Origin of the sequence: Flavobacterium franklandianum (genome assembly GCF_007097365.1) — a bacterium.
Classification (GTDB): domain Bacteria; phylum Bacteroidota; class Bacteroidia; order Flavobacteriales; family Flavobacteriaceae; genus Flavobacterium; species Flavobacterium franklandianum.
The window spans coordinates 57,672-142,120 of record NZ_VJZR01000010.1 but is presented as its reverse complement, the minus strand read 5'-3'; the positions used below and the strand labels follow the sequence as shown (position 1 = coordinate 142,120).

Genomic DNA, 84,449 nt, shown 5'->3' with positions numbered 1-84,449 from the left:
CGAGGCAGAGCCTCGAGGAATTCTTTTGATTTACTTATGACCCCGAGGCAGAGCCTCGAGGAATTCTTTTGATTAAATTAGTTTAATTGACAATATAAGTCAAGATGTTCATTCTGTGAACGGCTTGTTTTACTAGGGTTGAGCCAAAATTCGGTGCACTTTTTTTTCCCAGATGTCCAAGTGCACCGATTGTGCACCGATTTTTTGAGAAATAATGAATAATTTGGTTATTCGGTGAAAAGAAAAAACCCCTTAAACAGTGATGTTTAAAGGGTTTTAGTTCATTTTGAGAATTCTCTCGCGGAGAAAGAGGGATTCGAACCCCCGGACCTGTTACAGTCAACAGTTTTCAAGACTGCCGCATTCGACCGCTCTGCCATTTCTCCAATAAAGCGCATTCGATTTCTCAATGCGGTTGCAAATATAAGAACCTTTTTTTGTTTTACAAAAACTATTTTTATAAAAATTGAGGCTATTTTACAGTCTTTTTTTTTAATCCTTTCATTTTCTTGATTTTAATAATAAAAAAAGATAAAAAAAAGTTTTAAATTCTTCTAATAGGGTACGTATTCTTTAATTTCTAAGCCATATCCTATCATTCCCACACGTTTGGTTTGTTGGGTATTGGATAACAATCGAATATTTGAGATGTCGATATCGTGCAGTATTTGGGCGCCAATACCAAAATCTCGATTGTCCATCTTGATTTGCGGGGCTTTAAAAACACCTTTGGTCTGTAATTCTTTCAATTCAACAATACGGTTGAGTAAATCTTCGGATTGGGATGCCTGATTGATAAACAATACAGCACCTTTTCCCTCTGCATTAATCAAATCAAAAAGATCACATAATTTTTTATTTGCATCATTGGTTAATGTACCCAAAATATCATTATTGATTAAAGTAGCATTGATCCGGGTTAAAACAGGATCTCCAATATTCCAAGTTCCTTTAGTGAGCGCTACATGAACACGATTGTTGGTAGTTTGCAAGTAGGCTCTAAGTCTAAACGAACCAAAACGAGTTTCGATATCAAAATCTTCTTTCTTGACAATCAAACTATCGTGCTGCATTCGATAGGCAACTAAATCCTCAATGGATACCAATTTTAAATTGAATTTCTTGGCAACCTCAACTAGTTGTGGCAATCTTGCCATCGAACCATCCTCATTCATAATTTCGACGATCACACCCGCTGGTTTGAAGCCGGCTAATCGAGCAAAATCAATCGCTGCTTCTGTATGTCCAGTTCGTCTCAAAACACCTCCTTGTTTGGCTATTAATGGGAATATATGACCAGGACGAGCTAATTCATGAGGTTTTATATTGGGGTCAACCAATGACAAAACAGTTTTTGCTCTATCGGTTGCCGAAATACCTGTGGTGACACCATTGCCTCTCAAATCTACCGAAACAGTAAAAGCAGTTTCCATCGGATCTGTATTGTTGTTTACCATAGCGTTTAATCCCAACTCTTTACATCTACTTTCGGTCAGTGGAGCACAAATAAGTCCTCGACCGTGAGTAGCCATAAAATTTATCATTTCGGGAGTTACCTTTTCGGCAGCAGCTAGAAAATCTCCTTCGTTTTCACGACCTTCATCATCTACAACAATGATTATTTTGCCTTGACGAATGTCTTCGATTGCTTCTTCTATTGTGTTGAGTTTTATTTTGGTGGTTGTCATATTTTGGTTTTAATTTTTTAGAAATAATTAAGTAAAATAAGCATCAACTATAATCATTATATGTATTGACGAATATTTTAAAGAACTCTTTCAAAATGTTTAGTTTTATATTGGAAGTTGATATGTTATTATTTTGGCGAAGGAAATATTTTTTGAAATATTTTTTGAAAGGGTGCCAAAACAACATCCATATTAATCAATCCAATATCATTCGTTGCACGATAGGTTAGTAAAATAGCTAATGGTGTCAGAATTAATGACGAAATCCAAGCTCCTAATATTGGTGATAACCCATTTTCTTGCGAGATTCGTTTTCCAAAAGTATTAATAAAATGGAAAGTAATAAATATTAGTACAGCAAATACTATTGGTAAACCTAAACCGCCTTTTCGAATAATAGCACCCAAGGGGGCTCCTATAAAAAACATTAAAAAACACGCATAAGCAATTACAAATTTATCATAGAACGCTAAAATGTGACCATTTATGTTTTTTTGTTTGAACTCTAATTCGGTTTTTGTACCACTAATGGAAAGCAAATTATTGTCTATATTGCTGCTGGCATAATTTAAAACGGTTAATTTTTTTTCGTTAGAATATTTAGACAATAAATTATCAGTCAGTGTCTTAGTCTTCTTGATAGGCAAAACAGGATTATAACTTCTTTGCATTCCAATGCGTTGATTGATGTTTTCTGAAAAAGATAAAATCTCAGTATTCCTATTTTTATGCAAGGAATCTAAAGTATAATTGAGTTCGCTAACATTTAGCATCGTATTGGTATTTGAAATACTCGCATCATCAACATTTACTTTATTCAATTTTGATAAATCGATATTGATATTGTATTTCTTAAAGGAGCTTTTTGCAAAAGGGAATTTGCTTCGGTCTTCATATTTTTTTGGAATGACATCTTCATAGTAATACCCATCATTCAAAACCATTTGAAGGGTGTTTGATTTCTCGCTACTAATCAATAAACCGTTTTTAGCCTTGATAACAGTCTTATTTCCTTCGCCCATTGCCGATTTTTTATGAATGGTAATCCCCGTCAAAGTGTTTCCATTAACTCCCGATTTCTTATTCACTTTTATTGAATACAAGCCAACATCGCTGAACTGACCCTCGGCTATAGCCAAAGCAGGTTTTAATTGGGCAATGTTTCTACGGAAATTAATAAACTTATATTCGGCATAAGGAATAACATTATTGGCAAAAGAAAAAGCTACGATACTCAAAATAGAAATGAAGATAATTAAGCTTTTCATCGCTCTTTGTAGCGAAATCCCAGCCGATTTCATAGCCGCAAATTCGTAGTTTTCGGCCAAATTTCCAAATGTCATTATCGAAGCTAACAAAACTGATAGCGGTAAAACTAGCGGAATAATACGCGGCATCGCAAATAATAAGAATTTAAGAACCATGGTTAAATCCAAGTCTTTCCCAGCTAATTCTGCTATAAACAACCAAACGGATTGAAGGATAAATATAAAAAACAGAATAATAAATACCGTAAAAAAGGTACTCAGAAAAGTCTTTAGTAAGTATTTGTCGAGAATTTTCACCTAGAATTAATCTAATTTATTGATGTAGTAATTTGGATATCTACTCGCAACAAAGGTAAATTGATTTTTCGACAAAGGTTGGTTGGTTTTAAAAGAATTAACAGTCAATGTAGTTTTTGTTCCTTTTTTGCCTGTTTCAATCAAATTATAAATGTGTTTTGTTTGAACATCAATACCCAATAATATTTCTTTTCTTTGATCTTTGGCATTCGTTGGAACCAATTTTACATATTGAATTTTTCTACCTTTGATGTCTTCCAATTTATCCATGGTGCATTTATAACCCGAATTAAAAAAAGTCAACATCTTTGATGGTGTGATGGCGCTGTCATCTTTTTCATTAACGGAAGAAATAGTAACCTCTTCATCTTCAGGAACTATAGTGTAGTTCTTCTTGCCGTCATAAATTTTGGTAACTCCCATAAAATTCAAAACATATTGATTGCCTTTCATCGTCACATTTCCTTTACTGTCTTGATGAATGTTTTCTTTGGCATTATTCAAACTGTATTTGAAATCAATTACAATATTATCATACCCTTTTACTATTGAAGTAACTTTGTTCAAAAGATCTTTTGCTTTGTTATCCTGCGCTTGAATGGAAAAATTGAATAGAAATAAAATGGAGGTAATTAATAAAACTTTTTCACTCACACTTTTAATATTTTTTTTTTGGAATTGCTTCGCTTGTTCGCTTTTGCTTGAGTCGTGAATCTTCGATTTCATTTTAATTTTTAATTTTGTTCATTATTGAAAAATTGTTCAAGAGAACTTATATCTAAGATATTTACACTTCTGGCTTTACTACCCTCAAAAGGCCCTACGATTCCAGCAGCTTCCAATTGATCTATCAATCGTCCTGCTCTGTTGTAGCCTAATTTAAGTTTTCTTTGTAGTAAAGAGGCAGAACCTTGTTGTGCCATAACAATTATTTCGGCAGCCTCTCTAAATAAAGTATCTCTCTCGGAAATATCCATATCAAGATTAATGCCACTTTCTTCTCCAACGAACTCCGGAAGTAAATAAGCTGTTGCGTATGCTTTTTGGGAACCAATAAAATCTACAATTTTTTCTACCTCGGGAGTATCTACAAATGCGCATTGTACACGAACTACATCATTGCCGTTGTGATAAAGCATATCGCCACGTCCTATCAATTGGTCTGCTCCTTGGGTATCTAATATAGTTCTTGAATCAATTTTTGAAGATACTCTAAAGGCTATTCTAGCAGGGAAATTGGCTTTTATCAATCCAGTAATTACATTTACAGATGGTCTTTGTGTAGCAATGATTAAGTGAATCCCGATGGCTCTGGCTAATTGTGCCAATCGTGCAATAGGAACTTCAACTTCCTTTCCGGCAGTCATAATCAAATCGGCAAACTCATCGACAACTAATACTATATAAGGTAAGAATCGGTGGCCATTTTCAGGATTTAATTTTCTAGATTTGAATTTTTCGTTGTATTCCTTGATGTTTCTCACCATCGCATCTTTCAACAAAGAATAGCGATTATCCATTTCGACACATAGCGAGTTCAAAGTATTGACAACCTTGGCGTTATCAGTAATAATAGCATCATCAGTATCTGGAAGTTTGGCAAGATAATGTCTTTCTATTTTATTGAAAAGTGTTAATTCTACTTTCTTAGGATCGACCAAAACAAACTTGATTTCGGCAGGATGTTTTTTGTATAGTAAAGAAGTGATAACGGCATTTAAACCTACAGATTTTCCTTGTCCTGTTGCTCCCGCCATTAATAAATGGGGCATTTTGGCTAAGTCAACTACAAAAGTTTCGTTCGAAATTGTTTTTCCTAGGGCCAGAGGCAATTCCATTTCAGCTTCTTGAAATTTGGCTGAGCCAATCACACTTTTCATCGAAACCATCGTTGGATTTTTGTTAGGAACCTCAATCCCAATAGTTCCTTTTCCAGGAATTGGAGCAATAATACGAATTCCCAATGCCGAAAGGGACAAAGCAATATCGTCCTCTAAACTCTTGATTTTTGAAATTCTAATTCCTGCTTCTGGCACGATTTCATATAAAGTAACCGAAGGACCAACAGTAGCTTTTATATGTGCAATTTCGATTTTATAATTGCGAAGTGTTTCAACAATTTTATTTTTATTCTCTTCTAATTCCTCCTGATTGATGGTGATTCCTCCAGTAGAATATTCTTTTAATAAATCGATTGTTGGGTATTTGTAATTTGATAAATCCAATGTAGGGTCAAACAATCCAAAATCGGCTACCAGTTTTGATGCCAAATTCTCTTCGATGATATCTTCTTCGGGAGCTTTTTCTATCACAAAATGATCATCATCTGTATGAATAATTTCTGGCGAATGGAAAGGCGGTGGTGTAACTTGTTTTGGTAGCGGTTTCAAAGTAATCTCAGAAGGATTACTAATCGTAGGTTTCAAAGCTTCTTTGTTGAGTTCGAATTGTGAACCTGCAGTTTTCAAATGAATTCCTTCAAGCTCTTCGTCCTCTTCGGTTTCTTTAACGGCATATTCTTCAAGATTATAGGCATTTGAAGAAGCTGTCGAATTTAAATCAAATTTAATTTCTTTTTTGGTTCTTTCGAAAAAGGATTTAATTTTTTCAGGTGATACTTTGATTTTAAAAATCAAATAGATTATTATTCCAAAGAATAAAACGAGTAATGTTCCTGTTTTACCAAGGTAATCTTGCGAAAACAAATTCAATTCATATCCAATAATCCCTCCCAATTCTGGTAAAGAAGTGGCAAAAAATCCGAATAATACTGACAAGATAATGATTACAAATAGATCCCAAAACCAGATTCTTTTGAGCTTTTTTAAAGAAATATCAAGCACTAAAAAAATACCTGTTAGGAAAAATAATCGAACAAATATAAAGGAAGCAAGTCCAAAACCTTTGTAAACCATTAAATCGGCAAGATAAGCACCGAATTTTCCCAACCAATTCTGAACCGTTTCATTTCTATCCGATAATTGATAGACTGCGCTTTGATCAGCTTGACCGTATATATAAAAGGAAATAAAAGCAAGTAATAAAGCAATTGAAAATAATACCAAGAGTGAACCCAAAACAATTTTGTGTTGTTTTGTGAAAACCCATGATTTTTTTTCAACAGAAGTGGAATTCGATTTCTTGTCTGGAGTAACTGCTTTTGTTGTTTTTGCCATTCTTGGTTGAACTATTTTCTATAAAAATTTTGGTACATATATAATTAATCCAATTGCCATTGCTGTAAGTGCTGCAAAAAATACAGCTCCTGCTGCAATGTCTTTGATAAATCCAATTCTCTCATGAAAATTAGGATGAATAAAATCGGCAATTTTTTCTACAGCTGTGTTAATTCCTTCAACACTCATCACTAATCCTATGGCTAATATTTGAAAAAGCCATTCGGTTGTAGTAATATGCATAAAAAAACCAACGAATGTCATTATGATTCCAATAAAAAACTGAACCATAACGCTGTGTTCGGTTGTAATTAATTTTATAGCACCTTTCACAGCAAATGAAACGCTTTTTAATCTTCCGCTAAAGAAAGAATTGTCTTTCTGAAATTCCATACGGTATTAAAGTGCCGCTAAGGCAGCTTCGTATTTAGGCTCGTTCGCAATTTCTGGAACTTGTTCGGTGTAGATAACGGATCCACTTGCATCAACAACAATAATACATCTGGAATGCAAACCTGCTAAAACACCATCGGTAATTTCTAAACCATTGGTTTTGCCAAAATTTCCGTCGTTAAAATCAGATAAAATAACCACATTTTCGATTCCTTCAGCGCCACAAAAACGTTTTTGAGCAAAAGGCAAATCTCTAGAAATACACAATACTTTTGTGTTTTCTAATTTAGACGCAGTTGCATTAAATGTTCTTACAGATGTAGCACAAGTTCCAGTATCAATACTTGGAAAAATATTCAGAACCAAGTTTGTACCAGCAAAATCGGTCAAGGTAGCAATAGAAAGGTCGTTTTTTATTAATTTAAAATCAGCTAGTTTTGTGCCAACCTTTGGTAACTCTCCTGAAGTTTGGATTGGATTTCCGCCTAATGTAATAGAAGCCATAATGTTTGTTGTTTAATGAGGTTCAAAAGTATGAAAATTTATTTACGATTTACGGTTTTGAATTTATGATTTGCTAATTTTATATAAAAATATAACGCTCTGGTTGCGAAAAGCTTTTTAAAATTGAATTTCCAAATCTCTATCTTTTATGGTTAAAAGACATTTATAAAAACAATAACACAAAATAAAAGCCTTAAGAAATTATTTAATTTAGCTTTGTATTAAAAGAAAAACTATAATATAATATCTTATGGATAATAAAAAACGAACCGCATGAAAATTGAAAAATTATGTATAGAATTGAATGAGATTTTACAGTCTATTATTGATAATGAATCAAAAATAGATATTACCATCTCTAATATACACCAAGAATACAGATTAAGTGCTAAAAATTTATGCCGGTATCTTATCCTTAGAACTTTTGATTTAAGAAAATATCAAGCCAGTTTATCTGATTACGGTGTGTCCTCTCTAGGAACTTCCGAAGGTTATGTTTATAGCAATTTGTATAGTGTTGTGAAAAATTTAAAATTAATTCAAGGACTTCCTGTTGCCGAAAAGTCTAATATCGAAATAATAGGTTACGAAAGAAGTAGTGAATTAATTAAGAAAAATGCCAATAATTTATTCAATCAAGGAAGCAGAAGTAATTTTACCGAAATAATGGTCACTCTCCCGAACGAAGCGGCAGAAGATAAATCTATTATTGAAGAAATGGTTCAAAACGGAATGGAAATAGCCCGAATCAATTTAAGCCACGGAGATATTGATATGTGGACAAAAATGGTACAATTCGTCAACGAAATTAAAATTGAAACCAACCATATATTAAAAATTTATATGGATTTGTCAGGTCCAAAAATAAGAACTGCAACCATTGCAATATCCAGAAAAAAAGGAAAAGGAAAGGAAAAAGTAAAGAATGGTATTAATTTAAGAGTTGGGGAACATATTATCTTAACCAAAAGAAAGACTTTAGGAAAAAAATCTAAATTCGGAAAAAAAAATAAACAACTCAAAATGGCTGAAATTGGAGTGATGCTTCCTGAAATAATAGATGATGTCAAAATCGATGACGTTGTTTTATTTGATGATGGAATGATTAAATCGGTCGTTATTTCAAAAACTGATGAAGATATTGAACTCTTAATTACGCATTGCTATAAACCGAAGTTATCCTCTCAAAAAGGGATCAACCTTCCAGATACAAAATTGAACTTGCCGGCTTTAACAGCAAAGGATATTGAAAATTTGCCTTTTGTATGCAAAAATGCCGATATCGTAGGCTATTCTTTTGTGAGAACAGCAGAAGACGTTCAGTTTTTATACGAACAATTAAACCTGAATAATGCTAAAGATTTAGGTGTTGTTTTCAAAATTGAAAACAAAGAAGCTTTTGAAAACCTTCCATTTATCCTACTCGAAGGCATGAAAAGAGATAAAATTGGGGTAATGATTGCAAGAGGCGACTTGGCCGTAGAAATTGGTTTCGAAAGAATCTCAGAAGTTCAAAATGAAATTCTTTGGCTTTGCGAAGCAGCACATATTCCAGTTATTTGGGCAACACAAGTTCTCGAAAATCTGGCCAAAACAGGAATTCCAACTAGAGCAGAAATTAGTGATGTTGTCCAAGGCGTTCAAGCCGAATGTATTATGCTTAATAAGGGTCCTTATATTAATGATGCCATCAAAATGCTCAAAAATATACTAATCAGAATGGAAGCTCATTCCTTAAAGAAAAAGAATTCACTCAGAGCTTTGAATATTGCCAAAAATACCGTCAATCAGTTAATTGGAGAAATAAATACTAAGCAATTAAGCTAAAAAACCATGTCAAAACGAGACGAATTAGAACAATTTCCTTTGTATCAAAAAGCGGAACAAATTTTCAAAATCACGCAAGGAATAGTTGAAATCATTCCTGCTGACAATCAATTTCTGCAAGAAACAACTGTTCGATTTATGTTGGAAGATGCCATGATAATTCCTGCTAAAATTGCGGGAGCTCATGGAGCAGATTTTTATGATTTGAAAATGGAAAACGCCACCATTATCCGTAAGGCTGCACGAGATCTCTATGTTCATGCTGGCAGTTTACGTTTTGAAGAAGATATTCAAGACAAAGATTATATCAATTTATTAAGAGATGAAATCGATGAATTCCGGCTTTTATTCATTGATTGGGTTGCCAGTTTTGATGTTTGGAATTACATCAAAGATGATTGGGGATTGTTCAATCCGCCAGGAGTTAGTGCCCACGATAAAGATCCCAACTACAATATTGACTATAACCCAGAGGATCTTTTTGATTTTGAAGATGACGATGAAAACGATGATGAGTAAATGTATTAAACATACTAAAACTTCAAACGAATATAGATTTGAAAAAAAAATACAATTAACAGTATAAAGAATGAAACCAAAAGATTTTTTCGCAGAAAAAGCAAATGAATACGACAATGAACAGTCTAGAATACAAAATGTGAGCACCATTGCACAAACCATTTTAAACGAAGTCTCCTTTTCGAAAGAAATGAGTATTATGGATTTTGGATCTGGCACAGGATTGTTACTTTTCGAAATTGCGCCTTATGTTGGCAAAATTACAGCGGTTGATATTTCATCGTCAATGATTGCAGTTTTAAAATCGAAAAGGGAGGATATAAAATGTACTTTGGAAATTGTACAAATGGATTTAACCAAAGAAACATTAGATAAAAAATTTGACACTATAATTTCGTCAATGACAATTCATCATATTGAAGATACTTTGGCATTGTTCAAAAAATTCCATTCGTTACTCAAAGATAACGGAACCATAGCCATAGCTGATCTTGACACTGAAGACGGTACCTTTCACACCGAAGACACAGGAGTTTTTCATTGCGGATTCGACCGAGATAATTTTGTTCAAATGGTGAAAAATGCTGGATTCAAAGACATCAAAATTCAAAATGCTAGTACTATCGCTAAACCAACAAACCATTATTCAGTATTTTTAATCACTGCTAAAAAGTAAAAATTGTAAATAACCAACGACTACCGATAGTTCGCAATAACTACTTCATATTCTGAAAATTAAATGTTTTGATTTCAATTAAAATCATTTAAACAGAAAAATATTCCTGTTTTCCAAAACCACCCTCCTATCCTCAAAATTTTCTGACTTCAACCACAAGCCCAGCAAATATTGCGATTCTAAAAACTCATAGAAGATTTTTTTTAACTACCTGTGAATCTTGTAACTTTTTTTAAAAGTATTATAAAATATTTCCTGAACAAGAACCCGAACTTTACAACATTGCAATTGATAGTTAAACAGCAGAAAAAAAACAGAATAAACAACTATATGAATACTATTTTCAAAGGATTAATTTCAGGTTATGGAGCTAGTAAATTAGGTGGTGGCTGTTTTGAAACTGTCATTGTTTTTATAATTATATGGTTTCTATTGGGGCAATGCAGTTAAAATTTAAATTCCATACATAAAAAATTCATTAACAATTAAATAAAAATAATTATGAGCACAGGCAAAGTAGTATTAGGAACAGTGGCAGGACTAGCTATAGGCGGAGTTTTAGGGATTTTATTTGCACCCGAAAAAGGGTCAGTAACTCGTCAACAAATCATGGACAGAGGAAATGATTATGCAGATGAACTAAAATCAAAATACAATGATTTTGCAAATACCCTTTCAGAAAAATTTCAAAGTGGAAAAGAATTTGCACAAGTGGTTGCTGAAAACGGTAAAGCGGAATTCGATGAACTACAAAGTGTAGATCATATGGATTCAAAATACAAACTATAAACAAACACATTATGATTGACAATAGAACACCTATAGCAACGCTTTTTGAGCGGGCGGAAGATTACGGCAAAACAACCTTAAAATTGATAGAGCTAAACGCCATAGACAAATCGGCCGATGTAATTTCATCTCTCGTTTCAAGACTTGCCGTTATAATGACTGTTGTATTGTCAATCTTAATTATTAACATCGGCCTAGCCTTGTGGATAGGAAATTTGCTTGGCGAAATATATTATGGTTTTTTTATAATAGGTGGATTCTATGCTTTTATCGCAATACTTTTAAACGTATTTCGTGACCAATTGATAAAATATCCTGTTAGTAATTCTATTATTAAACAAATGTTGAAACCAAAAACGGTATGAAATGAGCATGACCTAAAATTGGTCACCAACACCAATGAAGATATGCAAATTACATACGACCGATAAAAAAAATAAATATCTAAGTATGAAAAATAAAAATGCAACCGATACACTAAATGAAATGATTATTGTTCAAAGAATGATATATGACAATGATTTGGAACAACTCAAAAATCAGTTTGATGTTGCTTACCAAAGTGTAAAACCCATTAACTTGATCAAAAATCTATTTCACGAAGTAACTGCTTCACCCGAAATTAAAAATGATCTACTTAGCAATATAATTGGATTTGGCACAGGATTTATCTCTAAAAAACTTTTGTTCGGCTTTACTCACAATCCAATCAAAAAAGTATTTGGAACACTATTTGAATTTGCAGTTGCCAATATGGCTTCAAAACATTCAGAAGGAATTAAATCTATTGGAGAAAATATCTTCAAACGTTTTTTTAATAAAAACAAAACCAATCAAAATCTAAATCCTTAATTCGTTAAAAGAGCATTATTTGATTGCCATTGAATTTTATCTAAAAAACTAGCTTATTAAACTTTCTCGATTTCATTTTCATTGTTTTTTGATGTAGCAAAATTATTGACTCTGTGATAAAACATTTAATTCCTCGAAGTTTTCTATTACTTTACAAATTCAAGCAAAAAAATAGTAATTTTGCAGTAATAAAAAATTAAAACTCGCCGAATCAATTTTGGAAATCTATACCAAAATCAGGCAGTTTCTAAAACAATTATATGGCATCAGGTTTTTTCGCACTTTTAGATGATATCGCAGCAATTATGGATGACGTTGCTGTAATGAGTAAAATTGCAGCAAAAAAAACAGCCGGAATTTTGGGCGACGATTTAGCCGTTAATGCCGAAAAAGCCTCTGGATTTATTTCTTCAAGAGAAATTCCTGTTTTGTGGGCAATTGCAAAAGGTTCTTTCATCAATAAATTAATTATTCTTCCTATTGCCTTTCTGCTAAGTTCTTTTTTCCCCTTGGCAATTATTGTCATTTTAATTCTTGGCGGACTTTTTTTGGCTTACGAAGGAGCCGAAAAAATATACGAATTTTTCTTTCCTCACAAGCAAAAATCATTAGATAGTATCCTGCGAGATTTTACCGAAGAAGAAATTCTGGCTCTCGAAAAAGACAAAATAAAATCAGCCATCGTAACCGATTTTATTCTATCGGTAGAGATTGTAATTATTGCGCTGGGTACCGTAATTGGAAAACCTATTACATCACAAATTGCCGTTGTTTCGATAATTGCAATAGTCGCAACAGTTGGTGTATATGGTATTGTGGCATTGATTGTGCGAATGGACGAACTGGGTTTCAAACTTATTGCATTGAATTCAAGAGAACGTAGTTTGTCAAAAACTATAGGGAATATATTGGTTCAAGCCTTGCCTAAAGTCATCAAAAGTTTAACCGTAATTGGCACAATTGCTTTGATATTAGTTGCAGGTGGAATCTTTGTACATAACATCGATTTTCTACATCATTTATTTCCACAATTGTCTTTGATTGTCAAAGAATTTAGTTTTGGATTGATTATTGGGTTTGTTGTTTTAGTAATAGTAAATCTCTTCAAAAAAATATTTAAAAAAAAGTAAGATTTAACTAAACTCTTTACTTCTTTAGGTCAAAATTATTAAAAATATCCTCCTTGGAAAAAAGTTAGCTTCTACAACTCACTTTTCAAAATCCTGAAAAAATTACACAAAAATAGTTTACTTGATTAATAAGACCTGATTTATTTCAGGTTTTTTTGTATAAAAAAAACAAACACAAAGACCTATAAAATTTTTGAAATCAGCTCATTAATACTGTATATTATATATTTCAAAAGTGTGAATATTAAAACAATACCTAAAAATTATATAACAACAAGAATGTATAATAGTTTGAAATTTGTATTGGAAACTATTTTCAATTAAAAATAATTAAATTATGTACTACGAAGATTATTACCTCGGAATGAATATTATTTGGTGGGTTGTTTGGATAATTCTACTCTTTTGGATTTTTGCAATCCCTTTTGATATTCCAGGTCAAAGACGCAAAAAAGATTCAGCCTACGATATTTTACAAAAAAGATATTCTAAAGGTGACATTACAGAATCTGAATATTATGATAAGAAAAAAATCCTAGAAGAAAAATTTAAAATATCTTAAACAACTATCAAATGAAAAATAAAGAACAATATCCCAAAGCAGCAAACGAGCAATTAGAGAATAAAGACGGCTATCCGAAATACCCCGAAAACGAAGATATTTACAATAAATTTGACAAGGAATTTAATATCGATCCTGAAAATATTTCTAAAAAAAAGCCACTTATAAATGATGAAGATCCCGAATGGAACGAAAGAGATATTGATTTAGAACATCCCGGAGATGATTTAGACGTGCCGGGTTCTGACCTAGACGACAGCCAAGAAGACATTGGCAGCGAAGACGAAGAAAACAATTATTATAGCATCGGAGACGACGATGATAACGATTCAGAAAAAAACAACCAATAATGAAAACACTAAAAAAAATAGGCATTTGGATGGATCATTCAATGGCACATATTACTGAATTTGATTCCGAAATAAAAGAAACAAAAATCATTACTTCAGACTTTACTTTTCAAGACAAAGTTGAAACTTTGCAGCATACCGAAAGTGGAATGCACAATAAAGAGCAACAAAAACTGTCAACTTATTACAAGGATTTAGCACAAATTATTAAAAATTTCGACGAAGTAATTCTTTTTGGTCCAACAGATGCAAAAGTGGAACTATACAACGAATTGAAGGAGAACCATCAGTTTGACGCTATTAAAATCGAAGTGAAAAACACCGATAAAATGAGCGATAAAGAACAGTGCAATTTTGTTGATGATTATTTTAAAAGATTTGATTTTAAAACTACAAAAGAATTATAATCAATTTACAAAAAACTAAAAAGCGCAAAACGTAAATTTAGATTTAAAAAGTATCAATTATAAAACTTTTCGTAAATTCCACTGGTATTAAAAAAATGCAAACCTCACAACGGCCATTCTTTGTAAAAATCACTATTTTTGCAATCTAAATTTTGCGATATGCCAAAGAAAAAATACAAAATAGCGGTTATTCAATTGAATCTGAACGATGTTGCCGAAAATAATTTAAAAAAATGTATCAGTTGGGTTCGCGATGCCGCCAGTCAAGGTGCGGAAGTCATTTCCTTACCAGAATTATACAGCAGTCACTATTTTTGTCAAAGTGAAGACGTGGATAATTTTGCTTTAGCAGAACCATTATACAGCACTTCGTTTATCGCTTTTAGTGCTTTGGCAAAAGAATTGGGAGTCGTGATTATTGTTCCTTTCTTCGAAAAAAGAATGGCGGGAATTTACCACAACAGCGCTTATATTATCGATACGGATGGCTCTGAAGCTGGATTGTATCGCAAAATGCACATTCCCGACGATCCACATTTTTACGAAAAATTCTATTTCACACCTGGTGATTTGGGTTTCAAGGCCTTCCCTACTCAAAAAGGAAAAATTGGAACATTAATTTGTTGGGATCAATGGTATCCAGAAGCGGCCCGTTTGACTGCTTTGCAAGGTGCAGATGTGTTGTTTTATCCAACAGCGATTGGTTGGCATCCGTTAGAAAAAGAACAATATGGCGAAAACCAACACGGTGCTTGGATGAACGTGATGAAAGGTCACGCTGTTGCCAATGGCGTATATGTTGCAGCCGCAAATAGAATTGGTTTAGAACAATATTTGCCTGATACCGCAGGAATTCAGTTCTGGGGTTCTTCGTTTATTGCAGGACCACAGGGCGAAATTTTGGCACAAGCCTCGCACGATCAAGAAGAAATCTTGATTGCCGAAGTCGATTTGGATTTACAAGAAAATGTGCGTCAGAATTGGCCTTTCTTTAGAGATAGAAGAATTGATGCTTTTGGCGATATTACCAAAAGAGCGATTGATTAAATTTATTGGCACACAGACATAACGGGTAAAACAGATTTACACTGATTTTTTTTCAAAAATATTATAAAAAAAAGGACTGAAACGATTGTGTTTCAGTCCTTTTTTGTTGCATTTGAATTTATTTTAAAAACCAAATTTTATACCCTAACTACTTCAATATTTTGAAAAAATAACTTTTTACATCATAAAGGGTATAATATTTTAATAAAATTAAAAAAGTATATCAAATTGGGTATTAAATTTTAAAAAAATAGTATATTTGTACTTTAAAAGGTATTAAAATGAAACACCCAAGATAATAGTCCTTGATATACGGGGATATGATTATGGGTGTTCCATCTGACCTTTAAAAACCAATTAAAATAAACAGATGAAAGAAAATCTAAATTCTATCAGTATTCACGTTAAGACAAAACGCAAACAAAACAAACTAACACAACCCGAACTAGCATTAAAAGCAGGAGTCGGATTGCGATTTGTGAGAGATTTAGAACAAGGAAAAAACAGCTTACGAATGGATAAAGTCAATGACGTTTTGCGATTATTTGGAGAAACCCTAGGGGCAGTTCCGATGGATCGAGATAAATTATTAGGAAATGAAATGAGCAAAACTTAATTAAAATCAGTAAAAAAAATTGCGAATTACATTTGACAAATGAAAAAACAATAAAAATTTACAAATGAATAGAAGTGGAAAAGTATATATGAAAAATGTTTTCTGTGGCGTAGTAAGCGAAACTGACGCTGGCTATTTATTTGAATACAACCAAGACTATGTACAAAATAACCAAGCACAAGCAGTAAGTTTAACATTGCCACTAACTGAAAAACCCTATCAAAGCAAAACATTATTTGCCTTTTTTGATGGATTAATCCCCGAAGGATGGCTTTTAGACTTAGCCGAAAGAAACTGGAAAATAAACTATAAAGACAGAATGGGATTGCTCCTCACCTGCTGTACAGATTGCATTGGAGCTGTAAGCGTTGTAAACAATGAAGAATTATAAAAAGAAATATTTAGCTCGATTAGAAAACAACACCACAGAAGTTCAAGAAAAAGAAACGCTGTATGGCAGAAGATGCTTGTATTGTTACGAACCCCTTTTTGACACCACTTCCGATTTTCATCAAGCTTGTAACAAACGGTTTTTTGGGCAACTAAAAACCCCTCAACTGGGGTATAGTTTAGATAATTTACAAGAATTGGCCACACAAGTGATCCAAAGTCAGATGGCGGTTACGGGTGTTCAAGCCAAAGTATCGCTGAGTTTATATAGAAAACAAGAGAAAAATTTAACCAAAAAATTGACCATCGTTGGTCTTTATGGCGATTACATCTTAAAACCACCCTCCGAACATTATGCACAATTGCCCGAATTAGAAAGCGCAACAATGCATATGGCGGCTGTTTGTGGCATCAATGTAGTTCCGCATAGCTTAATCCATTTGCAGGACGGCACTTTGTGTTACATCACCAAACGTGTCGATAGAACCCGAAAAGGAAAACTACGTATGGAAGATATGTGCCAACTAAGCGAACGACTTACCGAAGACAAATACAAAGGAAGTCAAGAGCAAGTGGCCAAATTGATCTTGAAATATTCCTCAAATCCTTTGCTGGATGTTAGTAATTTTTATGAGCAGGTTTTGTTTAGTTTTTTTACCGGAAACACCGATATGCACTTGAAGAATTTCTCGCTTTTAGAAAAAGAAGGACAAGGATTAAGTTTGTGTCCTGCTTATGATTTAGTGCCAACAGCATTAGTAAACCCAGCAGACACCGAAGAATTAGCCTTAACTTTAAACGCAAAAAAGAGAAAACTAAATTACAATGATTTTCTTGCTGCTTATGAAAATGGAGGTTTAAACAAGAAAGTTTTAGACAATACTTTAGAACTTTTCCAGTATTGCAAACCCGAAATGGAAGCCGTTTTAGAAAAAAGTTTTGTGAGTGAGGAATACAAAGAAAACTATTATGCTTTACTAAACAATAGGTACAAGCAATTGGGATTAGAATAAAAAAGGACTGAAACCATAGTGTTTTAGTCCTTTTTTGTTGGGTTGTGATTAAACTTTTTTTTCTGTAAATTATTGTTTTGAGGTAGATATTATAATTGCTCCATAAATTTCATCTTTTCCATAAATTACTGGACTACTATTTTTATTCAATATAGTAACATCCGTTATTTCTTCTTTCTTTAATGGTAAAAATATTGTGTTAAGCGCTTTATCGTATTCAAAAAGAACACCATCTATTGCAATTAATGGTGTATTTGCAATTTGCTCACTTTGAAAAGCAGTTTTAATTATATCAACCAAATAATACATAGAATCATCTTCATTGCCTAACAAAAATATTTTAGATTTTGTAGTTGTAATTATCAGCACTCCTGCTTCACCATAACTACCATAAATAGAAATTCCCACAGGCTTTTTTAACGCTACAATCTTTTCAATAGCGAATTTTGACAATGGCAATTTTTGATTTTCTAAATCTTGAAAGCGAAAAGGAATACCATTGATTACAATAATAGGCTGATTTTTTATTAAACCACTTTCCGCCATTTTAGAAATGGAATCAGAAAGAAATAATTTTTCTTTTCCTTTATCGAGAAGTTCATATCGATTCTGTGAGTAAATCGAATACGACAAAAGAGTAATTATTGTAAGGATAATTTGTTTCATATAATTTATTTTATTGTTTGGTAGAAAGATGCGCGTTTCTAAATAAGAATCCAGTTCTAGAATAAGAAATAATTAACCCTCAAATGTATAAAATTTAGCTTACAAAAATATTATAACTAAAGACTTTTCTCTAAAATTATTCATCGCTAAACTCCAGTAAAATAAATTGGAACCTAGCAAAAAACACCACCCCACATTTATCAATCGCTCCATTTTTATAATCCTTATGAATGCTTATATTTGCGGTCATTAATTTTAGCTTCATTATATGACAACTACAAACAGACGTTTTCCTGCTGAATGGGAAAAGCAAGAGGGAATTTTATTGTGTTTTCCGCATAATGGCAACGATTGGCCAGGGAAATATGAAGCTATTCAATGGGCTTTTGTAGAATTCATCAAAAAAGTAGCGACTTTCGAGCAAGTATTTTTAGTCGTTGCCGATGAAAAACTAAAAGTTAAAGTTACCGAAATGCTAGAATCAGCAACTGTGCAACTAACCAACGTTTCTTTCATCATTCATAAAACCAACAGAAGTTGGATGCGAGATTCTGGGCCAATTATTGTTCAAAACGGAACAAAAAGAGAAGCTTTGAATTTCAATTTTAACGGTTGGGCCAAATATAAAAATATCAATTTAGACAAACACGTTCCTGCAAAAGTGGGCGAATTTCTAAAACTTCCTGTTACACAAGTTATGTATAACGGAAAACCCGTAATCTTGGAAGGCGGAGCGATTGACGTAAACGGAAAAGGGACTTTATTGACTTCGGAAGAATGTTTGATGCATCCTGATATTCAGGTTCGAAATCCAGGTTTTTCCAAAGCGGATTATGAAGCGGTTTTCAAAGAATATTTGGGAATTACCAACGTGATTTGGCTAGGTGACGGAATTGAAGGTGATGATACTCACGGCCATATCGACGATTTATGTCGATTTGTAAACGAAGACACCATCATTACCATTGTAGAAAAAGACCCAAACGACAATAATTACAAACCTTTGCAAGACAACTTAAAACGTTTGCAAAATGCCAAATTAGAAAACGGAAAATCACCAAAAATTGTAGAACTACCAATGCCAAAACGCATCGATTTTGACGGATTGCGATTACCTGCCAGTTATGCCAATTTCTTGATTTTGAACAACTGTGTTTTAGTTCCAACATTCAACGATTCCAACGACAGAATAGCTTTGAACATCATCGCCAATTGTTTCCCCGATAGAGAAATCATCGGAATAAATGCCATCGATTTGATTTGGGGTTTTGGAACTTTGCATTGTTTAAGTCAACAAATTCCTGAATAACAAAAGGACAGTAAAAAATTAAAAATAGCCACAGATTCACAGATTATTATTCAAATCTGTGAATCTGTGGCTAATTTTTTTTGCTTAGTTAGCTGACTTCCAAACATTATTACTTTCGTTAGAATCTGGAAATACATGATCTGGGTCAATAACAATACTTTCTATTTCTTCGGTAGAATTGTATTTGAAGGACCAATCCACATTTTTCTGCCAAATTTCTACAGGCAATTTGAGACGTGAAATTGTTCCGTTTTTTGTTTTTATTTCTAAAACTACGGGCATCACCATTTTTTCAAAATTTTCGATGGTGATTATAGATCCTAACTTTGGATTATTATCAACGTATTTAACCGAATTAATTCCTTGGTCTAACCTCCAATTATGGACAAACCAGCCTCTCCAAAACCAACTTAAATCTTCGCCTGCTACATTTTCAATTGTTCTAAAAAAATCATCTGGGGCGGGATGTTTGTATGCCCAACGTTCCACATAAGTTCTGAAAGCAAAATCAAATCGTTCTGGTCCCAAAATCTGTTCCCGCAAAATTACCAATCCTTGCCCTGGTTTTGAATACCCTAAAGTTCCAATATTTACCTCTTTCATATTATCAGGAGAACTCATCATAATTTCAAGATTTGGATTAGTATATCTCTCAGATTCAATGTGCAAATCAGAAACCTTTCGTTTGTATTCGCCTTTATTAAATTCGACTGAACTTAAAGTATTTATAAAAGTATTAAATCCTTCATCCATCCAAGCAAATAGTCGTTCGTTTGAACCCACAATCATCGGAAACCAAATATGCCCAAACTCATGATCAGTAACACCCCATAAATCAGCATTTTTAGCACTATATTCACAAAAAATGATAGCTGGATATTCCATCCCACCTACAATTCCTGCCACATTTACAGCCGATGGATAAGGATATTCGAACCATTTTTGTGAATAATATTCAATAGAAGTTTTGGCATATTCAGTCGAGCGACTCCAAGCTCCATTACCGTTACTCTCGATAGGATAAGCAGAAATTGCCATTGATTTTTTTCCACTGGGCAAATTAATTTTGGCAGCGTCAATAATAAATGCAGTTGACGAAGCCCAAGCAACATCACGGGCATTTTTAATTTTAAAATGCCAAGTTTTATTCGATTGGGAAAGGGATTTTGAAGTGTTTTTTAATTCTTCGGCTGAACGTATCATAACAGTTTGCTCACTTTTTGAAGCAAGCTCCCAACGCTTTTGCTGTTCTATCGTGTAAACTTCATTAGCATTTACCAATTCACCTGAACAAACCACAAAATGATTGGAAGGCACAGTAATATTAACATCAAAATCACCGTATTCCAAATAAAATTCTGAAGCTCCAAGATACGGATTGGTATTCCACCCTTGAATATCATCATAAACACACATCCTAGGATACCATTGTGCTACGGTAAAAATTTTACCAAACATTGTCCCCAATATTCCCATCCGATCGGAACCTTCATTAGGAGAAATAAAAGAAAAATCAATTTTTATTTTAACGTTTCCTCCTTTTGAATTCAATTCTTGAGGCAGAAAAACCTGCATTCGGGTATCGGTAATTATAAATTTTACCTCTTTTTCAGTAGAAATCCCTTTATTTAAAACTATAATTTTTACTGATTTTATCTTAAAACCTCCATCAAAAATTTGTCCTTGAGCACCATTTCTACTGCCTTTTATTGGAATTACAGCATTGCCACGAGAATCATCTTTAAATAAATTTTGGTCCAAATGCATCCACAAAAAAGCCATCTTGTCGGGACTATTATTGGTGTAAGAAACAATACTGGTTCCCGAAATTTCATTTTTTGCCTCGTCTAATTTTGCCGATAATTGATAATCGGCTCTGTTTTGCCAATACTCAAATCCCGGCTGACCACTTGCAGAGCGTGTATTCGTTCCGTTTTTAGTGTAAAAAAAAGGCGCGAAAGTTTCTTGATAATTATATTTTGACAGCTGCTTTGTTGCATTTTCTTGTGACCAAATGTTCGAAATCATTAATAATAAAACCAATCGAAATAGAGCTTTGAAAGAATTATTTTCCATTTTGTAAATTTATTGCTGCAAATTAAAGAAAAATAAACGTTTCAGCCCGAATTGATCAATATTTATTAATTAAAAATTAATTTGTTACAGGATTTGCTTCATTCTTATATCAAAATTTAAATTTATGAAATATATTTACAACTCAAAAAAAATCATAATATAAATTGTACCTATTTTGACAACATCAATTTCAAATTCTAATTTAACAGCTCAAATAAAACACTTGGGAGCTGAATTATTTTCTCTAAAAAACAAACAAAATAAAGAATACATTTGGGAAGGAAATCCAACATTTTGGGGGAAACATTCTCCAATTTTGTTTCCAATAATTGGCTCTTTAAAAAATAATTCTTATATATATAATGAAAAAGAATATGAGTTAAACAGGCACGGTTTTGCTAGAGAAATGGAATTTGAATTAATTAAAAAAACGGAGGAAAGTGCAACATTTTCTTTATTTTCAACATTAGAAACAAAAAAAATATATCCATTCGATTTTGAATTACAGATTTGTTATTCATTGAAAAACAACAAATTAAATATTGATTATAAAGTCATTAATAAAAATGAAATAACAATGCCGTTTGCCATTGGAGCACATCCTGCATTTGCCCTGCCAGGAAACTTTAATGACTATAGTCTTGAATTCCAACAAGATGAAACTCTAAAATATTATCTTTTAGAAGAAGGCTTAATTTCGAATAGTACAAATGAACTTCAACTTTATAATAGTCAACTAGGTTTAACGTATCAATTGTTCGAAAAAGATGCTTTGGTATTTAAAACTTTAAAATCTAAAACAATAACCATTTTAAAAAACGCAAATCCAATATTGAAAGTAAATTTTACAGATTTTCCAAATTTAGGTATTTGGACAGTTGTAAATGCTCCTTTTTTGTGCATTGAACCTTGGTTTGGCTATTCGGATACGTTAAATGAATATGATGATTTTTCAAAAAAGGAAGGTATTCAGCTTTTGAAAAAAAACGAAACCTTCGAATCAAATTATAGTATCGAAATTTTTTAATATATGTTAGACATTAATTTTTCTCCTTTTCACAACCTAGAAACCGAACGTTTGCTGCTAAGAAGATTAGCAAATGAAGATGTGAATGAAATATTAGCTCTTCGATCAGATCAAGAAGTGATGAAATACATTCCTAGACCTCTTGCAAAAACTAATGAAGAGGCTTTGGCGCATATTGCCATGATTAATGAAAAAATCGATTCTAATGAAGGAATAAATTGGGCAATTACTCTGAAAGGCAATCCTAGACTCATAGGAATTATTGGTCATTATAGAATAAGACCCGAACATTTTAGAGCTGAAATTGGCTATATGTTACTTCCTGTTTATAATGGAAATGGCATCATTTCCGAAGCTATAAAAGAAGTTGTAAATTATGGTTTTGAAGTGATGAAACTCCATTCGATAGAAGCTATAATTGATCCTGAAAATTTTGCATCGGAGAGAGTATTGCAAAAAAATGGCTTTTTAAAAGAAGCCCATCTGAAAGAAAACGAATATTATGAAGGTCGATTTTTAGATACTGTAATTTATTCTATTTTGAATCAACATTAATTTATATTTTATCGAAAATAATTTATATTTTCGTAAAATAAAACCAAAATTTCATGAAAAAATTTTTCATATTTTCTTTCCTACTAATTTCTATTTTTTCTCAAAGTCAAACTTATATAAAAGGTAATGCTGCAACGGCTTTGGTTTTATTTCCAAATATTGGAATAGAAACTAGCATCGGAAAAAAAATCACTTTTCAGGCTGACGTAATGGCTTCTTTTTGGGAATCATTTAATGGACATCATCCCATGAAATTTTATTCATTAGTTACTGAAGTGCGCTATCATTTTCACGAAAAATACAACGGTTTTTATTTTGGAGGACATGCAGGAGCAGATCGATACCAACTACAAAAATGGAACTATTGGGATACTAATATGTACGAAGATGGTTTTGGATACAAATTTGGAGGAACAATTGGATACGAGAAAAAAATAAATGATAGATTAATGCTAGATTTCTTTATTGGAGGTGGTTGGCATCAAGGATTTTACAAAGGATATTATAATGACGGAACTCCCGGAAAATATGAAAACGCTGAACATTGGAACAAAAGTGGCGATTGGCTTCCTTATCGTGGTGGAATAATGATTTCGTATCGTTTAAATTAGATACTAAGTTTAGGAATTGTTTTCACATACAGTTCTTCTACTTTTTTTCTAGCCCAATCTGTCTTTCTTAAAAAAGTCAAGCTTGATTTTATACTTGGTTTATCCGTAAAACATTTAATTTTTATCAATTCACCCAAAGAGTCAAATCCATAAAAATCGACAAGAATTTCCAAAATTCTTTGTAATGTAATTCCGTGCAACGGATCTTTTGATTGTGACTTTTCCATATTGCAAATTTATGGCATTTTTATATATTTCTTTGGTGTTTCATTCAATTGTATCTACATTTGCCATCCGATGCTAAAAACAATCAACATACTTAATAAAAGAGCCCGTTTCGACTATGAAATAATCGAAAAATTTACGGCTGGAATCGTTTTGGCTGGAACCGAAATAAAATCGATTCGGTTGGGAAAAGCCAATATTACGGAAAGTTTTTGCGAATTTAGTGGAACCGAGCTTTTTGCAATCAATACTTACATTGAAGAATATGCCTTTGGCAACCAATTTAACCACAAAGCCAGAAGCGAACGCAAACTTTTGTTGAACAAAAGAGAACTAAAAGGTTTGGCGAGAAGCGTTCAAGCCAAAGGTTTAACAATTGTTCCTTTGAAATTATTTACCAACGAAAAAGGAATGGCCAAACTAGAAATTGGACTTTGCAAAGGGAAAAAAACCTACGACAAACGCGAATCACTTAAAGAACAAGACACTAAGCGCGATCTCGATAGAATAAAAAAATCTTTTTAGTTTTATTTATACAATAGCTATTCAAATTTGACAAAATGTTTTTTTATCGAAAAAATTATGACTAAATCTGTCAAGACTTTAAATGTAATGAAAAATGAAAACACTACTCAAAAATGCAAGAGAACAAAAAGGATTAAAGACTAGAGAAGTGGCACAAATTTTAGGAATTGACCAAGCTTTAATCAGTAAATTCGAAAAGGGTTCGAGGAAACCAACCAAAGATCAAGTCATTAAGTTGGCTTCTTTGCTAGAAATCGACTTTGAAACTTTAATGGTTGCTTGGCTCAAAGAAAAAATTCTTTATGAAATAGGACAAGATGATTTTGCCCTGAAAGCAATGAATCTGGTCCGCGAAGAGGTTGAAAATAGCTGCGTTGCCGTAAAAAATACCCTTTCTAAAAACTTATTGTCTATCCTTAATGAGATAGATACTTTGAAAGCAAAATTGGATCAATTTAGACAGTTTGACAGTTATAGAATTGATCATGCATTAGAACTCGAATACACTTTTGAAAGCAATCGAATCGAAGGAAATACAATGACACTTCGCGAAACTGATTTGGTTATCAACGAAGGTTTAACCATTTCTGGAAAAAGTATGCGAGAACATCTTGAAGTCATCAATCATCATGAAGCGATTGTTAATATCAAACATTTGATGGATAAAAACACCACTTTAAATGATCGAGAAGTTCTATCTATTCACAACTTGATTCTTCGTGGTATCAATCCCGAAGATGCTGGGCGATATCGTAGAGTACAAGTAATGATTAAAGGAAGTTCATTTATGCCTCCGCAACCGTTTTTGGTTTCTAAGGAAATGGAAGATTATTTTATTTGGTATGAAACCAATAAAAATGCCTTACATCCAATAGTTTTGGCAGCAGAACTTCACGAGCGTTTGGTTACTATTCATCCTTTTATTGATGGAAATGGCAGAACTTCTCGTTTGGTAATGAATCTAATTTTGTTGCAAAACGGCTATGTAATTGCCAATATAAAAGGAGATTATGATTCTAGAATGCAGTATTACAATGCACTAGAAACTGCTCAAACCAAAAACAACAAAGAGGATTTTCTCTTGTTTATTGCTCAAACCGAGAAAGAAAGTTTAGAGCGTTATCTTGAAATTATTGGTCAATAAAAATGCCGTCTAGTTCTTAAAAAACGAGACGGCATTTTATCCATTTTGATACAACTGACATTTATGTGAAACACATAAGAATTAAACCATTTCCAGTAGAACCTTTAATTTTTATTCTCCAATAAAGGAACAAATTTAAAATCTCCAAATTCGTGTTTTTCAAACTGAGTTTCATTTTTTCGGATAAGCAAAGTCATAATTTGAACATCTTCGCCAAGCGGAATTACAAGCCTTCCTCCTATTTTTAGTTGTGCCATCAAAGCTTGCGGTATTATTGGCGCACCAGCCGTAACGATAATACTGTCAAAAGGAGCGTGATTGGGTAACCCTTTATAACCGTCTCCAAAAGAAAGATGTTTTGGGCGTATTCCAATTTCTAATTTTGGCAATAAAGCCGAAGTTTGTTTGAATAATTCGTTTTGCCTTTCTACGCTGAAAACTTTAGCTCCCATCAAACACAAAACAGCTGTCTGATAACCAGAACCCGTTCCAATTTCAAGAATTTTATGGTCTTTTTTTACTTCTAATAACTGACTCTGAAAAGCCACCGTATAAGGTTGCGATATGGTTTGTCCAGCACCAATTGGAAATGCTTTGTCTTGATAAGCATAATCGGCAAAGCTGGAATTCAAGAAGAGATGTCGTGGTATTTTACTAATAGCTTCCAAAACACCTTTATCTGTAATTCCTTTTTCTTTCAAAAGGGTTACTAATTGATTGCGAAGTCCTTGATGTTTGGCAGTATCTTTCAAAATTTGGGTTGATTTATTTCGGTAAAAATAAACTTTAAATATTCAAAAATCAAGTAACAATTTCCAAAACTTTAAACAACAAAATATAGACAATAAACAAATAAATTTTATATTTGTTGAAAATCATTTTTATGTTAAAAGTAGGCGTTTTAGGTGCTGGGCATCTTGGAAAAATACATTTGAGATTGTTACAACAATCTGAAAAATATGAATTAGTTGGTTTTTATGACGAAAACCAAGAAAATGGAGAAAAAGTGGCAAAGGAATTTGGCTACAAGCAATTCTCCACAATCGCCACTTTAATCCACGCCGTCGATGTTATCGATATTGTAACGCCCACACTTTCGCATTTCAAATGTGCCAAAGTTTCCATAAAATCGGGTAAACATGTTTTTATAGAAAAACCCATTTCAAATACCGTTGCCGAAGCGGAAGAAATCATAGCTTTAGCCAAAGAATATAACCTCAAAGGTCAAGTAGGTCACGTCGAAAGATTCAATCCTGCGTTCAAAGCGACCAAAAATATGATTGAAAATCCGATGTTTATTGAAACCCATCGATTAGCTGAATTCAATCCACGTGGCACTGATGTTCCCGTAGTTTTAGACTTAATGATTCACGATATTGATGCTATTTTGAGTGTAGTAAATTCGAAAGTGAAAGACATTCACGCCAGTGGAGTTTCGGTAATTAGTGATACTCCTGATATTGCCAATGCTCGAATTGAATTCGAAAATGGCTGTGTTGCTAATTTAACTGCCAGCCGAATTTCAATGAAAAATATGCGTAAATCACGTTTCTTCCAGAAAGATGCTTATATCTCAGTTGACTTTTTGGAGAAAAAATGTGAGGTTGTAAAAATGAAAGATGCTCCCGAAATTCCTGGAGATTTTGATATTATTCTACAAAATGCCGAAGGTGTAAAAAAACAAATCTACTTTTCGAATCCCGATGTGGAGCAAAACAACGCCATTCTGGACGAATTGGAATCATTTGCCGACGCCATCAATAATGACACTACTCCAGTGGTAACATTGGAACAAGCTACAGAAGCTTTAAGAGTGGCGTACCAAATTATTGATTGTTTTAAGTAAAAAACAATCTTATTAGTTTTCCAAAGATCAATTCAATTTGAATTCTAAACAAATTTTAAATTATGGATTTATTACGAGTTGAAACTGAATTAAAAAAAAGATTGATTTATCCTTATAAATGGGGACGAAAACAATCTGATGACTGGGATGCAAAAACTAGTTTTATCTATTCGACTTATACTTTTGAAAAATTATTAGAAAAAACAGCTTCATTTGATGAAGAAGTTCACAATTATGCTTTGAACAGATGGTATAATTTTTGGTCTGCCGAAGCAGTTGAAAACCTATTTTCATTGCACGAAAAAGTAACACCCAACATAAATAAATTCGATAAACTAATTGATTTCACCATAAATAAAACTTGTTTTGACCATAAAACTACGGTTTTCCCAATAGGGTTTAACCAAACTGTGGCTTACGCTAAAAACAATCCTGCCGAATTGATTCAATGGCTGTATTTGAACCAAAGTCAGGAAAGCAGAAAGCATTTGAAAAACAGATTATTCATCGTTTTGGTCGAAAAAAATAAGGAACATTGGAAACTAAAAGCAGAAATTAAACTCTTGAAATCAGAAATTGATACGTATGTCGAAAATTTTAATTCAGAGAATTTAATCCCAATCAATCTAGAAAATAACACCATTTTATCCGACCTTATTTGGGTTGAAAATTAATATAATATGAACTACATCGGCTCCAAACAAAAGTTATCTTCCTTCATTAAAACGGCTGTGAATTCAGTAGTTGGAGAGGATTTGTCGCAAAAAACTTTTTGTGATTTATTTGCCGGAACCGGAATTGTGGGCAGAACTTTTAAACCCAATGTAAAAAAAGTGATTAGTAATGATTTAGAATATTACAGCTATGTTTTGAATAAAAATTATATTGAAAATCACGAACCATTAGATTTTTATTCAGCCATCGAAGAACTCAATCAACTCAACGGAATTGAAGGTTTTATTTTCAATGAATATTCCGAAAACGGAGCAAAAGAAAGACTCTATTTCTCTGAACACAACGGAAAAAAAATTGATGCTATTCGGCAACAAATAGGAAGTTGGAAAAGGGAAAAAATTATAAATTCAAAAGCCTATTATTTCCTTTTGGCTTCTTTACTAGAAAGCGCTGATAAAGTGGCAAATACAGCTTCGGTTTATGGTGCTTATTTAAAAAAAATCAAGAAATCGGCACAGAAAAATCTTGTTTTGGAACCCGCTATTTTCTCTATAAACGACAACGAACATGAAGTTTTCAATGAAGATAGCAATCTTTTGATAAAGAAAATCGAAGGTGATATTTTGTATTTGGATCCACCATATAATGCTCGTCAATACGGCTCTAATTATCACTTATTAAACACAATAGCAAAATACGATACCTTTATTCCAAAAGGAAAAACAGGTCTGAGAGAGTACAATCGTTCGGATTATTGTAGTAAAACAAATGTTAGAAAATCCTTTGAAGAGTTGGTAAAAAACGCTAATTTCAATTATACTTTTTTAAGTTACAACAACGAAGGTTTAATGACCGAAGACGAAATTAGAACTATTATGTCCAAATACGGAAAATACGATTTGGTGACCACCAATTACCAACGTTTTAAAGCCGACAAAACCGAAAATAGAATTCACACAGCAAGTAGCACAACTGAATTTTTGCACATTTTAGAGAAATAATCGTAGTAACTCATTGGTGCAATTATTAAATTATTAGAAATAAAAAATTGAAACGCATAGAAATATAGAAAAAAAGAATTCGATAGACCAATTGCTTCGCCTGTTCGCTATCGCTCGGGTCTTGGATTCACAGCTATGTATCACTATCAAAAAGTAAAACGCCTTATAAAATCTATGATTCTATGCGTTTAATATAAATAACATTTTAAATTACACCTAACGGGTTTATAGTATAATAACATGAAAATAATAGCCGTAATCGGAGCAGGAACAATGGGCAACGGAATTGCACATACCTTTGCGCAATGTGGTTTTACCGTAAAACTGATTGACGTTTCCGAAAAATCATTGGATAAAGGAATGGCAACTATTTTTGCCAATTTAGACCGAATGGTTGCCAAAGGAACCATTACCGAAGAAGAAAAATTCAAAACCATCAGTAATATTATTACTTATACTGATATAAAAGACGGTGTTGTTGGTGTAGATTTGGTTGTTGAAGCAGCTACCGAAAACGTGGAATTAAAACTCAATATTTTCAAGCAATTGAACGAAGTTTGTTCGCATAATACGATTTTGGCAACCAATACTTCTTCTATTTCTATTACACAAATTGGTGCTGTTGTGGCTCATCCGGAACGCGTTATTGGAATGCATTTTATGAATCCTGTGCCGATAATGAAATTGGTCGAAATCATTCGTGGTTATAATACGAGCGATGAAGTGACGAAAATCATTATGACTTTGTCCGAAAAACTGGGTAAAACTCCCGTTGAAGTCAACGATTATCCTGGTTTTGTTGCCAACAGAATTTTGATGCCAATGATAAACGAAGCCATCGAAACACTGTACAACAAAGTGGCTGGTGTTTATGAAATTGACACCGTGATGAAACTCGGTCTGGGACACCCGATGGGACCTTTGCAATTAGCTGATTTTATTGGGCTTGACGTATGCTTGGCCATTTTGAATGTGATGTACGACGGTTTCAAAAACCCGAAATACGCTCCTTGCCCTTTATTGGTCAATATGGTTCGTGCTGGAAAATTGGGCGTGAAATCTGGTGAAGGTTTTTATGATTATAGCGAAAGTAAGAAAGCGGAGAAAATTTCGAAACAGTTTATATAATAAAATATGTCAATCGCACAAAACCTCCTCAAAATAAAATCCACTTTACCATCAACTGTAACTCTTGTTGCCGTTTCTAAAACCAAACCCATTCCCGATTTGATGGAAGGGTATGATGCGGGTCAACGCATTTTTGGCGAAAACAAAATCCAAGAAATGGCCGAAAAATGGGAAGCGATGCCAAAAGATATCGAATGGCATATGATTGGTCACGTTCAGACGAACAAGGTCAAATTTATGGCGCCATTTGTGAGTTTGATTCACGGTGTGGATAGCTTGAAATTATTGGAAGAAATCAACAAACAAGCTAAAAAAAACAATAGAATTATCGATTGTTTATTACAAATATATATTGCCGAAGAAGAAAGTAAATTTGGCTTGGATGAAGAAGAACTCAACGAGATTCTTCACTTCGTTCAGAATGACAAAGATGGAATGAAAAACATTCGAATCGTTGGATTAATGGGAATGGCGACTTTTACGGATAATCAAAACCAAATCAAGAAAGAATTCACCCATTTGAAATCGATTTTTGATAAGTTGCAATTGCGTAAAGACGCGATTAATCGCGTCTCTACATTATCAATGGGAATGTCTGGCGATTATCAACTCGCAATTGAATGCGGAAGTACGATGGTTCGGATAGGAAGTAGTATCTTTGGGGGACGAATTTGATTTTTGATTTAAGATTAACGCTTTTTGAATTCAGATTTGAAATCTGAAGACTAAAAACTGAACACCGAACACTTATTTTGTACGCAATACTCGACATAGAAACTACCGGAGGACAATTCAACGAAGAAGGAATCACGGAAATTGCCATTTATAAATTTGACGGTCACGAAATCGTAGACCAGTTCATTAGCTTAGTCAATCCTGAAATTCCAATTCAGCCGTTTGTAGTGAAATTGACTGGAATTAATAATGCCATGTTGCGCTCTGCTCCAAAGTTTTTTGAAGTAGCCAAACGCATTATCGAAATGACTAATGATTGCGTTTTAGTGGCACACAACGCCGATTTCGATTACCGAATTCTTCGCACTGAATTTCGTCGTTTGGGATATGATTTCAATATAAAAACACTTTGTACTGTCGAATTATCCAAGAGATTATTGCCAGAGCAAACTTCCCACAGTTTAGGAAAATTGGTTCGTGCTTTAGGAATCCCAATGGCCGACAGACATCGTGCGAGCGGCGATGCGATGGCAACTGTAAAATTGTTTAAAATGCTTTTAGACAAAGATTTGGATAAAGAAATTGTAAAAGAACTCATCAAATTTGAAGTCAAAAAAGGAATTGCTCCCAAACTGATGGATATTGTGGAGAATCTGCCTTCAAAAACAGGAATTTATTACATCCATAAAGAAAACGGTGGCATAATCTTTATTGGCAAAAGCCGAAATATTAAAAAAAGGGTGAATCAGCATTTTACGGGAATCACCAAAAGTGCCAAGAAAATCCAAAATGAAGTTTTTACCGTAACTTATGAAGAAACAGGAAGCGAATTGATTGCACTTTTGAAAGAATCTCAAGAAGTCAAAATTCACCGTCCAATCTACAACCGAATGTCCCCAAAAAGCAATTTTTCTTGGGCAGTTTATGTCGAGAAAGATGCCAACGGTTATCTGAATTTAAAACTACAAAAAGCCGACGGTCGCAAGAAAGAAGTAAAATCATATACTTCCCTGCAAGAAGGAAAAGACGCTTTGTTTCGCATCAGTTCGCATTATCATTTATGCCAGAAACTGACTGGTTTATACGAAACCAAAACACATTGTTTTCAGCATACCATCAACGAATGCGATGGCGCTTGTGTTGAGAAAATAGCTCCCGAACAATATAATTTACGAGTTCAAGCCTTCATAGAAAATAATATATTCGACAACAAAACGTTGGCAATTCTTGATAGAGGTCGCACCATTTCTGAGCGTAGTGCGATTTTAATAGAAAATGGAGTCTACAAAGGATATGCTTTTTACGATTTGAATTACCAAATCAACAATATCGAAATTCTAAGGAATATCATCACGCCAATGCAAAGCAATCGGGATACTCGAAACAGTATTCAAAGCTATATTCGAAAGTCAAAAACAATCAAGATTATAAATTTTTAATTTATATTTGATGATACGCAAACCAAAATCAAAACTCAACCTTCTTAGGCAAAGAATCCATATCATCATTTATGGTACAGATACAGTCGCAGGAAGATTATTCGACTTGATTCTTTTGGGACTAATTCTCTTGAGCGTTTTCTTGGTAATGCTCGAAACCGTAAAAGGATTTGATGCCAAATACCACCATGAACTCATTATTCTCGAATGGATTATAACTGGTTTTTTTACCCTTGAATATTTGCTAAGAATAGCCACCACCAATAGACCTCGAAATTATATTTTCAGCATCTTTGGCATCATCGATTTACTTGCTATTCTACCCATGTATTTATCCTTTTTCTTAGTGGGTTCCAAAGTTTTTTCAATAATACGTGCCTTGAGATTATTGCGATTATTCAAAATATTAAACCATCCAAAATTTACAGGACAGTCCATTCATTTGCTAAAAGCACTGAATGCTAGCCGAGGCAAAATCACTGTATTCCTTTATTTTGTTCTCATTAGCACTATTCTAATCGGCTCGATAATGTACGTTGTCGAAGGCGAAGAAAACGGATTTACCAGCATTCCAATGAGTATTTATTGGACCATCGTGACACTGACAACCGTGGGTTATGGCGACATCTCACCCGGAACACCTTTGGGACAATTCATCGCCTCGATGGTTATGATTCTCGGTTACGGAATCATCGCCGTTCCCACAGGAATTGTAACCGCCGAATTTACAAGAACGAACACCAACAAAACTGAACTTGAAAAAAATTCATGTGAAAATTGTGGTGTCGCCAATCATAACCCTAATTCTAAATTTTGTTATCATTGTGGACATCCACTGACACTCAAATAATAAGAAGCTATTTCCAGCTGTACACTACAACTCCTCGTTGTTCAAGTTATTATTCTAAGGCATAAAAGGAGCTTCCGTTGGTCGCTCTTTTACACCAAGAAAAACTAACTTTCACCACTGCGGGGTTTCCGTTTCCATCTGGGCTAACAAATATGAAGTACTTAATCACCATCGTCGGACCAACAGCCATAGGAAAAACTTCCTTGAGCATCACCTTGGCGCAACATTTCAATTGCGATATTATTTCCTGCGACAGCCGACAATTTTTCAAGGAAATGCAAATTGGCACCGCTGTTCCCACGACCGAAGAATTGGCTGGAGCACAACATCATTTCATCCAAAACAAATCCATTTTCGAAAATTATACCGTAGGCGATTTCGAAAAAGAAGCCATTGCCAAACTCGATGAATTATTTTTAACCAATGATTATGTTGTTCTGGTTGGCGGTTCAGGTTTATACGGTGACGCTATTTTAAAAGGTTTTGACGATTTTCCCGAAATTGAAACTTCTGTTCGGGGTGAAGTCACTTCTAATTATGAAAAATTAGGAATCGAATATTTGCAAACCGAATTAAAAAAACGTGACCCCAATTATTTTGAAGTCGTGGCCAAAGAAAATCCACAACGAATGATGCGTGCCTTGGAAGTTTGCATTGGTTCTGGAAAACCTTATTCTTCCTTTTTAAACCAAAAGAAAAACACTCGCAACTTCACTCCTATCCTTATTGGTTTAGAAGCTGAAAGAAGCCTGATTTACGATAGAATTAACCAGCGAGTTGACATAATGATGACCGAAGGTTTATTGGCCGAAGCCGAAAATTTATTTGCTCACAAAGACTTGAATGCTTTACAAACGGTTGGTTACAGAGAATTATTCAGTTATTTTGAAGGCGAAATCTCCTTGGATTTTGCCATCGAAGAAATCAAGAAAAACACCCGACGATTTGCCAAAAGACAACTCACTTGGTTCAAAAGAAACGAACAAACAATGTGGTTCGATTATTTGATGGATAGAAAAGAAATTATAAAAAATATCAATAACAATATCAATGGCAATATCAACGGCAATGGAATATAAAAATTCTAAATGCTAATTTCTAACTTCTAACTTCTAAACTCTTCCCTCAAAATGCCAATTTCGCCAAATTTCACGTCCATATTCAGTAAAGATTGGGAAATCAATTTTACCCAATGCATGCCAAACGAATATTTAAAATATACCGATTTATGCAACATTTTACAATTGACTGCTGCAGCTCATTCTGAACTTGGAGGAATTAGTTTTTCGGATATGCAGGAATTCAATCAGGCTTGGGTTTTGAGTAGAATGCGGGTTGAAATCAACGAATTACCCAAATGGAAAGACGTTGTAACGGTAAAAACTTGGATTAATACACTCGAAAATTCTCGTTCGGTTCGAGCTTTGGAATTGTATGTAAATGACAAGAAAATAGTGGGTTGCGAAACTTTCTGGGCCGTTTTCAATACTAAAATAAGACGTCCACAAGCCTTGGCTTTGCCTTTTGCACATTTTGAATTATATCCAGAGCAAAAAGCAACCGAAAAGCCTTTCTCAAAAATCAATATCAACAACGAAACCGAAATGGTCTTCGAAAAAGTAGTTGCACTTTCAGATTTAGATATTGTCAATCACGTGAACAACGTGAAATACTTAGAATGGTGTTTGGATTTCTTAGATTTGGAATTGATTTTAAATCAAAAAATAGAAAGTTTCGAAATGAATTTCCTCAAGGAATTGTCATTAAAAGATAAAGTGGTCATACACGAAAACCTGACGTCAGACGCTATGGTTTTCAGCATTACTAAAGAAGAAAAAACCTGTTTTGCCTTGCTGTTGAATTTGGAGTAAAACTAAAAGGCTCCGATTTCTCGAAGCCTTATATAATCAAAATTTGATTTATTTTTTAACCACTAATCTAAAACCTTCACCGTGAATGTTTAGGATTTCCACATTTGGATCTAGCTTTAGGTATTTTCTCAATTTGGCAATATATACGTCCATACTTCTGGAAGTAAAATAGTTGTCATCTCTCCATATTTTTGTTAATGCTAGTTCTCTTGGCATTAAATCATTCTCGTGAAGAATCAACATTTTCAACAATTCGTTTTCTTTTGGAGATAATTTCACTGGTTCCTCTTCATTAACAGACAAAAATCTAAGTTTAGAATTCAAGTGAAATTTACCTACATTAAATTCAAACTGTACCGGTTCGGATGGAGTTGCAGATGATTTTCTTTGAATTATAGCTCTTATTTTCATCAACAAAACTTCAGAATCAAATGGTTTGTTCAAATAATCATCTGCTCCAGCTTTGTATCCTTTTAGCACATCTTCTTTCATAGATTTTGCTGTTAGAAAAATAATTGGTACTTCTTGATTTTTTTCTCTTATCTCTTTTGCTAATGTATAGCCGTCTTTGTAGGGCATCATTACATCCAAAATACACAAATCGTAATTATCTTTTTTGAATTTTTCAAAGCCTTCCATTCCGTTTTTGGCCAAAGTGACATCAAAGTCATTTAACATTAAATAATCTTTTAGAACAGCCCCAAAATTTAAGTCGTCTTCAACCAAAAGTATTCTTTTATTTACATTTTCCATATCTTAATTTATTAATGGTATTTTTATTATGAAGGTACTCCCTTTTCCCTTTTCACTTTCTACATAAATTTGACCGTTATGGTCGTCAATAATTTTTTTAACATAAGCCAATCCTAAACCGTGCCCTTTTACATCGTGTAAATCTCCTGTGTGCTCACGATAGAATTTTTCGAAAATTCTTTTTTGAGCTATTTTACTCATTCCAATTCCATTATCTTTAATCTTTATAATCAAAAATTCTTTTACATTTTCGGTAAAAATGTCAATTTTTGGAATATTTGGAGAGTATTTTATAGCATTTTCCAAAATATTTACAATTACATTAATAAAATGAACTTCGTTCAACAAAACATTTGTTCGTTCTGCTACAAAATATTTAGTAATAGTGCCTTGTCTATCTTCTAAAATTAGATTAACATGTTCAATCGCGTCTTCTATAACTTCTTGAATATTAACGGTTTCTTTGCTAATATTTAATTCTTTTTTCTCTAATTTTGATATTCTCAATACATTCTCCACTTGGGCATGCATTCGTTTATTTTCATCTTTAATCATTTGAAGATATTTGAGAACCATCGTCTCATTTCCTATAATTTTTGGATTTTTTATAGCATCCAAAGCCAAATTTATCGTTGCAATGGGTGTTTTAAATTCATGTGTCATATTATTAATGAAATCTGATTTTATCTCTGATATATGACGTTGACGAATCAACTGATTTAATGCACTTGAATAAGCAATAATAATGATGAGCGTAAAAATGATGGATAATAATGTTATTCCAACCAAATCAGAAAGCAAAAATTTCTTTTTATTGGGAAATGAAACTAATAATTGATATTTATTATTTCCTTCATTGTCCGAAAATATTGGAATAGTATAAGTATTATTTGCATCATATACAAACCCATCCGATTTTACCTTAGTTGCTAAACCACTGCTAAAAACTCCAAATTCAAATTTTGTATTAACACCATATTTTACTAATTCTTTCTTCAATAATTTTTCCAAGGCTTCTTTTGAAACTCTCTCCTGCAAAGGCATTGTCGAAGCTATATCCTTAAAGAAAATTTCAAACTGTGCTTTATCTAAAACACCTAAACTTCCTGTTTTTTCAATTTTGACATCAGGTATCAAATCTTGCTGAACACTCGAATTGTCAATTTTATTATTGTTGTAAACTTCAGTAACTCGCTTAGAATTAAAACTTTTAAATTTAACACTATCTAATTTTTTACCAAAAATTGAAGAGGTAATATCAAAATCTTCCTCTTTCAAAACACTTGAATAAACTGTTGTTGTGTTATTCTCATGATTCTTTTGAATATAATAAAACTCTAATAGATCCACTTTTTGGGGTATTTTACCCGTACTATCTTTATACCTATTGTACTTATCAAAAAAACTATAAGCTTCTTGCTCTTGAAGCTTATCAGCTACAGTTCCTATTACAGATTTGACATGAAATTTAAATTGCTCGTCATTATTTTTTAACGAGGTATTAAACCAATACACTTGTACCAAAATTATCCCTATTAAGGATAAACTCATCAATAAAACCAGTATTCTAAAAAATAATTTATTCATCGATACAAAATTAGTATTTTAACAATATAAATAATAATAATTTAACCAAAGATTAACAACAAAGATTGAAATTATTAAATATTCAAAATTTTAAGAATTTTATCAATTTCTGCTTTTGCAGTTTTCGGATCTACATTTTCGATGATAAAATCACTTTTAGAAACACGTTGATCATCACTCCATTGTGCATTAATTCTCCTCAAAACTAACTCACGAGTGGTTTTATCCCTTTGAATTACTCTCTGAATCCTTGTTTCTAAAGGTGCAGTAACCGTTATTATCAAATCGCAATTTTTATAACTTCCACTCTCAAATAAAATGGCAGCTTCATAAATAACAAACGGAGCATTTTTGTGGTTCAAAACCCAATCTTGGAAATGTTTTTTTACCGCTGGATGAATAATAGCGTTGAGTAGTTTTAGTTTTTCAGGGCTACTAAATACAATTTGAGATAATTTTTCTCGGTTTAAAATAGCGTCATCAAAGATGGAGTCGCCAAAAGTTTTTTTAATTTCTTCTATAATTTCAGGAGACTGCGTAATCTTTCTTGCCTCATCATCAGCAATATAAACAGGTATATTCGCCTCCATAAAATGATTGGCTATAGTGGTTTTTCCACTTCCGATACCTCCTGTTAATCCAATTATTTTTGTCATTTTATACCAATTAAAAAAATTAGTTCGATATATTTCTGGTATAATGCCGATATAGTGTGAAAATAGGACAATTTATTGGACTATAATGAACACATAATCGGTATTATTTTAAAAAAAACAGCTCCGGAAATGCGTCTTGCGGTTTTTGATTCAGAATAATGACTTTTATGAAGGACTCCATAAACCCAGTTCCGTAACCAAAAAATTGTTTCCAAACCGCTTTGATGGATAATAAACCCACTTTGAAACTTTTATTTTTATAAGTTGACACCAAAAAAATCATCACAAAATACACAAAATACAATTGAAGCAATATATCATATGTAAAAATCAACAAAATCACCGCAAAAAGCAAACCAATTATAAAAACCGATGGGAAGAAAAAAGTGATCTTGTTGTATTGAGGATACCAACTATTCAATATTGGTCTGGCTTTGCCAAATTTATTGACCTGAACTGTAAATTTTTCCCAGTCGATTCTTCGTTTATGGTAAACGTAAGCTTTGGGAAAAAGTTTGGTTTCAAAACCTAAATTCCACAAACGGATAGATAAATCAGGATCTTCGCCGGGATGAATATTCCCAAAACCATTCGATGCTTCAAATGCTTTTCGAGACAATCCCATATTGAAACTTCGGGGTTGAAACTTATCAATTTTCTCCGAACCACCACGAATTCCGCCCGTAGTAAGAAAAGAAGTCATCGCAAAATTGATTGCTTTTTGAATATCCGAAAAACTATCTAAAGCCGCATCAGGCCCTCCAAAACAATCGACATAATTTTCTTTTAGTGCCTTAGCAACTTCGGTCAAATAGCTTTTTGGGATAATACAATCCGAATCGAAAATGATAAAATAATCGCCTTTGGCTTTTTTCATTCCGTAATTCCTAGAATCGCCGGGTCCTGAATTTTCTTTAAAAGAATAAGATAAGTGCAGTTTTCCAGCAAATTTACGCACCACATCATCACATCGCAGCGAAGAACCGTCTTCTACTATCACCACTTCAAAATTATCAGTATAATCTTGTTGTGATAAACTTTCTAGCAGCTCATCCACTTCATCCGGACGATTGTAAACGGGTATGATTAAAGAAAATAACATAAACAAAAATTAAGGTGCGACGTATGGCTAAAAATTTTAACAAAGATAAACTTTTATCCATAAAAAAACCACCACGCAATGCGTGATGGTTGTACTATTTTTGATTCTAAAAAGAATATTATTTTATTATATAATACTAGGAATACCTACCATTTCGTTAGAATCTTCTTTGTAATCAACGCCTGCAAAATCGAACCCAAAAAGGTTTAAGAAATCTTTTCTATACCCTTCTAAATCACCTATTTCTGCTAAATTTTCGGTTGCAGCTTGTTTCCATAAAGTAGCTACTTTTTCCTGAACTTCGTCACGCATTTCCCAATCGTCAATTCTAATTCTTCCATTATCATCGGTTGGAATTGGATTTCCTGTAAACAATCTTTCGTAATACAAACGTTGGATTTGTTCGATACAACCTTCGTGAATTCCTTCTTCTTTCATTATTTTATACAACAAAGAAATATACAACGGAATCACAGGAATCGCTGAACTAGCTTGAGTTACCAATGCTTTATTTACCGATACAAATGCCTCTCCATCAATAGATTTTAAACTATCCGAAATCGAGAAAGCTGTTGCTTCAAGATGATCTTTAGCACGGCCAATTGTTCCTTTTCTATAAACCGCTTCGGTCAATGATGGTCCGATATAGGAATAAGCAACTGTTTTAACTCCTGGAGCCAAAAGATTTTCTGCCTTCAGCGCCTCCATCCACATTGCCCAATCCTCGCCACCCATTACGGCAACAGTATTGGCAATATCATCATCTTGAGAAGGCGAAATGCTAATTTCAGTCACAACTCCTGTGTGAAAATCGACAGTTTTATTCGTGTAAGTTGCTCCAATTGGTTTCAGAACCGAACGATGCAAAACTCCCGTAACAGGATGCAAACGAACAGGTGAAGCTAAACTATAAATCACTAAATCCACCTGACCTAAATCAGCTTTTATCAAGTCTAAAGTTTGTCTTTTAATTTCGTTAGAAAAAGCGTCTCCGTTGACACTTTTGGCATACAATCCTGCCTTATTAGCTTCTGTTTCAAAAGCCGCAGAATTGTACCAACCTGGAGATCCTGTTTTACCTAATAATGGAGGTTTTTCAAAAAACACACCGATTGTTGCTGCATTAGAACCAAAGGCTGCCGTAATTCTAGAAGCCAAACCAAATCCTGTTGAAGCTCCAATTACTAAAACTTTTTTGGGACCATCGATAGTTCCTTTTGATTGGATGTAATTTATTTGATTTTTTACACTTTGTGCACATCCAACTGGGTGCGACGTAAGGCAAATAAATCCTCTCATTCTTGGTTCTATAATCATATATGTAAAAATTATTCGTTTATTCGGTTTTTTTAAGTTGACAAATATAAGTCATTTCTTTAATTCAACAAGGCTTTTGCGTGGTTTAATGCGGAATCCGAAACCACAGTTCCCGATAACATTTGCGCAATTTCGACAACGCGTTCTTCATTGGACAATAATCGCAATTCTGATTGTGTATCCTCACCAATGGTTGCTTTAGAAACCTTGAAATGTGCTGTTCCTTTTGCTGCAATTTGTGGCAAATGGGTAATAGCAAATATTTGCATCGTCTGACTCATATCTTTCATGATTTCACCCATTCTATTGGCAATTTCTCCAGAAACTCCCGTGTCGATTTCATCAAAAATCAAGGTAGGTAATTTTGAATATTGTGCTAATATTGCCTTTACAGCCAGCATAATTCTGGACATTTCGCCACCTGAAGCTACTTTTTTCAACAATCCAAAATCGGTTCCTTTATTGGCCGAAAACAAAAATTGAAGTTCGTCTTTTCCGTTTTCGAAATACGTTGAAGACTTGTTTAAATCCATTTTGAAACGAACATTAGGCATTCCTAAAGTCTCTAAAATTGAAATTAATTTCTGAGATAAAACGGGAACTGCCTCGACTCTTTTCTCATGAATCGCTTTGGACAAAGTATCTAAAGATTCTGTTTTTTGTTGAAAAGAATCGTTCAAAGAAGCGATTTCATGTTCTAGATTTCCTAACTCTAAAACCGAATTTTCAAGATTATTTTGAATTTCTATTAGCTCATCAACAGTTGAAACTTGGTGTTTCTTTTGTAAATTATAAATCAGTTGCAACTTTTGGCTAATTAATTCTAGTTGTTCAGGATCATTAATCAGTTTCTCTGAACAACGATTCAATTCATCCGAAATATCGTCAAATTCAATCGTAAGACTTGTAATTCTTTCTAGCAATGAAAAATATTCTGGCGAAAATGAAGCAATTTTTTGCAAAGAAACTTTAATCTCTTTCAAATTATACATCACACCTATTTGTTCTTCATTGGCTATAGCCAAAGATTTATCAATAGACTCTTTTATGATTTCGACATTATTCAACTTTTCAAAATCAGCTTCAAGGGTTTCTTGTTCGCCAGATTTTAAATTCGATGTTATTAATTCGTCCAATAAAAAAGTATTGTATTCCTGTTGTTTATAAGATTCCGCTTGTTTTTTAAGCAACAAATTCAACTTCGATTTATCAGATTTATAGCTTTTCAAAACCGTTTGATATTCTAAAATACTTTCCTGATTATTGGCAATGGCATCGATAATTTCGAATTGAACTTTTTCTTCTGAAAGTTCTTGGGTTTGATGTTGTGAGTGAATATCTATCAAAAACAAACTTAATTCCTGCAATTCCTGCAAATTTACGGGGCTGTCATTGATAAAAGCTCTAGATTTTCCTGAAGGAAGAATTTCACGACGAATGATGGTTTCATTTTCGTAATCTAAATCATTGGTTTCAAAAAAGGGAAGTAAATTGTATTTTGAGATTTCAAAATGAGCTTCGATGACGCACTTTTCGTCTTTGTTTTTCAGTGAAGTTAAATCGGCTCTTTTCCCTAAAACTAATCCTAAAGCACCTAAAATTATGGATTTTCCCGCACCAGTTTCTCCAGTAATAATCGAAAATCCTTTAGAAAAATCGATAGTCAATTTTTCGATTAACGCATAGTTTTTTATCGACAGAGAAGTTATCATTTATATAATTTTTGAAAAAGAAACGTAAAAAATAAAAATAAGATGGTAATTAATATTTAATATTCACCCATTTACTCGAGTTCAACGGTGAAGTTTTATTTAAACTTTCGACTAAATCAGCAATTGGGATATTGGGTCCACCCGAAAAAATAGAGACAATCTCATCGGATTTAGCATCAAAAAATACTCGAGTCAAGAAGGCATTTGGCTTTATTGAATTTAGTTTTCCAATATTTAGCAATGATAATTTAATTTTTTCTTTTGCCGCCTTTAAATCCTGAGTCATTATATCTAAACCAGAATGATACAAAAGAGACGATTGACGAAGATCATTATAGACTGGTGCTAATAAATCATTTACCAAAAAATACCTACTGTTAATCCCATCTGATGGACTCCATCCGTTGTAACCACTTTGCTGGGCAACATTTGCAATGTTTTGAGCGGTCTCTAAAAAAGGATTCCCACCCAAAGGCATAAAAGTGTCTATGTCCAATCCGATAATTATATGGCTATAAAACGAAATCACTGAAACCAAATTCGATTCAAATTCAGCTGGATTGAAGATTAGTTGCTGATTCTGTGTGTAACTGAAGCTAAAATCTTTATCATTATAATTTAATATCGGAGTTGAATAAGACGAATTATATACCAATCTAGCGGATTGAACTTGAATTGTAGCTGTATATTTATCCGATTCATAAGAGGAAAGTGTAATATACATCGAACAATTTATCTTTTCATTTTGTTTGAAAATTTGTCCAGTCCACTGCGTTTGATTAACAAATTCGCTCAACGAAGTTTGGAGTGTTTTGAAGACCTGCTGATTTGCGTTTGGTAATCTTTCGGCATTTACTGTAACTGTGCAATTTAACTCCTGAGAATGAGCAAATCCAAATGAAAGCATTAAGAAAGATACAATTATTCTAGTCATACGGAGTTACTATTTATTATTTAATGCAATATGAAATAAGCTCAAATCATTATAAGATTTCTAATTCAATTTTGAAGACTCATTTTGCAAAATGGGCTACTACTTTGTTTAAAATATCATCGGCAACGGCTTCTTTCGATTTTAAATCCATTTGTTCCACCGAGAAATTCTTATCTATAAAAGTAATTTTGTTGGTTGGTTTACCAAAACCAGCACCTTCATCCTGCAAAGAATTAAGAACTATCAAATCTAGCTTTTTTTTCTGAATTTTCGACTTTGCATTATCAATTTCATTTTCAGTTTCCAATGCAAAACCAATTAAAAACTGATTGGTCTTGATTTCGCCCAATGAAGCCAAAATATCTTTTGTTTTTTCGAGTTCGATTGAAAACTCATCTGCTCCTTTTTTTATTTTTTGAATCGAAACATTCTTTGGCTTGTAATCAGCAACAGCAGCAGCTGCAATTGCAACATCTACATTGGCAAAATATTGATGACAAGCATCATACATTTCCTGAGCTGAAATAACTGGAACCACTTTTACCAAATGATTTTCGGTTTTTAAGTGAGTAGGTCCAGCAACTAAAACCACCGAAGCTCCTAAATTTGCTGCACTTTGAGCAATATCAAAGCCCATTTTTCCAGACGAATGATTTCCTATAAAACGCACAGGATCTATTGCTTCGTATGTAGGGCCAGCAGTAATTAGTATTTTTTTTCCTTTGAGAGGTAATTTATGCTCTAAATCGGCTTCTAAAAAAGCAACTATATGTTCCGGTTCAGACATTCTTCCTTCGCCAGACAAACCACTAGCTAGTTCACCGGTTTCAGCTGGAATCATTGTATTTCCATACAACTTTAAAGTTTTAAAACTCTCTAACGTCGAGGGATGAATATACATATCCAAGTCCATTGCAGGTGCAAAGTAAACGGGACATTTTGCCGATAAATAAACTGCAATTAAAAGATTGTCGCAAGCACCATTTGCCATTTTTGACAAGGTATTTGCTGTAGCTGGAGCAATAATCATCAAATCGGCCCAAAGACCTAATTCGACGTGACTATTCCATTTTTCATTCTCTTCATCCTGATTGTAAAAATTGGAATAAACAGGATTTTTCGATAAAGTAGATAACGTAAGTGGCGTTATAAAATCCTTAGAAGCAGGTGTCATTATCACTTGGACATGTGCACCTGCTTTTATAAAAAGTCTGACTAATGTAGCTGTTTTATAAGCTGCAATTCCACCGGAAATTCCCAGTAAAATTTTTTTCCCGCTTAAAACTGACATTTATTGCTATTTATTTGGTTCCTTCTCTGTGGTAGATTTTTCCTTCTAACCATTCTTGAACTGCTAAAGCGTGTGGTTTAGGTAATTTTTCGTAAAACTTAGAAACCTCAATTTGTTCTTTGTTTTCAAAAACTTCTTCTAGACTGTCATTGTAAGTAGCGAACTCTTCCAATTTTTCGGTCAATTCTTTTTTGATTTCAGAATTGATTTGGTTTGCTCTTTTGGCCATAATAGTTATAGCTTCATACACATTTCCTGTAGGCTCTTCTATAACATTTTTATTATATGTTATTGTATTTACCGGAGCATTTGTCTTTCTTAAATCCATTACTTTGTTTATTATTTAGTGAAATTTTTTAAATCGGTTTCAATTCGAGCAAACATTTCGTCGGCAAGTTTTTTGTGTTTTGTTTCTGGTTTAAATTTAATTAAACTAGTGTAAGCTGTCTTAGCAATATTTAAACGTTCTTCCATTTTATCAGGCACACTGTTTATTGCTAGTTGGTAAGCTGAATCGTATTTATAGAAAAGAGCATCTTCCTTATAAGGCGTTCCGGGATAATCTGAAACAAAATTATCAAGTGCTACCATTGATGCTTTATACTCCATAATAGTATTGTATTGCTTCGCATTTTCAAAGACTTTTCTCTCAATTTTATCGTTTAATTCTCTCAAAGTTTTATTAGCCTCTGGTAAGTATGTCGAATTGGGATAAGCATCTATAAATTCTTGCAATTTTTCTATAGCCTTGAAAGTATCTACTTGATCCAAACTATATACTGGCGAAAGTTTTGAAAAACACTTTGCTCCGAGAAAAGCTGTTTCTTCGATTTTTTCACTTTTTGGATAACCTGAAGTAAAACTCTCGAATTGATAAGCTGCTAAATAATATTGTTTTGTATTATAATACGACATCGAAAACATATAAAATAATTTCTCTGCTTGAGGTTTTCCTCTATAAGCTGGAGCTATTTGTTCTATAAGCCTGATAGCATCAGCATATTTTCCTGCTTCATATAATTTTGTTGCCGTTTCAAACTTTACAGCTACATCCTCTGATTTTAATGCTTTTTGATATTCACTACAAGAAGCGAAAACAACCAAAAGAATTAACAACGATACTATTTTTTTAATCACAATAATGACATTTTTTTTGATTTCGCGAACCGAACCATTTTGACGAACAGATGAAATATTCTTCGAATTCATTTTTTTACTTTAATTTGTAACCTACAAGAAAACTAGAGCTTTCAAAAAAAAAAAAAACATAAAAGTTTAGGGCGCAAATTTAGGTATTAATTTAGCCATTACAAAATATTTTTTTTTCTACTAAAAAGAAGCGTTTTCTGTGAGTTTATTGATTTTTTTTGACAAATTTATCGATTCTATTTTCAAGAGATTCATCAACTTTCACTAACGGCAAACGAACAGTATTCTCTGCCAAACCTAGGGATTGATAGACTTGTTTGATTCCCGCAGGATTTCCTTGTTCGAAAATCATGTCGATACAATCGGAAAAAAGGTATTGTATTTTGAATGCGTCATCCACTTTTCTGTTCAGTCCCAAACGAATCATTTCGGAAAATTCTTTTGGAAAACCTTGAGCAATTACTGAAATAACGCCAGAACCACCCGCTAAAACAATTGGCAAAGCAATCATATCGTCGCCAGAAAGTACTAGAAAATCTTTTGGTTTATCTTTTATTAATCGCATAGCTTGAATCATATCACCAGCGGCTTCTTTGATAGCTACTATGTTTTTGAAATCATTAGCCAATCGAATTACTGTTGAAGGCAAGACATTACTTCCTGTTCTGCTCGGAACATTATATAAAATTACTGGAATCGGTGAAGCCTCAGCAACAGCTTTAAAATGTTGGTAAATTCCTTCTTGAGTGGGCTTGTTATAATATGGTGATATCGAAAGAATGGCATCAAATTGGGATAAATCTCTTGTTTTAAGTTCCTCGACAACTTCGGCTGTATTGTTTCCGCCAACTCCAAGAACCATTGGCAATCTTCCTTTATTAGCTTCGATTATAGTTTTAATAACAAATTCTCTTTCCTCCTTATTCATTGTTGCATTTTCTGCAGTGGTACCAAGAATAACAAGATATTCTACACCTCCATCAATAGAAAGATTTACTATTCTTATTAATGCTTCTGTATCTATTGATAAATCTTTTTTAAATGGAGTCGCAAGGGCAACGCCAGTTCCAATTAATGATTGCATAATTTGTTTTATATTTTGTTTAGTATTTTCAAATATCTGAATAATTCGTGAACAAAAACGCTATGATTTTCGGCATTTGTATTAATCATCAAATGATTTAATTTTTTATCTACTGAGGAAAACCCAACTTTAAATTGTGCTCTTGAATGATTCGTCACTATTTTCAAAAAGGCTTTTTCTATATCGTAATAACTTATTAATAAATCGAATTTTTCTTTAATAAATTCTTTTACGACAGGTTCTGTAATTTGTGCATTCCAATTCAGATGTTTTATTCCAAAAGTTGGATGTGAATAAACTTCATTTTTCTTCCACTTATCTCTGTAAACAATTATTTTTAAGTTGCTTTCAGAAAACCCATTAGCAATTATTTCTGCTATCAAAGCTTCTTTTTCTAAAAAATAACTCTCATCAATAAGCAAACCAACAGTCTGAATAGAGCTTATATCTTTGCTAATCTTAGTGTTATGTAAATTATTTTTTAAAAATTTTAATAAAAAATAATTCTTTATATAATTTAAAAACATATTACTTTTACCTGATTACAAAATTAATTAATTAAGTCTCATTTCAGATGGTAAATCTAAAAAAGTATAATGGTGTTTTAAAACTTTTTGTTATATTCTTAACACTTATTTTTATTATTTCCTGTGCAAAACAAAGTTATTATGTCTCAAAAATTGAAGGTAAACGAATCACAATTACTGACAAAGATACTCAAAATCAACAAATTGAAAACTACGTTAAACCGTATCGAGAACACATTAACAAAGACTTAGACAGTATATTGGCTTATTGTCCAGTTACTTTAGATAAAAATGATGGAAAATGGCAGTCTACTATTGGAAATCTTATGGCTGATGTCACTTTGCAAAGAGGCAATTTAGTTTTTAAAGCTCGAGAAAAAAAAGACATCGATTTGTGTATTCTAAACAGCGGTGGTATTCGCGCAATACTTCCAAAGGGAAATGTAACTTCAAGAACCGCTTTTGAAATAATGCCTTTTGAAAATAGTCTTGTTGTTATAGCATTGAAAGGGGAACAAATTTTTGAATTGGTCGATTATTTTATTGCGACTCAAAAACCACATCCTTTATCAGGAATTACATTTGCTATTGGAAAAGACAAGTTAGCAAAAAATATCTTAGTTCAAGGAAAACCAGTAGAAAAAGACAGTCTTTATTATGTAGCAACAAATGATTATTTATCGAATGGTGGCGACAATATGAACTTCTTCAAAAAAGGAATTCAAAAATACGATTTAGATTATAAATTGAGAAATGTACTCATTGATTACTTTAAAACAGTAGATACAATTCCTGTCATCAAAGATGTGAGAATTAATGTTGAATGATATAGTTAGATTGTAGATTGCAGTTTTAAAAGATAGTTTTAAATAAATTAAATGTTTAGTTACCCTATAGCCTAGCCCCGATTACTTCACATAGCTTCCATTTTCATTGGAGTTCAGTGAACTTCGTTTGAAGAGGAAATCCCACGCTTTTTTGCGTGGATTGCAACGGAAAGCGGGATACGAGCAAAGCGAACTGACGAAGTAAATAGCTCCAAAAAAAACAAAAAATGAAAAGAAGAGATTTTATTGAAAAAACGGCTGCAAGTTCGGCATTATTGAGTTTAGGGTTGTCGTTGAGCAGTTTTAAATCAGATAGCAAACACATAACAATACTTCACACGAATGATGTTCACAGTCATATCGACCCATTTCCAATAGATGATCCTCGAAATCCAAATATGGGTGGCGTGGCCAGAAGAGCTTCGTTGATAGAAACCATTCGGCAAGAAAATCCAAATGTTTTACTACTGGATGCAGGCGATATTTTTCAAGGAACTCCCTATTTTAATTATTATGGAGGCGAATTGGAATTCAAATTGATGAGTATGATGAAATATGATTTGTCGACCATAGGAAATCACGACTTTGATAATGGTGTCGATGGTTTGACAGCCCAAATGCCTCACGCAACTTTCGAATTTGTTTCGGCAAACTACGATTTCAAAAACACTTCGATGGATGGTTTCGTAAAACCCTTTAAGATTTTTAATAAAAACGGAATTAAAATAGGTGTTTTTGGACTTGGGATTGAACTTCAAGGTTTGGTAGATAAAACGATGTCTAAAGAAACTGTTTACAATAATCCCTTGGAAATTACCCAAGATATGGTTCGAATTCTAAAAAAAGAAAACAAATGTGATTTGGTTATTTGCCTATCGCATTTGGGTTATAGATATAGCAAAGACGATTCAAATAAAATATCCGATTTAAAACTAGCCGAACAAACAAAAGATATTGATTTAATTATTGGGGGTCACACGCATACTTTTCTTGACAAACCCACTATTGTAAAAAACTTGGATGGGAAAGAAGTCTTGGTCAATCAAGTAGGCTGTTATGGCATCAATTTGGGTCGAATTGATTTTTATTTTGATAATGATAAGTCGAAAATGGCTAACGGAAAATCAATTGTCGTTTGATCTTTCCATAGCTAAAACAAATTTATAAAAGGCAAAATAAACCGACGCATTCAAGATAATTGCCAGTGGTCTGAAGCTAATTGGAGAAAGGTCTGAGAGGTAATATTTCTCGATAAAAACAATGAAATATTGGGTAATGGATAACAGTCCAAATATAAAAAACCAAGTAGTATTTTTTTTACTGTTGTTCATTATAAAATCGGATAAAGTTATTCCGGCAATTATAGAAATCAAAATATTTTGAATAATCAAAATACCATTACTTCTTGTTGTTAGTCCCGTGGTTATAGACAATAAATAAAAGAAAAAAAACAAAAAAGGAATCATTGCTATAAACAAAGGAATATAATCCTTGAGCTCTATTAGTTTAATAATGTAATAAATAATCAGCAATCGATGAATAAAAAAGGCAATCAATCCTAGAAATAACATTGTCTCAGTATCATATATAAAAAACATATTGGTAATCAAAGAAAAAAATATGGCAAAGAAAAAAAGTGGATTTTTTTGATTAGAAGTATTCCAATAAAGCACCATCAACACAATTGAAATCAAGGGTTTAAAAACAAATAGAAAAGGCTTATACAAAAATAATTCAGCGATAATTTCTACCATAGCAACAGCGAAATAAATTACTAATATTAACCTTTTGAGATTACGCTCATTATTTAAAATCTTCATATTTAACTTTTTGAAGGTATTTATCATTTTCTATAAAATAAGTCACCATAAAGAAATAGGAGAAAACCTGCACGAATATATGAATAAAACTAAAGACATACAGACTTAAATAAAATTTATTAATCAGAAAAAAAACATCTGAGACCATAAAAGAAATACACATTACGACTAAATTTAAAAATGTAAAATTTGGTTTTTTTATATAATTTGTAACAGAAAAAAAAATTAAAAGACTCAAAATAATTCCATAAATAATATAAAACGACAAGTCGAATTTCATTTTTTCGAATTTCAGATTTAGTATCGAAAAACTAATTACAGCAATAAAAAAAAACGAGACAAAGATTGAAAGACGATCACTTTTATTAAATTTTAAACGCTTAGAATCTTCATAGGAAAGTTTTAATAACAACAAATTCACTATCAAAAAGGACAATAAAGCTCCCAAAGCCGAAACATCAAAATTTAATAAATTGAAAACATCTCCTATAAAACAAAATAAAAAAACTAAGGCTTTAGTCCACGATATTTTATACTCATTAGTGATTAAATAATACATAAACACCAACGGTATAATAATCGATTTTAAATAAAGCACATACAAATCGTATTCTAATACTTTAAATAGAACAACAAATACACAAGCTGTAAAATACAAAATGAGTGAAGGTCTATTCAGTTTCATTTATCATTTTTTTAAAATCATTTTCTGAAATTATCGGAATAGTTAACTTAACCGCTTTCTCTAATTTTGCTGGTCCCATATTGGCTCCAGCCAACACAAAATCCGTTTTTGCCGAGATGGAACTTCCCACTTTTCCGCCATTGTCTTCGATGGCTTTTTTCAAATCATCCCTCGAAAATTCTTCGAAAACTCCAGAAACTACAAAGGTTTTTCCTAAGAGAATATTAGTCGCATTCGGATTTATAATTTCTACAGTTTCAAATTGAACTCCGAAACTATTCAATCTGTCAATAATACGTCTATTTTCTTGATTTTCAAAGAATTCTATTACGCTTTGAGCAATTCGTTCGCCAATTTCGTCTACCAAAATCAAATCAATTAAACTAGCTTTACTTAAAGTATCTATATTTTTGTAATGTTTTGCCAATTTTTTAGCAACTGTTTCGCCGACAAATCGAATGCCAAGCGCATACAAAACGCGTTCGAAAGGAATGTTTTTAGAATTCTCAACTCCTTTCACTAAGTTTTCTGCCGATTTTTGAGCCATTCGTTCCAAAGGCAAAATTTGCTCCTCAGTTACCTCATACAAATCAGCGTAATTATAAACTAAATTATTATTGTAAAGTAACGCCACCGTTTCTCCGCCAAGACCTTCGATGTCCATTGCTTTTCTTGAAATAAAATGCTGAATTCTTCCAATAATCTGAGGTGGACAACCATAAAAATTTGGACAATAATGATTGGCTTCACTTTCACCTCGAATCAATTCAGTTTGGCATTCGGGACAATGTGTGATGTATTTTGTTTGCTCAGAATTTTCAGAACGTTTGTTCAAATCTACTGCAATAATTTTTGGGATAATTTCGCCTCCTTTTTCAACAAAAACAGTATCACCAATACGAATGTCTAGTTTTTCAATCTGGTCGGCATTGTGCAAAGAAGCTCGTTTCACAATGGTTCCCGCCAGTTGTACTGGCTCTAAATTTGCCACAGGTGTTATAGCTCCTGTTCTTCCTACTTGGTAGGAAATCGAGTTTAATTTTGTGGAAACTTGTTCTGATTTAAACTTATAAGCTATTGCCCAACGAGGGGATTTGGCGGTAAAACCCAATTCTTCTTGATGCTGAAAACTATTCACCTTTATAACCACACCATCGGTTTCATAAGGAAGATCGTGTCGTTGAACATCCCAATATTCAATAAATTGGAAAACTTCTTCCATATTATGTGCCAATTTGGATTCTTTTGGCACTTTGAAACCCCAATTTCTAGCGGTTTCCAAACCTTCAAACTGGGACTTGAAAGGCAATTTATTTCCAATAATAAAATACAACAAACAGTCTAAGGGTCTTTTGGCAACTTCGGCACTGTCTTGTAATTTCAAACTTCCAGATGCGGTATTTCTTGGATTAGAATAAGGAGTTTCTCCAATTTCAATCAATTCCTGGTTCATTTTTTCGAAACCAGCAAAAGGCAAAATGATTTCGCCCCGAACATCAAATGTTTCTGGAAAATCGCCTTTCAATTGTAAAGGAATTGCTTTTATAGTTTTTATATTATTGGTAACATCATCGCCTTGAACACCATCGCCGCGAGTAACGGCACGTTTTAATTTTCCGTTTTCGTAGGTAATACTTATTGATGCGCCATCATATTTCAACTCGCAAGTGTATTCTAATGAAACATCTCCCAAGACTTTTTGAACCCGTTTTTCCCAGTCCAATAATTCTTCTTTGGAATACGAATTATCCAAGGAATACATTCTGTGGTCGTGCTTTACCGTTTGAAAGTTTTTTGTTATTGAGCCTCCGACCCGCTGTGTTGGCGAATTTTCGTCAAAATATTCAGGATGTTTGTTTTCTAACTCTTGAAGTTGTTTTAGTTTCAAATCAAATTCAAAATCAGAAATGGTGGGCGTATCCAACACATAATAATTGTGGTTGTGTTGGTTTAATTCCTCTCGTAATGTTTGAATCGTGTTTTGATTGTCCATAGCAAATAAAATTGGCTGTTTTAGCTTTTAAAATAAAGGACTAAAATAACCAATTTAATAGAAATAACGATGAAATTACAATTCAATTATCGAAAAATATAGGCTAACTTAGAGGAATAAATACTTTTTTTATTTTGCGACTTCTTTTTTATGAATTTGTTTCAGAGTTTATACTTCATCAAAGTAACTACAACCTCAAAATATTCTTTTTCAATCTCCAAATAGGAGTTAAAAGTAGCATTATAATAATTAAGTTCCACAAAATATTCCAATACCGAAATTTGCCCTGCCGACAATGCTTTGTCTAATAATTTAATCGGGGCAGCCGATTGGTTTATTTTTTCGTAGTCTCCTAATATGCTTTTTAAACTTTCATACCGACCGTACAACTGTTTTATTTCAAAATAATGTTCGTTGGTATGGTCGGTCAATGCGGTTTCAGCAAAAGTCATTTTAGCCTTTTCCAGTTTCACCCTGTTTTTACTTTCCCATAATGGCAAAGATATTCCAGTGTGAATTCCGTTATAAGTCTGACCTAAAATACCCTGATAATGATACCCAACTTCCATTTTTGGTAACGCTAAAGCTTTGCTCACATCAATTTGTTTTTGAGCGATAACCTTATCCTGTTCTAATGTTTTTTTGATGTAATCTTGCGCTTCTATTTCTTTTTCCAAAGTTTCAAAGTCAGCAATCACGGAAACATCAAAATAAGCTACATCATTTAAAGTTATGGCAGTTCCACCGTTTAAACTGGTAAGTTGCTCATTGAGTTTGGCAATAAAAGAAGCATTTTCAAAAAACTGTTTCTTGATTTCCAACAATTGAATTTCGGCTTTGTTCACATCCAAAATGGTTCCGTCACCGGTTTCCAGTTTCTTTTTAAAGTAAGTCAGCCATTTCTCGGTCGCCTCTTTTCTTTTAGTTAACGGAATTTGCAATTTGTTTCGATATACCAGTTCAATACAAATCTTTTTAGCTTCCAAAAGCAATTCCTGATTGGCAGCTCGAAGGTATAAATCGGCTTGAATACCTAACTGATAGGCCAAGGCATTTTTCTTCCCATAAACCGAAGGGAAATCAAAAGATTGCGTGATTGTAAAATCAGTCTGGTTACCGGCATTGGCAGGACTTCCATTTAAATAATCATACTCAACAGTTGGATTATATAATGAGTTTCCTGTTTTGTATTGCACTTTTTGTGCGTTCCAATACTGTGTATTTGCAAGAATGGTTTTATTGTTTTTTGAAATTTCAATCAAAGTAATATCAATAGTAGATTGAGAATAACCCAAACTTAATGACATTGTTACTAAAAATAAAATGATGTTATTTTTCATTTCTTTCATTTTTTCTGTTAGATAAATAATATACTATGGGAACAATAAAAATGTTCAGTAATGTGGAAGTTAATAATCCACCCAAAATAACTTTCGCCATTGGACTTTGAATTTCGTTCCCGGGCAGATCGCTGGCTAATGCCAAAGGAATTAATGCCAATCCTGCGGTTAAAGCCGTCATCAAAATTGGACTTAATCTATCTTTTGAACCCTGAATAACGGTTTCATAAAGCGACAATCCTTCTTTCTCCAAAGTTTCATAATGGGAAACCAATAAAATTCCGTTTCGAGTGGCAACGCCAAACAAAGTGATGAAACCGATAATGGCAGGAATACTCAAAATACCACTGGTGAAATAAATACTAAATACTCCACCAATTAAAGCCAGCGGCAGATTTAACAAAATGATCGAAGCCGTTTTGACCTTTTTGAATTCCTGATACAGAATTAAAAATATAATCAACAACGAGATAAATGAAGTTAAAACCAACGTTTTTGATGCTTCGGCTTCGGCTTCAAATTGTCCACCATATTCAATATGATAATCTTCGGGCAATTTTACTTTTTCGTTGATGATTTTCTGAATGTCAGCGACCACACTTTTTTGGTCACGACCTGATACATTGCCAGAAACAACGGTTTTGCGTTGCACATTCTCGCGGTTAATGGTGTTGGGACCTGATGCGCTCACAATATCAGCGACATAATACAAAGGTATTTTTTTGCCGTCATAAGTATCAATCATCGCATTTTTGATGTTCTCGATTTTACCTTTGTTGGCATCATCAAAACGTACAATCAAATCAAAGGTTTTGTTGCCTTCATAAATTTCAGACACCTTTTCTCCTGCAAAAGCCACATCAACAAATTCGTTAAACTGTCCAATGGTAATTCCGTATTGGTTTAAAACAACACGTTTGGCTTTGATTTGAATCTGCGGAATTTCTACTTGTTGCTCCACGCTCAAATCAACCAATCCCTCTATATTCTGGATTTCATTTTTGATTTCGTTGGACAGCGTAAAGAGTTTATTCAGGTCGTTGCCAAAAATCTTGATGGCGATATTGGCTCGTGTTCCCGAAAGCATATGGTCAATTCGATGTCCTATTGGTTGCCCTATTGTGATATTTACTCCCGAAATCCCTGCTAATTTCTCCCGAACATCTGCCATAAATTCCGCTCTGCTTCTTTCTTCAAGTGTAAAAGGAGCATCAATTTCGGCTGCATTTACACCTTGTGCGTGTTCATCGAGTTCGGCTCTTCCTGTTCTTCGCGTGGTAATTTTTATTTCAGGCACAGAAAGTAATGCTTTTTCAACTTGCGTGCCAATCTTGTTGCTTTCCTCTAATGATATTCCGGGTAAACTCACGGCACTGACCACTAAGGAACCTTCGTTGAATTCAGGCAAAAAGCTTCTTCCCAATTGGCTCAAAGCCAATAAAGCAACCAAAAACAAAACTCCTGCAATGGCAAGTACTGTTTTTTTCATTTCCATTGCGCGATTCAAAGCATTGGAATACACTTTTTGCAAACGGTCAACCAACCAACTTTCTTTGTGCTGTTTTAAAAGCATTCTGTCGTTAGTCAATAAATAACTGGCCAATACTGGTGTCAGTGTTATGGATACAATTAAAGACGCAAACAACGCTACAATAAAAGCGATGCCAAGCGGCGCTAACAATTTGCCTTCCATTCCAGATAAAAAGAACAATGGTAAAAACGCCACGATGATAATGAAAGTGGCATTAATAACCGAACTTCTAATTTCAAAGGAACCATCAAAAATAACAGTCAGTTTGTCCTTTTGTTCCTCTTTGGGTTTGAGTGCATTTTCTTTCAGTCGTTTAAAAACATTTTCCACATCAATAATGGCATCATCCACTAAATCACCAATGGCAATAGCCATACCTCCTAAACTCATCGTATTGATAGTAAAACCAAGATATTTCAAGGTCAAAATGGCTACAATTAAAGAAATGGGAATAGCCAATAAGGAAATAAAAGTGGCTCTCCAATTCATCAGAAACAGAAACAAAATGATAATGACAAAAGCGGTTCCCTCCAATAAAGTTTTTTGAATATTACTGATGGATGCATTGATGAAATCAGCCTGACGGAAAATTTTGGTATTGATATGAACGTCTTTGGGTAAGTTCTTTTGAATGTCAGCAATGGCAACGTCAATGGTTTTGGTGAGTTCCAAAGTATTGGTTGCGGGTTGCTTCATTACGGTCATAATCACGGCAGGCTCCCCTTTCAAAGAGCCATCACCAATTTTTAAAGAAGCACCCATTGTTAATTCGGCAACATCTTCTATTTTGATGGGATTTCCATTTTGCATTTTAATGACTGATTTCCCTAAAGCTTCAATTTCGTTGGTTCTACCAATACCTTTAACGATATATTCGTTACTGTATTCATTCATAAAACCACCAGACGAATTGCCATTAGCTTCCTCACTGGCTTTCAATAATTCGCTTAACGAAACATTGTAGTAATTCATCTTTTGAGGAGAAGCCAATATTTGATATTGCTTGTATTCTCCGCCAATAACCACCACTTGCGAAACGCCACCTGTGGCTAATAATCGGGGTCGAATAGTCCAATCGGCAATGGTTCTCAAATCAATTTGGGAAGTCTTGTCTGCCGTTACGCTCACAAGCATTATTTCCCCCATAATGGAAGATTGCGGTCCCATTGTCGGATTACCAACTCCTTGCGGTAATTTATCGGCAACTGCCGTGATTTTTTCACTAACAATTTGTCGTGCTTTGTAAATGTCGGTATTCCATTCAAATTCAACCCAAACAATAGAAATACCTGCGGAAGAAGAAGAACGGACACGTCTCACATTAGTCGCCCCATTTACAGAAGTTTCAATTGGAAATGTAACTAGTTTTTCTACTTCCTCAGGAGCCATTCCGTGCGCTTCAGTAAGCACAACTACAGTAGGAGCCGTTAAATCTGGAAACACATCGACTTCCATTTTGGAAGAGATAACACTTCCAAAAATCAATAGTAAAACCGATGCTATCACTACAAAAAATCGATTGTGCAGCGAAAATTTAATTATTTTATTTAGCATAAGTTACAGATTAATGTTCGTGTCCGTGAGCAGGCAACGCGCCCGATGCACTTGATAACTTGATTTGATAACCACCTTTGGTAACCACTCTTTCGTTTTCAACTATCCCTGATAAAATCTGTACATTCAAGCCATCACTGCCGCCTAATTTCACTTCTCTTTTTTGGAAACTTTCGCCACCGGTTTGCACATACACATAGAAAATTCCTTGCTCTTCAATAAGAGCGGAAACAGGAACTACCAAAGCGTCTGCAATTGAGGAAGATTTTAAATAAATTTCAACTATCGATCCCGAAACCATTTGACCTGCATTGTCAATTTCAAAAGTGACAGGTATAAATGGCGTGGCTGCTGATGCACTTTTCCCGTAAGAAATAATTCTTCCGTTCAAGGCAGTGGTGTTATAAACTACATCACTTTGAGGTGTTTTAAAATTGGCAGAGGTTATGCTTGATAATCTACTAAAGTAGTTTTGAGAAACATTGGCTTGAACAAGCAATTTTTTGTTTTTTGAAATTGTTACCAATGGCGTTCCCGATGGCACATACTGCCCTTCGGTTACCAGTACATTTTTAACAAAACCCGACATTGGAGACGGCACATTTAGACCCCTTGAACCATAATTTTTGGAAACAGTAGCATAGGTAATTTGTGCGTTTTCAAATTGTAATTTTACTTGTTGGTGGTCTTTTTCAGAAACAATTTTATCAGCAACCAGCGATTTAGAACGCTCATAATCTGCTTTGGCTTTTAAATAATTGGCTTTGTTTTCTTTTACCGAAGCATCAATATTACTTTCAGTCATATCGCCGCCACTAATGGTAAAAAGGGAACTTCCTGAATTTACGGCAGAACCCACAATCGTATTTTTGCCTGAAAACACAACCACACCACTTGCTTTTGCGGTGACAATCATTTCGTCACCGGGAGCGGAAAGAATTTGCCCACTGGTTTTGATAACATCATTAAAGGTTTGTTTTTTCACCGCTTGATTGGCAAATTCCACTTTCCATGCTTGTTCTTTCAAATAAAAAATAGCGCCACTTTCTGCTGCTTCTGGCTGTTTCGCTAAAGCCGTTTTTTCATCAGAATAAACTATCACATTTTCAATCGTGATTTTATCAGTAAAGTTTTTGGTTTGAATATCAAATACCAAAGTTCCTGTTCCTGCTGTTTTCGGGCTTAAAGCCAAACGGAATATTCCCGGCGAACTTGGGGCAGCAACTGAATTTTTGATACCCTGATCTCCAATAATCAAACTGACAGTAATTGTGGCATCGGTTAATGCTTTAAAATTTTCACTCAAAACAGTAAAGTGGGCAGCAAACTTTGAAGTTTCGCCTACTACCAAAGGTTTAAACTCGACAAACAATTCTGAATTTTTGGTGTAGAGTGTGTAAGCCAACGGCTCTAATGCAGAACCTTCTTTTGCTTCTTCTTTGTTGTTGCAACTCGTAAATCCGATAAAGAATAGACCAAGCAGCATTATTTTTTGTATCATTTTTATATAGTATAAATGTTAATTTAATACCTGTACTTCCAATAGTCACAGGCATTAAAATAGATTAATGGTCGTGTTTTTCTCCATCCTTGTGTTCGTGACCGTGTACTTCTTTCGGAGCCACACTATCCTTCCCAACCGTAAATACTTCTTGGACTACTGTATCATTTTCGTGATTTGGATGCTCTGCACCGTCTGCGTGTTGATGTACTCCATCGGTGTGCTCGTGTCCTTGTTCTTCGGTTTTCTTACCATTGCAAGCAGTAAATAGTATTCCTGCAACCGCCATTGAAAGCAATACTTTTTTCATTGTTTTTGTTTTTAGAAAGTAGTATATATGAAAATAACTTAAAGCCAAAAAAAGGCAATAAGTGTCCTGTTATTCAAAAATTGAATAGTTTAGATAAAAAGTGTGGGCGGACCACGAAATTTTAAAGAGAGTAAATGAGGAGAAATAAAAATTAGCGGTTCTTTGTTTCGAACTACTTCTTTTTTAGTATAATATCCTATCACATTTGAATAGGACAAACAACTGTTTAAAACAACTATCAGATTGGGTACTTCTTTGACAATGGTAACTAAATCTTCTATGTGACTATTTGAAAAAGTGTCTGAAGTGTGATTAAAATGGGAGAATAATAAAGGTAAACTATTTTCATCCGATTGCTCCTCGTGATGATGATGCTGTTTTCCATTGTGATGATGTTCTATAATATGGGTATGAGGAAACAAGCTGTGCCCAAACTGAAGGAAACAGGCTGTATAAAGAAAATAAATATAGAGTTGCTCCTTTATCATAATTGCAAAAGTAAATAATTTTTTGGTTATCTTGAATACTTTAAATATTTATGATTAATAAATCAATTTTTATTATTGTCTACAAAGATAGTATTTACTGCATTAACGATAAAACAATATTGAGTTTTTAAAATTAAATTCCCAATTAATTAAAACCAACAATATCAAAATGAGATAATTATTCTTAGTATGAGAATAAAGAAATTACGATTCAATAATCGAAATAATTTGTTTGAATAATTGTCCGTCGCTTAAAAAGGCTCCTTGTTGGATCAATTGAAAAATAGAACTGTTACGCTCTTCTGTAAATACTTTTTTACCGGTTTTGATTTCGATAGTGTCAGTAAACATATTGTCGCTCAGCCATTGCAATCCCTCTTTTGTCAAAAAATTGGTTTCGGGAACCAATGATTTCAACACGATGGATTGTATATCAGTATCGAAACATTGGAAAAGGAAAATATGATTTTTAGAAAAATGTTCTAAATATTCGGTTTTAGATAAAACTCCTTCCCAAACTAAATCTGAAAAAACATCGAGTTCTTGTTCGGCTACTTCTGGTTTTTCAATTTTAATTTTGTCCCATTCTGCTTTATCGATAGCTTGAGTGGCAAGGAAATTAATAAATTCTTGATGCAATTCCTCGAATTGCTCTTTGGATAATCTGGAGTATTTCACTTTAATTTTAGATTTTAGATTCAGGATATTAGATTTCAAGAGGGTTTTTAATATATAAAAAAGCCTTCTCGTTTGAGAAGGCTAAATTAAAGCTTTTCTGAGAATTAGAAAATATATCTAATGCCAAATTGTGCTTGCCATCTTGATGCTAAACTAGCATCATAACTAAATGTTTTAGTTTGAGCACCATTAAAAGTATAGGTGGGTACATTATTTACTACACTTACACCTATTGGTTGAACACTGTTAGGTTGTTGAATTAAACCCCAATCAGAATTCAATAAATTTCCAAGATTTAAAACATCAAGACTTAATTGAATGGTATTCACTTTTTTAGAAGCACCAACTTTAAAGTTATAATCTTGTAATACTTTAAAATCCCATTTACCTCTCCAAGGTGCTAAAGCGCCGTAACGTTCAGCATATTGACCTCTACGTCCACTCAAATAATCATCTTGATTGATGTACTTATCTAATGCTGTTCCTTGACCAGCACCAGAAAAACTCATAGTAGTAATCTCAGCGGATGTAGGAATGTAAATTAAGTCATTTCCAAACGCTCCATCATTGTTAATATCACCACCGTAAGTGTAGTTAAAACGTCCTCCCTGAGCATATTCAAAGAAAGTGGATACCGTAGTTGCCCACTTAGCATCAGTTCCATATTTCCATTTTTTTGAACCTACACCAATAAAACGGTGTGTATCTCCATATTTAGAATTAGAAAGTTGATCATTATTTACATTTCCTAAAGCTGGGTTAAAATTGAATGCATCACCTGTAATCTCAGCTTCAATCGAATTAACATCCATTGATTTCAAATAGTTATAAGCGACGCTAGCAAACAATCCATTATCAAACGTTTTTTGAAGTTTTACTGAGGTATTAAATGCACTTCCTTTATTAGAATTAGTCAATACATATGCGTGAGAATCTGCTGGAAAACCAAAATCCGTCCAGACACCTTTATCAGCGGCAGCATAAATTGCTCTATCGTCAGCGCCTACTAATTTGCTAGTTGGTGTTTTCAATCCCCAATCCTGAACATGTACTGCGTTCAAATCTTTGTTATAAGACATATCTACAGTCAATATATAGTCTCCTTTAAATTTATGATCAAAACCTAAACTTGTTCTCCAAACTTGAGGAAATTTAAAATCAGTATCGACAACTTGGTAGAAAAATGGATCAATCCCACTTACTTGATTTCCTATCCATACAAATGGAAGTCTTCCTGTAAAAATACCCGTTCCACCACGTAATTGAGTTGTTTTTTCACCATTAGCATCCCAGTTGAAACCCACTCTTGGAGACCATAATAAAGCATTTCCAGGTAGAACAGTCGAATCAAGATTCACAGTACTACCATCTTTAGGGTCATAATAATTGATTCCAGGAAGGTATGATTCTGAATTATCGGTATCAATAAATTTTTGAATATTATCAGCAGTATTAAAATATAGAGGTTTATCCGCTCTTAACCCATAAATTAATTTAAAATCATCGGTAATATTCCATTCATCTTGCACGTAAAATGCTAATTGACCAACAGTAGTTTCTGATAAATTCCAACCACCATCAGTTCCTGCTTCTAATTTATTTTTAGCATCAAATGTTGCTTGAGCGCTAGCAAAAGCTGTTGCGTAATACCCACTAGCTATATTGGCATCAAAACCAGCCATATCAACACTTCCAAAAACATCAAAACCATACCCTTTTAAGTTGAATGAATTTTTGAATATGAATTTTTCAAAAGAAAATCCAGCTGTAAATGTGTGATTTCCTCTAACAATGTTTAAATTATCGGTAATTTGAATTACTTTTTGGTCTAACCTGTTATTGATAGAAAATGGTTCATGTCCTGCAATAATATAAGGAGAACCATCTTTTGTGATACTAATAACTGGAGCTGGTGCAGAAAACGGGTTTCTAAAATCATTAAAATGAGTATAACCAGCCTGCAATTTATTAGAAATTGTTTCAGTAATTTTTGAATTCAATTCTAATAAAAATGAACTAATTTGGTTGTTTATTTCATAACCCGAGTTTTCAAACTGCATTGTATTGTTATCAGGTCCTCTACGACGAATAGCTGTTGGGTGAGCAGGTTTGTCTTTGGATGCGTCTAAAAAGTTATAAATGAAAGCTAATTTGTGATCATCATTAATATTCCAATCAAACTTTACAATTCCTTTATTAGAATTAGAATTATGAGTAAAACCTTGATAAGAACCTGAATTATATCCAAGTTTACCCAATTCGGTAGAAACGTGCATTAAATCTGTTGCTAACACTCTAGATTCATTTACACCAGTTGTACTATTTCCATCATTGGCAACTACATTTGAACCTGAATCACTACGTTGATCAATTTCATAATTAGCAAAAAAGAATAATTTATTTTTTACAATTGGTCCACCAATACTAAAACCAGCTTGAGTTTGCTCTAAATTTGGAACGACAATATCTTGACCTTTTACTCTATTTCCAGTCATAGCATCATTTCTGAAATAGCCATAAGCAGTTCCGTGAAATTCGTTTGTACCTGATTTTGTTACAGCATTTACAGATGCGCCAGTAAAACCAGACAAAGTAACATCATAAGGAGCAACTGCAACTTGAATTTGTTCAATAGCATCCAATGAAATTGGCTGTGACCCTGTTTGCCCACCTGGAGTTGCAGCATCTAATCCGAAAGGGTTATTAAAAATTGCCCCATTCAAAGAATAGTTATTGTATTGATCATTTCTACCACCAAATGAACCTCCACTCGCAGAGGGTTCTAATCGAGTAAAATCTTCTGCAGATCTAGAAATAGAGGGTAACGTTGATAATTCTTTTCTACCGATTGTAGTTTCGGCACCAGTTCGACCACTTCCGAAGACTTTGCTTTTTGAAGTTACTTTTACTTCATTTAAGCTTTGACTTTCACTAACTAAAACAAATTCAAGTGCCGAAGTTTTTCCAAGTTCAAGGAATACATCAGCAATTTCTTGAGTTTGATATCCTACAAAAGTTGCAATCACTTTATAAGGTCCACCAATTTTCATATTCAACATACTAAAACGTCCATCAGAATTCGAAACTGTCGAATATTTAGTTCCTGTAGGAGTATGTATTGCAAGAATTGAAGCTTCTGGCAAAAATTCATTATTGCTACTTTTAACGGTACCTTTAATGTTTGAAGTTGTAGTTTGTGCAATTATTGCCTGAAGGCCAATTGCAAAAAACAATAAAGTAAAAATTTTTTTCATATTTTTAGATTTTAGTTAGTTAATTACAAAATTAGCCAAAAAAAAATCACTCAATGAGTGATTTTTGATATTTTATTAACAAAGAGTTAACAAAATGTTATTTTTCTGCAATGATTTCATAAGGTAATTCAACTACTACATCTCTGTGTAATCTGATGCTTGCAGCATATTTACCTGTACGTTTAACGATACCACTAGTGATAAATTTTCTTTCGATTGATTGACCTGCTTTTTCCAAAGCTTCAGCAATATCGATGTTAGTGATAGATCCAAAAAGTTTTTCTCCACCTGCTTTTGCAAAAATTTTAATTTCGATAGCTTTCAAAGTATCAGCCAATGCTCTTGCATCTGCAACCACTTTAGCTTCTTTGTGCGCTCTTTGTTTTAGGTTTTCAGCTAATACTTTCTTTGCAGAAGGAGTTGCCAATTGTCCGTGACCTTGTGGGATCAAAAAGTTACGACCGTAACCATTTTTTACATTTACCACATCATCTTTAAAACCTAAATTTTGAACGTCTTTTTTTAATATAATTTCCATGTTGTTGTCCTTTTGTTATTAGAAGTTAGGTTTCGGTTTATCGAAAACCAACAACTGAGTTTTTTAATATTATTTTAGCAAATCGGCCACATATGGCATTAATGCTAAGTGACGTGCTCTTTTTACAGCTACAGACACTTTTCTTTGGTATTTCAATGAAGTACCAGTTAAACGACGAGGAAGAATTTTTCCTTGTTCATTAACGAATTTCAATAAGAAATCAGCATCTTTATAATCAATATATTTGATACCTGATTTTTTGAAACGACAATACTTTTTAGTTTTGTTAGTTTCTATGTTCAAAGGCGTAAGATATCTGATATCACCGTCTTTTTTTCCTGAAGCAGATTGTTGTAATGTTGCCATAATAATTAAGCTTTTGTAGATTTAAGTTTTGCTCTTCTTCTTTCAGCCCAAGAAATAGCATGTTTGTCTAGACTTACAGTTAAGAAACGCATAACTCTTTCGTCGCGTCTAAATTCGGTTTCAAAAGCAATTAGGACTTCTCCTGCAACTTTGAATTCAAATAAGTGGTAGAAGCCACTTTTTTTGTTTTGGATTTCGTAAGCCATTTTTTTCAGACCCCAATCCTCTTTCGATACCATTTCAGCTCCACGACTAGTAAGAAAATCTTCAAATTTGCTTACTGTTTCCTTTACCTGAACTTCAGATAAAACGGGATTTAAAATGAAAACAGTTTCATAATGATTCATAAATTTTTATTTAAAATTAATTTTGGCGCGAAAGTAATCATTTTTTTTTAATATACAAACCAAATTAAGCTTTAATCGTTATAAGGTAAAAAAAGCCGATAAAAATTAGGTTTAACGAAATAAGTGTATTACTTTTACTATCCCGAATCTTAAATAATATCAATTATGAAACTAAATTGTGTCGTTGTAGATGATAGTTCCATTCAAAGAATGATTATCACAAAGTTAGTAAATAATCATCCCAATCTACATTTAATTGGAGATTTTTCTAACGCAATTGAAGCAAAAGGATGCATGACCATACACAATGTGGACTTGATCTTTTTGGACATTGAGATGCCAGTAATTAGTGGTTTCGATTTTTTGGATGGTTTAAAAACAAAACCCCAAATTATTTTTATCACTTCGAAGGCAGAATATGCTATGAAAGCATTTGATTATGATGCAACTGATTATCTGCAAAAACCTATTGCTGTAGATCGATTCAATGCATCTGTAAAAAGAGCAATGGATTTGCATTTGCTAAAATCAGAAACTCACGAGGAAGATGGCGAGCACATTTTCATTAAAAGTAATCTAAAAAAACTAAAAATCTTTACTTCAAAAATTAAATGGATTGAAGCTTTTGGTGATTATGTAAAAGTGGTTACCGAAGACGATAGCAATTTGGTTCTTTCGACTATGAAATCTTTTGAAAAAGATTTATCGAAAGACAAATTCGTTAGAGTGCACAAATCATACATTATTAATATTGATAAAGTAGAACGCTTCAACAGCAGATTTGCCGAAATTGGAGTCACAAAAATTCCTTTGAGCAGGCATAAAAAAGAAGATTTAGTGAGAGCTTTGGCAGTCAACTAATAAAAATCGACATTTACAGACACTTTTATTGCTCTGTATTGTGAAACAACATCAAAACTATTCAGTATTTTCTGAATAGTTTTTTTTGTGCCTTGTAAGGACTGGTTTGTCGGAATTTTTATCATTATGGTTCTAATGTATTCGTTCCGAATTCTAGAAATAGGCGGCTCTTCAGGACCAAGAACTGGAATAGTGAAGTTTTGCTGCATCACTTGATACAACCACATCGAACCTTCTTTGAGTTTGTCGAAATCCCGGTGCTTCAAAGTTAACTTTATCAGTTTGAAATAAGGAGGATATTTATAAATTTGCCTTTCATACAATTGTTCCTTATACATACCTATATAATTATTGTGAACTACTTGCTGAATGGTGTTGTGATCTGGATTATAGGTTTGAATAATCACTTTTCCTTGTTTTTCTGAACGTCCGGAACGACCAGAAACCTGTGTCATCATTTGAAAACTTCTTTCGAAAGCCCTAAAATCAGGATGATACAACATATTGTCGGCATTCATAATCCCTACCAAACTTACGTTATCAAAATCTAAACCTTTGGCTAGCATTTGGGTTCCAACAAGAATTTCAATTTCACGATTTTTGAAACTATCAATGATTTTTTCGAAACCAAATTTTCCTCGAGTCGTATCTTGATCCATACGACCAATTTTAGTGTTTGGAAATAATTCGACCAATTCCTGCTGAATTTGCTCTGTTCCAAAACCTTTGGTGGTGAGATGAACACTGGTACAAGCGTGACAATTCGTTGGTTTTGCCATTGAATACCCGCAATAATGACAACGCAACTGGTTTTTATGTTTGTGATAGGTCAAACTCACATCGCATTGCGGACATTGCGGGACGTGACCACAAGTCAAACATTCGATAATTGGCGAATAACCTCTGCGGTTTTGAAACAAAATAACTTGTTCGCCTAAGGATAACGCATTTGTGATTTCTTCTATTAATGTATCACTAAAATGCCCCGACATTTTCTTGCGAAAGTATTTGTCTTTTAAGTCCACCAATTCGATTTCGGGCATTTTGACATTACCATATCTTTTAGAAATCTCGACCAAACCATATTTTCCAGATTGCGCATTAAAATACGTTTCAATACTTGGCGTAGCCGAACCTAATAAAACTTTTGCTTTATGACTATTTGCCAAAACTATTGAAGCATCTCGGGCGTGATAACGTGGCGATGGATCGACTTGTTTGAAAGTTTGCTCGTGTTCTTCATCGACAATTACAAATCCCAAATTTGAAAATGGCAAAAACAAAGCCGACCTTGCTCCTATTACAATTTGGGCTTTCGGTGACTTTTCCAAAACTTGTTGCCACACTTCTACCCTTTCGTTATTGCTGTATTTCGAATGAAAAACGGCTACCTTATTCCCAAAATAATCGCGCAACCTTCCCACTAATTGGGTTGTTAGAGCAATTTCGGGCAATAAATACAGGATTTGTTTTTCTTCCTTAATATATTCTTCGATGAGTTTGATGTAGATTTCGGTTTTTCCGCTGGACGTTACTCCGTGCAAAAGACAAACTTCTTTTTGGACAAAACTTTGCTTAATTTCTTCGAAAGCCGTTTGCTGCGCTTCGCTTAATTGCAGTTGTTCTTCCTTCGTTTTTCCTGAGAAATTAACACGATCTACTTGAATGTAATATGCTGAAAAAATTTCTTTATCGATTAATGCTTTAACAATTGTCGAAGTGGATTTTGCCGATTCAATTAACTTTTTTACGGTAATTGGCTTTTTTTCAGAAGCACTCAATTGAAAATAAGTCAAGACAATTTCCTTTTGTTTGTTGGCATTTTTAAGCACTTCTAATAATTCTCCCAAGCCTTCATTCGTTTCGTATTTGGAATGTAATTTTACGTATCGAATAAGTTTTGGCGTATAAGTATCTAGCATTTCTTCTTGAAGAACGAGAATGTTTTTGTCTATCAATTTTTGAATAACAGGAAAAACATTCTTCTTATTCAAAATGCTCATAATATCCTGAACCTTCAAGGAACTTTGTTGCTGCAAGGCTTGATAAACCAAAAATTCGTCATCTGACAGCAAGCTTTCGTTCACAAAACCGTCTTGTTTTTGAGAAATAATCGTTTCGCTTTCCAGCAAAAGTGCCGATGGCATTGCACCTCGATACACATCCCCAATGGCACACATATAATAGGAAGCAATCCATTGCCAATGGGCGATTTGAATTTCGTTGACTATGGGTTTTTCATCAAGAATTTGGTGAATTTCCTTGGCATCGTATAATGTAGGTTTGTTTTCGTGAATCTCGATAACCAATGCCGTGTAGATCTTACTTTTGCCGAAAGGCACTGCTACCCGCATTCCCTTTTGAATGTAATTGTACTCGGATTCAGAAACGCTGTAAGTGAACGTTTTGGCGAGGGAAAGTGGCAAAATTATTTCTACAAAATGCATTATCAATATGGGATTTCAATTTTCAATACTATTAATTCGTTCCTTCGGCATTAATTTTAACGCCTTTTTTCTGCTTCAATTTGTTTATAGACTCATTCAATTCGAAACCTAAAAGTAAAATGGCGCAGTTTATCCAAATATAAAACATCATTATCAACAACGTCCCGATGGAACCATACAATTCGTTGTATTTAGAAAATCGCAATACCCAAATCCCAAAAGCATAAGAATCTAAAATTACCAAAATAGTAGTAAATACAGAACCTATTGAAATAAAAGCGCTATTTTTAGTGTGCGTCGTTCCAAACTTGAAAAGTATGGATATGGTAACCAAAATCATTAAAATTACAAAGACATATCTTCCTAAAATGATTAAAGGAATCTTATCGCTAAACACATCCTGAATCATTGTCATTTGAATAAAAACTTCAAAAACGATAATTATTGTAACTGTCAACAACAACAATAACGACAAAACTAAAGACATTCCCAAAGCAACCAAATATTGGTGCAAAAAACCTCTTTTGATGAGGACGTGCTTCGAGGATTCAAAACCGCCCAAAATACCGTTCAACCCGTTTGCCATCAAGAAAATAGACAATATAAAACCCGAAGAAAGTAATCCAGAATGACTATTATTCAGAATATCACTAATGATTTTATAAATGGCATCATATGTATTGGGAGGGACTCCATCCTTAACAAACTCCAAAAAATCGGCCTGAAATCCTTCGATTGGAATGAAAGGAATAAGATTCAAGATAAATAATGCAAAAGGAAACAAGGCCATAAAAAAGCTAAATGCAATCGCGCTGGCGTGATATGAAAAGGCACTTTCGGCAATTCCGAGACCGTACAATTCTAATAAATCGTAGAAAGACAAGCCTCCCAATTTGGGCATTTTTATCTTTTTTAACGGACGAACCACATTGCGTAGTATAGGAATTTTTTCAATCCTTTCTTCTATTTCTTTACTCATAATTTTCAGATAGCAGATTTCAGGTTGCAGATTTCAGGTTGCAGGTTTGAGATTGAAATATTCATAAAAATTTATCTGGATTATTCATCATATAGTTTAATAGCTTTCCGACTTCAAGACTTTTTGAAGTTAAATTTTCAAACTTAATAGTATCAATATAATTGCAAGCATGTGAATATTCAAGCCACACCTGAGTTTCAGCATTTTCAGCATCACTATCCGTTAATTTAGAAACAAAATGTTTCTCATATTTTCTTTTCCTAGTTGCTTCTGCAATATTTGCAGAGACACTTCTAGAAGAACGCCTGATTTGATCCGTCAACGAATATTTCTCTTCAGCAGGAAAATTTATTGAAATAGAAAAAATATCCATTGCCAATTCAAATGATTTCTTGTAAGCTAATAAATCCTGAAATCTCATAAGTATTAATTTAAATTCACACATCTACTCTTTTGAAATACAACTACCTGCAAACTGCCTTCTGCTATCTGCTACCTGCCATCTGCAATCTGCCTTCTGCTATCTTAATTAAAAAGCTTTCAAACTTAAATCCATATTGTAAATTGAATGCGTCAATGCTCCAGACGAAATGTAATCAACGCCACACTCGGCATAACTGCGAATCGTATTTTCATTTATGTTTCCAGAAGATTCTGTTTGGCATTGATCACCAATTAAGGCAACCGCTTTTTTGGTGTCTTCAAAATCGAGATTGTCGATTAAGATTCTATAAATGCCTTCGCTTTCGAGAATTTCCTTGATTTCGCCTAAATCTCTGGCTTCGACGATAATTTTTAGATCGAGATTATTTTCTTTGAGATACGCTTTGGTTTTGTTGATTGCCAAGGTAATTCCGCCCGCAAAATCGATGTGGTTGTCCTTGAGCATAATCATATCATACAATGCAAAACGGTGGTTTTCACCTCCGCCAATTTTTACTGCCCATTTTTCGCATGCACGGAATCCAGGTGTGGTTTTACGTGTATCCAGAATTTGTGTTTTGGTTCCTTGAAGCAAATCGACATAGCTTTTGGTTTTTGTGGCAATGGCGCTCATTCTTTGCATCGAATTGAGTACGAGTCTTTCGGATTTGAGAATAGCCTGTGAACTTCCTGAAACATGAAAAACCACATCGCCTTTTTTTACAGGAGTTCCATCGGTGATGAATGTTTCTACTTTGAGATTGCTATCGACATATTCGAAAATCATTTTGGCGAAAGCTACGCCAGCAATAATGCCGTTTTCTTTGACAATAAGTTGTGCTTTTCCTGTTGCCGATGCCGGAATACAAGCCAAAGAACTGTGATCGCCATCGCCTACATCTTCACGAATGGCGTTTTGAATGATGAGTTGAAGTTCGTTGTTGAATTGTTTTTCGTTAATCATTTTACTATAAAATTTACAGAATGCTAAAGTATGATTTTATTTGGTGAATAGAAAATTTGAGGATTTGGAAATTCAGAAAATTATAGTATTAAGGTTTATTTTTTAATGTTGTTTGTAGCAGTAAATTCAAATCATAGTTATTGTCGTTGACAGTCACAATGACATCTTAGTTTAAAAACAAGACAAAAAGTTTGTCTTTGATAAAAATTGGGTCGCAATTTATTAAGTTTTTAAAAACCAATGAAACTCATTAAAATAGTCGGCATTGAACACTGTTTAAAAAACAAATTATTATCCTATTTAATCTTCTTATTTACAATTGAATAGTTTTTTTATTATATTTACAAAATTCAAGAATACTGTCCCTAGTAATCTACTGTTCACTTACTTCTATTTTTTTAATTATTAAGTTAAACCAACTTATATGACTAAAAATAATACCATTTTGATAGTAGAGGATGAAATGATAATTGCTGCTAATATTTCTTTGCAACTCACTCATTTGGGCTATGAAGTAACGGGGATTATACCACGGGCAGAAGAGGTTTTACCTCACATCCGATTGTATGTTCCTGATATTCTTTTGTTAGACATCAACCTTAAAGGTGATATCGACGGCATTCAATTGGCTCTTTTAATTCAGAAAGAATTCAAAATTCCTATTATTTATTTGACTGCTAACTCAGACGAAGCACATTTTGAAAGAGCCAAAGACACTAATCCTTATGCTTTTATTTCCAAACCTTTTAAGAAATTAGATTTACAGCATGCCATAGAGTTGACCATTATCAGGATTCAGAATGAAAATGAAACCGAAAAAAGTATTCCTATCGACAATGATGTCCCTTTTGTACTCAGTGATTGCATCTTTGTTCGCAGTCATAATAAAATGGTTAAAGTCTGTATAAATGATATTTTATTCATAGAAGCAGAACGGAATTATTGCAAAATACATTGCAAAGACAGGGAGCATTTGTTGGTGACTACCTTAAAAGATTTAGAGGAAAAATTAACTTCTAATAATTTGCTTCGCATTCATAGATCCTTTATTGTCAACCTTTCTCACATAGACGAAATTGCTATGAGTCATGTGGTCATTGCAAAAAAAGCAATTCCATTGAGTGCTGAATTAAAAAAAAAGTTATTGCAACGCATTCAAAAAATATAAATCTTTTTATTGCACTGGTCTATGAGAAAAACTCACTTCCTCCTCATCCTTTTTTCACAGATTGTTTTCAGTCAAAACATCCCCCTTGTTGATCTGCAAAAAAAGCTAGACAACGAAAAAAAAGCTGTCATCAAATTGGAAATTTTAAACGAAATGGTGTCAATAGCTTTTAACGGAGATATCGAACAGGCATTGGCTTATGCCAAAAAAGGAGTACAGTTGTCGGATAAAATAGGAGATAAAAATTGGCAACCTAAATTTTATGAAATGCAGGGAAGAATGCACGCCAACCTATTGCAATTGGATTCAGCATCGCTCTATTTTGACAAAGCTATGAAAGGCTATCTCGCCATAACAGACAAAAAAGGTCAAGCCACCACCCTATTCAAAATGGCTTGGGTTTTGAAAAAGAAAGGTGAAAACGAAAAAGCATTACAGAAAAATTTACAAGCCTTAAAATTGATGGAATCTTTAGGTGATAAAGCTGGAATTTGCGATGCACTAAACCGAATTTCCGAGGATTTAACCAATCAAAACCTATTATCCGCAGCATTAAATTATGCTGAAAAAGCCATCGCAATTGCTGAAACCAACAACTTAACCACCGAAAAATTCTATGTCAACTTTAATGCTGGAAATGTTGCCATGGCATTAGGAAATTACAAGCAATCTCTTGACTATTACAATGCAGCGGCCAAAATTGTAAAAAAAGAGAATTTAGGATTAGCCACTCAAGCTGATGTCACAAACGCCCAAGGCAATGCACTCAAAAGATTAGGCAGATACAAAGAAGCATTGATAAATTATAAAAAATGTGTGGCTCTAGCCAAAGAAGCTAATTATGCCAATGCCATTGCGGCAAGTTTTGCCAATTTAGGAGAAATAAATATGCTTTTAGGAAATTATAAAGAAGCGTTGGGATATCAACTAAAAACCGTTCAATTGCAAGAACAGGAAAATGATGTATCCAATTTGGTTGAAAACTACCATCATGTTAGCAAAATATACAAAGAACTCGGCGATTTTAAATTGGCTTTGGACTACAAACAAAAAGCCTATAATTTGCGAGATAGCATCGCCTCGGTAAAAAGCGATGCAGCGATGTCAAAACTTTTAACCCAGTATGAAGCCAAAAAGAAAGAAGAGACAATTGCCACCCAAGAAAGTAAAATTTCACAACAAAAACTGATTCAGCGATTGAGTTTTGTACTTGTTGCTTTGTTAATTATACTCTTGCTTTTTGGCTTCATCGGTTTGCGCAACCGAAACAAAAGCAATCGTTTATTGGCGATAAAAAATGCCGAAAACGAGTTGCTATTGAAAGAAATTCATCATCGGGTAAAAAATAATTTGGAAGTAGTTTCGAGTTTACTGGCTTTGCAATCGGCACAAATCGATGATCCAAATACCAAAGATGCCATGTCCGATAGTCGAAATCGGGTGAATTCAATAGGAATCGTTCATCAAAAACTTTATCAAGGCAGTAATCTGGGTGCCATAGAAATGAAAGATTATTTGCTCAACCTCAGCGAAAGTATCTTGGATAGTTTTGGAGTTGAGAAAAAAATCGAATTGCATTTGGCTATGGATAAATTAGATTTAGACATAGACACTGCAGTTCCGTTAGGATTAATTATTAATGAATTATTGACTAATGCTATAAAATATGCTTTTCCGAAGGAAGAAAAAGGAACCATTACCATCAAACTTGAAAAACAAAACATCCACTTTCTTCATCTTGAAGTTGCCGATAATGGCGTTGGAAAATCAGGTATTACTCACGGAACTGGTTTTGGCGGACAACTAGTTTCTCTTCTTACACAACAACTCAACGGAATCATGACCGAAAAAAGTCAAAATGGTACCACGCTTATTTTTGATTTTAAATTAAAAGTAGCATAAAATCGTGTAACGCTTTTCGAATTGTGAGTTGCTATTAAATTCACGTATTTATATTTTCCATTTCTATCTTCTCCTTGGTAATTTTTCTTTTCTATGTTCTTTCCCCGATAAAAAATATTGACCTTTTGGACAAAATTTTACCCCATTCGTCCTAAATCACGATTATATCTGTTTGATAAACATTTATTTAGACCAAGAATAAATAATTATTCTGCTAACTTTAAACAGTAAAACTATGAACAACAATTTCCGTTATAAGATGAAGGAAATATTTCTTCTCTTACTGCTTATCCCTTTGATAGGTTTAAGCCAAGCCAAAAATGTGATTTCTACCAATCGAGTATTCCCTAAAGTCGACAAAGTACTCGAATTTGAAAAAGCTTTAGCAAATCATGCACAAAAGTACCACACAGGCGATGTGAAATGGCGTGTATTCCAAATTCAATCAGGACCAGATGCAGGTGGGTATCATATTGTAGAAGGTCCCAAAAGTTGGGAATCTGAGGACACACGAGGTGATATAAATGTTGCTCATAACAATGATTGGCATAAAAGTGTGACCATTTATTTAACCGATAGAAATTCAAGTGGTTATTCCGTTTATATCGATTCGTTGAGCACTGTTGCTGTGGGCGATTATTCCGATAAAGTTCAAGTTACCCATTTGTATCCAAAACCAGGTTGTGGCAATAAAGTATTTACAATGCTAAAAAACTTAAAAGCGGTATGGGCTGCGGATGGGTCAACAGTAGCAGTTTATGAATCTAATGGTTCTGGAGAGTCTCAATTTGCATTAGCAAGACGATACAAACAAGGACTAAAGGAAAAAGCTGAAGGATTTCGTAAACCATTTAAAGTCACCTACGAAAAAGTTCACGGAGCAGGTTCGTATGACCTTTACCTTGATAATATTCACGAGTACACCAATAATATTTGGAGTGAATTAATTTTTCTACGAGCAGATTTGAGTTCGAAATAGATATTAAAAAATTATAACTCTGGAACTAATCAATTTTTTAAACTAAACAATTATGAAAAAATTACTGATGATTATCGCGATACTGTTACTGGACAATACTGTTATTGCACAAGACAAACTGTATTTAGTATTCGAATTTATGAAAGTTGACAATGAGCAAGAAAGTGCTTATTGGGAAACCGAATCTTTTTGGGAAAAAATTCAAGTACAAAGAACAAAAAACGGAGACATTTTAGGATGGGATTTATGGAGTCTCCAACCTGGTGGCGAAGATCAGGGATTTCAATATTTAACCGTAACACTTTATAATAATCCCGTAAAAATGATGAGTGGGGCCGGAAATTTTGAAGCGGCACTAAAAGCGGCATACCCAAAGATGTCTGTTGAAGAAGTTAATAAAAAAATGAACAACACTGTAAAATCAAGAGACTTGGCTGTCCGCATTTATCTGGAACAGATCGCAGCTACCAAGGATAACTTTCAGATGCCCATGGGAACAATAGCCGGTATAAATTTTATGAAAGTATCTGATGGGAATTTTGAAAAATATGAAAGATTTGAAACAGAAATTTTTCAACCATTGGCTCAAAAAGAGGTTGAATCAGGAAACAGGGGAAATTGGGGTTTAATGCGCTATATGTTACCTGTCGGAAGTGAAATTAATGCAACACACATTACGACAGATATGTATAAAGATTATAATCAACTAATAAATGGTGGCACGAAAGATTCACCTGCACCATCCGAAGAAGAAATCAAAAAAATTGAGGAAGGAATAGCCACTAGAGAATTAAAATATAAATATATGGCCACGCTAGTGAAAAAAGTTCGGTAAAACCAAAAAGTGAATTTACTTTTAAAATTGATTAATTAATAAATGTCAACAATTATTTTACAGATAAATAAAACAGTATAATCATGAAAAATCATAAAAACACAATGCTGATAGCAATAATAATGCTAACTGCGACCCTAACAATGAATGCGCAAAATCAGATATTTTCTATTCATGCTGATTATGTAAAACCATCAATGGAATCAGAATATGTTGAAATCTCCAAAGCTTTTGTGGCTGAATGCAAAAAACACAATTTGCAAAATGCTGATTGGACACAATTACGATTGGATAATGGCACTTATATTACTTTCGAAGCTATTCCAAACATGGCAGCATTAGACGTAGATGTTTTTGCCCCATTAGTAGAAAAAATGGGGGCAGAAAAATTTAGTGCTCTTTTTGATCGCTATGCAAAATGTTATGACAGACACGGCAGTTATATTATTACTCGAATCGAGAATCTTACTTACATGCCAGAGGGAGCAATTGCTACACAGGAAGGTCAGAACTATAGAAAATACCATTATTTATATGTTACACCTTCTACTTCTAAAATGATTGCAGAAAAAATGAAAGCCATAAAAGAGCTTTATGCTAAAAAAGGTTCTAAAGAATATTACCGAGTTTATCATAGCGGTTTTGGAACATTGGGTGAATTTTTTCTAGTGGTAATTTCAGCAAAAGATGAACTATCCTATGCAAAACAATCGGAGGAAAATGAAGCAGTCATAGGAGATGAAGGAAAAAAACTTCTTGACGATTTATTTAAAAACATATCCCGTTATGATCCAATAACTGGTTATGTACTTCCAACTTTAAGCTATAACACTAAAAAATAAAACTATGAAAAACTTATTTATACTTGGACTTGCATTAGTATTCTTGACATCTTGCAATCAAAAACAACACTACACCCAGCAATCAGCTGAAATCGATACTTATAAAAAAGCTATTGCTGCTTATGAAAAACAAAAATGGGATGAATTAGCTAGTTATTATGCTGATAGCGCCAAAATCCAAATGAATGTTACTAAAGAAAATGCGCAAACCATTGCTCAAAACATAACTCAAAGCAAAGATGATGCAAAGCATTTTTCCTCTTGGAGATTTAATCCCAAAAGTGTAGAATATGAAATGGTCGTTACCGATAAAGGAGAAACTTGGGTAAACTTTTGGGGGAATTGGGAAGGAACTTTAAAAGCAAACAACAAAACATATGTAACTCCTGTTCATCTCACTGCAAAATTTATTGATGGTAAAATTGTAAGAGAAGATGGCTATTGGGACAATTCTAAATTAATGATAGATTTACAAAAAATGCAACCGCTAGCTCCAAAAGAAACGACCACAACAAATTAATTAATAACAACAAAAAAAATAAAACCATGAAAAAATTAACACTTGTAGCATTACTGTTCACTATGGTCATTAGCTACGCACAAAAAAAATCAAATGGAACTGTTTATATCAATCATCCCGCTATTGATGTGGTTGATGCCTATACAAAAACAGTGAATAGTGGAGACTTGGATAAATTAGATGCTTTTTTTGCAGACGATTTCAAAGCATACAATTCCTCTACAGACAACCAATATAGTAAAGGTACAGATAAAACAGCTTTTGTAAAAAGAATAAAATCTTGGAGAGAAAGCATCGATTATTTTGCAATTAAACCTGCAAACGGAGCCTATCCTGATGCCATTGAATATAAAGATGAAGATCAAAAAGATGTAGTTTGGGTGCAAACTTGGGACGAAGTCAAAGGGGTTCATAAACAAACTGGCGTAAAAATAAATATGAATTTACACCGATCTTTCGTCATTAATAAAGCCAATAAAATTAAAACAATCTTCATCTATGACAATCCTCAGGTCTTTGACGAAATAGAAGATAGCTACACCGAAAGAACCAATGGAACCATTTATAACCACCACAAAAACATCAACAACGTAAAAAATATGTTGTTTGCTTTTGAAAATAAAGACCTCAATAAAAGTTACAGTTATTTTGCAAATGATGCCGTTTTTACAGACATCAACAGTACAAACAACAAACCATATACACTTGAAGAGCAAAAAGCAATTGACAAAAAAGTTATGGATGCCTTTGATATCGTTGGATTAGAAGTAGTTGGTTATCCAGATTATATGCACTATGAATTAGGAGACAATGGTGTAGTATATTCTTGGTGGACTTGGCATTTGATTCGCAAATCAGACAAAAAAGAAATTTCGTTACCGATGCATTACCAGCACAATGTTGACAAGAACGGAAAAATATCAAGGGAAATTGCTTATTACAATGGCTCATTGTTGAAATAAACAAAACCTAACAGTTTAAATAAGCAGATGCAATTATTAATTCCAAACCTCATTGGTGTAAAAACCAGTGAGGTTTATTTAAACCGAATTAAAAATGAAAAAAGTAGGAATAATAGGTGGTTCTGGTTTCATAGGAAGCTATATCACCAAAGCATTTTTAAATAACGGGTTTCTTGTAAAAGTTTCGGCAACGGATATAAAAAGGGAAGACAAATACCAACATTTGGTAACATTAAATCATTCGGATAATTTGCACATTAGCGAATTGGATGTAATGAACAAATCGGCATTACAAGATTTCGTTTTCGATTGTGATATTATTATTCATAGTGGAACACCTTTTCTTTTAGAATTTCAAGATGCAAAAAAACAACTGTTTGATCCCACTATAAAAGGCACCGAAAACTTTTTAGAAGTAGTTAGTAAAACTCCAGGAATCGAAAAAATAGTTTTTATCGCTTCGGTTGCTGCTTGGAATACCAACTTTCCATTACCCGCTGTAAATAAGTCTTTTACGGATACCTTTGATGAAAGCGATACCCGATTTACAAGCACCGAAAGTCATCCGTATGCGCAAGCTAAATTTATGGCTAACCAAGTTGTAGAAAAGTTTATAAAAGACAATCCAAATTTGTTTTTCGAAATCAGTTCCGTTTCTCCAGTAATGGTGTTAGGAAAATCAATGTCTAATAGAGAAGACTCCACTTCATCAGTATTACAATATCTAATCAAAAAAAAAATTGCCCCTGACAAATTCATTCAAGAACTTTATGACAACGATGTTCCTTTTGCTATTGTAGATGTTGAAGATGTTGCCAATGCTGCTTTTAAAGCCGCAACCACCATTGGATTACACGGCAAAGATTATTTATTGACTAGCGAAACCTATAAAGTGTCCGATATAAGCGCCATGCTTAATCATCAAGAACCCAAAGAAAAAGCAAGTATTATTTATAAAAATGATTTGGCTAAAATTGATTTAGGCATCCAATTCAGACCCGTAAAAAAAACTTTAAATAATTATTCTAATTAAAAAATAATGGAAGACTCCAGTGCTAAAGTTAATCGCGCAAAAAAAATCCGATTTGAAAAATCTGGATATTATTTTATAGGCTTAGTAGCTATTATGATTTTAGGTTTTTGGCCTACTTACTTTTCCAAATATTTTGATGGAACAGCGAACTTCAATTTATATTTTCATTTCCATTTTATGATGGCTTCACTATGGATAGGCTTATTAATTGTACAACCCATACTTATTAAGAAAAAAAAACTGGCTATTCACAAGCAAATTGGAAAATTGAGTTTTATCATCTTACCCTTGTTTATCATCTCGGTCATTTTATTGAAACATCATCAAATTGGCGGAAAAGTTGCACAAGGTTTGGGGGCTAGCTTGTGGTTGCAATTAAAAGATATCATTATAATTAGTGTGATGTACACTATTGCAATAGTGAATAAAAATAACATTCAAATTCACGCTCGAGCAATGATTGCGACAGGCATTGTGTTTATAGAACCAACATTAGGACGTTTTATTATTCTAACAGTATTATCTGAGCCAAATTTTATACTTGGGCTTGGAATAACAGTAGCTATAATGTACACTCTCATTATTTCGCTAATTATTATGGAACGTAAACAAACCAGCGGAAGATGGGTTTTCCCACTTTTATTATTAATATTTATGGCATTTCATTATCTAATTTTCAATCAGGTGAGCTTTCCATTATGGGATTCCTTTGCTAAATGGTTTGCCGAATTACCTATTACATAAAATATTCAGTCGTAGATCCTGAACTAAAAAGAACTCAAAGAAAAAGCAAGTATTGTTTAAAAAACGAGTAGGTTAAAAAGGACTTAAGCATTTCATTCAACCCAGTTAATAAAACATTGAATAATCATTCAAATTAAATAACGGAAAACTAAATCCCAATAAAAATTATAAATTCTAGCTATTTTAAATTAAATTTAAAATTTTTTAACTTTTTTAATTATTTACCATCATAAAACTCATAAAATTGACAGTATGTCTTACTGCGTTTTTGATGTTAAGTTGCAACGAAAAAGCCAAAGAAACCGAAATAACAAAAACAGCAACATCTGAAGAAATTGGTCAAATGAATAAAGATATCGCCAAAGTATTAGTAGTAAAAGATGCTCAAAACGCTACTCGTAAATATGACTAAATTGCATTTTTATTACCCCAAACCGAACTAAATATTAAAGGAGGAGCAAATATTGAAAACTATTGGTAAGAAGCATTTGATGCAGGCTTAATTGCTACTTCTGTCAAAACAATTTCCGTAGCTAGAGATTAAAACAAAATAATAAACCAATAAAATATAACATCGTGATAGAACAAAAAATGTATTCAAGAAGATTAGAGGGAAAAATAGCATTAATTACGGGCGCAACAGGCGGAATTGGAGAAGCCACTGCAAAACGATTTCTGGAAGAAGGTGCAAGTGTTATGCTTGTTGGTCGGTCTGAAGAGAAATTAAAAGAAACTCGACAACGCCTCTACGATTTTAAAAATGTAGCAGATTTTGTAGCAGACGTAGCAGATGAATCAGCTATGGCAGCAGCCTTTGAAGCTACTATCAAAATATTTGGTGGTTTAGATATCTTAGTTGCCAACGCAGGAACTGAGGGTAAATATGCTCCTATTGAAAACTTAAAGTTTGAAGATTTTGAAAGTGTCCTTCGTATAAATGTTATAGGTGTTTGGCTTTCGATGAAATATGCAGTCGAGCCAATGAAGAAACGCGGTGGCGGTTCAATAATCGCACTATCATCAACCGCAGGAATGGTTGGCTCAGCAACAATGGCACCGTATATAGCAAGTAAACATGCTGTTTTTGGATTGGTAAAAACAGCGGCACTCGAATTAGCGGCATCAAATATCCGAGTCAACGCTATTGGCCCTGGTTCAATTGATAACCGAATGATGCGTTCGCTTGAATCCCAATTTAGTCCTGAGGATCCAGCTGCTTGGCAAGATTTCGTTTCCTATAATATACCTATGGGTAGGTATGGAACAAATGAAGAGGTTGCCAATCTTGCATTATTTTTGGCTAGCAATGAATCAACCTACTGCACAGGTGGAATTCACATGATAGATGGTGGATTTATAGCTGGCTAGTTTCATTTTTTACCGATAATTAAGTATAATTTAATAACCCGTTTGATCTAATTTATCGCAACCGTCAGAGTGAGTGTTTTATTTGTGAAGTAAAACGAAACAAAAAATGTATCGAGAAACATTTTTAACAAAAACTTTTCTTGTTCTCGATACGATTTTCTCCCGAAAATCACTCGATCTGACGAAAAATTAGTATCAAAAACTATTTATAATCAACGAGTTTAAATAACAATTAAACACAAATTAAAAATGAAAACAATAAAATTTTTAGTACTTGGAAGTGTAACTTTATTACTTGCAACTTCAATTGTTAGCTGTGTTCAAAAAGAGCCTGCAACACCAAATAAACCAATAGTTCAATCAGAAACACCCGAATATTTTTTGCTCCGTCCGGAAGTAGAAAAAGCCTATGGTTATAGTCACGCAGTGAAAATTGGCAATGATATAAAAATTTCGGGAGCTGTAAGTATGGACGATAAAGGAAATCTAACAGCTCCAGGCAGTATGGATCAACAAATGAAAAACTGTTATGCCGATTTAGAAAAAATCTTAAAACATTACGGTTGCACTTTTGATGATGTTGTAGTAGAAAATGTATTTACGACCAATATGGCAGAATTCATGACTGTTTCTGGATTCAGAAACTCAGTGTACAAAAAACAATTTCCTACTGGCACTTGGCTCGAAGTAAAAGGTTTGGCATTACCAGGCCAATTAATAGAGATTGATATGGAAGTGCATCTAACAAAATAAATTATGAAAAAAATCACCTTCTTACTCATCACTTTTTTAATTTTCGGTATGATAAAAGCGCAAAACATCAACTTTACTTTTAACCATATTGCCTTATCCGTAAAAAGCCTTGACAAATCGGCTGCATTTTACAAAGACATAATGCAATTTCAAGAAATCACCAATAAAACAAAAATAGAAGGCATCCGTTGGTTTGCTTTAGGAGAAGAAAAAGAACTCCATTTGGTTTCCATTTTAAAAGAGCCTGTGACAATCAATAAAGCAGTGCATTTTGCTTTGACAACTTCAAATTTTGACACTTTTATCAAAAAACTAAACACTAGTAAAATTTCATATTCAGATTGGCCGGGAATCCCCAATAAAATTACTATAAGAGCAGACGGAATCAAGCAAATTTATTTTCAAGATCCTGATGGTTATTGGATAGAAGTAAATAGTGTGGGTCAAAAATAAAAGTTAACCAAACCAATTAAACTAGTTTATGACAACAACAATCCAACAACGAATTCTCTCCATTGATATCCTACGTGGCGTTGTAATGGTAGTAATGGCGCTCGATCATGTGAGAGATTATTTTCACATTTATGCTTGGACAGATGACCCTTTGAATCTAGAAACCACCACTCCAGCACTTTATTTTACAAGGTATATTACTCATTTTTGCGCTCCTACATTTGTTTTCCTTTCTGGAGTTTCAATTTATTTGCAAAGCTTGAGAAAAACAAAACCCGAATTGAGTGTTTTTTTAATAAAGCGTGGCTTGTGGTTAATTTTTGTCGAAATGATTATTGTTTCTTTTGCATGGTCATTTAATCCTGCCTTCGAACGGTTTCCATTGGCAGTGATTTGGGCCATTGGTGTGAGCATGCTTCTTCTTGGTTTCCTCATCAGATTGCCTTATAAAGTAATTTTAGGATTAGGATTAGTAATCGTTTTTGGACACAATTTATTAGATTTTCCTGAAGCAGCACCTGATTTTAATGGCGGTTTTTGGTTGGATTTATTACACAGTAGTAAATGGACTTCCTATCAAATCATCGGGAATAGTAAATTAATTATTGCTTATCCTTTTCTGCCATGGCTGGGCTTGATGATTATAGGATATTGCGCTGGTTTACTATATTCACCTCAATTTGACGCTGCAAGAAGAAAAAAAATTTTAACCCAAATGGGAATGGGATTGTTGGTTTTATTTGTGATTTTGCGCAGCATTAATATTTATGGAGATCCTGTAGCATGGTCACCACAACGAAGCGAATTGTACACTTTCTTTTCATTTATGAATATCCATAAATATCCACCATCGATTTTGTATATGTGTGTTACCATCGGTTGTGCCCTACTACTTTTGCCCTATTTAGAAAAATTAGAAAACCGATTCACCAAAATAATGGTCGTTTTCGGTCGAACAGCTTTCTTTTATTATATTTTGCATTTGTATTTGATACATGTTTTAGCTATGATTAGTTTTTATATTCAAGGACATACTTTGTCGCAAATAGCTGAAACGGATAGTATATTTAAATGGAAATTTGTTGTTCCAAGCGAAGGTTTTAGTTTGATTGGTGTTTATGCTGTTTGGCTTTTTGTAATTCTATGCTTGTATCCGCTATGCAAATGGTATGACACCTACAAAACCAATCACAAAGAAAAATGGTGGTTGAGTTATTTGTAAATTTAAAAACTAAACAATTACATTTATCCAATAGTAACAATCTATGAAAAAAATAAAATTCCCTTCTGCTCAAACTATTTTATTAGTAATTGCCGCATTTGTAGCGATACTAACTTGGATTATTCCTTCGGGAAAATATGATAGTTTACTTTATAATAAATCAGACAACACTTTTATAATTGAAAGCAAGGGAAACAAGACTTCTATTCCTGCCAATCAAAAATCATTAGACCAACTGAACATCAAAATACCGCTCGAAAATTTCACGAATGGTGCAATTTATAAACCCATTAGTATTCCAAATACCTACGAAAAAGTGGAAGCCAATCCCCAAGGTTTTTTTGAGTTTGTAAAATCACCCATTAAAGGAATTATTGAAGCATCGGATGTTATTTTTTTGGTGCTTTTTATTGGTGGATTAATTGGAATTATGAATCTCACCGGAGCTTTTGACGCTGGAATTGTATGGATGTCGGATGTTTTGAAAGGAAGAGAATACATTTTGATAATTCTAACCACAACATTAGTCGCATTAGGAGGAACTACTTTTGGTTTCGCCGAAGAAACATTAGCTTTTATCCCCATTTTAATTCCCGTTTTTATTGCAGCCAAGTATGATGCAATGGTTGGAATTGCTTGTGTTTTCTTGGGTTCGTCTGTTGGTTCTATGTGCTCTACCACCAATCCATTTGCTGTAATCATCGCTTCAGATGCCGCTGGAATAAATTGGACAACCGGCCTTTACGGAAGAGTGATACTATTTTGCATTTGCACCACAATTTCTATTCTTTATATTCTGCGTTATGCAAAAAAAGTTAAAAATGACCCTACAAAATCAATCATTTTTGATCAGAAAGTAGAGATCGAAAAATTATTTGGTGGCAAAAAAGACAACACTGCATTAGAACTGACTCTCAGACTTAAAATCATAATTTTTATTTTCACGTCGAGTTTTATCATAATGGTCATAGGTGTTTCTATGTTAGATTGGTGGTTTACTGAGATGGCTTCTGTGTTTTTTGTTGGTGCCATATTGATAGGTTTTGTTGCCAAAATAAAAGAAAATGATTTTGTAAATGCTTTTTCAAAAGGGGCTGGAGAATTGCTCGGAGTAGCATTCATAATTGGTATAGCCAGAGGTGTTTCTATCTTAATGAAAGACGGAGCCATAAGCGATACCGTACTTTATAATACCAGTGCTTTAACTGAAGGAATGGGCAAAGGTATTTTTGTAAATGCCCTGTTTTTTATCTATAATGGTCTGTCATTTTTCATTCCATCGTCTTCAGGAATGGCGGTGTTATCGATGCCAATTATGTCACCACTTGCTGATACAGTAGGCATTGGTAGAGAAGCAATCGTAAACGCCTATCTATACGGAATGGGAATATTTGGAATAATCAATCCTACTGGATTAATATTGGCAACATTAGGAATCGTAAAAATTGGATTCGATAAATGGCTCAAATTTGTTTGGCCTCTGGTAATTATTCTAGCCTTGATTTCAATGGTGTTTTTAACAA

General features: G+C 33.5%; 86 protein-coding genes and 1 tRNA gene (1 of these 87 only partly in view). 47 read left to right on the top strand and 40 right to left on the bottom strand.

Going from position 1 to position 84,449, the window contains the following annotated elements; translation table 11 throughout:
- Window positions 1–301 precede the first annotated feature (301 nt).
- The 7 genes from FNW17_RS11925 to tpx form a co-directional block, all read right to left on the bottom strand.
- Window positions 302–386 (bottom strand) — tRNA-Ser (locus tag FNW17_RS11925).
- A gap of 168 nt (window positions 387–554) precedes the next feature.
- Window positions 555–1,688, bottom strand: a complete 1,134-nt coding sequence (gene ribB, locus FNW17_RS11920) for a 3,4-dihydroxy-2-butanone-4-phosphate synthase (protein ID WP_143391683.1) — start codon at window positions 1,686–1,688, stop codon at window positions 555–557.
- A gap of 128 nt (window positions 1,689–1,816) precedes the next feature.
- A complete protein-coding gene (locus FNW17_RS11915; RefSeq protein WP_143391684.1) occupies window positions 1,817–3,253 on the bottom strand; it encodes an LptF/LptG family permease in 1,437 nt (478 codons plus the stop codon).
- 6 nt (window positions 3,254–3,259) lie between these two features.
- Window positions 3,260–3,979, bottom strand: coding sequence for a LolA family protein (locus FNW17_RS11910; protein ID WP_143391685.1), 720 nt, complete (start codon window positions 3,977–3,979; stop codon window positions 3,260–3,262).
- A gap of 8 nt (window positions 3,980–3,987) precedes the next feature.
- The gene (locus FNW17_RS11905; RefSeq protein WP_143391686.1) at window positions 3,988–6,429 is read right to left on the bottom strand and encodes a DNA translocase FtsK; all 2,442 of its coding nucleotides are present in this window, start codon (window positions 6,427–6,429) and stop codon (window positions 3,988–3,990) included.
- 18 nt (window positions 6,430–6,447) lie between these two features.
- A complete protein-coding gene (locus FNW17_RS11900) occupies window positions 6,448–6,822 on the bottom strand; it encodes a diacylglycerol kinase (protein ID WP_143391687.1) in 375 nt (124 codons plus the stop codon).
- Between the two features lie 6 nt (window positions 6,823–6,828).
- On the bottom strand, window positions 6,829–7,326 hold the full coding sequence (gene tpx, locus FNW17_RS11895; protein ID WP_143391688.1) for a thiol peroxidase: 498 nt from the start codon (window positions 7,324–7,326) through the stop codon (window positions 6,829–6,831).
- A 273-nt stretch (window positions 7,327–7,599) separates the two neighbouring features.
- Between tpx and FNW17_RS11890 the strand changes: the two genes are divergently transcribed.
- The 14 genes from FNW17_RS11890 to FNW17_RS11825 all read left to right on the top strand — a co-directional run bounded on the left by FNW17_RS11890 (window position 7,600) and on the right by FNW17_RS11825 (window position 17,504).
- Window positions 7,600–9,153: a pyruvate kinase gene (locus FNW17_RS11890; RefSeq protein WP_144071742.1), complete on the top strand. Its 1,554-nt coding sequence runs from the start codon at window positions 7,600–7,602 to the stop codon at window positions 9,151–9,153.
- A gap of 6 nt (window positions 9,154–9,159) precedes the next feature.
- Window positions 9,160–9,672, top strand: coding sequence for a hypothetical protein (locus FNW17_RS11885; protein ID WP_144071741.1), 513 nt, complete (start codon window positions 9,160–9,162; stop codon window positions 9,670–9,672).
- A gap of 70 nt (window positions 9,673–9,742) precedes the next feature.
- Window positions 9,743–10,348 carry a class I SAM-dependent methyltransferase gene (locus FNW17_RS11880; protein ID WP_144071740.1) on the top strand — a complete coding sequence of 202 codons (606 nt, stop codon included), beginning with the start codon at window positions 9,743–9,745 and terminating at the stop codon, window positions 10,346–10,348.
- Window positions 10,349–10,849: 501 nt separating this feature from the next.
- Entirely contained in the window at window positions 10,850–11,137 is a 288-nt protein-coding gene (locus FNW17_RS11875; RefSeq protein WP_144071739.1) for a YtxH domain-containing protein, read from the top strand.
- A gap of 11 nt (window positions 11,138–11,148) precedes the next feature.
- Window positions 11,149–11,502: a hypothetical protein gene (locus FNW17_RS11870; RefSeq protein WP_235893011.1), complete on the top strand. Its 354-nt coding sequence runs from the start codon at window positions 11,149–11,151 to the stop codon at window positions 11,500–11,502.
- An 85-nt stretch (window positions 11,503–11,587) separates the two neighbouring features.
- On the top strand, window positions 11,588–11,989 hold the full coding sequence (locus tag FNW17_RS11865; RefSeq protein WP_126563164.1) for a hypothetical protein: 402 nt from the start codon (window positions 11,588–11,590) through the stop codon (window positions 11,987–11,989).
- A gap of 260 nt (window positions 11,990–12,249) precedes the next feature.
- Window positions 12,250–13,119: a DUF808 domain-containing protein gene (locus FNW17_RS11860; RefSeq protein WP_144071738.1), complete on the top strand. Its 870-nt coding sequence runs from the start codon at window positions 12,250–12,252 to the stop codon at window positions 13,117–13,119.
- 337 nt (window positions 13,120–13,456) lie between these two features.
- Window positions 13,457–13,681: an SHOCT domain-containing protein gene (locus FNW17_RS11855; RefSeq protein ID WP_185964848.1), complete on the top strand. Its 225-nt coding sequence runs from the start codon at window positions 13,457–13,459 to the stop codon at window positions 13,679–13,681.
- An 11-nt stretch (window positions 13,682–13,692) separates the two neighbouring features.
- Complete coding sequence (locus tag FNW17_RS11850) at window positions 13,693–14,031, top strand: hypothetical protein (RefSeq protein ID WP_144071737.1); 339 nt, start codon at window positions 13,693–13,695, stop codon at window positions 14,029–14,031.
- The gene (locus FNW17_RS11845) at window positions 14,031–14,438 is read left to right on the top strand and encodes a hypothetical protein (protein WP_144071736.1); all 408 of its coding nucleotides are present in this window, start codon (window positions 14,031–14,033) and stop codon (window positions 14,436–14,438) included. The genes FNW17_RS11850 and FNW17_RS11845 overlap by 1 nt, the downstream gene beginning before the upstream one ends.
- A gap of 159 nt (window positions 14,439–14,597) precedes the next feature.
- Complete coding sequence (locus FNW17_RS11840; protein ID WP_144071735.1) at window positions 14,598–15,485, top strand: carbon-nitrogen hydrolase; 888 nt, start codon at window positions 14,598–14,600, stop codon at window positions 15,483–15,485.
- 370 nt (window positions 15,486–15,855) lie between these two features.
- Window positions 15,856–16,101: a helix-turn-helix transcriptional regulator gene (locus tag FNW17_RS11835; protein WP_144071734.1), complete on the top strand. Its 246-nt coding sequence runs from the start codon at window positions 15,856–15,858 to the stop codon at window positions 16,099–16,101.
- 64 nt (window positions 16,102–16,165) lie between these two features.
- On the top strand, window positions 16,166–16,492 hold the full coding sequence (locus FNW17_RS11830; protein ID WP_143391699.1) for a HipA N-terminal domain-containing protein: 327 nt from the start codon (window positions 16,166–16,168) through the stop codon (window positions 16,490–16,492).
- The gene (locus FNW17_RS11825) at window positions 16,479–17,504 is read left to right on the top strand and encodes a HipA domain-containing protein (RefSeq protein WP_144071733.1); all 1,026 of its coding nucleotides are present in this window, start codon (window positions 16,479–16,481) and stop codon (window positions 17,502–17,504) included. Before FNW17_RS11830 ends, FNW17_RS11825 begins: the two co-directional genes overlap by 14 nt.
- Window positions 17,505–17,573: 69 nt before the next feature.
- Here FNW17_RS11825 and FNW17_RS11820 read toward each other — a convergent pair whose 3' ends face one another.
- Window positions 17,574–18,170: a SusC/RagA family TonB-linked outer membrane protein gene (locus FNW17_RS11820; RefSeq protein WP_143391701.1), complete on the bottom strand. Its 597-nt coding sequence runs from the start codon at window positions 18,168–18,170 to the stop codon at window positions 17,574–17,576.
- A 268-nt stretch (window positions 18,171–18,438) separates the two neighbouring features.
- On the opposite strand from FNW17_RS11820, the gene FNW17_RS11815 reads away from it, so the two are divergent.
- Window positions 18,439–19,479: an agmatine deiminase family protein gene (locus tag FNW17_RS11815; protein ID WP_144071732.1), complete on the top strand. Its 1,041-nt coding sequence runs from the start codon at window positions 18,439–18,441 to the stop codon at window positions 19,477–19,479.
- A gap of 84 nt (window positions 19,480–19,563) precedes the next feature.
- On the opposite strand, the gene FNW17_RS11810 is transcribed toward FNW17_RS11815, so the two are convergent.
- Window positions 19,564–21,555: a M1 family metallopeptidase gene (locus tag FNW17_RS11810; RefSeq protein WP_143391703.1), complete on the bottom strand. Its 1,992-nt coding sequence runs from the start codon at window positions 21,553–21,555 to the stop codon at window positions 19,564–19,566.
- Between the two features lie 175 nt (window positions 21,556–21,730).
- On the opposite strand from FNW17_RS11810, the gene FNW17_RS11805 reads away from it, so the two are divergent.
- From FNW17_RS11805 to FNW17_RS11795, 3 genes are read left to right on the top strand one after another with little or no spacing between them, the layout of a single operon-like run.
- Window positions 21,731–22,582: an aldose 1-epimerase family protein gene (locus FNW17_RS11805; RefSeq protein ID WP_144071731.1), complete on the top strand. Its 852-nt coding sequence runs from the start codon at window positions 21,731–21,733 to the stop codon at window positions 22,580–22,582.
- Window positions 22,583–22,585: 3 nt separating this feature from the next.
- Complete coding sequence (locus FNW17_RS11800; protein ID WP_144071730.1) at window positions 22,586–23,137, top strand: GNAT family N-acetyltransferase; 552 nt, start codon at window positions 22,586–22,588, stop codon at window positions 23,135–23,137.
- A 53-nt stretch (window positions 23,138–23,190) separates the two neighbouring features.
- Complete coding sequence (locus FNW17_RS11795; RefSeq protein WP_144071729.1) at window positions 23,191–23,748, top strand: DUF3575 domain-containing protein; 558 nt, start codon at window positions 23,191–23,193, stop codon at window positions 23,746–23,748.
- On the opposite strand, the gene FNW17_RS11790 is transcribed toward FNW17_RS11795, so the two are convergent.
- A complete protein-coding gene (locus FNW17_RS11790) occupies window positions 23,745–23,975 on the bottom strand; it encodes a VF530 family protein (RefSeq protein ID WP_143391707.1) in 231 nt (76 codons plus the stop codon). The two genes, FNW17_RS11795 and FNW17_RS11790, sit on opposite strands and share 4 nt — an antisense overlap.
- Before the next feature lie 70 nt (window positions 23,976–24,045).
- Between FNW17_RS11790 and smpB the strand changes: the two genes are divergently transcribed.
- Both smpB and FNW17_RS11780 read left to right on the top strand, forming a co-directional pair.
- Window positions 24,046–24,498 carry an SsrA-binding protein SmpB gene (gene smpB, locus FNW17_RS11785; RefSeq protein WP_144071728.1) on the top strand — a complete coding sequence of 151 codons (453 nt, stop codon included), beginning with the start codon at window positions 24,046–24,048 and terminating at the stop codon, window positions 24,496–24,498.
- A gap of 94 nt (window positions 24,499–24,592) precedes the next feature.
- Window positions 24,593–25,642 (top strand): Fic family protein, encoded by a 1,050-nt coding sequence (locus FNW17_RS11780; RefSeq protein ID WP_144071727.1) that lies wholly within the window; start codon window positions 24,593–24,595, stop codon window positions 25,640–25,642.
- A gap of 104 nt (window positions 25,643–25,746) precedes the next feature.
- On the opposite strand, the gene FNW17_RS11775 is transcribed toward FNW17_RS11780, so the two are convergent.
- Window positions 25,747–26,394 (bottom strand): protein-L-isoaspartate(D-aspartate) O-methyltransferase, encoded by a 648-nt coding sequence (locus FNW17_RS11775; protein ID WP_143391710.1) that lies wholly within the window; start codon window positions 26,392–26,394, stop codon window positions 25,747–25,749.
- Between the two features lie 131 nt (window positions 26,395–26,525).
- On the opposite strand from FNW17_RS11775, the gene FNW17_RS11770 reads away from it, so the two are divergent.
- From FNW17_RS11770 to FNW17_RS11730, 9 genes are all read left to right on the top strand, one after another.
- Window positions 26,526–27,488 (top strand): Gfo/Idh/MocA family protein, encoded by a 963-nt coding sequence (locus tag FNW17_RS11770; protein WP_144071726.1) that lies wholly within the window; start codon window positions 26,526–26,528, stop codon window positions 27,486–27,488.
- A gap of 62 nt (window positions 27,489–27,550) precedes the next feature.
- Window positions 27,551–28,162, top strand: a complete 612-nt coding sequence (locus tag FNW17_RS11765; RefSeq protein ID WP_144071725.1) for a hypothetical protein — start codon at window positions 27,551–27,553, stop codon at window positions 28,160–28,162.
- Window positions 28,163–28,168: 6 nt separating this feature from the next.
- Complete coding sequence (locus tag FNW17_RS11760) at window positions 28,169–29,164, top strand: DNA adenine methylase (RefSeq protein WP_144071724.1); 996 nt, start codon at window positions 28,169–28,171, stop codon at window positions 29,162–29,164.
- Between the two features lie 240 nt (window positions 29,165–29,404).
- A complete protein-coding gene (locus tag FNW17_RS11755; RefSeq protein WP_144071723.1) occupies window positions 29,405–30,292 on the top strand; it encodes a 3-hydroxyacyl-CoA dehydrogenase family protein in 888 nt (295 codons plus the stop codon).
- Between the two features lie 6 nt (window positions 30,293–30,298).
- Window positions 30,299–30,967, top strand: a complete 669-nt coding sequence (locus FNW17_RS11750; protein WP_144071722.1) for a YggS family pyridoxal phosphate-dependent enzyme — start codon at window positions 30,299–30,301, stop codon at window positions 30,965–30,967.
- 77 nt (window positions 30,968–31,044) lie between these two features.
- Window positions 31,045–32,406, top strand: coding sequence for an exonuclease domain-containing protein (locus tag FNW17_RS11745; protein WP_144071721.1), 1,362 nt, complete (start codon window positions 31,045–31,047; stop codon window positions 32,404–32,406).
- A gap of 10 nt (window positions 32,407–32,416) precedes the next feature.
- A complete protein-coding gene (locus FNW17_RS11740; protein WP_144071720.1) occupies window positions 32,417–33,256 on the top strand; it encodes an ion transporter in 840 nt (279 codons plus the stop codon).
- A 152-nt stretch (window positions 33,257–33,408) separates the two neighbouring features.
- Entirely contained in the window at window positions 33,409–34,335 is a 927-nt protein-coding gene (gene miaA, locus FNW17_RS11735) for a tRNA (adenosine(37)-N6)-dimethylallyltransferase MiaA (RefSeq protein ID WP_144071719.1), read from the top strand.
- A 51-nt stretch (window positions 34,336–34,386) separates the two neighbouring features.
- Window positions 34,387–35,127 carry an acyl-[acyl-carrier-protein] thioesterase gene (locus tag FNW17_RS11730; protein WP_144071718.1) on the top strand — a complete coding sequence of 247 codons (741 nt, stop codon included), beginning with the start codon at window positions 34,387–34,389 and terminating at the stop codon, window positions 35,125–35,127.
- Window positions 35,128–35,175: 48 nt separating this feature from the next.
- Here FNW17_RS11730 and FNW17_RS11725 read toward each other — a convergent pair whose 3' ends face one another.
- The 12 genes from FNW17_RS11725 to FNW17_RS11670 all read right to left on the bottom strand — a co-directional run bounded on the left by FNW17_RS11725 (window position 35,176) and on the right by FNW17_RS11670 (window position 47,239).
- The gene (locus tag FNW17_RS11725) at window positions 35,176–35,880 is read right to left on the bottom strand and encodes a response regulator transcription factor (RefSeq protein ID WP_143391721.1); all 705 of its coding nucleotides are present in this window, start codon (window positions 35,878–35,880) and stop codon (window positions 35,176–35,178) included.
- Between the two features lie 3 nt (window positions 35,881–35,883).
- Complete coding sequence (locus FNW17_RS11720) at window positions 35,884–37,467, bottom strand: sensor histidine kinase (RefSeq protein ID WP_143391722.1); 1,584 nt, start codon at window positions 37,465–37,467, stop codon at window positions 35,884–35,886.
- A gap of 74 nt (window positions 37,468–37,541) precedes the next feature.
- Window positions 37,542–38,123, bottom strand: a complete 582-nt coding sequence (gene coaE, locus FNW17_RS11715; protein WP_143391723.1) for a dephospho-CoA kinase — start codon at window positions 38,121–38,123, stop codon at window positions 37,542–37,544.
- A gap of 103 nt (window positions 38,124–38,226) precedes the next feature.
- Window positions 38,227–39,225, bottom strand: coding sequence for a glycosyltransferase (locus FNW17_RS11710; RefSeq protein WP_143391724.1), 999 nt, complete (start codon window positions 39,223–39,225; stop codon window positions 38,227–38,229).
- A gap of 126 nt (window positions 39,226–39,351) precedes the next feature.
- Window positions 39,352–40,542 (bottom strand): enoyl-ACP reductase FabV, encoded by a 1,191-nt coding sequence (fabV, locus tag FNW17_RS11705; protein WP_143391725.1) that lies wholly within the window; start codon window positions 40,540–40,542, stop codon window positions 39,352–39,354.
- Window positions 40,543–40,601: 59 nt separating this feature from the next.
- Window positions 40,602–42,254 (bottom strand): DNA repair protein RecN, encoded by a 1,653-nt coding sequence (recN, locus tag FNW17_RS11700; protein WP_144071717.1) that lies wholly within the window; start codon window positions 42,252–42,254, stop codon window positions 40,602–40,604.
- A 49-nt stretch (window positions 42,255–42,303) separates the two neighbouring features.
- Window positions 42,304–43,188 carry a type IX secretion system protein PorD gene (gene porD / locus FNW17_RS11695; protein ID WP_143391727.1) on the bottom strand — a complete coding sequence of 295 codons (885 nt, stop codon included), beginning with the start codon at window positions 43,186–43,188 and terminating at the stop codon, window positions 42,304–42,306.
- A gap of 79 nt (window positions 43,189–43,267) precedes the next feature.
- Entirely contained in the window at window positions 43,268–44,479 is a 1,212-nt protein-coding gene (coaBC, locus tag FNW17_RS11690) for a bifunctional phosphopantothenoylcysteine decarboxylase/phosphopantothenate--cysteine ligase CoaBC (protein WP_144071716.1), read from the bottom strand.
- Between the two features lie 10 nt (window positions 44,480–44,489).
- Window positions 44,490–44,807 (bottom strand): DNA-directed RNA polymerase subunit omega, encoded by a 318-nt coding sequence (locus tag FNW17_RS11685; protein WP_143391729.1) that lies wholly within the window; start codon window positions 44,805–44,807, stop codon window positions 44,490–44,492.
- 11 nt (window positions 44,808–44,818) lie between these two features.
- Window positions 44,819–45,613, bottom strand: coding sequence for an outer membrane protein assembly factor BamD (locus FNW17_RS11680; RefSeq protein WP_144071744.1), 795 nt, complete (start codon window positions 45,611–45,613; stop codon window positions 44,819–44,821).
- A 220-nt stretch (window positions 45,614–45,833) separates the two neighbouring features.
- A complete protein-coding gene (gene dapA / locus FNW17_RS11675; protein WP_144071715.1) occupies window positions 45,834–46,712 on the bottom strand; it encodes a 4-hydroxy-tetrahydrodipicolinate synthase in 879 nt (292 codons plus the stop codon).
- An 8-nt stretch (window positions 46,713–46,720) separates the two neighbouring features.
- Entirely contained in the window at window positions 46,721–47,239 is a 519-nt protein-coding gene (locus FNW17_RS11670) for a DUF6913 domain-containing protein (protein WP_144071714.1), read from the bottom strand.
- Between the two features lie 47 nt (window positions 47,240–47,286).
- Here FNW17_RS11670 and FNW17_RS11665 point away from each other — a divergent pair, with 47 nt between their 5' ends.
- Window positions 47,287–48,066 carry a 5'-nucleotidase C-terminal domain-containing protein gene (locus FNW17_RS11665; protein WP_143391732.1) on the top strand — a complete coding sequence of 260 codons (780 nt, stop codon included), beginning with the start codon at window positions 47,287–47,289 and terminating at the stop codon, window positions 48,064–48,066.
- A gap of 227 nt (window positions 48,067–48,293) precedes the next feature.
- Window positions 48,294–49,205, top strand: coding sequence for a bifunctional metallophosphatase/5'-nucleotidase (locus FNW17_RS11660; RefSeq protein ID WP_143391733.1), 912 nt, complete (start codon window positions 48,294–48,296; stop codon window positions 49,203–49,205).
- Here FNW17_RS11660 and FNW17_RS11655 read toward each other — a convergent pair.
- The 13 genes from FNW17_RS11655 to rpsF form a co-directional block, all read right to left on the bottom strand.
- Entirely contained in the window at window positions 49,191–49,886 is a 696-nt protein-coding gene (locus FNW17_RS11655) for a hypothetical protein (RefSeq protein WP_143391734.1), read from the bottom strand. The genes FNW17_RS11660 and FNW17_RS11655 overlap by 15 nt on opposite strands.
- The gene (locus FNW17_RS16795; RefSeq protein ID WP_144071713.1) at window positions 49,870–50,571 is read right to left on the bottom strand and encodes a lysoplasmalogenase family protein; all 702 of its coding nucleotides are present in this window, start codon (window positions 50,569–50,571) and stop codon (window positions 49,870–49,872) included. The genes FNW17_RS11655 and FNW17_RS16795 overlap by 17 nt, the downstream gene beginning before the upstream one ends.
- The gene (ligA, locus tag FNW17_RS11645) at window positions 50,558–52,564 is read right to left on the bottom strand and encodes an NAD-dependent DNA ligase LigA (protein WP_144071712.1); all 2,007 of its coding nucleotides are present in this window, start codon (window positions 52,562–52,564) and stop codon (window positions 50,558–50,560) included. The genes FNW17_RS16795 and ligA overlap by 14 nt, the downstream gene beginning before the upstream one ends.
- Before the next feature lie 161 nt (window positions 52,565–52,725).
- Window positions 52,726–53,904: a TolC family protein gene (locus tag FNW17_RS11640; RefSeq protein WP_143391990.1), complete on the bottom strand. Its 1,179-nt coding sequence runs from the start codon at window positions 53,902–53,904 to the stop codon at window positions 52,726–52,728.
- On the bottom strand, window positions 53,894–56,989 hold the full coding sequence (locus FNW17_RS11635; protein ID WP_143391991.1) for an efflux RND transporter permease subunit: 3,096 nt from the start codon (window positions 56,987–56,989) through the stop codon (window positions 53,894–53,896). Before FNW17_RS11635 ends, FNW17_RS11640 begins: the two co-directional genes overlap by 11 nt.
- Window positions 56,990–56,999: 10 nt before the next feature.
- Window positions 57,000–58,490, bottom strand: a complete 1,491-nt coding sequence (locus tag FNW17_RS11630; RefSeq protein ID WP_218043867.1) for an efflux RND transporter periplasmic adaptor subunit — start codon at window positions 58,488–58,490, stop codon at window positions 57,000–57,002.
- Window positions 58,491–58,554: 64 nt separating this feature from the next.
- Window positions 58,555–58,800, bottom strand: a complete 246-nt coding sequence (locus tag FNW17_RS11625) for a hypothetical protein (protein ID WP_143391992.1) — start codon at window positions 58,798–58,800, stop codon at window positions 58,555–58,557.
- A gap of 89 nt (window positions 58,801–58,889) precedes the next feature.
- A complete protein-coding gene (locus FNW17_RS11620; RefSeq protein WP_143391993.1) occupies window positions 58,890–59,288 on the bottom strand; it encodes a hypothetical protein in 399 nt (132 codons plus the stop codon).
- 204 nt (window positions 59,289–59,492) lie between these two features.
- Window positions 59,493–59,966: a DUF6495 family protein gene (locus FNW17_RS11615; RefSeq protein WP_143391994.1), complete on the bottom strand. Its 474-nt coding sequence runs from the start codon at window positions 59,964–59,966 to the stop codon at window positions 59,493–59,495.
- 104 nt (window positions 59,967–60,070) lie between these two features.
- Window positions 60,071–63,220: a TonB-dependent receptor gene (locus FNW17_RS11610; protein ID WP_144071711.1), complete on the bottom strand. Its 3,150-nt coding sequence runs from the start codon at window positions 63,218–63,220 to the stop codon at window positions 60,071–60,073.
- A 97-nt stretch (window positions 63,221–63,317) separates the two neighbouring features.
- On the bottom strand, window positions 63,318–63,758 hold the full coding sequence (gene rplI, locus FNW17_RS11605) for a 50S ribosomal protein L9 (protein WP_143391109.1): 441 nt from the start codon (window positions 63,756–63,758) through the stop codon (window positions 63,318–63,320).
- A 69-nt stretch (window positions 63,759–63,827) separates the two neighbouring features.
- Window positions 63,828–64,124: a 30S ribosomal protein S18 gene (gene rpsR, locus FNW17_RS11600; RefSeq protein ID WP_007138295.1), complete on the bottom strand. Its 297-nt coding sequence runs from the start codon at window positions 64,122–64,124 to the stop codon at window positions 63,828–63,830.
- A 5-nt stretch (window positions 64,125–64,129) separates the two neighbouring features.
- Complete coding sequence (rpsF, locus tag FNW17_RS11595) at window positions 64,130–64,471, bottom strand: 30S ribosomal protein S6 (RefSeq protein WP_116761249.1); 342 nt, start codon at window positions 64,469–64,471, stop codon at window positions 64,130–64,132.
- Between the two features lie 165 nt (window positions 64,472–64,636).
- On the opposite strand from rpsF, the gene FNW17_RS11590 reads away from it, so the two are divergent.
- On the top strand, window positions 64,637–65,332 hold the full coding sequence (locus FNW17_RS11590) for a LytR/AlgR family response regulator transcription factor (RefSeq protein ID WP_143391110.1): 696 nt from the start codon (window positions 64,637–64,639) through the stop codon (window positions 65,330–65,332).
- On the opposite strand, the gene priA is transcribed toward FNW17_RS11590, so the two are convergent.
- From priA to nadC, 4 genes are all read right to left on the bottom strand, one after another.
- Complete coding sequence (gene priA, locus FNW17_RS11585; protein WP_144071710.1) at window positions 65,329–67,779, bottom strand: replication restart helicase PriA; 2,451 nt, start codon at window positions 67,777–67,779, stop codon at window positions 65,329–65,331. The two genes, FNW17_RS11590 and priA, sit on opposite strands and share 4 nt — an antisense overlap.
- Before the next feature lie 31 nt (window positions 67,780–67,810).
- Complete coding sequence (locus tag FNW17_RS11580; protein WP_143391112.1) at window positions 67,811–68,758, bottom strand: YihY/virulence factor BrkB family protein; 948 nt, start codon at window positions 68,756–68,758, stop codon at window positions 67,811–67,813.
- Between the two features lie 61 nt (window positions 68,759–68,819).
- Complete coding sequence (locus tag FNW17_RS11575) at window positions 68,820–69,179, bottom strand: four helix bundle protein (protein ID WP_143391113.1); 360 nt, start codon at window positions 69,177–69,179, stop codon at window positions 68,820–68,822.
- 108 nt (window positions 69,180–69,287) lie between these two features.
- Window positions 69,288–70,145 (bottom strand): carboxylating nicotinate-nucleotide diphosphorylase, encoded by an 858-nt coding sequence (gene nadC, locus FNW17_RS11570; protein WP_143391114.1) that lies wholly within the window; start codon window positions 70,143–70,145, stop codon window positions 69,288–69,290.
- 424 nt (window positions 70,146–70,569) lie between these two features.
- On the opposite strand from nadC, the gene FNW17_RS11565 reads away from it, so the two are divergent.
- The 15 genes from FNW17_RS11565 to FNW17_RS11500 all read left to right on the top strand — a co-directional run.
- Complete coding sequence (locus tag FNW17_RS11565; RefSeq protein ID WP_143391115.1) at window positions 70,570–71,313, top strand: LytR/AlgR family response regulator transcription factor; 744 nt, start codon at window positions 70,570–70,572, stop codon at window positions 71,311–71,313.
- A gap of 135 nt (window positions 71,314–71,448) precedes the next feature.
- Complete coding sequence (locus FNW17_RS11560; protein ID WP_185965300.1) at window positions 71,449–73,215, top strand: sensor histidine kinase; 1,767 nt, start codon at window positions 71,449–71,451, stop codon at window positions 73,213–73,215.
- A gap of 235 nt (window positions 73,216–73,450) precedes the next feature.
- Entirely contained in the window at window positions 73,451–74,194 is a 744-nt protein-coding gene (locus FNW17_RS11555; RefSeq protein ID WP_143391117.1) for a hypothetical protein, read from the top strand.
- Between the two features lie 52 nt (window positions 74,195–74,246).
- Window positions 74,247–75,029, top strand: coding sequence for a hypothetical protein (locus FNW17_RS11550; protein ID WP_144071708.1), 783 nt, complete (start codon window positions 74,247–74,249; stop codon window positions 75,027–75,029).
- An 83-nt stretch (window positions 75,030–75,112) separates the two neighbouring features.
- The gene (locus tag FNW17_RS11545) at window positions 75,113–75,871 is read left to right on the top strand and encodes a hypothetical protein (RefSeq protein WP_144071707.1); all 759 of its coding nucleotides are present in this window, start codon (window positions 75,113–75,115) and stop codon (window positions 75,869–75,871) included.
- A gap of 4 nt (window positions 75,872–75,875) precedes the next feature.
- The gene (locus tag FNW17_RS11540) at window positions 75,876–76,391 is read left to right on the top strand and encodes an ester cyclase (RefSeq protein ID WP_144071706.1); all 516 of its coding nucleotides are present in this window, start codon (window positions 75,876–75,878) and stop codon (window positions 76,389–76,391) included.
- Window positions 76,392–76,417: 26 nt separating this feature from the next.
- Window positions 76,418–77,353, top strand: coding sequence for a nuclear transport factor 2-like protein (locus FNW17_RS11535; RefSeq protein ID WP_143391121.1), 936 nt, complete (start codon window positions 76,418–76,420; stop codon window positions 77,351–77,353).
- Between the two features lie 94 nt (window positions 77,354–77,447).
- On the top strand, window positions 77,448–78,386 hold the full coding sequence (locus tag FNW17_RS11530; protein ID WP_143391122.1) for an NAD-dependent epimerase/dehydratase family protein: 939 nt from the start codon (window positions 77,448–77,450) through the stop codon (window positions 78,384–78,386).
- Between the two features lie 6 nt (window positions 78,387–78,392).
- A complete protein-coding gene (locus FNW17_RS11525; protein ID WP_143391123.1) occupies window positions 78,393–79,130 on the top strand; it encodes a hypothetical protein in 738 nt (245 codons plus the stop codon).
- A gap of 244 nt (window positions 79,131–79,374) precedes the next feature.
- Window positions 79,375–79,542, top strand: a complete 168-nt coding sequence (locus tag FNW17_RS16350; RefSeq protein ID WP_185964828.1) for a hypothetical protein — start codon at window positions 79,375–79,377, stop codon at window positions 79,540–79,542.
- 179 nt (window positions 79,543–79,721) lie between these two features.
- The gene (locus FNW17_RS11520; RefSeq protein ID WP_143391124.1) at window positions 79,722–80,498 is read left to right on the top strand and encodes an SDR family NAD(P)-dependent oxidoreductase; all 777 of its coding nucleotides are present in this window, start codon (window positions 79,722–79,724) and stop codon (window positions 80,496–80,498) included.
- Window positions 80,499–80,747: 249 nt separating this feature from the next.
- Window positions 80,748–81,251, top strand: a complete 504-nt coding sequence (locus tag FNW17_RS11515; protein WP_143391125.1) for a RidA family protein — start codon at window positions 80,748–80,750, stop codon at window positions 81,249–81,251.
- A gap of 3 nt (window positions 81,252–81,254) precedes the next feature.
- Entirely contained in the window at window positions 81,255–81,704 is a 450-nt protein-coding gene (locus tag FNW17_RS11510) for a VOC family protein (protein WP_235892989.1), read from the top strand.
- A gap of 28 nt (window positions 81,705–81,732) precedes the next feature.
- Window positions 81,733–82,926: a DUF1624 domain-containing protein gene (locus FNW17_RS11505; RefSeq protein ID WP_143391126.1), complete on the top strand. Its 1,194-nt coding sequence runs from the start codon at window positions 81,733–81,735 to the stop codon at window positions 82,924–82,926.
- A 43-nt stretch (window positions 82,927–82,969) separates the two neighbouring features.
- A protein-coding gene (locus tag FNW17_RS11500) for a YfcC family protein (protein WP_143391127.1) crosses the window boundary here: on the top strand, window positions 82,970–84,449 show its 5' portion. The gene runs 14 nt beyond the window's last position; the window shows 1,480 of its 1,494 coding nt (coding positions 1–1,480); the start codon lies at window positions 82,970–82,972; the stop codon falls past the right edge of the window.

What these genes read in the sequence shown, in the direction of transcription:
- ribB (WP_143391683.1), bottom strand. Translation starts at nt 1,688, where the DNA reads ATGACAACCACCAAAATAAAACTCAACACAATAGAAGAAGCAATCGAA.
- FNW17_RS11910 (WP_143391685.1), bottom strand. Translation starts at nt 3,979, where the DNA reads ATGAAATCGAAGATTCACGACTCAAGCAAAAGCGAACAAGCGAAGCAA.
- FNW17_RS11905 (WP_143391686.1), bottom strand. Translation starts at nt 6,429, where the DNA reads ATGGCAAAAACAACAAAAGCAGTTACTCCAGACAAGAAATCGAATTCC.
- FNW17_RS11900 (WP_143391687.1), bottom strand. Translation starts at nt 6,822, where the DNA reads ATGGAATTTCAGAAAGACAATTCTTTCTTTAGCGGAAGATTAAAAAGC.
- tpx (WP_143391688.1), bottom strand. Translation starts at nt 7,326, where the DNA reads ATGGCTTCTATTACATTAGGCGGAAATCCAATCCAAACTTCAGGAGAG.
- FNW17_RS11890 (WP_144071742.1), top strand. Translation starts at nt 7,600, where the DNA reads ATGAAAATTGAAAAATTATGTATAGAATTGAATGAGATTTTACAGTCT.
- FNW17_RS11885 (WP_144071741.1), top strand. Translation starts at nt 9,160, where the DNA reads ATGTCAAAACGAGACGAATTAGAACAATTTCCTTTGTATCAAAAAGCG.
- FNW17_RS11880 (WP_144071740.1), top strand. Translation starts at nt 9,743, where the DNA reads ATGAAACCAAAAGATTTTTTCGCAGAAAAAGCAAATGAATACGACAAT.
- FNW17_RS11875 (WP_144071739.1), top strand. Translation starts at nt 10,850, where the DNA reads ATGAGCACAGGCAAAGTAGTATTAGGAACAGTGGCAGGACTAGCTATA.
- FNW17_RS11870 (WP_235893011.1), top strand. Translation starts at nt 11,149, where the DNA reads ATGATTGACAATAGAACACCTATAGCAACGCTTTTTGAGCGGGCGGAA.
- FNW17_RS11865 (WP_126563164.1), top strand. Translation starts at nt 11,588, where the DNA reads ATGAAAAATAAAAATGCAACCGATACACTAAATGAAATGATTATTGTT.
- FNW17_RS11860 (WP_144071738.1), top strand. Translation starts at nt 12,250, where the DNA reads ATGGCATCAGGTTTTTTCGCACTTTTAGATGATATCGCAGCAATTATG.
- FNW17_RS11855 (WP_185964848.1), top strand. Translation starts at nt 13,457, where the DNA reads ATGTACTACGAAGATTATTACCTCGGAATGAATATTATTTGGTGGGTT.
- FNW17_RS11850 (WP_144071737.1), top strand. Translation starts at nt 13,693, where the DNA reads ATGAAAAATAAAGAACAATATCCCAAAGCAGCAAACGAGCAATTAGAG.
- FNW17_RS11845 (WP_144071736.1), top strand. Translation starts at nt 14,031, where the DNA reads ATGAAAACACTAAAAAAAATAGGCATTTGGATGGATCATTCAATGGCA.
- FNW17_RS11840 (WP_144071735.1), top strand. Translation starts at nt 14,598, where the DNA reads ATGCCAAAGAAAAAATACAAAATAGCGGTTATTCAATTGAATCTGAAC.
- FNW17_RS11835 (WP_144071734.1), top strand. Translation starts at nt 15,856, where the DNA reads ATGAAAGAAAATCTAAATTCTATCAGTATTCACGTTAAGACAAAACGC.
- FNW17_RS11830 (WP_143391699.1), top strand. Translation starts at nt 16,166, where the DNA reads ATGAATAGAAGTGGAAAAGTATATATGAAAAATGTTTTCTGTGGCGTA.
- FNW17_RS11825 (WP_144071733.1), top strand. Translation starts at nt 16,479, where the DNA reads ATGAAGAATTATAAAAAGAAATATTTAGCTCGATTAGAAAACAACACC.
- FNW17_RS11820 (WP_143391701.1), bottom strand. Translation starts at nt 18,170, where the DNA reads ATGAAACAAATTATCCTTACAATAATTACTCTTTTGTCGTATTCGATT.
- FNW17_RS11815 (WP_144071732.1), top strand. Translation starts at nt 18,439, where the DNA reads ATGACAACTACAAACAGACGTTTTCCTGCTGAATGGGAAAAGCAAGAG.
- FNW17_RS11810 (WP_143391703.1), bottom strand. Translation starts at nt 21,555, where the DNA reads ATGGAAAATAATTCTTTCAAAGCTCTATTTCGATTGGTTTTATTATTA.
- FNW17_RS11800 (WP_144071730.1), top strand. Translation starts at nt 22,586, where the DNA reads ATGTTAGACATTAATTTTTCTCCTTTTCACAACCTAGAAACCGAACGT.
- FNW17_RS11795 (WP_144071729.1), top strand. Translation starts at nt 23,191, where the DNA reads ATGAAAAAATTTTTCATATTTTCTTTCCTACTAATTTCTATTTTTTCT.
- FNW17_RS11790 (WP_143391707.1), bottom strand. Translation starts at nt 23,975, where the DNA reads ATGGAAAAGTCACAATCAAAAGATCCGTTGCACGGAATTACATTACAA.
- smpB (WP_144071728.1), top strand. Translation starts at nt 24,046, where the DNA reads ATGCTAAAAACAATCAACATACTTAATAAAAGAGCCCGTTTCGACTAT.
- FNW17_RS11780 (WP_144071727.1), top strand. Translation starts at nt 24,593, where the DNA reads ATGAAAACACTACTCAAAAATGCAAGAGAACAAAAAGGATTAAAGACT.
- FNW17_RS11770 (WP_144071726.1), top strand. Translation starts at nt 26,526, where the DNA reads ATGTTAAAAGTAGGCGTTTTAGGTGCTGGGCATCTTGGAAAAATACAT.
- FNW17_RS11765 (WP_144071725.1), top strand. Translation starts at nt 27,551, where the DNA reads ATGGATTTATTACGAGTTGAAACTGAATTAAAAAAAAGATTGATTTAT.
- FNW17_RS11760 (WP_144071724.1), top strand. Translation starts at nt 28,169, where the DNA reads ATGAACTACATCGGCTCCAAACAAAAGTTATCTTCCTTCATTAAAACG.
- FNW17_RS11755 (WP_144071723.1), top strand. Translation starts at nt 29,405, where the DNA reads ATGAAAATAATAGCCGTAATCGGAGCAGGAACAATGGGCAACGGAATT.
- FNW17_RS11750 (WP_144071722.1), top strand. Translation starts at nt 30,299, where the DNA reads ATGTCAATCGCACAAAACCTCCTCAAAATAAAATCCACTTTACCATCA.
- FNW17_RS11740 (WP_144071720.1), top strand. Translation starts at nt 32,417, where the DNA reads ATGATACGCAAACCAAAATCAAAACTCAACCTTCTTAGGCAAAGAATC.
- miaA (WP_144071719.1), top strand. Translation starts at nt 33,409, where the DNA reads ATGAAGTACTTAATCACCATCGTCGGACCAACAGCCATAGGAAAAACT.
- FNW17_RS11730 (WP_144071718.1), top strand. Translation starts at nt 34,387, where the DNA reads ATGCCAATTTCGCCAAATTTCACGTCCATATTCAGTAAAGATTGGGAA.
- FNW17_RS11725 (WP_143391721.1), bottom strand. Translation starts at nt 35,880, where the DNA reads ATGGAAAATGTAAATAAAAGAATACTTTTGGTTGAAGACGACTTAAAT.
- FNW17_RS11720 (WP_143391722.1), bottom strand. Translation starts at nt 37,467, where the DNA reads ATGAATAAATTATTTTTTAGAATACTGGTTTTATTGATGAGTTTATCC.
- coaE (WP_143391723.1), bottom strand. Translation starts at nt 38,123, where the DNA reads ATGACAAAAATAATTGGATTAACAGGAGGTATCGGAAGTGGAAAAACC.
- FNW17_RS11710 (WP_143391724.1), bottom strand. Translation starts at nt 39,225, where the DNA reads ATGTTATTTTCTTTAATCATACCCGTTTACAATCGTCCGGATGAAGTG.
- fabV (WP_143391725.1), bottom strand. Translation starts at nt 40,542, where the DNA reads ATGATTATAGAACCAAGAATGAGAGGATTTATTTGCCTTACGTCGCAC.
- recN (WP_144071717.1), bottom strand. Translation starts at nt 42,254, where the DNA reads ATGATAACTTCTCTGTCGATAAAAAACTATGCGTTAATCGAAAAATTG.
- porD (WP_143391727.1), bottom strand. Translation starts at nt 43,188, where the DNA reads ATGACTAGAATAATTGTATCTTTCTTAATGCTTTCATTTGGATTTGCT.
- coaBC (WP_144071716.1), bottom strand. Translation starts at nt 44,479, where the DNA reads ATGTCAGTTTTAAGCGGGAAAAAAATTTTACTGGGAATTTCCGGTGGA.
- FNW17_RS11685 (WP_143391729.1), bottom strand. Translation starts at nt 44,807, where the DNA reads ATGGATTTAAGAAAGACAAATGCTCCGGTAAATACAATAACATATAAT.
- dapA (WP_144071715.1), bottom strand. Translation starts at nt 46,712, where the DNA reads ATGCAATCATTAATTGGAACTGGCGTTGCCCTTGCGACTCCATTTAAA.
- FNW17_RS11670 (WP_144071714.1), bottom strand. Translation starts at nt 47,239, where the DNA reads ATGTTTTTAAATTATATAAAGAATTATTTTTTATTAAAATTTTTAAAA.
- FNW17_RS11665 (WP_143391732.1), top strand. Translation starts at nt 47,287, where the DNA reads ATGGTAAATCTAAAAAAGTATAATGGTGTTTTAAAACTTTTTGTTATA.
- FNW17_RS11660 (WP_143391733.1), top strand. Translation starts at nt 48,294, where the DNA reads ATGAAAAGAAGAGATTTTATTGAAAAAACGGCTGCAAGTTCGGCATTA.
- FNW17_RS11655 (WP_143391734.1), bottom strand. Translation starts at nt 49,886, where the DNA reads ATGAAGATTTTAAATAATGAGCGTAATCTCAAAAGGTTAATATTAGTA.
- FNW17_RS16795 (WP_144071713.1), bottom strand. Translation starts at nt 50,571, where the DNA reads ATGAAACTGAATAGACCTTCACTCATTTTGTATTTTACAGCTTGTGTA.
- ligA (WP_144071712.1), bottom strand. Translation starts at nt 52,564, where the DNA reads ATGGACAATCAAAACACGATTCAAACATTACGAGAGGAATTAAACCAA.
- FNW17_RS11640 (WP_143391990.1), bottom strand. Translation starts at nt 53,904, where the DNA reads ATGAAAAATAACATCATTTTATTTTTAGTAACAATGTCATTAAGTTTG.
- FNW17_RS11635 (WP_143391991.1), bottom strand. Translation starts at nt 56,989, where the DNA reads ATGCTAAATAAAATAATTAAATTTTCGCTGCACAATCGATTTTTTGTA.
- FNW17_RS11630 (WP_218043867.1), bottom strand. Translation starts at nt 58,490, where the DNA reads ATGATACAAAAAATAATGCTGCTTGGTCTATTCTTTATCGGATTTACG.
- FNW17_RS11625 (WP_143391992.1), bottom strand. Translation starts at nt 58,800, where the DNA reads ATGAAAAAAGTATTGCTTTCAATGGCGGTTGCAGGAATACTATTTACT.
- FNW17_RS11620 (WP_143391993.1), bottom strand. Translation starts at nt 59,288, where the DNA reads ATGATAAAGGAGCAACTCTATATTTATTTTCTTTATACAGCCTGTTTC.
- FNW17_RS11610 (WP_144071711.1), bottom strand. Translation starts at nt 63,220, where the DNA reads ATGAAAAAAATTTTTACTTTATTGTTTTTTGCAATTGGCCTTCAGGCA.
- rplI (WP_143391109.1), bottom strand. Translation starts at nt 63,758, where the DNA reads ATGGAAATTATATTAAAAAAAGACGTTCAAAATTTAGGTTTTAAAGAT.
- rpsR (WP_007138295.1), bottom strand. Translation starts at nt 64,124, where the DNA reads ATGGCAACATTACAACAATCTGCTTCAGGAAAAAAAGACGGTGATATC.
- rpsF (WP_116761249.1), bottom strand. Translation starts at nt 64,471, where the DNA reads ATGAATCATTATGAAACTGTTTTCATTTTAAATCCCGTTTTATCTGAA.
- FNW17_RS11590 (WP_143391110.1), top strand. Translation starts at nt 64,637, where the DNA reads ATGAAACTAAATTGTGTCGTTGTAGATGATAGTTCCATTCAAAGAATG.
- priA (WP_144071710.1), bottom strand. Translation starts at nt 67,779, where the DNA reads ATGCATTTTGTAGAAATAATTTTGCCACTTTCCCTCGCCAAAACGTTC.
- FNW17_RS11580 (WP_143391112.1), bottom strand. Translation starts at nt 68,758, where the DNA reads ATGAGTAAAGAAATAGAAGAAAGGATTGAAAAAATTCCTATACTACGC.
- FNW17_RS11575 (WP_143391113.1), bottom strand. Translation starts at nt 69,179, where the DNA reads ATGAGATTTCAGGATTTATTAGCTTACAAGAAATCATTTGAATTGGCA.
- nadC (WP_143391114.1), bottom strand. Translation starts at nt 70,145, where the DNA reads ATGATTAACGAAAAACAATTCAACAACGAACTTCAACTCATCATTCAA.
- FNW17_RS11565 (WP_143391115.1), top strand. Translation starts at nt 70,570, where the DNA reads ATGACTAAAAATAATACCATTTTGATAGTAGAGGATGAAATGATAATT.
- FNW17_RS11555 (WP_143391117.1), top strand. Translation starts at nt 73,451, where the DNA reads ATGAACAACAATTTCCGTTATAAGATGAAGGAAATATTTCTTCTCTTA.
- FNW17_RS11550 (WP_144071708.1), top strand. Translation starts at nt 74,247, where the DNA reads ATGAAAAAATTACTGATGATTATCGCGATACTGTTACTGGACAATACT.
- FNW17_RS11545 (WP_144071707.1), top strand. Translation starts at nt 75,113, where the DNA reads ATGAAAAATCATAAAAACACAATGCTGATAGCAATAATAATGCTAACT.
- FNW17_RS11540 (WP_144071706.1), top strand. Translation starts at nt 75,876, where the DNA reads ATGAAAAACTTATTTATACTTGGACTTGCATTAGTATTCTTGACATCT.
- FNW17_RS11535 (WP_143391121.1), top strand. Translation starts at nt 76,418, where the DNA reads ATGAAAAAATTAACACTTGTAGCATTACTGTTCACTATGGTCATTAGC.
- FNW17_RS11530 (WP_143391122.1), top strand. Translation starts at nt 77,448, where the DNA reads ATGAAAAAAGTAGGAATAATAGGTGGTTCTGGTTTCATAGGAAGCTAT.
- FNW17_RS11525 (WP_143391123.1), top strand. Translation starts at nt 78,393, where the DNA reads ATGGAAGACTCCAGTGCTAAAGTTAATCGCGCAAAAAAAATCCGATTT.
- FNW17_RS11520 (WP_143391124.1), top strand. Translation starts at nt 79,722, where the DNA reads ATGTATTCAAGAAGATTAGAGGGAAAAATAGCATTAATTACGGGCGCA.
- FNW17_RS11515 (WP_143391125.1), top strand. Translation starts at nt 80,748, where the DNA reads ATGAAAACAATAAAATTTTTAGTACTTGGAAGTGTAACTTTATTACTT.
- FNW17_RS11510 (WP_235892989.1), top strand. Translation starts at nt 81,255, where the DNA reads ATGAAAAAAATCACCTTCTTACTCATCACTTTTTTAATTTTCGGTATG.
- FNW17_RS11505 (WP_143391126.1), top strand. Translation starts at nt 81,733, where the DNA reads ATGACAACAACAATCCAACAACGAATTCTCTCCATTGATATCCTACGT.